General features: G+C 60.5%; 94 protein-coding genes, 7 tRNA genes and 1 pseudogene (2 of these 102 running past the window's edge). 66 read left to right on the plus strand and 36 right to left on the minus strand.

The features are described from left to right. From JJB74_RS06505 to JJB74_RS06655, 31 genes are all read left to right on the plus strand, one after another. On the plus strand, nt 1-656 hold the 3' portion of the coding sequence (locus tag JJB74_RS06505) for a MucB/RseB C-terminal domain-containing protein (RefSeq protein WP_200591013.1). The gene continues 352 nt to the left of window position 1, outside the view; 656 of the gene's 1008 nt are visible here — the last part of the coding sequence; its start codon lies beyond the left edge, outside the window; its stop codon occupies nt 654-656. Nucleotides 657-660: 4 nt separating this feature from the next. Next, complete coding sequence (locus JJB74_RS06510; RefSeq protein WP_200591014.1) at nt 661-2145, plus strand: DegQ family serine endoprotease; 1485 nt, start codon at nt 661-663, stop codon at nt 2143-2145. Between the two features lie 15 nt (nt 2146-2160). Continuing rightward, nucleotides 2161-2481, plus strand: a complete 321-nt coding sequence (locus JJB74_RS33085; RefSeq protein WP_200591015.1) for a glutaredoxin family protein — start codon at nt 2161-2163, stop codon at nt 2479-2481. A gap of 295 nt (nt 2482-2776) precedes the next feature. Next, nucleotides 2777-4570, plus strand: coding sequence for a translation elongation factor 4 (gene lepA / locus JJB74_RS06520; protein ID WP_200591016.1), 1794 nt, complete (start codon nt 2777-2779; stop codon nt 4568-4570). After that, a complete protein-coding gene (gene lepB, locus JJB74_RS06525) occupies nt 4567-5478 on the plus strand; it encodes a signal peptidase I (protein WP_200591017.1) in 912 nt (303 codons plus the stop codon). Before lepA ends, lepB begins: the two co-directional genes overlap by 4 nt. A 23-nt stretch (nt 5479-5501) precedes the next feature. Next, nucleotides 5502-5888: a DUF4845 domain-containing protein gene (locus JJB74_RS06530; RefSeq protein ID WP_200591018.1), complete on the plus strand. Its 387-nt coding sequence runs from the start codon at nt 5502-5504 to the stop codon at nt 5886-5888. A gap of 19 nt (nt 5889-5907) precedes the next feature. Continuing rightward, the gene (gene rnc, locus JJB74_RS06535; RefSeq protein ID WP_200591019.1) at nt 5908-6822 is read left to right on the plus strand and encodes a ribonuclease III; all 915 of its coding nucleotides are present in this window, start codon (nt 5908-5910) and stop codon (nt 6820-6822) included. Then, on the plus strand, nt 6819-7721 hold the full coding sequence (gene era, locus JJB74_RS06540) for a GTPase Era (protein WP_200591020.1): 903 nt from the start codon (nt 6819-6821) through the stop codon (nt 7719-7721). The genes rnc and era overlap by 4 nt, the downstream gene beginning before the upstream one ends. A 6-nt stretch (nt 7722-7727) precedes the next feature. Beyond that, nucleotides 7728-8546, plus strand: coding sequence for a DNA repair protein RecO (gene recO / locus JJB74_RS06545; RefSeq protein WP_200591021.1), 819 nt, complete (start codon nt 7728-7730; stop codon nt 8544-8546). 26 nt (nt 8547-8572) lie between these two features. Continuing rightward, nucleotides 8573-9340, plus strand: coding sequence for a pyridoxine 5'-phosphate synthase (gene pdxJ / locus JJB74_RS06550; protein WP_200591022.1), 768 nt, complete (start codon nt 8573-8575; stop codon nt 9338-9340). After that, entirely contained in the window at nt 9337-9729 is a 393-nt protein-coding gene (acpS, locus tag JJB74_RS06555) for a holo-ACP synthase (RefSeq protein ID WP_200591023.1), read from the plus strand. Before pdxJ ends, acpS begins: the two co-directional genes overlap by 4 nt. After that, entirely contained in the window at nt 9726-10772 is a 1047-nt protein-coding gene (gene nagZ, locus JJB74_RS06560; RefSeq protein WP_234484011.1) for a beta-N-acetylhexosaminidase, read from the plus strand. The genes acpS and nagZ overlap by 4 nt, the downstream gene beginning before the upstream one ends. Before the next feature lie 28 nt (nt 10773-10800). Further along, nucleotides 10801-12657, plus strand: a complete 1857-nt coding sequence (gene uvrC, locus JJB74_RS06565) for an excinuclease ABC subunit UvrC (protein ID WP_200591024.1) — start codon at nt 10801-10803, stop codon at nt 12655-12657. A 64-nt stretch (nt 12658-12721) separates the two neighbouring features. Beyond that, a complete protein-coding gene (pgsA, locus tag JJB74_RS06570; RefSeq protein ID WP_200591025.1) occupies nt 12722-13300 on the plus strand; it encodes a CDP-diacylglycerol--glycerol-3-phosphate 3-phosphatidyltransferase in 579 nt (192 codons plus the stop codon). A 62-nt stretch (nt 13301-13362) separates the two neighbouring features. After that, a tRNA-Gly gene (locus tag JJB74_RS06575) sits at nt 13363-13438 on the plus strand. A gap of 120 nt (nt 13439-13558) precedes the next feature. Then, nucleotides 13559-13634, plus strand: a tRNA-Gly gene (locus JJB74_RS06580). Between the two features lie 67 nt (nt 13635-13701). After that, nucleotides 13702-13777: transfer RNA gene (locus JJB74_RS06585), tRNA-Gly, on the plus strand. Nucleotides 13778-13843: 66 nt separating this feature from the next. Continuing rightward, nucleotides 13844-13917 (plus strand) — tRNA-Cys (locus JJB74_RS06590). 222 nt (nt 13918-14139) lie between these two features. Next, nucleotides 14140-14216, plus strand: a tRNA-Val gene (locus JJB74_RS06595). Between the two features lie 289 nt (nt 14217-14505). Continuing rightward, a complete protein-coding gene (locus JJB74_RS06600; protein ID WP_200591026.1) occupies nt 14506-15540 on the plus strand; it encodes a hypothetical protein in 1035 nt (344 codons plus the stop codon). Nucleotides 15541-15855: 315 nt separating this feature from the next. Beyond that, on the plus strand, nt 15856-16443 hold the full coding sequence (locus JJB74_RS06605; protein WP_200591379.1) for an XrtA/PEP-CTERM system exopolysaccharide export protein: 588 nt from the start codon (nt 15856-15858) through the stop codon (nt 16441-16443). Nucleotides 16444-16745: 302 nt separating this feature from the next. Then, nucleotides 16746-18260, plus strand: a complete 1515-nt coding sequence (locus JJB74_RS06610) for an XrtA system polysaccharide chain length determinant (protein WP_200591027.1) — start codon at nt 16746-16748, stop codon at nt 18258-18260. A 58-nt stretch (nt 18261-18318) separates the two neighbouring features. After that, nucleotides 18319-19206, plus strand: a complete 888-nt coding sequence (locus JJB74_RS06615; protein WP_325170099.1) for an XrtA-associated tyrosine autokinase — start codon at nt 18319-18321, stop codon at nt 19204-19206. A gap of 1 nt (nt 19207) precedes the next feature. Next, nucleotides 19208-20749, plus strand: coding sequence for a TIGR03016 family PEP-CTERM system-associated outer membrane protein (locus JJB74_RS06620; RefSeq protein WP_200591028.1), 1542 nt, complete (start codon nt 19208-19210; stop codon nt 20747-20749). A gap of 14 nt (nt 20750-20763) precedes the next feature. Further along, nucleotides 20764-21753 carry an XrtA/PEP-CTERM system-associated ATPase gene (locus JJB74_RS06625; protein WP_200591029.1) on the plus strand — a complete coding sequence of 330 codons (990 nt, stop codon included), beginning with the start codon at nt 20764-20766 and terminating at the stop codon, nt 21751-21753. Nucleotides 21754-21878: 125 nt separating this feature from the next. Further along, on the plus strand, nt 21879-22757 hold the full coding sequence (locus tag JJB74_RS06630; RefSeq protein ID WP_234484012.1) for an XrtA system polysaccharide deacetylase: 879 nt from the start codon (nt 21879-21881) through the stop codon (nt 22755-22757). Nucleotides 22758-22760: 3 nt separating this feature from the next. Next, nucleotides 22761-23843: a FemAB family XrtA/PEP-CTERM system-associated protein gene (locus tag JJB74_RS06635; RefSeq protein ID WP_200591030.1), complete on the plus strand. Its 1083-nt coding sequence runs from the start codon at nt 22761-22763 to the stop codon at nt 23841-23843. A 26-nt stretch (nt 23844-23869) separates the two neighbouring features. After that, nucleotides 23870-25096 carry a TIGR03087 family PEP-CTERM/XrtA system glycosyltransferase gene (locus JJB74_RS06640; RefSeq protein WP_200591031.1) on the plus strand — a complete coding sequence of 409 codons (1227 nt, stop codon included), beginning with the start codon at nt 23870-23872 and terminating at the stop codon, nt 25094-25096. Next, nucleotides 25087-26622, plus strand: coding sequence for an exosortase A (gene xrtA, locus JJB74_RS06645; RefSeq protein WP_200591032.1), 1536 nt, complete (start codon nt 25087-25089; stop codon nt 26620-26622). The genes JJB74_RS06640 and xrtA overlap by 10 nt, the downstream gene beginning before the upstream one ends. Before the next feature lie 11 nt (nt 26623-26633). Beyond that, nucleotides 26634-27770: a TIGR03088 family PEP-CTERM/XrtA system glycosyltransferase gene (locus tag JJB74_RS06650; RefSeq protein ID WP_200591033.1), complete on the plus strand. Its 1137-nt coding sequence runs from the start codon at nt 26634-26636 to the stop codon at nt 27768-27770. Between the two features lie 3 nt (nt 27771-27773). Beyond that, complete coding sequence (locus tag JJB74_RS06655; RefSeq protein ID WP_200591034.1) at nt 27774-29696, plus strand: XrtA/PEP-CTERM system amidotransferase; 1923 nt, start codon at nt 27774-27776, stop codon at nt 29694-29696. A 252-nt stretch (nt 29697-29948) separates the two neighbouring features. Here the strand turns inward: JJB74_RS06655 and JJB74_RS06660 are convergent, their stop codons facing one another. Further along, entirely contained in the window at nt 29949-31499 is a 1551-nt protein-coding gene (locus JJB74_RS06660) for an ArnT family glycosyltransferase (protein WP_200591035.1), read from the minus strand. Nucleotides 31500-31976: 477 nt separating this feature from the next. Between JJB74_RS06660 and JJB74_RS06665 the strand changes: the two genes are divergently transcribed. The 3 genes from JJB74_RS06665 to JJB74_RS06675 all read left to right on the plus strand — a co-directional run bounded on the left by JJB74_RS06665 (nt 31977) and on the right by JJB74_RS06675 (nt 35211). Then, complete coding sequence (locus JJB74_RS06665; protein ID WP_200591036.1) at nt 31977-32351, plus strand: GtrA family protein; 375 nt, start codon at nt 31977-31979, stop codon at nt 32349-32351. Continuing rightward, a complete protein-coding gene (locus JJB74_RS06670) occupies nt 32348-33394 on the plus strand; it encodes a glycosyltransferase family 2 protein (protein ID WP_200591037.1) in 1047 nt (348 codons plus the stop codon). Before JJB74_RS06665 ends, JJB74_RS06670 begins: the two co-directional genes overlap by 4 nt. Nucleotides 33395-33672: 278 nt before the next feature. After that, nucleotides 33673-35211: a hypothetical protein gene (locus tag JJB74_RS06675; protein ID WP_200591038.1), complete on the plus strand. Its 1539-nt coding sequence runs from the start codon at nt 33673-33675 to the stop codon at nt 35209-35211. Between the two features lie 263 nt (nt 35212-35474). Here JJB74_RS06675 and JJB74_RS06680 read toward each other — a convergent pair whose 3' ends face one another. Beyond that, entirely contained in the window at nt 35475-36983 is a 1509-nt protein-coding gene (locus JJB74_RS06680) for a hypothetical protein (protein WP_200591039.1), read from the minus strand. 130 nt (nt 36984-37113) lie between these two features. On the opposite strand from JJB74_RS06680, the gene JJB74_RS06685 reads away from it, so the two are divergent. From JJB74_RS06685 to JJB74_RS06695, 3 genes are read left to right on the plus strand one after another with little or no spacing between them, the layout of a single operon-like run. Then, entirely contained in the window at nt 37114-37251 is a 138-nt protein-coding gene (locus tag JJB74_RS06685; protein ID WP_200591040.1) for a hypothetical protein, read from the plus strand. Nucleotides 37252-37265: 14 nt separating this feature from the next. Then, on the plus strand, nt 37266-38255 hold the full coding sequence (locus JJB74_RS06690) for a glycosyltransferase family 2 protein (RefSeq protein ID WP_325170100.1): 990 nt from the start codon (nt 37266-37268) through the stop codon (nt 38253-38255). Between the two features lie 18 nt (nt 38256-38273). Continuing rightward, complete coding sequence (locus JJB74_RS06695) at nt 38274-39875, plus strand: hypothetical protein (protein ID WP_200591042.1); 1602 nt, start codon at nt 38274-38276, stop codon at nt 39873-39875. A gap of 419 nt (nt 39876-40294) precedes the next feature. On the opposite strand, the gene JJB74_RS06700 is transcribed toward JJB74_RS06695, so the two are convergent. Genes JJB74_RS06700 through JJB74_RS06710 form a run of 3 tightly spaced genes read right to left on the minus strand, consistent with a single transcriptional unit; the run spans nt 40295 to nt 43710 of the window. Continuing rightward, nucleotides 40295-41335 (minus strand): bifunctional UDP-4-keto-pentose/UDP-xylose synthase, encoded by a 1041-nt coding sequence (locus tag JJB74_RS06700; RefSeq protein WP_200591043.1) that lies wholly within the window; start codon nt 41333-41335, stop codon nt 40295-40297. 4 nt (nt 41336-41339) lie between these two features. Continuing rightward, entirely contained in the window at nt 41340-42332 is a 993-nt protein-coding gene (locus tag JJB74_RS06705; protein ID WP_200591044.1) for an NAD-dependent epimerase/dehydratase family protein, read from the minus strand. Between the two features lie 13 nt (nt 42333-42345). Beyond that, nucleotides 42346-43710, minus strand: a complete 1365-nt coding sequence (locus tag JJB74_RS06710; protein ID WP_200591045.1) for a UDP-glucose dehydrogenase family protein — start codon at nt 43708-43710, stop codon at nt 42346-42348. A gap of 410 nt (nt 43711-44120) precedes the next feature. On the opposite strand from JJB74_RS06710, the gene JJB74_RS06715 reads away from it, so the two are divergent. From JJB74_RS06715 to JJB74_RS06730, 5 genes are read left to right on the plus strand one after another with little or no spacing between them, the layout of a single operon-like run. Then, nucleotides 44121-45299 carry a glycosyltransferase family 4 protein gene (locus tag JJB74_RS06715; protein WP_200591046.1) on the plus strand — a complete coding sequence of 393 codons (1179 nt, stop codon included), beginning with the start codon at nt 44121-44123 and terminating at the stop codon, nt 45297-45299. Beyond that, nucleotides 45296-45748 (plus strand): glycosyltransferase, encoded by a 453-nt coding sequence (locus tag JJB74_RS33090; RefSeq protein ID WP_234484013.1) that lies wholly within the window; start codon nt 45296-45298, stop codon nt 45746-45748. Before JJB74_RS06715 ends, JJB74_RS33090 begins: the two co-directional genes overlap by 4 nt. Continuing rightward, complete coding sequence (locus JJB74_RS33095) at nt 45749-46453, plus strand: glycosyltransferase (protein WP_325170101.1); 705 nt, start codon at nt 45749-45751, stop codon at nt 46451-46453. Continuing rightward, the gene (locus tag JJB74_RS06725; RefSeq protein ID WP_200591047.1) at nt 46446-47765 is read left to right on the plus strand and encodes a putative O-glycosylation ligase, exosortase A system-associated; all 1320 of its coding nucleotides are present in this window, start codon (nt 46446-46448) and stop codon (nt 47763-47765) included. Before JJB74_RS33095 ends, JJB74_RS06725 begins: the two co-directional genes overlap by 8 nt. Continuing rightward, on the plus strand, nt 47755-50058 hold the full coding sequence (locus tag JJB74_RS06730; protein WP_200591048.1) for a glycosyltransferase: 2304 nt from the start codon (nt 47755-47757) through the stop codon (nt 50056-50058). Before JJB74_RS06725 ends, JJB74_RS06730 begins: the two co-directional genes overlap by 11 nt. Nucleotides 50059-50506: 448 nt before the next feature. Here the strand turns inward: JJB74_RS06730 and JJB74_RS06735 are convergent, their stop codons facing one another. The 11 genes from JJB74_RS06735 to JJB74_RS06785 all read right to left on the minus strand — a co-directional run bounded on the left by JJB74_RS06735 (nt 50507) and on the right by JJB74_RS06785 (nt 61826). Continuing rightward, nucleotides 50507-51715 carry an acyltransferase family protein gene (locus JJB74_RS06735; RefSeq protein WP_200591049.1) on the minus strand — a complete coding sequence of 403 codons (1209 nt, stop codon included), beginning with the start codon at nt 51713-51715 and terminating at the stop codon, nt 50507-50509. A 548-nt stretch (nt 51716-52263) separates the two neighbouring features. After that, nucleotides 52264-53250, minus strand: a complete 987-nt coding sequence (locus JJB74_RS06740; protein WP_200591050.1) for a glycosyltransferase family 2 protein — start codon at nt 53248-53250, stop codon at nt 52264-52266. A 108-nt stretch (nt 53251-53358) separates the two neighbouring features. Then, on the minus strand, nt 53359-54543 hold the full coding sequence (locus JJB74_RS06745; RefSeq protein ID WP_200591051.1) for a hypothetical protein: 1185 nt from the start codon (nt 54541-54543) through the stop codon (nt 53359-53361). Nucleotides 54544-54700: 157 nt separating this feature from the next. Then, nucleotides 54701-55792, minus strand: coding sequence for an acyltransferase family protein (locus JJB74_RS06750; RefSeq protein ID WP_200591052.1), 1092 nt, complete (start codon nt 55790-55792; stop codon nt 54701-54703). Between the two features lie 332 nt (nt 55793-56124). Then, nucleotides 56125-57564 (minus strand): oligosaccharide flippase family protein, encoded by a 1440-nt coding sequence (locus tag JJB74_RS06755; RefSeq protein WP_200591053.1) that lies wholly within the window; start codon nt 57562-57564, stop codon nt 56125-56127. Between the two features lie 37 nt (nt 57565-57601). Continuing rightward, on the minus strand, nt 57602-58537 hold the full coding sequence (locus tag JJB74_RS06760) for a hypothetical protein (protein ID WP_200591054.1): 936 nt from the start codon (nt 58535-58537) through the stop codon (nt 57602-57604). A gap of 103 nt (nt 58538-58640) precedes the next feature. Next, nucleotides 58641-58835: a hypothetical protein gene (locus JJB74_RS06765; RefSeq protein WP_200591055.1), complete on the minus strand. Its 195-nt coding sequence runs from the start codon at nt 58833-58835 to the stop codon at nt 58641-58643. A 3-nt stretch (nt 58836-58838) separates the two neighbouring features. Continuing rightward, nucleotides 58839-59918, minus strand: coding sequence for a nucleotidyltransferase domain-containing protein (locus JJB74_RS06770; protein WP_200591056.1), 1080 nt, complete (start codon nt 59916-59918; stop codon nt 58839-58841). After that, a complete protein-coding gene (locus JJB74_RS06775; RefSeq protein WP_200591057.1) occupies nt 59915-60832 on the minus strand; it encodes an HprK-related kinase A in 918 nt (305 codons plus the stop codon). Before JJB74_RS06775 ends, JJB74_RS06770 begins: the two co-directional genes overlap by 4 nt. Then, nucleotides 60832-61110, minus strand: coding sequence for an HPr-rel-A system PqqD family peptide chaperone (locus JJB74_RS06780; RefSeq protein WP_200591058.1), 279 nt, complete (start codon nt 61108-61110; stop codon nt 60832-60834). The genes JJB74_RS06775 and JJB74_RS06780 overlap by 1 nt, the downstream gene beginning before the upstream one ends. A 23-nt stretch (nt 61111-61133) precedes the next feature. Further along, entirely contained in the window at nt 61134-61826 is a 693-nt protein-coding gene (locus JJB74_RS06785) for a hypothetical protein (protein WP_234484014.1), read from the minus strand. Nucleotides 61827-62146: 320 nt separating this feature from the next. On the opposite strand from JJB74_RS06785, the gene JJB74_RS06790 reads away from it, so the two are divergent. Continuing rightward, nucleotides 62147-63133: a transglycosylase SLT domain-containing protein gene (locus JJB74_RS06790; protein ID WP_200591060.1), complete on the plus strand. Its 987-nt coding sequence runs from the start codon at nt 62147-62149 to the stop codon at nt 63131-63133. Here JJB74_RS06790 and JJB74_RS06795 read toward each other — a convergent pair. Then, a complete protein-coding gene (locus tag JJB74_RS06795) occupies nt 63058-64224 on the minus strand; it encodes a VanZ family protein (protein ID WP_200591061.1) in 1167 nt (388 codons plus the stop codon). The genes JJB74_RS06790 and JJB74_RS06795 overlap by 76 nt on opposite strands. A 219-nt stretch (nt 64225-64443) precedes the next feature. Between JJB74_RS06795 and galE the strand changes: the two genes are divergently transcribed. After that, nucleotides 64444-65463 (plus strand): UDP-glucose 4-epimerase GalE, encoded by a 1020-nt coding sequence (gene galE / locus JJB74_RS06800; protein ID WP_200591062.1) that lies wholly within the window; start codon nt 64444-64446, stop codon nt 65461-65463. A 296-nt stretch (nt 65464-65759) separates the two neighbouring features. On the opposite strand, the gene JJB74_RS06805 is transcribed toward galE, so the two are convergent. After that, a tRNA-Leu gene (locus tag JJB74_RS06805) sits at nt 65760-65844 on the minus strand. Between the two features lie 154 nt (nt 65845-65998). On the opposite strand from JJB74_RS06805, the gene rnr reads away from it, so the two are divergent. From rnr to JJB74_RS06820, 3 genes are read left to right on the plus strand one after another with little or no spacing between them, the layout of a single operon-like run. Then, a complete protein-coding gene (gene rnr / locus JJB74_RS06810) occupies nt 65999-68644 on the plus strand; it encodes a ribonuclease R (protein WP_200591063.1) in 2646 nt (881 codons plus the stop codon). 1 nt (nt 68645) lies between these two features. Next, nucleotides 68646-69389: a 23S rRNA (guanosine(2251)-2'-O)-methyltransferase RlmB gene (gene rlmB / locus JJB74_RS06815; RefSeq protein WP_200591064.1), complete on the plus strand. Its 744-nt coding sequence runs from the start codon at nt 68646-68648 to the stop codon at nt 69387-69389. Between the two features lie 26 nt (nt 69390-69415). Next, complete coding sequence (locus tag JJB74_RS06820; RefSeq protein ID WP_200591065.1) at nt 69416-70072, plus strand: YceH family protein; 657 nt, start codon at nt 69416-69418, stop codon at nt 70070-70072. Nucleotides 70073-70243: 171 nt separating this feature from the next. Here the strand turns inward: JJB74_RS06820 and prsT are convergent, their stop codons facing one another. After that, nucleotides 70244-73021, minus strand: a complete 2778-nt coding sequence (gene prsT, locus JJB74_RS06825) for an XrtA/PEP-CTERM system TPR-repeat protein PrsT (RefSeq protein WP_200591066.1) — start codon at nt 73019-73021, stop codon at nt 70244-70246. 336 nt (nt 73022-73357) lie between these two features. Here prsT and JJB74_RS06830 point away from each other — a divergent pair, with 336 nt between their 5' ends. The 3 genes from JJB74_RS06830 to JJB74_RS06840 are packed head-to-tail and all read left to right on the plus strand — an operon-like array spanning nt 73358 to nt 75311. Continuing rightward, entirely contained in the window at nt 73358-73606 is a 249-nt protein-coding gene (locus JJB74_RS06830; protein WP_200591067.1) for an acyl carrier protein, read from the plus strand. Next, entirely contained in the window at nt 73606-74439 is an 834-nt protein-coding gene (locus JJB74_RS06835; protein WP_200591068.1) for a hydrolase 2, exosortase A system-associated, read from the plus strand. The genes JJB74_RS06830 and JJB74_RS06835 overlap by 1 nt, the downstream gene beginning before the upstream one ends. Beyond that, nucleotides 74436-75311 (plus strand): hydrolase 1, exosortase A system-associated, encoded by an 876-nt coding sequence (locus JJB74_RS06840; RefSeq protein WP_325170102.1) that lies wholly within the window; start codon nt 74436-74438, stop codon nt 75309-75311. Before JJB74_RS06835 ends, JJB74_RS06840 begins: the two co-directional genes overlap by 4 nt. 180 nt (nt 75312-75491) lie before the next feature. Here JJB74_RS06840 and JJB74_RS06845 read toward each other — a convergent pair whose 3' ends face one another. Continuing rightward, nucleotides 75492-76640 (minus strand): GNAT family N-acetyltransferase, encoded by a 1149-nt coding sequence (locus JJB74_RS06845; protein WP_200591069.1) that lies wholly within the window; start codon nt 76638-76640, stop codon nt 75492-75494. Nucleotides 76641-77142: 502 nt separating this feature from the next. Here JJB74_RS06845 and JJB74_RS06850 point away from each other — a divergent pair. The 7 genes from JJB74_RS06850 (at nt 77143) to JJB74_RS06880 (ending at nt 86918) form a co-directional block, all read left to right on the plus strand. After that, nucleotides 77143-78537 carry a TIGR03013 family XrtA/PEP-CTERM system glycosyltransferase gene (locus JJB74_RS06850; RefSeq protein ID WP_200591070.1) on the plus strand — a complete coding sequence of 465 codons (1395 nt, stop codon included), beginning with the start codon at nt 77143-77145 and terminating at the stop codon, nt 78535-78537. A gap of 19 nt (nt 78538-78556) precedes the next feature. Continuing rightward, nucleotides 78557-80650, plus strand: coding sequence for an XrtA/PEP-CTERM system histidine kinase PrsK (gene prsK, locus JJB74_RS06855; RefSeq protein WP_200591071.1), 2094 nt, complete (start codon nt 78557-78559; stop codon nt 80648-80650). Continuing rightward, nucleotides 80641-81999: a PEP-CTERM-box response regulator transcription factor gene (prsR, locus tag JJB74_RS06860; RefSeq protein ID WP_407672293.1), complete on the plus strand. Its 1359-nt coding sequence runs from the start codon at nt 80641-80643 to the stop codon at nt 81997-81999. The genes prsK and prsR overlap by 10 nt, the downstream gene beginning before the upstream one ends. A gap of 12 nt (nt 82000-82011) precedes the next feature. Next, nucleotides 82012-83613, plus strand: a complete 1602-nt coding sequence (locus tag JJB74_RS06865; RefSeq protein ID WP_200591073.1) for an acyl-CoA ligase (AMP-forming), exosortase A system-associated — start codon at nt 82012-82014, stop codon at nt 83611-83613. Beyond that, nucleotides 83610-84857: a pyridoxal-dependent decarboxylase, exosortase A system-associated gene (locus JJB74_RS06870; RefSeq protein ID WP_200591074.1), complete on the plus strand. Its 1248-nt coding sequence runs from the start codon at nt 83610-83612 to the stop codon at nt 84855-84857. The genes JJB74_RS06865 and JJB74_RS06870 overlap by 4 nt, the downstream gene beginning before the upstream one ends. 63 nt (nt 84858-84920) lie before the next feature. After that, nucleotides 84921-86351 (plus strand): mannose-1-phosphate guanylyltransferase/mannose-6-phosphate isomerase, encoded by a 1431-nt coding sequence (locus JJB74_RS06875; RefSeq protein ID WP_200591075.1) that lies wholly within the window; start codon nt 84921-84923, stop codon nt 86349-86351. Nucleotides 86352-86693: 342 nt separating this feature from the next. Then, on the plus strand, nt 86694-86918 hold the full coding sequence (locus JJB74_RS06880; RefSeq protein WP_200591076.1) for a hypothetical protein: 225 nt from the start codon (nt 86694-86696) through the stop codon (nt 86916-86918). 70 nt (nt 86919-86988) lie between these two features. Here the strand turns inward: JJB74_RS06880 and JJB74_RS06885 are convergent, their stop codons facing one another. Both JJB74_RS06885 and JJB74_RS06890 read right to left on the minus strand, forming a co-directional pair. After that, the gene (locus JJB74_RS06885; RefSeq protein WP_234484015.1) at nt 86989-87765 is read right to left on the minus strand and encodes a S1 family peptidase; all 777 of its coding nucleotides are present in this window, start codon (nt 87763-87765) and stop codon (nt 86989-86991) included. Nucleotides 87766-87852: 87 nt separating this feature from the next. Next, nucleotides 87853-88671, minus strand: a complete 819-nt coding sequence (locus JJB74_RS06890) for a YdcF family protein (RefSeq protein WP_200591077.1) — start codon at nt 88669-88671, stop codon at nt 87853-87855. A 131-nt stretch (nt 88672-88802) separates the two neighbouring features. On the opposite strand from JJB74_RS06890, the gene JJB74_RS06895 reads away from it, so the two are divergent. The 5 genes from JJB74_RS06895 (at nt 88803) to JJB74_RS06915 (ending at nt 94710) form a co-directional block, all read left to right on the plus strand. Further along, nucleotides 88803-88895, plus strand: a tRNA-Leu gene (locus tag JJB74_RS06895). 797 nt (nt 88896-89692) lie between these two features. Next, nucleotides 89693-90880, plus strand: a complete 1188-nt coding sequence (locus JJB74_RS06900; protein ID WP_200591078.1) for an acyltransferase family protein — start codon at nt 89693-89695, stop codon at nt 90878-90880. Nucleotides 90881-91328: 448 nt separating this feature from the next. Beyond that, complete coding sequence (locus JJB74_RS06905) at nt 91329-91994, plus strand: phosphatase PAP2 family protein (protein WP_200591079.1); 666 nt, start codon at nt 91329-91331, stop codon at nt 91992-91994. A 742-nt stretch (nt 91995-92736) separates the two neighbouring features. After that, nucleotides 92737-93882: an acyltransferase family protein gene (locus tag JJB74_RS06910; protein WP_200591080.1), complete on the plus strand. Its 1146-nt coding sequence runs from the start codon at nt 92737-92739 to the stop codon at nt 93880-93882. 228 nt (nt 93883-94110) lie between these two features. Then, nucleotides 94111-94710 (plus strand): RBBP9/YdeN family alpha/beta hydrolase, encoded by a 600-nt coding sequence (locus tag JJB74_RS06915; protein ID WP_200591081.1) that lies wholly within the window; start codon nt 94111-94113, stop codon nt 94708-94710. 84 nt (nt 94711-94794) lie between these two features. Here JJB74_RS06915 and JJB74_RS06920 read toward each other — a convergent pair whose 3' ends face one another. After that, nucleotides 94795-95709, minus strand: a complete 915-nt coding sequence (locus JJB74_RS06920) for a LysR substrate-binding domain-containing protein (protein ID WP_200591082.1) — start codon at nt 95707-95709, stop codon at nt 94795-94797. A 277-nt stretch (nt 95710-95986) separates the two neighbouring features. Here JJB74_RS06920 and JJB74_RS33100 point away from each other — a divergent pair, with 277 nt between their 5' ends. The 3 genes and pseudogenes from JJB74_RS33100 to JJB74_RS06935 all read left to right on the plus strand — a co-directional run bounded on the left by JJB74_RS33100 (nt 95987) and on the right by JJB74_RS06935 (nt 97467). Further along, nucleotides 95987-96130, plus strand: a complete 144-nt coding sequence (locus JJB74_RS33100) for a hypothetical protein (protein ID WP_234484016.1) — start codon at nt 95987-95989, stop codon at nt 96128-96130. A gap of 59 nt (nt 96131-96189) precedes the next feature. After that, nucleotides 96190-96411: pseudogene (locus tag JJB74_RS33885) on the plus strand (ATP-binding cassette domain-containing protein); the annotation flags it as partial. 189 nt (nt 96412-96600) lie between these two features. Further along, nucleotides 96601-97467: an EAL domain-containing protein gene (locus JJB74_RS06935; protein ID WP_200591084.1), complete on the plus strand. Its 867-nt coding sequence runs from the start codon at nt 96601-96603 to the stop codon at nt 97465-97467. A 326-nt stretch (nt 97468-97793) separates the two neighbouring features. Here the strand turns inward: JJB74_RS06935 and JJB74_RS06940 are convergent, their stop codons facing one another. The 11 genes from JJB74_RS06940 to JJB74_RS06990 all read right to left on the minus strand — a co-directional run bounded on the left by JJB74_RS06940 (nt 97794) and on the right by JJB74_RS06990 (nt 111317). Beyond that, nucleotides 97794-98240 carry an SRPBCC family protein gene (locus JJB74_RS06940; protein ID WP_200591085.1) on the minus strand — a complete coding sequence of 149 codons (447 nt, stop codon included), beginning with the start codon at nt 98238-98240 and terminating at the stop codon, nt 97794-97796. 63 nt (nt 98241-98303) lie between these two features. Then, nucleotides 98304-99026, minus strand: a complete 723-nt coding sequence (locus JJB74_RS06945) for a GntR family transcriptional regulator (RefSeq protein ID WP_200591086.1) — start codon at nt 99024-99026, stop codon at nt 98304-98306. A gap of 92 nt (nt 99027-99118) precedes the next feature. Continuing rightward, nucleotides 99119-100054 carry a 2-dehydro-3-deoxygluconokinase gene (kdgK, locus tag JJB74_RS06950; RefSeq protein ID WP_200591087.1) on the minus strand — a complete coding sequence of 312 codons (936 nt, stop codon included), beginning with the start codon at nt 100052-100054 and terminating at the stop codon, nt 99119-99121. Between the two features lie 149 nt (nt 100055-100203). Further along, nucleotides 100204-102345 (minus strand): glycoside hydrolase family 28 protein, encoded by a 2142-nt coding sequence (locus JJB74_RS06955; protein ID WP_200591088.1) that lies wholly within the window; start codon nt 102343-102345, stop codon nt 100204-100206. A 216-nt stretch (nt 102346-102561) separates the two neighbouring features. Beyond that, nucleotides 102562-103824, minus strand: coding sequence for a porin (locus JJB74_RS06960; RefSeq protein WP_200591089.1), 1263 nt, complete (start codon nt 103822-103824; stop codon nt 102562-102564). 134 nt (nt 103825-103958) lie between these two features. After that, complete coding sequence (locus JJB74_RS06965; protein WP_200591090.1) at nt 103959-105257, minus strand: MFS transporter; 1299 nt, start codon at nt 105255-105257, stop codon at nt 103959-103961. 118 nt (nt 105258-105375) lie between these two features. Next, the gene (locus JJB74_RS06970; protein WP_200591091.1) at nt 105376-106806 is read right to left on the minus strand and encodes a tagaturonate reductase; all 1431 of its coding nucleotides are present in this window, start codon (nt 106804-106806) and stop codon (nt 105376-105378) included. 29 nt (nt 106807-106835) lie between these two features. Beyond that, nucleotides 106836-108434, minus strand: coding sequence for a UxaA family hydrolase (locus JJB74_RS06975; RefSeq protein WP_200591092.1), 1599 nt, complete (start codon nt 108432-108434; stop codon nt 106836-106838). A gap of 13 nt (nt 108435-108447) precedes the next feature. Then, nucleotides 108448-109842: a glucuronate isomerase gene (gene uxaC / locus JJB74_RS06980; RefSeq protein ID WP_200591093.1), complete on the minus strand. Its 1395-nt coding sequence runs from the start codon at nt 109840-109842 to the stop codon at nt 108448-108450. Between the two features lie 189 nt (nt 109843-110031). Further along, nucleotides 110032-110343, minus strand: coding sequence for a hypothetical protein (locus tag JJB74_RS06985; RefSeq protein WP_200591094.1), 312 nt, complete (start codon nt 110341-110343; stop codon nt 110032-110034). A 170-nt stretch (nt 110344-110513) separates the two neighbouring features. Next, nucleotides 110514-111317 (minus strand): DUF4118 domain-containing protein, encoded by an 804-nt coding sequence (locus JJB74_RS06990; RefSeq protein WP_200591095.1) that lies wholly within the window; start codon nt 111315-111317, stop codon nt 110514-110516. Between JJB74_RS06990 and JJB74_RS06995 the strand changes: the two genes are divergently transcribed. Continuing rightward, the gene (locus tag JJB74_RS06995; protein WP_200591096.1) at nt 111316-112188 is read left to right on the plus strand and encodes an alpha/beta hydrolase; all 873 of its coding nucleotides are present in this window, start codon (nt 111316-111318) and stop codon (nt 112186-112188) included. The two genes, JJB74_RS06990 and JJB74_RS06995, sit on opposite strands and share 2 nt — an antisense overlap. A gap of 117 nt (nt 112189-112305) precedes the next feature. Here JJB74_RS06995 and pepA read toward each other — a convergent pair whose 3' ends face one another. Continuing rightward, nucleotides 112306-113136: a flocculation-associated PEP-CTERM protein PepA gene (gene pepA, locus JJB74_RS07000; RefSeq protein ID WP_200591097.1), complete on the minus strand. Its 831-nt coding sequence runs from the start codon at nt 113134-113136 to the stop codon at nt 112306-112308. Nucleotides 113137-113778: 642 nt separating this feature from the next. Continuing rightward, nucleotides 113779-115343: the 3' portion of an ankyrin repeat domain-containing protein gene (locus JJB74_RS07005; RefSeq protein ID WP_200591098.1), read on the minus strand. It continues 1000 nt past the right edge of the window; 1565 of the gene's 2565 nt are visible here — the last part of the coding sequence; its start codon lies off the right edge, out of view; the stop codon is at nt 113779-113781.

Raw genomic sequence — 115343 nt, forward strand, 5'->3', positions numbered from 1 at the left:
ATGTCTTTCCGGCCATTCTCGGCACCGGTGCGGATCGGCTCGTGGATCATTACACCATTCGCGATGGCAGCCCCGCGCGGATCGCGGGCTTTGAGGCGCAATCGATCCTGCTCGAACCCGAAGACGACTTGCGCTACGGTTACCGGCTCTGGGCAGAAAAGAACTCGGGCCTGTTACTGCGTGCCCAAACTGTGGACGAAAACGGCGCTGTCGTTGAGCAGATCTCGTTTACGCAGTTATCGATAGGCAATGTCGACAGAAAGCAGGTCAAGCCGGGTTTCGGCAGCACGCGCGATTGGCGTATCGAGAAAGCCGTCATGAGCCCAGCCGATTTATCGGGGTGGTCCGTGGCGCGCATGCCGCCGGGATTTCGCCGGATAAGAGAGGTCCGCCGAGCCGTTTCCGACACGGCCCCAGCGAACAGTGTTTCGGCGCAACGAGAAATTTCGCAGATTGTGTACTCTGATGGCCTTGCGGCTATTTCCATCTTTATCGAGCCAGGCTCGCAAAGCCGTACTGAAGGATGGATCAAGCAAGGCGCGATGAACATCATCGGCAAGCGTTACGGCAACTTTTGGCTTACCATTGTTGGCGAAGTGCCATCAAGTGCAATCCGCCGGGTTGCAGACTCCATTGAATACAAATCGAGCAAATAAGCACATGAAAACTGGGTATTACGCGAAAAGTTTGCTTTCCGTTTGTCTCTTGGGCGCCGCTGGCGCCTTTTTCACTCCTTTCAGCGCCGCGCAGGCGCAACCGACGCAGACCGCAATGGCGGGTTTGCCGGATTTTGCCGACCTTGTGGATCGTGTCGGTCCGGCGGTCGTGAACATTCGCACCACCGAAAGGGCGCGCGCCAATGCCGGTGGACCGAATGGCATGAACGATCCGGAAATGGAAGAGTTTTTTCGGCGCTTCTTTGGCGTGCCGATGCCCCGGCAACAGCCGCAGCCTGATGCGCCGCGCGGCCGTAGGCAGGCCCCGCAGCAGCAGGAGGAAGAAGTCCCGCGCGGGGTGGGATCAGGCTTCATTATTTCGAATGATGGCTACATCATGACCAATGCTCACGTGGTCGAAGGCGCCGATGAAGTCTACGTAACGCTTACCGACAAGCGTGAATTCAAGGCCAAGATCATTGGCTCGGACAAGCGCTCGGACGTGGCGCTGGTCAGAATTGAAGGCGCCAATCTGCCAAAGATCAATATTGGCGACTCCAACAAGATCCGCGCTGGCGAATGGGTGATCGCGATCGGATCCCCATTCGGTTTGGAAAACACCGTCACTGCCGGCATCGTCTCGGCGAAGGCCCGCGATACTGGCGACTACCTGCCACTGATCCAGACTGACGTCGCCGTCAATCCCGGCAATTCCGGCGGGCCGCTGATCAACATGCGCGGTGAAGTCATAGGTATCAATTCCCAGATCTACAGCCGTTCCGGCGGTTACATGGGCATTTCCTTCGCTGTGCCGATCGACGAAGCGATGCGGGTTTCCGACCAGCTGCGCACCACCGGCCACGTCACCCGCGGTCGCATCGGCGTGCAGATCGGTGAAGTCACCAAGGATGTTGCCGATTCGCTTGGTCTTGCCAAGGCACAGGGAGCGCTGGTGCAGCGTGTGGAACAAGGTGGTCCGGCGGACAAGGGCGGCGTGGAACCTGGCGACATCATCCTGAAGTTCAATGGCACGCCCATCGAACGTTCGAACGACTTGCCCCGCATGGTTGGCAATACCAAGCCGGGCACGAAGGCGAATATCACGGTCTGGCGCAAGGGTGCGAGCCGCGACCTCGCGCTGTCGATTGCCGCCATGGAGTCCGACAAGGTTGCCAAGCAGCAGAACCCCACGCCGAAGCCGCAGCAGGCCGTCAATGCGCTTGGCTTGGCCGTAGGCGATCTGTCCGATGTGCAGAAGCGGGAATTGCGTGTGGATGGCGGCGTGGTAGTCGAGACTGCTGAAGGTGCCGCCGCGCGTGCCGGCCTGCGTCCCGGTGATGTGATTCTGCGCATCAACAATGCGGATATCAAGGACAGCAAGGTATTCAATGCCGTAGTCGCCAAGCTTGAGACGAAAAAAACCGTGCTTGCCTTGGTGCGCCGTGGCGATACCTCGCAATTCGTCACGATCAAGCCGAACGGTCAGTAGGGCTGCGCAAGTCCGATGCACTCTGGCGCCGGCCGTGATCACGCGGTCGGCGCAACTTCCCAAACCTTCTTCAACAACCGCGTGACGCGCTTTCTGCTTTATTCCCGTTCCTGGTGCCATTTGTGCGAAGACATGCTGGCGGCCCTGATGCCCTATGCAAAGGAAGCGCAAGTCGACATCGAGGTCGTGGATATCGATGCCGATGAAACGCTGGTTGCGCAGTATGACGAACTGGTCCCGGTGCTATTCGGTGTGCGGGACGGCGAACCGCCACGCCAGCTTTGCCATTACTTTCTCAATCCTGGCGCGGTAAGCGCTTTCCTCGCGCCTGGCTGAAGCAGGGCGCGGGAAGTTTGCGCATCGGCGCCTGTGGAAATCCGGTAAAATGCGGCGGCTGCAGACCAGCGTAACAAGAACCTTGTTCAAGCAGGAGCCCGCCCGAGCCACCGTTTTTGATAGTCGAGGTCGGCGTCGCCAGTCTGAAAACGGCTTGCCGTGTGTCCTCCTCGCGCCTTGCCCGCGCAGATCATGAGCACCAGTCCAGGGTCGCCCGTGCCGGGATTGGCCCCGAGGCGCTCGCCTGGGGAACATCCCGGTCCGAAGCGCCTTTTTTGTCATTGCCCCCGATTCAATGAATAACATTCGTAACTTCTCGATCATCGCCCATATCGATCACGGTAAATCGACGCTGGCCGATCGCATCATTCAGCTGTGCGGCGGATTGTCCGACCGCGAAATGGAGGCGCAAGTTCTCGACTCCATGGACCTGGAGCGCGAACGCGGCATCACGATCAAGGCGCAAACCGCTGCACTGAGCTACAAGGCACGTGACGGCGAGGTCTACAACCTGAACCTGATCGATACGCCGGGCCATGTCGACTTCAGTTACGAAGTGAGCCGTTCGCTTTCCGCCTGTGAGGGCGCGTTGCTGGTCGTGGATGCCTCCCAGGGTGTTGAAGCGCAAACCGTAGCCAACTGCTACACCGCGCTCGATCTTGGCGTCGAAGTCCTGCCAGTCTTGAACAAGATCGATCTGCCTTCGGCCGACCCGGACAATGCAAAGGGAGAAATCGAAGAAGTCATCGGCATCGATGCGGGCGATGCAGTGCTGTGCTCGGCGAAAAGCGGTTTGGGCGTGGAGGATGTGCTGGAGGCGCTGATCGCCAAGGTGCCGCCGCCGCAGGGCGATCCGGATGGCCCGCTGCAGGCATTGATCGTCGATTCCTGGTTCGATAATTACGTTGGCGTCGTGATGCTGGTCCGGGTGATGAATGGCACCCTGCGGCCCAAGGACAAGATCCTGCTGATGGCGACCGGCGCGCAGCATCCTGTGGAAAGCGTCGGCGTGTTCACGCCGAAATCCGTTGCCCGCGAAAGTCTTTCCGCCGGACAGGTAGGCTTTATCATCGCCGGCATCAAGGAACTGAAGGCGGCCAAGGTCGGCGACACCGTCACCCTGGCCGGCAAGCCGGCGCCGGAACCGCTGCCGGGATTCAAGGAAGTGCAGCCCCAGGTGTTCGCTGGCCTGTTCCCGGTGGAGGCAAACCAGTACGACGCACTGCGCGACTCGCTGGAAAAGCTGAAACTCAACGATGCCGCGCTGCAATACGAGCCGGAAGTGTCGCAGGCGCTGGGATTCGGTTTTCGCTGCGGCTTCCTCGGCCTTCTGCACATGGAAATCGTGCAGGAGCGCCTGGAGCGCGAATTCGACATGGACCTGATCACGACGGCGCCGACCGTGGTGTATGAAGTCCAGCTGCGTGATGGCACCGTCATCATGGTCGACAACCCGTCGAAGATGCCGGAGCCTTCGAAAATCGAGGAAATCCGCGAGCCCATCGTCACCGTCAATCTGTACATGCCGCAGGAATACGTCGGTTCGGTCATCACGCTTTGCACCCAGAAGCGCGGCGTGCAAACCAATATGACCTACCACGGCAAACAGGTACAGCTGACGTATGAAATGCCGATGGCCGAGATCGTTCTGGACTTCTTTGACCGCCTGAAATCCACCTCGCGCGGCTATGCGTCGATGGACTATGAATTCAAGGAATACCGTGCGGCCGACGTGGTGAAAGTCGACATGCTGATCAATAGCGAGAAAGTCGATGCGCTGGCGATCATCGTGCACCGCTCAAATAGCCAGTACCGCGGCAGGGCGGTCGCGGCAAAAATGCGCGAAATCATCCCGCGTCAGATGTTCGATGTGGCGATTCAGGCGGCGATCGGCTCGAACATCATTTCCCGGGAGAACGTGAAGGCGCTGCGCAAGAATGTGCTGGCAAAATGTTATGGCGGTGACATCAGCCGCAAACGCAAACTGCTCGAAAAGCAGAAGGCGGGCAAGAAGCGGATGAAGCAGGTTGGCTCGGTGGAGATACCGCAGGAAGCGTTTCTGGCGATCTTACAAGTGGAAGAAAAATGAATCTGCAAGCACTACTGGGGAATTTCGCGCTCATTCTTTTCATACTCACGGTGGCAACCGGCGTCATCTGGTGCCTGGATGTGTTCTATTTATCCAAGCAGCGCCGCGCTCGCGCCGATGCGGTCCTGGCCGAATTCGATGCGCGCAATGCCCGTCTTGTCGCCGAAGGCGTGCCGCAGGATGTGAATGGACGCAGCGCGCTTGCCGCCAAGCTGATGCGTCAGCCTACCTGGGTTGAATATTCGGGCAGCTTTTTCCCTGTCATTGCGCTGGTGTTCGTGCTGCGTTCATTTCTGTTCGAGCCGTTCAAGATTCCATCCAGTTCCATGGTGCCGACGCTGCAGATTGGCGACCTGATCCTGGTGAACAAATTCACCTATGGCATCCGTTTGCCGATCGTGAACAAGAAGATCATCGAAGTGAACAACCCGCAGCGCGGCGATGTCATGGTGTTCAAGTATCCGCGCGACACCTCACTGGACTATATCAAGCGCGTGGTTGGTGTACCTGGCGACAAAATCGTCTATCGCAACAAGCGTCTGACGATCAACGGCAAGGAACTGAGCTACCAGCAACTTCCCGACTATCTTGATGAAGAACGCCTGACGTATTCAAAGCAATATCAGGAAATAATCAACGGCGTGACGCACCGTATCCTCAACGACGAACGCGCACCGGCCTACGTGCCCAACCCCGATGATTTCCCGCAACGCAACCTCTGCAGCTACAATTCCGAGGGCTTTGCCTGCACGGTGCCGCCCGGACACTACTTCATGATGGGCGACAACCGCGACAATAGTCTCGACAGTCGGTACTGGGGATTTGTCCCGGACGAATACATCGTCGGCAAGGCATTCTTTGTGTGGATGAATCTCGGCAACCTGAAGCGCATCGGCAGCTTTCAGTGATGCCAGGCTCAGGGAGCGATTTCATGAATTTGCGGTCAAAGCAAAAGCAATTCGGATTGAGCCTGACCGGTTTGATCTTTGTCCTGGCGGTGGTTGGACTCATCGCGGTACTGGCAATACGGGTGGTGCCGACCGTCACCGAGTACATGGCGGTCAAGAAGGCGATCGTCGCTGCACGTAACGCTGGATCGACACCGCAGGAAATTCGTGCGGCTTTCGACAAGCAGGCCGAGGTTGGCTATATTCAATCGGTGAGTGGCAAGGATCTGGAAATCACACGGAATGGCGACGTCACCAATGTGAGCTTTTCCTATCAAAAGGTGATTCCGCTGATGGGGCCGGCAAGCCTGGTGCTCGATTACGACGGCTCGACCGACAACACCAAACCGAGCAAGGCCAAAGCGCAGTAAGCGCCGGACAACGCAAATTATGGATTTGACATTACTGCAAAACCGACTGGGCTATACCTTCCGCGATGTCGCGCTGCTGCAGCAGGCGCTTACCCATCGCAGCCATAGCGGTTTGCATAATGAGCGCCTGGAATTTCTCGGCGATTCAATCCTGAATTGCGTCGTGGCTTCGATTCTGTTCGATCGTTATAGCCGCATCGACGAGGGCGATCTGTCGCGCTTGCGGGCGAACCTGGTCAAGCAACAATCGCTGTATGAAATTGCGCAGCGCCTCGAGCTGTCGCATTTTCTGCGGCTGGGCGAAGGTGAATTGAAGTCCGGCGGATTTCGTCGCCCTTCCATCCTGGCCGACACGCTCGAGGCACTGTTTGGCGCTATTTTCCTGGACGGCAGTTTCGAAGCGGCGCGCAAGGTCATCCGCTCGCTCTACATCCCGGTGCTGGACAACGTCGATCCGAAAACACTCGGCAAGGATGCGAAAACTCTGCTGCAGGAATTCCTGCAGGGCAAGAAAATAGCATTGCCGCAGTACAACGTCGTGGCAACGCACGGCGCGGCGCATAACCAGGAATTCGAGGTGGAATGCCTAGTGCCGAAACTCGATATCCAGGTATTCGGCACCGGCGGCAGCCGGCGAGCAGGCGAGCAGGCTGCCGCAAAGCTTGCGCTGGAAGCGGTGCAGAAAGTCTTGCAGAAGACGCCAACGCCGCCGCGCAAGAGCAAGCCGCGCAATTCTCAGCTGAAGTTGGCCGGCATTGCCACGATACAGGCTGACTTGCCGATCGACGAGCCGCCACAAGTCCCGCCTGCTTCCGCCCAAGTCCGTCACGAGCCGGAGAGTCCACCGGCGGCGCCGGCACAGGCTTCTTTCGATATCGAGCCGAAGGCCGACAACCTTCCGCACAAAGTCGCACCCCACAGCAAAAGCGCATGACAGCAGACCAATCCGAGCCCGGCTTTCGCTGCGGCTATATCGCCATCGTCGGTCGTCCGAACGTCGGCAAATCGACCCTGATGAACGTGATGATCGGCGCCAAGGTCAGCATCACCTCGCGCAAGGCGCAGACGACCCGGCACCGCATCACCGGCATACAGACATCCGAGCATGCGCAGTTCATCTATGTCGATACGCCCGGATTCCAGACCCGGCACAACAATCCGCTGAACCGGAACCTGAACCGCACCGTCACCGATACCCTGACTGCTTCCGACGTGATCCTGTTCGTCGTCGAAGCCGGCACCTTCGGCCCGGCCGACCAGCAGGTGCTGGACCTGATCCCGAAGGAAGTGCCCTGCATCCTGGTCCTCAACAAGGCTGACCGCGCAAAGGACAAGAAGACGCTGATGCCCTTTGCGCAGGAAGTGGCCGCTCGCTATCCGTTTGCCGCCATCGTGCCTGTGTCGGCCAAGCAACGGTTTCAGATGCAGGAGTTGCAGGACGAGATCGAAAAGCGGCTGCCCGAAAATGCGCCGATCTTCGATGCCGATGACATTACCGACCGCAGCGAAAAATTCCTCGCGGCGGAAATCGTTCGGGAGAAGGTCTTCCGTTTCGTCGGCGAAGAATTGCCGTACACCAGCACCGTGCTGATCGAGAAGTTTGAGCAGGAAGGCAATCTGCGTCGGGTATTCGCGGCGATCCTGGTCGAGCGCGACAGCCACAAGGCGATGCTGATCGGCCAGAAGGGCGCACGGTTGAAGGAAATCTCCACGCAGGCCCGGCTGGACATGGAAAAGCTGTTTGGCGGGCCGGTGTATCTCGAGATCTGGGTCAAGGTGAAATCCGGTTGGGCCGACAACGAAGCCAGGCTGCGCGCCTACGGCTACGAGTGAGGCGCGATGGTGGATAGTCCCGGCGAGCTGAGGGGAGCAGCGCTGCCGCAGCAGGCGGCGGAAGGCATGCCGGCCAAGACCGAGCAGGCCGCGATCCGCCGCGCACGCGCGCTCGAACACCGGGTTTCGGAACAGCCGGCTTTCGTGCTGCACAGTTATCCGTACAAGGAAACCAGCCTCATCGTCGATGTATTCAGCCGCGACCACGGCCGTATCGCGCTGGTGGCCAAGGGCGCGAAGCGGCCGCATTCGAAGCTGCGCGGCGTGTTGCAAACCTTCCAGCCGCTGTCAGTGACCTGGAGCGGCAAATCCGAAGTGCGCACACTGATCGCCGCCGAATGGATAGGCGGGCTGATGCCGCTGGAAAGATCGGCGCTGCTGTGCGGCTTTTATCTGAACGAGCTGGTAATGAAGATGCTGGCGCGCGACGATCCGCATCCGGCGCTGTTCGAACGTTACGTCGGAGCCTTGAACGAGCTCGGCCATGACGAGCCGGCGCCTATCGTGCTGCGGCGCTTCGAACTGGCGCTGCTGCGCGAAACCGGCGTGGCGGGCGACATTTCTCTCGACGCCGGCACCCGGCAGCAGGTCGATCCGGAAGTCTGGTATGTGGTCGACCCCGAGCGCGGCCCTCGACCCGCGCAGGTCTCGGACACCGCATTGAAGGTGACCGGCAAAACGCTGATCGACATGCAGGCCGGCGACTACACCGATCCGGCTACCCAGACCCAGAGCAAGTTCCTGATGCGCTTCCTGCTGGCGCATCATCTCGGCGGCGCGCCGCTGAATACCCGGCAGATACTGCTGGACCTGATGCAGTTATAGCCCTTGTCCACCGAAGAACGGATGCCATGAGTTTCCTGCAAGCCAATCCCCAGGTCATCGAACTTGGCGTCAATATCGATCACGTCGCTACGCTGCGCAATGCGCGCGGTACGACTTATCCCGACCCGGTCCAGGCAGCGCTGTTGGCCGAGGAGGCCGGCGCCGATGCAATCACGCTGCACCTGCGCGAGGATCGTCGCCACATCCGCGATGCGGACGTGGAAGCGATACGTCCGCGTCTGACTACCCGGATGAACCTGGAATCGGCGGTCACGCCGGAAATGCTGGACTTCGCCTGTCGTATCCGGCCGCAGGATGTGTGCCTGGTGCCGGAACGGCGCGAGGAAGTGACCACTGAGGGCGGGCTGGATGTGCGCCGCTATTTCCCGGCGGTGCAGGCCGCGGTGCGCCAGCTGCGCGACGCCGGCATACAGGTCAGCCTGTTCATCGATCCGGATGACGAACAGATCGCCGCGGCGGCCGAAGCCGGCGCGCCGGTCATCGAATTGCACACCGGTCGCTATGCGGATGCCGAAGATGCGGCCCGGCAGGCGGCTGAACTCGAGCGCATTCGCGCCGGCGTGATTGCGGGCGTGCGCCATGGCCTGAAGGTGAACGCCGGCCACGGATTGCACTACACCAATGTGCAGGCGATCGCCGCGATTCCGGAGATTGCCGAATTGAATATTGGCCATGCGATCGTCGCGCAAGCCGTGTTCTCCGGCTGGCAAAAGGCGATCCGCGACATGAAAGGCATCATGATCGCGGCCCGCCTGGGCAAGGCGCGGCCATGATCGTCGGCATCGGCACCGACATCATCCGCATCGCGCGTATCGAAGCCGCCTTGCGCCGTCACGGCGACCGCTTTGCGGAAAAGGTGCTCGGCGAAGAGGAATTGAAGAAATTCCATGCGCGGCGCGCCAAGGTGGAAGCGCGTGGCGTGCGCTTTCTTGCGACCCGCTTCGCCGCCAAGGAAGCCTTTTCCAAGGCAATCGGCCTGGGCATGCGCATGCCGATGACCTGGCGCGCGGTGCAGACGCTGAACGCGCCGAGCGGCAAGCCGGTGATCGTCACCAGCGGCGCGCTGAAAGCGCACATGGAGTCCGGTGGCTGGACCGCTCAGGTATCGATTACCGATGAAGACGAATACGCAGTCGCCTTCGTCATCGTGGAGAAAACATGAAAGAGAGTAGCCAGGCAGGCCGCGCCGACATCGGGCCGGTCATGCTCGACGTGGTTGGCACAACGCTGACGAGCGAAGATATCCGCCGCATCGTGCATCCGCTGACCGGTGGCGTGATCCTGTTCGCGCGCAATTTCGAAAGCCGCCATCAATTGATCGCGCTGACCGGCGCCATTCGCGCCTTGCGTCCCGACGTGCTGATCGCGGTGGACCATGAAGGCGGCAGAGTGCAGCGTTTTCGCAGCGACGGCTTCACCCGCCTGCCGGCGATGCGCCGCCTCGGCGACTTGTGGGATACCGACGAAGCGCAGGCACTGAATGCCGCCACTGCGGTCGGCTACGTGCTGGCCGCCGAGCTGCGCGCCTGCGGCATCGATCTGTCGTTCACGCCGGTGCTGGATCTGGACTATGGCGAATCCGGCGTCATCGGCGACCGCGCGTTCCACCGCGGTCCGCGCGCAGTGGCGATGCTGGCGCGCAGCCTCAACCATGGCCTGGCGCTGGCCGGCATGGCCAATTGCGGCAAGCATTTCCCCGGGCATGGCTTCGTGCGCGCCGATTCACATGTGGCAATTCCGGTCGATGAGCGCAATCTCGACGACATCCTGGAGCAGGATGCGGCGCCGTACGGCTGGCTCGGCATGAGCCTGGCTGCGGTAATGCCGGCGCATGTGATTTATCCGCAAGTCGATGCGCGCCCGGCCGGGTTTTCGCCGGTGTGGCTGGGCATGCTGCGCGAGCGCTTCGGTTTCGGCGGCGTGATCTTTAGCGACGACCTGAGCATGGAAGGCGCCAGTGTGGCCGGCAGCGTGACCGATGGCGCCCGCGCCGCGCTGGAGGCCGGTTGCGACATGGTCCTGATCTGCAATTCGCCGGACAAGGCCGACCGCCTGCTCGCGGAACTCGGCGATGCGGCGCATGATGCCGCATCCGTTGCCCGCCTAGCCGCGCTCAAGCCCGGCGGCGCTGCGCCATCCTGGGAAATCCTGCAGCAACAGCCGCGTTATCGCGAAGCCAAGCGCCTGATCGAAGCCTTGTCCTGAATCCATTCGTATTGCCTGACGCTGGAACATGTCTGAAACCACCGCTCCCGATCCGCGCGCAGTCGTGCTGGAAACCGTAGCCAAGCTGCCGCATCTGCCGGGGGTGTACCGCTATTTCGATGCCGACAACGTGCTGCTGTATGTCGGCAAGGCGCGCGACCTGAAGAAGCGCGTATCCAGCTACTTTCAGAAGACCATCGCCAGTCCGCGCATTGCGATGATGGTTGAGCGCATCGCCCGGCTGGAAACCACGGTGACTCGCAGTGAAGCCGAGGCGCTGCTGCTGGAAAACAACCTGATCAAGACACTGCAGCCGCGCTACAACATCCTGTTCCGCGACGACAAGTCTTATCCCTATCTCAAGCTGTCCGGTGACGCTTTCCCGCGCATGGCCTATTACCGCGGCGCGGTGGACAAGAAGAACCAGTATTTCGGTCCGTTTCCCAGCGCGTGGGCGGTGAAGGAATCGATGCAGATCCTGCAGAAGATTTTCCTGCTGCGCACCTGTGAGGATTCGGTATTCGCCAACCGTACCCGGCCATGCCTGCTTCACCAGATCCATCGCTGCAGCGCGCCCTGCGTGAAGGCCATCAGTGAAGAGGATTACGCGGCAGACGTGGAAAACGCCGCCAACTTCCTGCGCGGAAAGCAAAAGGAGTTGATGGCCGCGCTCGAAGCGAAAATGCATGCCTTCGCCTCTGATCTGAAGTTCGAACAGGCTGCGGCGGTGCGCAATCAGATCAGCGCGCTGTCACGGGTACTGCATCAGCAGACGATGGAAACCGGCAACGATGCGGACATCGACATCATTGCTGTGGTAGTGCAGGGCGGACGCGCCTGCGTGAACCTGGCAATGGTGCGCGGCGGGCGGCACCTTGGCGACCGCGCTTATTTTCCGTTGCATGTCGACGGCGCGATGGCGGCTTCCGAAGGGCCGGTCGATGTCGAGGTGCTCAAGGCTTTCCTGGCGCAGCATTATCTGGACAAGTTCATCCCGTCCACGCTGGTGCTGAACCTGGAGCTGGATGAGCCGGAACTGATGATGGCGCTGATGGAGCAATGCGGCCACCGGATCAACCTGGTGTTCCAGCCGCAGGGACAGCGTCGGCAGTGGCTGGAAATGGCGCAGAAAGGTGCGGAAATATCGCTGGCACGGCTGCTGTCCGAACAGGGTTCGCAACAGGCCAGGACGCGCGCGCTGGTCGATGCGCTTGCCCTAGAAACCGAAGACATCGAAACCCTGCGCATCGAGTGCTTTGATATCAGCCATACGCAGGGCGAGGCGACCCAGGCATCCTGTGTGGTATTCCACCATCACACGATGCAGAACAGCGAATACCGGCGCTACAACATCAATGACATCACGCCGGGAGACGATTATGCGGCGATGCGCCAGGTGCTGACGCGGCGCTATGAGAAGGTAGCCAACGGCGACGGCGTGATGCCGGACGTGGTGCTGGTCGATGGCGGCAAGGGCCAGGTCGAGATGGCGCGTCAGGTGTTTGTCGAACTTGGCCTGGACATCGGACTAATCGTCGGCGTGGCGAAAGGCGAGGGCAGGAGGGTCGGCCTGGAAACGCTGATCTTTGCCGACGGCCGGGCGCCCCAGGAACTTGGCAAGGAATCGGCCGCGCTGATGCTGGTCGCGCAGATCCGCGATGAAGCGCATCGTTTCGCCATCACCGGCATGCGCGCCAAGCGTGCCAAGGCGCGGCAGAGTTCTCAGCTCGAGGAAATCGAGGGCGTGGGCGCGAAGCGGCGCCAGAAACTGCTCGCGCGCTTCGGTGGCCTGCGCGGCGTGGTGGCTGCCAGCGTCGAGGAACTGGCATCGGTCGAAGGCATTTCGCGTCAACTCGCGGAAGACATTTATCGGCAACTCCATTAAATTACGCGCTGCATCGACCAGGGGCGTCAACCCGGCGCGCACTATCCTCATCAACCATTCCCTTATGCCGTTCAATATCCCGATTCTGCTGACCTGGCTGCGCATGGCGCTCATTCCTCTGGTGGTCGGAGTGTTCTATCTTCCGGACGCCTGGATGTCGCTGTATGCCAAGGGCGTGGCATCGACGGCGATTTTTATCGTCGCGGCGATTACGGACTGGTTCGACGGCTTTCTCGCGCGCCGCTGGAATGAAACCTCGGCCTTCGGCGCCTTCCTCGATCCGGTCGCCGACAAGCTGATGGTCGCCGGCGCATTGCTGCTGCTGGTGCACCTGGGCCGGGCGGACTCGATCCTTGCCTTCATCATCATCGGTCGGGAGATTGCGATCTCGGCCTTGCGCGAATGGATGGCGCAGATCGGCGCTTCCAAGTCGGTCGCGGTCAGCTCGATCGGCAAGATCAAGACCACGGCGCAGATGTGCGCGATACCAATGCTGCTGTTTTACGGACGCCTATTCGGCGTCATCGACACCGGATTCTGGGGGCAATGGCTGCTGCTGATTGCGGCTGTGCTGACCGTCTGGTCAATGCTGTATTACCTGCGCCGCGCATGGCCGCTGATCAAAGCAACCGAACAGAAGTAAAACCGGGATGTGCCCTTGACACAACATTTCAAACCTCTATAATTCGGGCTCACTTCGGTGACGCGGGAGTAGCTCAGTTGGTAGAGCGCAACCTTGCCAAGGTTGAGGTCGAGAGTTCGAGACTCTTCTCCCGCTCCAGGTTTCATGAAAGAAGCCACATCATTGGCTTCTTTTTTTGTGACAGGAGCGACGTGCGGCAGGCGTCGAATGCATCGTAAGTGAACATGTCCAGTGCCCTGGTTGCGCTGGAAACTCCAAGCGGGAGTAGCTCAGTTGGTAGAGCGCAACCTTGCCAAGGTTGAGGTCGAGAGTTCGAGACTCTTCTCCCGCTCCAGATTTCAAACGGAAGCAAACTCTTTCGTCAGGTGACCAGATTCAAAGGTCGCCTTTGCAGCAAACATGCGGGAGTAGCTCAGTTGGTAGAGCGCAACCTTGCCAAGGTTGAGGTCGAGAGTTCGAGACTCTTCTCCCGCTCCATGTTTCAGTAAAGTGCCCCGGTGTCGCATAACAACCGGATGCATTGCAGTACGTCGTGATGATCATGGCGGGGTAGCAAAGTGGTTATGCAGCGGCCTGCAAAGCCGTCTACGCCGGTTCAATTCCGACCCCCGCCTCCAAATCCAGATGAAAAAGGCTTGATGCAACAGCATCAAGCCTTTTTGTTTTTCCACTTCGGAATTTATATTACTGACCAAAGGAAAGAGGACTTTCTTTCTCTGAATTAAGATAAGGCGTTTCATTGATCGTCATCAACATTGCCGCCTTGTTATTTTCCTTTCAAATTTTCTATAATCGCCGCACAGCAGATGCGATAAATAAACATCGTTACGTATTCCTGCAGGCACGTAGCTCAGCTGGTTAGAGCACTACCTTCACATGGTAGGGGTCAGTGGTTCGAATCCATTCGTGCCTACCACTCTTCGCTAAATAAAAAGCCGGCCGTTATTGCGGTCGGCTTTTTTATTTGAATTGCGTGATTTTCCGCAATTTTGCGCCTGAACAAGAACTGGAAAATTTTTTGCCGTAATGAATTTGTTGTCTAACAGTCTATTGTCCAGCCTCAAGCCTGTTAAGAATTTTGTATCCATACTGAATCGCGCGCCCGGCATCGTTATCGCAATAATTCGGAGACATTAATCGGAAGAAATTGCGATTGGGGAGATGGGACATAAAACACTGCATACAGGATAGATAACGGAACGATCATGAAAGCCAAAATTATTGCAATTTCCTGCATTTCCTTTGCTCTGACAGCCTGCGGGGGCGGCGGAGGCGGCGGTGGAACCAGCACTGCACCTACGGGTCCTTCGACGCTGCAGCTGACGGCAAAGATCAATGGCCAGCCGGTCAATTTCACCATCAAGGCTGGCGAGAGCAAGGTGCTGGGCGTGCTGACGGGCCAGGAAGTCGAGCTGGATGCGTCCGAGCCGGCGATCCTTCTCACCAAGACCTATGGCACGGCGCAAGCGAACGAGACTGCCAATTCGCCGACGCAATTCAAGGCGACGATCAGCTCGACCAATGCCACGATCGGCAAGCTGGCGTTCAACACCAGCAAATCCCCGGCACTGGCCACGATTACCCTGGCGATTCAGGGCAGCAGCAACAGCTTCAATGCGGTCACGCCGGTGGTTGGCGATACCTTCACCTATTCGGAAGTCGACAAACAACTGGGAAGCACGCAGGACTTCGCCCAGCCGCTCTCCACGCACGTGGTCACAGCAATCAGCGCTAATGGCTGGACCGAGGCTTACAAGGATCCGAACGGTGCGACTTACCAAACCGTGCAATTGAACAGCAATGGCAACCGTACGTCTTATACCGACCAGAATGCGAATCCGCTCACCAGCTGCACAACAGCAACATTCACTCCTGAAGAAAAACTCCTGGCCTTCCCACTGACGCCGACCTCTGCCTACAACGGCAACTGGAAAACCGTTTGCGGCAACAACAGCCAGGACGAAAGCTTCACCGCTACCGTGAAAGGCATGGTCCAGATCGCTACCCCGGGCGGATTGTTCAACGCACTGCAGATCGACACCCGAACGGTCGTCACCAACAGCACGCAGACCCTGCTTCCCGGCGGCACGTATCAACAGGACGTGACCGAATATTTCGACCCGGTCCTCGGCCGCAACGTAAGGTATACCGGCGTACGCACCTATCCGGCTGGCAACCCGACGTCCGGCACCTGGCTGACCAACGTCCAGATCGACCTGGTAAGCGCAGTCAAGAACTGATGAGTTGAATCCGCGTGCCCACCATGCACGCGGGTCTTTATGCGTGGACCGAAATCTGCAGCGGCAGACGCAATCCTGGAATAGCGAGTTCTGAATTTGATTGTGCGCAGACAAGCCATTCGAATCCAAAAATTACCCTATGCCAATTTTTGGGTTTGTGGCATCCTAAGCGCCCATAGCAGTATGTCAACACAAGCTGTTGTATCGCTATCAGAATTCCTGCCTCGTGCCGCTGCGGCGTATTCCACCAATTGCAAGGAGATTCACTTGAAGTCCAAGAAAAACCAATTTTTCCGGCGCGCCACCGCTGCTGCCATGATGGGGGCGATGTTGATGCTGGCGGGCTGTGCAAGCACCGATTATCCGTCACTGGCCAGCGTACGCAGCGCGCCGCCTGATCACGGTTACCTGATCGGCCCGGGCGACACGGTCAATATCGCCGTGTGGCGCAATCCGGAAGTGTCGACCTCGGTGCCGGTGCGACCGGACGGCAAGATCACGACTCCCTTGGTGCAGGACATGGATGCGAGCGGCAAAACCCCGTCTCAACTCGCACGTGACCTGGAAAAGTCGCTGGAAAAGTACATTCAGCAGCCTATCGTGACGGTAATCGTCACTGGTTTCGTCGGACCGTACAGCGAACAAATTCGTGTGATCGGCCAGGCAGCCAAGCCGCAAGCACTGCCGTATCGCGAGAACATGTCCTTGCTGGATGTGCTGATCGCCGTTGGTGGCGTTACCGAATTCGCATCCGGCAACAAGGCGATCGTGATCCGCAATGTCGATGGCAAACAGCAGAGCTTCTCGGTTCGTCTCAACGATCTGATTCGCCGGGGTGATCTGTCTGCGAACGCGGCGATGCGCCCGGGTGATGTACTGGTAATTCCGGAAAGCTTCTTCTGATTCCTGGAGGGAGCAGAGAGGACTGGTGATGTCGCGGCGATTATCGCATTCGCCAGTCCAAAAATTTCCTGCTGGTCATTTCACTAATAATAGTGATACATTAGCTTTATTTCCATACGGAAATTATCAGTACACACAGATTTGAGCCGATCGACATTGTCTGAAAATTGGTGCGCCAAAAAAGACGATAAACGAACTTTGTTAAATTTTCAGCACATTATCTTACGTATAATGTCGCGTTTTATGTTGCAGTGCGCCATACGCCCTCGGTAGATTGGCGCGGGAAAGACGGAGAGTGTCGAATGGAAGAAACAATCAATCAGCTACTCTTCCTGGTAAAGGGGGTATGGAAATATCGCTGGCACGCAGTGATCGTGGCCTGGGTGATAGCGATTGCCGGATGGGTGCGCGTTTATACCCTGCCTGATAATTACCAGGCTTCGGCCCGGGTATTCGTCGATACCCAGTCGATCCTGAAACCGCTGCTGGCCGGGATGACAACCATTCCGAACGTCGAGCAGCAGGTATCGATCATGAGTCGTACGCTGCTGTCGCGTCCGAATATCGAAAAGGTCATGCGCATGGTCGACCTCGATATCAAGGCCAAGACGCCGAAGGAACACGAAGAACTGGTCAACGACGTGATGAGCCAGATCCGTATCGGCACCACCGGCCGCGATGACATCTACACGCTGACCTACAACGATCCGAATCCGAAGCTGGCCAAGGACGTGGTGCAATCGCTGTTGACGATCTTTGTCGAAAGCAGCGTCGGCGACAAGAAGAACGATTCCGAGAAAGCGGTCCAATTCCTCGATGATCAGATCAAGGTCTATGAAGGAAAGCTGGTAACCGCCGAAAACGCGCTGAAGGACTTCAAGATCAAGCACAGCGGCTCGCTGCCTTCCGGCGGCGACTACGGCACGCAAGTGCAGGGCGCGGCCGATGCCTTGAACCAGGCCAAGCTCGATCTGCGTGAAGCCGAGCGCTCGCGTGACGCGATCCAGCAGCAGATCAACGGCAACGGTTCCGGCAATGGCGCTGGCAGCGTCGATCCCGAGCTCGATGCGCGCATTTTGGCGCTGCACAAGAATCTCGACACGCTGCGCCTGCAATACACCGAGCAGCATCCGGACATCGTCTCGACCAAGCGCCTGATCGCCCAGCTCGAAGCGCAGCGGCGCGAAGAAGCCAAGAGCGGCAAGTCGGGCTCGACCGACCGTGGCGCCGGCTATAGCCCGATGCTGCAGCAGCTGAAGGTGGCTTTGTCGAATGCCGAGGCGCGCGTGGCGGCAATGCAGGCGCGCGTGGATGAGTACATGGCGCGTTATGACCGGGTACGGGCGCAGACTGTGAATGGTCCGGAACTCGAAACCCAGCTTGCGCAATTGAATCGCGACTACCAGGTCAACAAGGACAATTACGAAAAGCTCGTCGCACGACGTGAGGCTGCGAAGCTGTCCGGCGACCTGTCGGCCACGCCGGACATGATCAAGTTCCGCGTGATCGATCCGCCGATCGTGCCGCTGCGTCCGGCCGGACCGGATCGCCTGCGCCTGGCTTCGCTGGTATTCGCCGGCGCGCTGATCGCAGGCATCGCGGTTGCGCTGCTGCTGAGCCAATTGCGTCCGACTTATCTGAACCAGCAAAGCCTGCGCGAGTCCACCGGACTGCCGATCCTGGGCTCGGTATCGATGAACTGGACCAACCTCGAAAGAGACAAGCGCAAGCGTAGCCTGTATGCATTCGGCGCGTCGCTGGTAGTGCTGGTAACGCTGTACGCCGGCTACATGACGCGCATTCTTCTCGGAAGCTGAGCCGGAAGCTGAGCTGCGGCCGGCATGAACGAAGCATTGAATATGTGTGGGAGAAAGCGTGAGCATTATTGAGAAAGCGGCCGGAAGGCTGGACCGCAACAAGGCGGAAAAGGCGCCGGCGCTCGATGCGCGGCAGCCGGAAAGCACGTTCGACGCGGTCGAGGCCGCAGTGGCAGCCATGCCCGAACCGGTGATGGAGGCTTCCCCGCGGGTAGCCAAGCCAACGCAGCAGGTCAATATCAACCTCGAGCAATTGCACCGGCTCGGGATGGTCACGCCCGAGGGCGAGCGCACGCCGGTGTCGGAAGAGTTCCGCATCATCAAGCGTCCATTGATCAAGGCGGCGTTCAACCGTGGCCTGGATGGCAGCAAGCGCCATGCGAACCTGATCATGGTTACCAGCTCGCTGCCCGGCGAAGGCAAGACCTTCTGCGCAATCAACCTGGCGATGAGCATCGCGATGGAAATGGACCACACGGTGCTGCTGGTGGACGCCGACGTTGCGCGTCCGTCGGTGCCGCGTTACCTGGGCATCGATGCGCAGCAGGGCCTGATGGATGTGCTGACCAACGACAAGCTCGATCTGTCCGACGTCATGCTGCGCACCAATGTCGATACGCTGCGCCTGCTGCCGGCGGGAGAGTCGCATCGAAATGCGACCGAACTGCTGGCCAGCCTTGCGATGAGCAATCTGCTCGATGAAATCGCCCGGCGCTATCCGGACCGCATCGTGATTTTCGATTCGCCGCCCCTGCTGCTGACCTCCGAAGCGCGCGCGCTGGCAGGGCAGATGGGCCAGATCGTCATGGTGGTCGAGGCTGAGACCACGACGCAGCATGCGGTCAAGGATGCATTGCGCCAGCTCGGCAGCGACGATAACGTCAGCCTCATCTATAACAAAGCGCACGCCTTCGGCGGCAATAATTACGGATATGGATATAACTGAGATGTCGCAGAACGGAAAGGGGAGTTTTGTTCTGCGTCCAATCGCCTTCGCCGCATTCGCGCTGTTGGCAGCGCAATGCGCGCAGGCGGCGGATTGGAGATTCACGCCACGTCTGACCTTGCGTGAGACCTACAGCGATAACGTGACGCTGGCGCCCACCGGCCAGGAACGCAGCGATTTCGTCACCGAGGTCATACCCGGCTTCAATCTGAACGCCAAGGGCCGGCGCTCGCAGTTCGACATCGATTACACCGCCGACTGGGTCAACTATGCCCGCGGCACCGCCGGCAGCAATGTGCAGAATTCCCTGCGCGCCAACGGACGCGCCGAGCTCAAGGACGATCTGCTTTATCTCGATGCGAATGCCTCGATCGGCAACCTCTCCGCCTCGGCATTCGGACCGCAGGCGAGCAACAACATCTATGCGACGAACAACCGCGTCGAGACACGCAGCTATACGATCAGTCCGTATCTGCGCAAGCGCTTCCAGAACCTTGCCGACGTCGAGGCGCGCTATGCCCACGATGGCGTGAGCTCGGACGGGGGTGGCTTCGCCACGTACAACAACGATCGCTTCAGCCTGAGCGCCAACAGCGGCGCGGCCTTCACCAAGGTCGGCTGGAGCGGCATCTATCTGCGCAACCAGAGCACCTACAGCGGTCTGTCCAGCACCAACAGCGACTATGCGAACGCTACGCTGCGTTATGCGCTGAGCACGCAATTCGCGCTCACCGGCTCGGTCGGCTACGAGCGCTATGGTTACGACTTCACCACCGAAGAGCCGAAGGGCGCGTCCTGGTCGGTCGGCTTCGCCTGGCAGCCGTCGCCGCGCTCCAGCCTGTCAGCCAGCGCCGGGCGTCGCTTCTACGGCAATGCGTATTCGCTCAATGGCGTGCTGCGCAACCGCTATACGGTGTGGAACGCTTCTTACGATGAATCGATCACCACCGCTGGCGCGCAGCTGGCCCAGTCGGTATCGATCAGCACCACGACCTTCCTCGATCAGCTGTTTGCGGCAAGCATCCCGGATGCGGCCCAGCGCGCGCAGGCGGTGGACAACTACATCCGCGCCGCCGGCTTGCCGGCTACGCTGGCGTATCGCCTGCCGGGCCTGTCGAACACCTTCTTCCTGCAGAAGCGCACGCAGGCATCGGTGGGCATCAACATCAGCCGTTCGACCGTGGTGCTGACTGCGTACAACTCGATCAACAGCCCGCAATCGGTGGCGCAGGACAACGCGGGGCTGGTCGCCAACAACAATTTCCTGTTCGCGCCGGACACCCGCCAGACCGGCCTGTCCGCGTTGTGGACCTGGCGTCTCGCGCCGCTGACCACGCTCAACGTGAACTCGCAATACTATCGGACCAGTTCAAGCGCTATCGATCGCGTCGACCACAATGAATTGTTCACCGTCGGGCTGTCGCGGCAGTTCCTGCCCAAGTTGAGCGGCACGGTGGAATTGCGCCGTTACCAGGGCACCTATGGCGGCGTTGGAGACTTCCGTGAAAACGCGGTCTCGGCCTATCTGTCCATGCGTCTATAGCAAGGGGTGCAACAATGTATGAATCCTTCTACGGGCTGCACTCGAAACCCTTTCAGTTGCGGCCTGACCCGAATTTTTTCTTTGGCAGCAAAGGGCACAAGCGTGCCATGTCTTATCTCGAGTATGGCTTGTCGCAGGGTGAGGGCTTCATCGTCATCACCGGCGAGGTCGGCGCGGGCAAGACCACGCTGGTGCGTAATCTGTTTCGCAAGCTCGAATCGAACCGCATCGTCGCCGCGCAGATCGTCAATACGCATCTGAATTCGGATGACACGCTGCGCGCGGTGGTGGCCGCCTTCGGCCTGCCTTTCGACGATCCGACCAAGACCGGTCTTCTGACCCGCTTCGAGCAATTTCTGCGCTACAACGACAAGCAGGGCAAGCGCGTGCTGCTGGTGGTGGACGAAGCGCAGAACCTGACGCCAAAGACGGTGGAAGAGCTGCGCATGCTGTCGAATTTCCAGACCGCCGACAAGTCGCTGTTGCAGACCTTCCTGCTCGGCCAGCCGGAATTCCGGCGCACGCTGCACAGCGAAGACATGCAGCAGCTGCGCCAGCGGGTGATCGCCACCTATCACCTCGGCCCGATGGATGCGCCCGAGACGCAGCAGTACATCGAGCACCGGCTGCATACCGCCGGCTGGAAGGGCGATCCGATACTGACGGCCGACGCCTACGAGGCGATCCACGAGTTCACCGGCGGCATCCCGCGCAAGATCAATACCCTGTGCGACCGCCTGTTCCTGATGGGATATCTGGAAGAGCTGCATGAGATAGGCGCGGACGAAGTCAATGAAGTGATCAAGGATATCCAGGAGGAGTTCACCGCGCCGCCGGCAGAGCCCGCGATGCGGCCGATGTATGCCGGCCTGGCGCCGGGCGGCTTCACCGACAGCACTTCGGAAAGCCTCGAGCATCTCGACGAACGCCTGTCCAAGATCGAGCGCTCGGTGACCTCGGTGCTGGATGTGCTGAAACGCATGATCTCGACATCGAAGATCTGATTCGTAGGGTGGGTGAAACCCACGCGGTTTGTATGCACTTGCCTGAACCGTCGTCATGGAGACCAGGCGCGTGGGCTGCGCCCACCCTACGCACCGAATTCGTCCTATAGCAGCAGGAGGACCGCATGAAAATGAATGACATCGGAGCGCACGCCATCGGCCAGCCCGCCAAGGGCGCGATCCGCAATGCGATGACCATCGACGTGGAAGATTATTTCCAGGTTTCCGCGTTCGCGCCGACGATCGCGCGTGACCAATGGGAAAACATTCCGTGCCGCGTCGAACGCAATATGGAACGCATCCTGGCCATCCTGGCCGAGCGCGATGTGAAGGCCACCTTCTTCACCCTCGGCTGGATCGCCGAACGCTATCCGCAGGTGGTGCGCGACATCGTCGCCGGCGGCCATGAACTGGCCAGCCACGGCTACGCCCATCTGCGTGCCTCGGACCAGACGCCCGAGCAATTCCGCGACGACATCACGCGCAGCAAGGCAGTGCTGGAAGACATCGGCGGCTGTGCAGTGCTGGGTTACCGCGCGCCGAGCTTCTCGATCGGCCATGCCAACCTGTGGGCGCTCGATACGCTGGCCGAAGCCGGCTACCGTTACAGCTCCAGCATCTATCCGGTGGTACACGATCATTACGGCATGCCCGATGCGCCGCGCTTTCCGTTCTATCCGAACGGCGAGGGCGGTCTGCTGGAAGTGCCGATCACCACGGTACGCATCCGCGGCCGCAATCTGCCGGCCGGCGGCGGCGGCTATTTCCGCTTCTTCCCGTATGCGCTATCGCGCTGGCTCATGGCCCGTGTCAACCGCGACGACGGCAAACCCGGTATCTTCTACCTGCATCCGTGGGAGATCGATCCCGAGCAGCCGCGCCAGACCGGCATCAGCTTCAAGACCCGCTTTCGCCATTACATCAACCTGGAACGTACCGAGTCCCGCCTGAAGGCGCTCACGCGCGACTTCGCCTGGGACCGTATGGACCGCATCTTCCTGTAGCCAATGAACGCCATCATCGAATCCGTGGGAGAACGTGCGCAGCAGAAGATCGCGCCGTCTTCGATCAAGCTGCGCCTGATGGAAGAGGCCGACGCCGCGCGCTGGGATGAATTCGTCGCCCGCTGCCCGGAAGCGACATTCTTCCACCGCGCCGGCTGGAAGCGCGTGATCGAAGCCGCCTTCGGCCACCGTACTTATTTCTACATGGCCGAAGTCGACGGCCGCATCGAAGGCGTGCTGCCGCTGGCCGAGATCAAGAGTCGCCTGTTCGGTCATTCGCTCGGCTCGCTGCCGTTCTGCGTCTATGGCGGACCAGCCGCGAACAGCCGTGAAGTTGCCGATGCACTCGATGCCGAAGCGGTGCGCCTGGCGCAACAGCTCGGCGTGGGCCATCTCGAATACCACAACCGCGCGCCGCGGCATGCGGACTGGGCCGGCAAGGATCTGTACGTCACTTTCCGCAAGGAGATGGACCCGGATCCGGAAGTGAACCTGAACGCGATTCCGCGCAAGCAGCGCGCGATGGTCAGGAAGGGCATCAAGGCCGGTCTGGAAAGCGTGGTGGAGCAGGATGTCGATCGCTTCTTCACCGCCTATTCGACCAGCGTGCATCGCCTCGGCACGCCGGTGTTCTCGAAGAAGTATTTCCGCCTGCTGAAGGAAACCTTCGGCAAGGATTGCGATGTGCTGACCATCACCAAGGATGGCAAGCTGATCGCCTCGGTGCTGAACTTCTATTTCCGCGACGAAGTGCTGCCTTACTACGGCGGCGGCATGCCCGAGGCGCGCGAAGTCGCGGGCAATGACTTCATGTACTGGGAGCTGATGCGGCGGCGCTGCGTCGAGGGTTATCGCATCTTCGACTTCGGCCGCAGCAAGAAGGGCACCGGCTCGCACGACTTCAAGAAGAACTGGGGCTTCGAGCCGACGCCGCTGTTCTATGAGTACAAGCTGGTGCGCGCCACCGAAGTGCCGGACACCAATCCGCTCAATCCGAAGTACCAGCTGATGATCCGCACCTGGCAAAAGATGCCGATCGGACTGGCCAACTTCATCGGCCCGCATATCGTCAAGAATCTGGGCTGAGCGCAGAGAATCGAGAACACATAGCCGTGGAACATCTTCTTTACCTGGCGCACCGGATTCCGTATCCGCCCAACAAGGGCGACAAGATCCGCTCGTACCATTTGCTGCGCCATCTCTCCAGCCGCTACCAGGTGCACCTGGGCACCTTCATCGACGACCCCGATGACTGGCGGCATGTGGACACGGTGAAGGGCTTGTGCGGCGAGACTTACTTCGGTCGGCTCGATCCGCGCATGGCGCGCCTGCGCAGCCTGACCGCCCTGGCCGGCGGCCGTCCGCTGTCGCTGGATTACTACCGCGACGCCGGCCTGCAGAAATGGGTGGACCGGCTGTGCGCCAAGCTGCCGGTATCCAGGGTGCTGGTGTTTTCCTCGGCGATGGCGCAGTTCGTGCGGCCCGAGCAGTATGCGCGGCGCGTGATCGACTTCGTCGACATCGACTCGGACAAGTGGACGCAGTATGCGCAGCAGAAGTCCTGGCCGATGAACCGGGTCTATGCGCGCGAAGGCCGGCTGCTGCTGCGTTACGAGCGGCGCGTGGCGCGCGACTTCGATGCCTCGCTGTTCGTGTCGCCGCAGGAAGCCGCGATGTTCGCCGGCATGGCGCCGGAAAGCGCGGCGCGCGTGGCCTCGTTTTCCAACGGCGTGGACAGCGCCTATTTCTCGCCGCATCACGATTTCGACAATCCCTATGGCGATGGCGCCCCGGTGATGGTATTTACCGGCGCGATGGATTACTGGCCCAATGTCGACGCGGTGCAATGGTTTGCGAAGGACATCCTGCCCGGCATACAGGCGCGCCATGCGGGAGCGCGCTTCTACATCGTCGGCTCGCGGCCGGCGCGCGAAGTGCAGGAACTGGCCGCGCTGCCCGGCGTGCACGTCACCGGCACCGTGCCCGACGTGCGCCCGTACATCGCCCATGCGCATCTTGCAGTCGCGCCCTTGCGCATTGCGCGCGGCATCCAGAACAAGGTGCTCGAAGCGATGGCGATGGCGAAACGGGTGCTGGTGTCGCCCCAGGCGCTGGAAGGCATCGCCGCCACGCCGGGACATGAACTGCTGCTGGCATCCGACGAGGCTTCCTTTGTCGAGGAAGCCTGCGCCGCGCTAACTGACGGCAATGCCGAGATGGAGCGCGCCGCGCGCGCCCGCGTCGAGGCTTCCTACAACTGGGATGTGAACATGGCGCGGGTGCATGCGCTGCTGGAAATTCCTCCTGAACCCATCAAGAGCGCGAGCCCATGCTACTGACCGAGACCCGCGCGGCGCCGCGCGACCTGCTCAAGACCCTGGCCATCGCGCTGGCGGTGCTGGCGCCGTTCTTCCTGTACTTCGGCACGGTGCGCACCATCGTCGCCACCTGGGACAGCTCGGAAACCTTCGCGCATGGCTATGCGATCCTGCCAATCTCGCTGTGGCTGATCTGGAAGCGGCGCGCAGTGCTGGCGCGACTGTCGCCGGAACCGTTCTGGCCGGCGCTGCTGCTCCTGGCCGCGTGCGGCTTCGGTTGGCTGCTGGCCGAGCTGGCCGATGTGCAGGTGGTGCGCCAGTATGCATTCGTCGCGATGCTGCCCTTGACCGTGCTTGCCGTGTGCGGCCGGCGCGTGGCCTGGTCGATTGCCTTTCCGCTGCTGTTCCTCCTGTTCGCGGTGCCTTTCGGCGAAGTCTTCATCGAGCCGCTGATCAATTTCACCGCCGACTTCACCGTCTGGGCGCTGCAGCTGACCGGCATTCCGGTGCTGCGCGAAGGCAGCAGCTTTTCCATCCCGAGCGGCAACTGGTCCGTGGTCGAAGCCTGCAGCGGCGTACGCTACCTGATCGCCTCGGTGACGCTGGGCTGCCTGTATGCCTATCTGAGCTACCGCTCGCGCGCGCGCCAACTGCTGTTCGTGGTCGTCTCGGTGCTGGTGCCCATTGTCGCCAACGGCATGCGCGCCTACATGATCGTGATGATCGGGCATCTGTCGAGCATGCGCCTGGCCACCGGCGTGGATCACATCATCTACGGCTGGCTGTTCTTCGGCCTCGTGATGTTCATCATGTTCTGGATCGGCAACCGCTGGCGCGAGGATGTCAGCGCCGAGGCCGAAGCGGAGAAGATGGCCGCAACGACACCGATCGCAGCCGGCGCGGCCTCAGGCCAGGTGGCGCTCGCCGCCATTGCTACGATCGCCTGCATGGCCGTCTGGCCGCTGTATGCGAAACACACCGAGACGGCCAATGCGGGCGCGCGGCCGGTGAGCCTGGCGTCCTTCCATTCCACATGGACGAGCGCGCCGCGCATGACGGCATGGCAGCCGCATCTGAATGCGGGCGCGGCCGCCATCACGGACACGCTGCAGCAGAATGGCAAGACCGTCGGCCTGGAAGTGCATTACTACCGCGCCCAGCCGCAGGGCACCGGCCTGATCAGCTCGGTCAACCGCCTGACCGAAGACCTCGAAGATTCCTGGCGACGCATCGGCGCGGAAAACCGCGTCGAAACGGTGAACGGCCGGTCGCTGGCCGTGAAGGAAACCCGGCTGCGCGGCGCCGACGGCACGCTGGTCGTGTGGCAGTGGTACTGGATCGATGGCCGTTTCACTACCAACGATTATCTCGGCAAGGTGCTGCAGGCCCGCGAGCGCCTGTTCATGCGCGGCGATGATGGCGCAAGCATCCTGACGTATGCGCGCTTCCGCGAGCAGCCCGAAGAAGCGCGCGCGGCGATGCGCGCCTTCCTCGCGTCCAACCTGCCGTCGCTGGAAGCGACGCTGGCGACGAACCGCAAGGACTGAGGGCGCGAGCGATGGCAGCGAAGAACGACACGCCGCTGGTAGTGCACCTGATCTACCGCTTCGATTTCGGCGGCCTGGAAACCCTGGTCGCCGAATGCATCAACCGGATGCCCAAGGATCAGTATCGGCATGCGATCGTCTGCCTGACCGGCTATACCGACTTCGCCAGCAAGATCAGCCGGCCCGATGTGCAACTGATCGCGCTGAACAAGCCGCCCGGACTCGCGCCCGGCATCCACTGGAAGCTGTACAGGCTGCTGCGCCAATTGCGTCCCGCGGTGCTGCACAGCTATAACCTGGCCGCGATCGAATATGCATTCACCGCGGCGGCGGCCGGCGTGCCGGTGCGGGTGCATGCCGAGCATGGCCGCGATGCCGCCGACCCGCAAGGACTGAATCGCAAGCACAACATGCTGCGCCGCTGGCTGGTGCCCTTCATCGACCGCTACATCCCGGTCTCCGCCGATCTGCAGCGCTGGCTTGGCCAGGTAGTCGGCGTGCCGACGGCCAAGACGCTGATGATTGCCAATGGCGTCGATACCGAGCGGTTCCGACCCCGCATTGAGCCGCGCGACGGCGACGAGTTCGTCATCGGCACCGTCGGCCGCATACAGGATGTGAAGAATCACAAGGGCCTGGTGGAAGCCTTTGTGCTATTGCGCGAGATGCTGCCGCAGCGCGCACTGCGCCTGGTCATCGTCGGCAACGGCCCGCTGTTCGAGCCGCTGAAGCAGCAGGTTGCCGATGCGAATCTGCAGGATGCGGTATGGCTTGCCGGCTCGCGCACCGACATCCCGGAACTGATGCGCGACTTTGATGTGTTTGCCTTGCCGTCGATTGCCGAAGGCACGCCGGTGACCATCCTCGAAGCGATGGCGACCGGGCTGCCGGTCGTGGCGTCGAAGGTGGGCGGCATACCCGAGGTGGTCGATGAGGGCGCGACCGGCCTGCTAGTGCCGCCCTCGGATGCGCGCTCGCTGGCCGAGGCATTGGCCGTGTATGCGCGCGATCCGGCGCTGGCCGCGCGCCACGGCGCCGCGGGACGCCAGCGCGTAGAACGCAGCAACAGCATCGCGGCCATGGTGTCGGGCTATGCCCGCCTGTACGATGCGCTGCGCGCCACCAAGAAATCCATGAACAAGGCTTAGATCATGTGCGGAATCGTCGGCATCTTTGATATGCGCGCCATGCGCGACATCGACCAGCAACTGCTGCATCGTATGAACGAATCGCAGCATCACCGCGGCCCGACCGAAGGCGGCCTGCACCGCGAGCGTGGCGTGGGCTTCGGCCATCGAAGGCTGTCCATCATCGACCTGTCCTCGGGCCAGCAGCCGCTGTTCAACGAGGACGGCAGCGTGGTCGTGGTCTTCAATGGCGAGATCTACAACTTCATGCCGCTGATGGAAGAGCTGACCGCGCTCGGCCACACCTTCCGCACCCGTTGCGACACCGAAGTCATCGTCCATGCCTGGGAGCAGTGGGGCGAAGCCTGCGTCGACCGCTTGCGCGGCATGTTCGCGTTCTCGATCTGGGACCGCAATCGCCAGACCATGTTCCTGGCGCGCGATCGCCTCGGCATCAAGCCGATGTATTGCGCGCTGCTGGCTGATGGCATGTTCCTGTTCGGCTCCGAGCTGAAGGCGCTGATGGCGGTGCCGGGCCTGTCGCGCGACATCGACACGCATGCGGTCGAAGAGTATTTCGCCTATGGCTATGTGCCCGAGCCGCGCACCATCTTCAAGAGCGCATTCAAGCTTGCGCCCGGCCACACGCTGCTGCTGAAGGCCGGCGCTTCCAGTTTGCCGGCGCAGCGCCGCTACTGGGACGTGCCGTTCAAGCCGCATGCGCCGATGACGGCCGAAGATGCCGAGCGCGAAATGATCGACCGGCTGCGCGAAGCGGTGGCAAGCCACATGGTGGCCGATGTGCCGCTGGGTGCCTTTCTGTCCGGCGGTGTCGATTCCAGCGCAGTCGTGGCGATGATGGCCGGCGTCTCGAGCGAACCGGTCAACACCTGCGCGATCGGCTTCAACGACCGTGCCTATGACGAGACCGAGTATGCGAACGAAGTCGCGCAGCGCTATGGCACGCGGCATTTCCGCGAAGTCGTGGAATCCGATGACTATGGCCTGATCGATACCCTGGCGCGGCTGTATGACGAACCCTATGCCGACAGCTCGGCGCTGCCGACGTATCGCGTCTGCGAACTCGCGCGCAAGCATGTGACCGTAGCGCTGTCCGGTGACGGCGGCGACGAGAACTTCGCCGGCTATCGCCGCTATCGTTACGCGATGGCGGAACAGCGGGTGCGTTCGATGCTGCCGGCCTCGCTGCGCAAGCCGGTGTTCGGCTTTCTCGGCACGGTGTATCCGAAGGCGGACTGGGCGCCGCGGGTGTTCCGCGCCAAGACCACGTTCGAAGCGCTGGCGCGCGATCTGGTTGAAGGCTATTACCACGGCGTGGCCAAGATGCCGGACCGCGTACGTGCCCGACTGTTTTCCGACAGCTTCAAGCGCGGCCTGAATGGCTACAGCGCCATCGAAGTGATGCGCGAGCATGCGAAGGCGAGCCCGACCGATGATCCGCTGTCGATGCTGCAGTACCTGGACATGAAGACCTGGCTGCCCGGCGACATACTCACCAAGGTCGACCGCGCCAGCATGGCGCATGCGCTGGAAGTGCGAGTGCCGCTGTTGGACCATGAATTCGTCGAATGGGCATCCGGCGTGCCGGCTTCGCTGAAGCTGCACGGCAGCGAAGGCAAGTACCTGCTGAAGAAGTCGCTGGAGCCGCATCTGTCCCAGGACGTGCTGTACCGGCCGAAGATGGGCTTTTCCATTCCGCTCGCCGCCTGGTTCCGCGGTCCGCTGCGCGACCGGGTGCGCGCCGCGCTGCTGTCGCCGTTGCTGGCTGATACCGGCATCTTCAACATGGCGTTCCTGCGCGAGATGGTGGAAAACCACCAGTCCGGCCGCAGCGATTACAGCGTGCCGATCTGGTCGCTCTTGATGTTCGAAGCTTTCCTGCGCAATTGCATCGGCGAGGCTGAGCCGAGCGCGATGGCGGCCTGAGGCAAGCAGGCGATCCTGTAGGGGTACCTTGTAGGTTGGGCTGACAAGCCCAACAGCAGCTCGAGTGCCCGCGGACTCCACCGTAGGTTGGGCTGCCAAGCCCAACATCACACGCCCGCGGGCCGCGAACATGTTGGGCTTGGCAGCCCAACCTACGAGCTAATATCGGGCGCCTGCGCACCACGAGCAGCTTGGGTTTCCTTCATCAGACCAACCTGCGTATTGCGGCCCGCTTACTTCGGGCGTCTCCCATCAACCGGGACCAGCACGCGTATAAATATCCACCCGCTTTTCATTCTTGCCGGTCTCGCCCTGCAACTCGATGCTGCGCGCCAGGCGCCATGCGCTGCCATCGTGCAGCAGCTGCTGCAATTGCTGCATCGAAGGCTGGTCGGACAGGTATCCCTGCTGCAATACGATGGTTGCGATGTTTTCCTTCTGCAGCATTTTCTCGAGCGCGGCACGATCGTAGTGCTGATCCTTTACGCCAAAGGCCCGCGAAATCGTGATGTCGACCAGCGTCTTGTCAGCGCGCCGAATGCCGATGTCGCGCCGCGTGCCGAAGGTGCGCATGTCAAAGATGAAGTTGCCGTCGCGGTGCGCCGAGACCATGACATTCGCATGAGGCGGCGTCAGTGCCTGGGCTGCCAGCGCAGCATCCTGATAACCGGAGACCACCGGCACCTGCGTCACCACCAGCGCCTGCCAGGCCAGCCAGACTGCCAGCAGCGGCAAGGCCAGGCGCGCAAGCCATGGCAGCAGCGCCGCAATCCCGATGGCGGCAAACAGGAACAGGAAGGGCAGGCTGGGAAGATTGAAGCGCGGCTCCTTGTTGGATACCAGGCTGAACAGGATCCATGAAGACAGGCAGAAGCTGAACACCATGGCGCCAACCAGCGGCATGCGGCGCCGCGCCGTCAACGCAAGCGCAGCGACAAGCCCGGCAATGACGAATGCGAGCGCGGGCCAGCCCATCTGGTCCGGGAGCTGTTGCGCATACCAGGTCCAGTTTTCCAGGCTCATCAGCTTCGGCATGCCGGGCATATTGGTGACCTGGGACTGATTGACGCGGCTGAAGTAGGCCACCATCGCTACCGAGGGCAGGGCCAGCACGATCAGCGGCAGCAGCGCCAGTAGCCGCATCCTGATGGGCGCCGTTGGCTTGTTGCGATACGCGAAGACGAAATACAGCATGGGCGCCACCGCGTAGATGGCTTGTGCGCGCGTGAGGATCGCCAGGCCCAGGCAGATGGTCGTAGCGAAGAGCCAGGAACGCTTGGCACTGTCGATATAGCGCAGCAGGCACCAGGCAGTGGCCAGCAGCAGTGCAATGGCGGGGACGTCGATTTGCACCTGCCGTCCCCACAGCGCCATCTCCGGCAGGCACAGCATCGCTACCGCGGCGGCGACAGCGCTGAAGGCATCCATGGCGCGCCGTGCAAGCAGATACGCGAAGATCCCGGCCAGCATCGCGTACAGTTCCACTACCACTTGCGAGACGGCATGATGCGCGCCGAATACCGCGAGGAAGGGTACCGAGCTCAGATAGAAGAAGGGCGGGTAAAAGCCGATATTGATCGCCGGGTACTGGTGGTAGTACTCGGAAGCGAAACGAATCGGTCTGAGCAATCCGCCTTCGACGAAAAAGTCGCGCAGGAATACGCCATTCATCGCATGCCGCGACGAGTCGAACCACCAGAAGTCGCCATTGGTCGGGGTGGTAATGAACAGGGCAACGGCCAATGCCGCCATCACGGCAATGGCGATGAGATTCCACAGGCGGTCTTTTGAATGATCTTTCATTGCGATGGGGATTCCTCGAAGGATGGCGGCGCTAAACCGCCGTGTGCAGGTACGGATTCAATGCCGGGCGCATTGTCGGACGCACGGTCGGCCGCACTGCGCGTTGCCTGGTTGGCAACGGAACAGAAGATAGCAGTGTAGAAAATAGTGCATGCTGCGTCAGCGCAAGCACGCTTGAGATGCGATGTCCCACATTCCCTCGGAGCACGACTCCACTCGCGCTGTTCTGAGCAACATCATTGTCAAGTTCTTTTCCGCTGAATCGTGATCATGTGATTCGCTTCAACGGTTGAGGAAAAAGCCCGTGCTAGCATGCGTTCGTCGTTGTCTGATTAGTAACATTGCTTCCACTTAAGAAGGAATGCAGCTGTCCTTGGCGTTGCGCCACCTGGCGCGCAAAGCGATGCACTGTGTCGAGGCCGCAAGCAGGTTCGCGTCATAACGGGGCAACGACTTACCGTGTTTTACAGGACCCTGATGACTTCCCAATTTCTGAAATTCGTCACGGTAGGCGGCATAGCGACCGCCACCCAGTACGTCATTCTTTATGCCCTGGTGTCCGGCGCGGCCTGGGATCCCGCCCATGCCTCGATGCTGGGCGCAGCCATAGGCGCGGTGCTCAATTACTGGCTGAACTACACCTTCAGCTTCCAGAGCGGGCGGCGACACCGGGAATCGTTTCCGCTGTTCGTGCTGATGGCAAGTTGCGGCACGGTATTGAACGGCTTGATCGTCAAGGGCCTCACGCTGGCCGGGGTGTATTACATGTTGGCGCAGGTCGTTGCGACGATCGTAGTGCTTGGTTTCAACTTTTATGTCAGTCGCAAATGGATATTCGTTCAAACGAAATGAGCACGATCAAGGCAACCGTGGCTTCAAAGCATTCGCTGTCGCCGCGCGAGCCGGGTGCATTGCCCAGCATCTCCGTCGTTGCTCCGGCCTACAACGAAGAGGAAGTGCTGGAAACCTTTTACGAGCGCGTCACGAATGTGCTCACTGCCATCGGCGCGCCGTATGAGATCGTGCTGGTCAACGATGGCAGCCGCGACAATACGCTGGCGATGATGCATGCGATGCGCGCGCGGGATGACCGTATCACCGTGGTCGATCTGTCGCGCAACTTCGGCAAGGAAATCGCGCTGACCGCTGGCCTTGATCATGCGCGCGGCGATGTCGTGGTGGTGCTCGATTCGGACCTGCAGGATCCGCCCGAGCTGATCGTCGAAATGCTCGAGGGCTGGCGCGAAGGCTATGACGTCGTCTATGGCGTGCGCAGCCAGCGCGATGGCGAAACCTGGTTCAAGAAGGCGACGGCAAAAGCGTTCTATCGCATCATCGGCAAGATCAGCCGGGTGCAGATCCCACAGGACACCGGCGACTTCCGCCTGATGACGCGGCGCGCGGTGCGCGAGCTGTCGAAGCTGCGCGAAGAGCACCGTTTCATGAAGGGACTGTTCGCGTGGATCGGCTTTCCATCCAAGCCGCTGTTCTATCGGCGTGATCCGCGCGTGGCCGGCACGACGAAATGGAATTACCTCAAGCTGCTGAACCTGGCGATTGAAGGCATCACCTCCTTCACGATCACGCCGCTGAAGGTGGCCACGTTGCTCGGATCGTCGGTGGCATTGCTTGCCTTTCTTTATGCCTGCTATGTGATCTCCAAGACCATCATCCATGGCGACCCGGTGCGCGGCTATCCTTCGCTGATGGTGACGGTGCTGTTCCTCGGCGGGGTGCAATTGATTGCCATCGGCGTGCTCGGTGAATACATCGGCCGCATCTTCAATGAAGTCAAGCGCCGTCCGCTGTATCTGGTCAATCGCATGCTGCCATCCAGCCTCGAAGATGCGGCGGATGAAACAAGTTCCAGCGCCCGGACCGAACAGGTTCACTAGGCAATACCAAGCCCCAGTGTGCAATGCATGCGATGCGCCAACGCCGCGCAGGCCGCGTCGTTTTCTTGCCGATCACGACGCTGCAAAGCCTCAACATTAGTGATTTAAATCGACTGATGGCCTGATAGTCGCCCGTTCTCGCGCAGCGGTATATCAAAATGTCATCGCCATTTGCCTGCCCGCATCGCCGGATGCGGGTCTGGCAATCACTGCAATGAATCTTGCTATCAAATCGGACCGCCATTATGCAGCCTAGCTTGTTGGGAAACGAAGATGCCGTGCTTGAAGCCGCACCGGCCACGACGAAACGGGGGGCGCTGACTTACGTCGGCGCATTCATCGTTCTATTCGGAATCATCATGATTCCGTTTTTCCTGTGTTCTCCATTGCCGCTGGTGGATTACCCGAACCATGTGGCGCGGATGTACATCATCGCCAACCTGTCGCATTCGGCGGACCTGGCGAAATACTATGCGCTGAACTGGGGCTTCGTGCCGAACCTGGCGATGGATCTGATCGTGCCCGCACTGATCGGCCCGCTTTCGGCTGAAACCGCGTCCTGGCTCTTTACGTTAGTCACGCTGCTGCTGATCGCCACCGGCACGATGGCGCTGCATCGCGCGCTGTTTCGCCGCTGGACCTATACGCCGTTCCTGTGCTTTCTCCTGCTGTACAACCGCTCCTTCATCTGGGGCTTTCTGAATTACCTGTTCACGGTAGGCCTGGCCCTGTGGGTATTCGCCGCCCATGTGCATTTCCGCAAGCGCGGATCCGTCATCAATCGCGTCGGTCTGTTCACGATCGCCTCGATCGTGCTGATGACCTCGCATCTGCATGCGTTTGCCTGCTATGCGATCCTGGTCGGCTGCTATGAGATCTCGATCGCCTGGCGCGTGCGGCGCAAGACCGGCGCCATCCCCTGGATGGACCTGGTAATACCGGCGCTGCAGTTCGTCGCGCCGCTGCTAATTTTCGTCCTTCTCAGCAGCACCGCAAACCGCGCCGGAGAGATGGCTTACTTCGGCATCCTCGGCAAGATCAACGGCTTGGTCGACATCTTCAACAACTACAACGCGGTGCTCGACGTGGCGACCTTCGCGGTGCTCGGCGGCCTGTTCGCGCTGGGCCTGTACACCCGGCGCATCGTCGTGCACCAGGACATGCGCTTCGGCATCGTGGCGCTGTTCCTGATCTACTGGGCGATGCCGGACCAGATCTTCTCTTCGTTCTTCGCCGATCGGCGCCTCATGGTGCTGGTGGGCCTGGTGCTGGTGGCATCGATGGACCTGCGGCTCGAAGGCCTGCGCTGGCAGCGCCCGCTGCTCGCTGCGATTTGCCTGCTGTTCGTGGGGCGCATGGGCGTCATCATGCTGAACTGGCATCGCACCGAGCCGGTGTTTCGCGATGTGCTCTCGGTGATGGACGACATCAAGCCGGGCACCCGCGTGCTGGCCATGGTTGGCGGCGGCATCACGCCGACGATACAGAATCCACCGCTGGACCACATCTCGAACCTAGCCGTGGTGAAGAAGAACGTCTACATCAATAGTCTGTTCGCCGAGCCGGGCCAGCAGCCGCTGCGCGTGGTGACGGGCAATTCCGCGAGCTACTCGATTTCGCCGTCGCAGACGCTGCGCCAGAAGCCCGAGCAGAAGCTGGCCAACCCGTTCCCGAATATTCTGTGGGAGCGATTCGACTACGTGCTGCTGATCAATCCGGTGTCGATCACGAAGGACATCCCGTCCTATCTGCATCCTGTTCGTCATGCCGGCGTGGCGACGCTGTATGCGGTAGGAGATGAGGCCAAGGTGGATTGAGGCCTTGGTAGAAGGAAGGATGCAGGATGGCGAGGGCAGTGTCCCTCGCCATTTTTTTTGCGCGTCGGCACCGGGGCATGGTCAGGCGGGATCCGAAGCAATCATCGATGCCTATCGCTTGGGGCGTGTAGGGTGGGCGCCAGCCCACGCGGCGATTGACCGTCCGCGTGGGCTGGCGCCCACCCTACGAACGTATGCACGACCGGGCCGCTGCTTGCTTGCGCACATGCGGCCGCTGCGTCTGCAATGCCACTACTCTCGGGTCAATGCGTTACCGTGTAAAGCCGCACATTGTCCTTCTCGAACGCCAGATGCATCGCGGCCGGGCGCTCCTTCACGAAGAACTGCGGATTGATCATCAGCACGTAGTCGAAGCGTTCCAGCGGCAACTCCTTGAATGGATTCGCGGTGCCCATCTGGCTCGCTTTCATGCGGAAGGTCTGCGAAGGCGATACCGAATACTTCGCATGAAAGCCCGTCACCACGCGCAGCGGTTGCTGGCCCGGTTCAGCGAACAGACTGTTGATGTACACATCCTTCTTCACCACCGCCATGTTCGCAACATGCTCCAGCGGCGGATTCTGCAGGCTTGGATAATCGGTGCAGCCATAGAGCACTGCAACGCGGCTGCCGGGCTGCAGCCTGTCTATGGCTTCCATCACTGGCGCATACACCGCGCGCGCATGCATCCAGTTCACCCCGATCACGGCCATCCTTGCCACAAACAGCAGGGCAATGGCGGCGCAAACGAGGGCAAGCGCGCGCCTCGAGCGTACCTGGATGCGCATGGCCGCCACGGCGACCAGCGCGATCATGACCAGCAGCCGGCGGTCGGCGCCATACGAGGAAAAGAATTGATGCGGTATCGCGAGATACAGCACGAACAGTATCGCCAGCGGCAGGATCATCAGGCGATGCAGCTGCAGTCGTTTCGTCGCCAGCGCCCATGCCGCCAGGCCGACGAGCAGCACGAAGCTGAAGGCGTCCAGCGGCAGGTTGTAATTGTTGAACAGGTCAAGCAGGCCAACGGCCTTGTCTATCGGATTGCCGAACTGGTTCTCGCCTGAGCGGCCCATCGTCGCACTGAAGCGGAAGAACAGAACGATGGGCAGTACGAACTGCGCGGCGGCCACCAGCAGCGAGCGCCAATCCAACGGCCTCTTCTCGCGCCATTGCCGCCATGTGATCGACAACTCATAACCGCCAACGAGAATCGCATAGCTGGCGAAGGCATGCAGGTGCGCCACCAGCAGGATGGTGGACAAGAGCGAGAACAACAGGATGCGCAGGGCGGGCGACCGGTCGCGCATGCGCACATGGAAAGCCATCAGCCACAGCGCCAGGCCGACCGCGAACAGGTAATTCAAAAAGCCCCACAGCAGATGGCGGTTGTACAGCAGCAGAAAAGCGGCGAACGGAGCGAGAGACGAGCTGCCGTACAGCGCACGATGCAGTGCGATGGCGCCGCTGGCCATCAGCAGCAGCGCCACCGCGGTGAAGAGCAGAGTGGCAGACTCGGCGGACAGCGGAGGAATCAGGCGCGGCACGATCAGATCCATCGCCAGGTTCGGCACGAAGCTCCAGTCCAGCGAATAGTATTGGGCCAGCTGCGCCGAATGCGGCAGCTTGGCGATGAGGTACATCCGCGCCAGATGATTCGGGTAATCCGACAGCGGCAAGGGTGAGCAGAGCAAGAACGGAATCAGTACCAGCACGGACAAAGCGAGAAAGGCGAGCACATGGCTCGCCGGCATCTTGTTTCGGACAATCAATGGATGCTCCGTTCCGAGAGTTTGATTCGCCTCAAGTCGATTTCCCCAGCGCCTTGCGCGAATCGTAGAGTGAAATTGCAAAAATGTAATCTAATTCATTCTATCCAAACGCCAGGGCAGCAGCTCTGCAATGGCATCCATCGTTGTGCTCGAGCAAGGCAGTGTGTACGAGCGCCGCCACGCCGGGCACGGCACCGATGACGATAAGGGGAGTCGCTTCGAAGCCGCCGCCGTCGACGGAAACCGCGCCGATCCGCGTGAGGCATGAGTTTGAGGACAGCAGTGCAAACCCTATTCGAATCGACCCATCCATCAGCGCTCGACACGGCTGGGCAAGGGAAGAAACTTGCCATCGTGGTGCCCTGCTACAACGAGCAGGAAGTGCTGCCGACCACGATACGGCGCCTGATCGAAGTGCGTGACAAGCTCGCGCTCGAAGGCCTGATCCGCGCCGATAGCAGCATCACGTTCGTCGATGACGGCTCGCGTGATCAGACCTGGAGGCTGATCGAGGATGGCGCGCGCGCGCATGCGGGCGTGCACGGCATCAAGCTCTCGAGAAATCGCGGCCACCAGAACGCACTGATCGCGGGACTGCTGCATGTCGATGGCGACATGGTCATCAGCGTCGATGCCGATTTGCAGGATGACCTCGGCGCAATCCGCCAGATGGTGCTCAAGTATCACGACGGCTGCGACATCGTCTATGGCGTGCGCAGTCATCGGGCCAGCGACACCTTCTTCAAGCGCTTCACCGCCGAGTCGTTCTACCGCCTGCTTGATCTGCTGGGCGTGGATGTCGTGTTCAATCATGCGGATTACCGCCTGATGAGCCGGGCCGCGATCGAAGCGTTGAAGGCTTACCGCGAAGTGAACCTGTATTTGCGCGGCATCATTCCGCAACTCGGCTTTCGCACCGATGTCGTGACCTATGAAAGAGCCGAACGCTTTGCCGGCGAGTCGAAGTATCCGCTGACGAAGATGCTGGCGCTGGCATGGAATGGGCTGACGTCGTTTTCGCCAAGTCCGCTGCGCTGGATTACGGGAATCGGCATTGTGGTATCGCTGTTTTCCTTCGGCATCGGCGGCTGGGCCCTGACCGCCACGCTGGTGTTTCACACCGCCATTCCCGGCTGGGCATCGACGGTGATACCAATGTACTTCCTCGGTGGCATACAGCTGCTGAGCCTGGGCATCATCGGCGAGTACGTGTCCAAGATTTATCTCGAAACCAAGGCGCGTCCGCGCTTCATCATTGAAAAGACTGTCTGACATGGGAATGCCAACAACATGAGCGTGGACTTGGGGCAATCGCGCCCGCGGCTGCTGTTCACGCTTTTCGTCGCCTGGGGCGCGCTGATCTTCTGGATTGCACCGCATCCGCCCATGGTGGATTTGCCGCAACATGCGGGACAGATTGCGTTGCTGCACGACTTCGTGCTGCGCAGCTCGCCATGGTCGGACAACTTCCTGATCAATCTGAGCACGCCTTATCTGCTCGGCTATGGCCTGGCGCTGCCGCTGTCCTTCATCATGCCGATCGCAGCAAGCATGAAGCTGCTGCTGTCGATCGCCTATCTCGGCTTCGTGTTCATCGGCGTGAAGATGCGCCAACGTGTCGGCGCGGACGAGCGCATCGACTGGCTTTTCATTCCCGGCTTCTTTGGTTTCAGCTACAACTGGGGTCTCTACACCTTCCTGCTGGCCGCGCCGATTTGCCTGCTATTCATCTATCTCGCAGACCGCTACGCGGAAAAGCCCGGCCTGCGCCGCGGTGTATGGACCGTGCTCTGTGGCCTGGCGCTGCTGGTATCGCATGGACTGGCGTTCGTGCTTGGCTGGGCGGCGGGCTTTGGGTTGCTGGCGTTGCGCAGCCTGCGGGCGCGTCGCATCCCCGTCGCGCAGGTGCTGCCTTTCGCGCTGCTTGCCCTGGGAGCGGTGGGTTATTTCATCCTCGGCCGGCACATGGATGCGGCCGTCATCAGCAGCAACGGCGTAGCGGACTATTGGGGGCCCGATCCGCTGGCGCGCCTGCTCAACGGACTGATGTTCAATTTCGCCTTCGACCATGTAAGCGGTTCGCCGAATCGCTACATGGTGCTGGGCGCGCTGATGTTCCTCGCGCCCTTGCTGATGGGGCTGCGTCCGCGCTGGCGCAATCTGGCGAGCTGGGTGCCTTTTGCCTGCGTGGCCGGCATCTTCTTTCTCGGTCCCAGCACGGCGAGCAATACCTCGCTGCTGTATGAGCGTTTTTCCCTGTACCTGCTGCCGCTGTTTGCCTGGCTGTGCGCGGCGCCAAAGGCGTCGGATGCGGCCTTATCCGCGTTCGGTGCGGCGCGCGCACGCGTGGGGCAGGGCGTGTTGATACTCTGCTGCGTGGCGACGCTCGGCATGGTGTCCCTGAATGCCTGGCGCTTCCGCGCAGAGACCCACGACTTCGATGCCGCAGTGCGCCAGCTCGATGCGAAGGCACGCACGCTCGGCCTGGTGTTCGACACTTCCAGCACTACGCTGCGCAACAACATCGTCTATGTGCATTACCCGCTGTGGTACCAGGCGGAAAAGCATGGCCTGACCGATTTCAATTTCGCCTGGTTCACGCCGCAGATCGTGCGGTACAAGCCGAGTCGCCAGCCGCCGGTGCACATCGGCTTCGAATGGTCGCCGGACCAGTTCAATTGGAAACAGCACCAGGGCGAGCATTACCGCTATTTCTTCGTGCGCGGCCCGCATGCGAGTGTGGAGAAACTGTTTGCGGGCGCGCCCTGCATGCCGCAGCAGGTCATCAGCGCCGGGGCCTGGGTGGTGTACGAGAATCCCTGCGTGCGCGAAGGCGCAGCGGCCGGCGGCGCGCCGCAGGTGGCATCGTTCGAGGGAAAGGCGGGGCAGTAGGCGCCGTGCTCCGGATGTGTGGCAGGAAAGCCGAGGCGGGCGCAGCCCGATGACACCGAGATAGCGCGTAGGTTGGGCTGACAGCCCAACAAGAACACCCGCAGGCCGCGAGCATGTTGGAATTCGCGTAGGTTGGGCTGCCAAGCCCAACGAAAGCTCGATCCCATACGAACTCCCGTTGGGCTTCCTTCCGAACTCCCGTTGGGCTTCCTTCGTCAGCCCAACCTACGAACCCGCAACTGCGACCTTGAAAGGCTTGACTGACAAGCCCAACGGAACCTCGTATGTCCGCGGATGTTCTTGTTGGGCCTGTCAGCCCAACCTACGCAAATGCGTGCCGCAAATGACAAGGGGCGGGAATTTCGCATTCCCGCCCCCGGCTTCATAGGCTATCGCATGTTGCAGCCCGATGACATTGATCAGTCGTTCAGGCTTGCCGCCTCGGTGATCTTGTCCTTGTACGCGTCCAGGATCTGGCGCAGCGCATCCTTCATCAGGTATTGCGGCTTCCAGCCGAGATCGTTCATCGTGTTCTCGATCTTCGGCACGCGGTTCTGCACGTCCTGGTAACCCTTGCCGTAATAGCCGGCCGACGTGGTTTCCACCAGCTGCACCCGCTTGGCGGAGTCGCGGTATTCCGGATACTCGGCAGCCAGTTCCAGCATCATCGTGGCCAGCTCGCGGATCGAGTAATTGTTGACCGGGTTGCCGATGTTGAAGATCTTGCCCGTAGCGGCGCCATCCTTGTTGTCGATGATGCGCACCAGCGCGTCGACGCCGTCATCGACGTAGGTGAACGCGCGCTTCTGCGCGCCGCCATCGACGAGCTGGATGTTTTCGCCGCGCACGATATGGCCCAGGAACTGGGTCACCACGCGCGAGGAGCCTTCCTTCGGCGTGAAGATCGAATCCAGGCCGGAGCCGATCCAGTTGAACGGGCGGAACAGCGTGAAGTTCAGGCCTTCCATGCCGTAGCCGTAGATCACGCGGTCCATCAATTGCTTCGAGCAGGCATAGATCCAGCGCTGCTTGTGGATCGGGCCGTAGACCAGGTTGGAATTCTCGGGGTCGAACTCGCCGTCGGCGCACATGCCGTACACCTCGGAGGTCGACGGGAACACCAGGTGCTTCTTGTACTTCACCGCGGCGCGCACGATGGGCAGGTTGGCTTCGAAGTCGAGTTCGAAGACGCGCAGCGGCTCCTTCACATAGGTCGACGGCGTGGCGATGGCCACCAGCGGCAGGATCACGTCGCACTTGCGCACGTGGTATTCGACCCATTCCTTGTTGATGGTGATGTCGCCTTCGAAGAAGTGCATGCGCGGATGAGACAGCAGATCGGCCAGACGGTCGTTCTGCATGTCCATGCCATAGACTTCCCAGTTGGTGGTTTCAAGGATGCGCTTGGACAGGTGATGGCCGATGAAGCCGTTCACCCCGAGGATCAGGACTTTTTTCATGTGACTAGCGAAGGGGAGGGTTATGCGACCGCGAATTATACCAATCACGGAACGCCGCCAATCCTTTCGCCAGTGGCGTGGACGGCGCAAAGCCGACCCAGTCGCGCAAACGGTCGGTGTCGGCGTAGGTTGCCGGCACGTCGCCGGGTTGCATCGGCTGCCAGTCGATGCTGGCCTTGCGGTCCAGCACGTCTTCCAGCGTCGCAATGAAATCCTTCACCTTGATGGGCTGGTGGTTGCCGATATTGAAGACCGCATGCGGTGGCTTGCCTTCCTGCGCCGCCTGCGGCTTGAACAGCAGCCGTACCACGCCTTCGACGATGTCGTCGATGTAGGTGAAGTCGCGTTCCAGCTCGCCGCCGGCGAATACCGGGATAGCCTCGCCGGCGAGAATTTTCTTCGTGAAGCTGAAGTAGGCCATGTCCGGCCGGCCCCAGGGACCATAGACGGTGAAGAAGCGCAGCCCCGTCATCGGCAGGCCGTACAGATGGCTGTACGAATACGCCATCAGCTCATTCGACTTTTTCGTTGCCGCATACAGCGACACCGGCTCGTCGGTGCGGTCCGACTCGGCGAAGGGCACCTTGACGTTGGCGCCATACACGCTGCTGCTGCTCGCATACAGCAGGTGCTCGGTGCGATGCCTGCGGCAGGCTTCGAGGATATTGCCGAAGCCGACCAGGTTGGACTGGATATATGCCGCCGGATTCTGCAGCGAATAACGCACGCCGGCCTGCGCCGCGAGATGCACCACCAGCTTCGGCTGAAACTCCTCGAACAGCGCGGCGACCTGGCCGGCGTCGGCGATATCCATCGTCACGCAGCGGATGCCGCGCGGCTCGAGCAGCGCGGCGACGCGGTCATGCTTCAGCTGTACCGGATAGTAGTCGTTGAAGTTGTCGCAGCCGATGACGGCATGGCCCATGTCGGCCAGGCGGGCCGCGACGAAACTGCCGACGAAACCGGCGGCGCCGGTGACCAGAATGGGCTTGTTCATGCCGGTACCCCGCTTATTCGCGATTGTGGCCGGGACGACCGATGCCGTGATAGGTCAGGCCCGCTTCCATCACCAGCGCCGGATCGTACAGATTGCGTCCGTCGAAAATGGCGCGGCCGCGCAGCGCGCCGGCAAGGCGCTCGAAGTCCGGAGAACGGAATTCCTTCCATTCGGTGACCAGGGCCAGGGCGTCCGCGTCTTCTACCGCATCCCAGGCCGAGTCGCACAGCGTGACATCGCGCGCAAAGGCTTCTTCGCCGAGGCTGCCGATCAGCTGGCGCCGCGCTTCGTTGCTGGCCACCGGATCATAGGCGCGCACCTTGCAGCCGGCGGCGAGCAGTTGCGATATCAGCACCAGGCTCGGCGCTTCGCGCATGTCATCGGTATTGGGCTTGAAGGACAGGCCCCACAGCGCGACGGTCTTGCCGCGCAGCGCAGCGTCGCCGCCGAAGTGGCGTGAAATCTTGCCGAACAGGATGTTCTTCTGCGCTTCGTTGACGTTCTCGATCGCTTCCAGCAGCTTCAGGCTCTGCTTATGGTCGCGCGAGGTCTTCAGCAGCGCCTTCACATCCTTGGGGAAGCACGAGCCGCCGTAGCCCATACCGGCATACAGGAAATGCGGTCCGATGCGCGGATCCGAGCCTATGCCCATGCGCACCGACTCGATGTCCGCGCCCAGCACCTCGGCCAGATTGGCCAGCTCGTTCATGAAGCTGATGCGGGTGGCGAGCATCGCATTGGCGGCGTACTTGGTCAGCTCGGCGCTGCGCACATCCATTTCGATGAGCTTTTCGTGGTTGCGGCCGAAGGGCGCGTACAGCTGGCGCATCATCTTGGTCGCATGCGCGTCATCGCTGCCGACGACGATGCGGTCCGGCCGCATGAAGTCTTCGATGGCCGCGCCTTCCTTCAGGAATTCCGGATTGCTGACTACAGCGAACGGCACGTTCTTGCCGCGCTTTTTCAGTTCGGCGGCGATGGTGTCGCGCACCGAATCGGCGGTGCCGACCGGAACGGTCGACTTGTCGACCACGACCAGCTGCTTTTCCATGCGCTCGCCGATGCTGCGCGCGGCAGCCAGGATGTGGCGCAGGTCCGCGCTGCCGTCTTCGTCCGGCGGCGTGCCGACCGCGAGGAAGATGATGTCGGCATGCGCCACCGCGCGGTTGTAATCGGTGGTGAACAGCAGGCGGCCGGCAGCGGCGTTGCGCGCCACCAGCGTATCGAGACCGGGTTCATGAATCGGGATTTCGCCGGCATTGAGCATGTCGATCTTGCGGGAGTCGACGTCCAGGCAGAGCACGGTATTGCCCACGTCGGCAAAGCAGGCGCCGGAAACCAGTCCTACATATCCGGTGCCGATCATCGTAATTTTCATAGGGCGCTTGAGAAGACTAAGGGAATTCGGAAAGCGGTCGCTGGGACCGGGGACCATCAAAACCCGCGAGTATAACGGCCGATGTCGGTGAAAACGATGCGGCTGTCAGACGAAACGGGCGATAATCGCTCAAAAATACGGTTTTACCATGTCGTGCTTCCGCGCATCAACAAAATAATTTCCGTATATAAATATTGATAATATTGAATTATGATGCAGCGGAGCGAGATTCCTTATTGATTCGGCGCAAGAAAATCGGCAGCGGGCGGCAAATCACGGCATGTTGCGATTGCGCATGACATAACAATTCGACATGTTGCAACATGTCGCCGCTGAGCTGGACAAGCTGCCATGAACATCGCCCGGCACGCTGGCAGCCAGGCTACGGCAGAGACAAAGACAACGAGTGCATGAAATTACTAACCTTCAGTACGCTGTTTCCCAACGCGCAGCGACCCAACCACGGCATTTTCGTCGAGACGCGGCTGCGCTATCTGCTGGCGAGCAGGCAGGTGCAATCGCGCGTGGTGGCGCCGGTCCCCTGGTTTCCGTTCAAGCATGAGCGCTTTGGTGTTTATGGCACGCTTGCCAGCGTGCCGCAGTCCGAAGTGCGCCACGGCATCGATGTGACGCATCCGCGCTATCCGGTCATACCGAAGGTCGGCATGAGCGCCGCGCCGCTGTTGCTGGCAAAGGCGATGAAGCCCGTGATCGGGCGCGTGATCGATGAAGGCTACGATTTCGATGCCATCGATGCGCATTACTTCTACCCCGACGGCGTGGCCGCGGTCATGCTGGGCCGCTATTTCAACAAGCCCGTCGTCATTACCGCGCGCGGCACGGACATCAACCTGGTGCCGCAATACGCGCTGCCGCGGCGCATGATCCGCTGGGCCGCCGAGCATGCGGCCGGCATGATCACCGTGTGCAATGCGCTGAAGGACGAAATGGTTGGTCTGGGCATTGCGCCGGACCGCATCACGCCGCTGCGCAACGGCGTGGACCTGCAGCTGTTCCAGCCCGGAGACAGGCAGGCGCTGCGCGCCGAGCGCGGCATGGAAGGCTTCACGCTGATGTCGGTCGGACATCTCGAGCCGCGCAAGGGACATGAACTGGTGATCGCCGCGATGCGGCAGCTGCCCGATGCGCGCCTGTTCATCGCCGGCAGCGGCCCGGACCGCAAGAAGCTGGAAGACCTGGCGCAGGAATTGAAGGTGGCCGACCGGGTGCGCTTTCTCGGCCCGCTGCCGCAATCCGAACTGCGCAACTGGTACGGCGGCGCGGATGCGCTGGTACTGGCTTCGAGCCGCGAAGGCTGGGCCAATGTGCTGCTGGAGTCGATGGCCTGCGGCACGCCGGTGGTGGCAAGCAATGTCTGGGGCACGCCGGAAGTGGTTGCTGCTCCGGAGGCCGGCGTGCTGATGGCCGAGCGCACCCCGCGCGGCGTGGCCGACGCGGTGCGTCAGTTGCAGGCGGCTTATCCATCGCATGAAGCCACGCGCCGCTATGCCGAACGTTTCAGCTGGGACGACACGACCCAGGGACAGCTCACGCTCTTTCGCAACATCCTGGGACAAGGTCGGGCATGAAGATTCTGTATCACCATCGCACCCGGTCCAAGGACGGCCAGTATGTGCACATTGAAGAAATGATCCATGCGCTGCGCGACCTGGGGCACGAGGTCATCATCGTCGCGCCGCCGGGCAGCGAGAGCGAGGACTTTGGCTCCGACGCCGGCATGGTGGCCTGGCTCAAGCGTCATATACCGAAGTTCATCTATGAATTGATGGAGCTGGCTTACAGCTTCGTGGCGTACCGTCAGCTTGCAGCAGCGGTGAAGAAGCATCAGCCGGACTGCCTGTACGAACGCTACAACCTGTTCCTGCCGGCCGGCATCTGGATCAAGCGCCGCTTCGGCCTGCCGATGCTGCTGGAAGTCAATGCGCCCATCTTCGAGGAACGCGCCCGCTACGACGGCTTGGCGCTCAAGGGCCTGGCGCGCTGGTCGCAGGCCTATGCATGGCGCAATGCCGATTGAGTGCTGCCGGTGACGGGCGTGCTTGCGGACATCGTCGCCGACTACGGCGTGCCGCGCGATCGCATCGTCGTCATTCCGAATGGCATCAACTGGGAACAGTTCGAGCGCGCTCCCGAGCATGCGCAGGCCAAGGCGGCGCTGGGATTGCAGGACAGGCTGGTGCTTGGCTTCACCGGCTTCGTGCGCGACTGGCATGGTCTGGACAAGGTCATCGACATGATCGCCCAGGACCCGCCGGAGTCATCGCGCCATCTGCTGGTCGTTGGCGATGGCCCGGCCCGCGCCGCGCTTGAAGCGCAGGCCGATGCGCTGAACATCCGTCATCGCGTCAGCTTCACCGGCGTGATCGGCAGGGCGGATGTGGCGAAATACGTGGCCGCGTTTGACATCGCATTGCAGCCGGCGGTGGTGTCCTATGCATCGCCATTGAAACTGTTCGAGTATCTTGCCCTGGGTAAAGCCATCATTGGCCCGGCGCAACCGAACCTGATGGAAATCCTCAGCGATGGCGAGAATGCGGTATTGTTCGACCCAGTTGCCGCAGACGGCATGGCCAAGGCCATCGGCAGACTGAGCGCCGACGCGGCGCTGCGCAAGCACATGGGCGAAAGCGCCCGCAACACCATCACCGAGAAAAAGCTGACCTGGCGCGAGAACGCGATCCGGGTCGTTCAATTGTTCAAGAGGATACCCAGGCATGCGTGACGTAGTCATCTTCGGCATCATCTTTGGCCTGGTGCCAATGATGCTCAAGCGACCGGCGATCGGGGCGCTGGTGTTCATGTGGATCAGCATCATGAATCCGCATCGATTGGCTTATGGGCCGGCGCATGATTTTCCGTTTGCGGCGATGGTGGCGGGGATTACGCTGATTTCGGTGTTCAAGTCGAAGGAGCCGAGGAAATTCCCGGCTTCGGCCGTCACGGTGCTGCTGTTGGTGTTTGCCGCTTGGATGACGTTTACCTCTTTCTTCGCTCTCAGCCCAACGATTGTGTGGATGGAGTGGAATCGGGTAATCAAGACGCTGTTCATGGTGGTGATCACGATGCTCGTGGTGAACACTGAAAAGGATCTGAAGCTCATGGTCTGGATCCTGGGGCTTTCACTCGGCTTCTTTGGTTTGAAGGGCGGTCTGTTCACGCTGGCTTCGGGCGGCAGCTATCGAGTGCTTGGACCCGATGGCAGCTACATCGCCGAGAACAATTCGCTGGCACTGGCCTTCGTCATGACCATACCGATCATCTGGTTTCTGCGTACGCAGGTGCATAAGCATTGGATGCGCCTGGGACTTACCGCGCTGGCCATCCTCACCGCGATTTCCGCCGCCGGCTCCTATTCCCGCGGCGCGCTGCTAGCAGGCGTGGCCATGATGATGTTCCTATGGCTGAAAAGCCGGAACAAGGTTGGCACCGGCGTCGTGCTGGCCTTGATGGTGCCAGTGGTGATGCTGGCCATGCCGGAGCAATGGTTCACGCGCATGTCGACCATCGACAGCTATCAGACCGACGGCTCGGCCCTGGGACGTTTCAACGCCTGGTACTTCGCGATGGCGGTCGCCAAGAGCCATGTGCTTGGCGGCGGCTTCCTGGTCTTCAATCCGTGGATGTTCCGCCTCTATGCACCGAACCCGCTGGACTTCCACGTGGCGCACAGCATTTACTTCCAGGTGCTGGGCGAGCATGGCTATATCGGCCTCGCGATCTTCGTGTCACTCATCATCTCTTCGTGGCTGATGGCATCGAGCATCATTCGTTCGGTGCGCAAGGTGTCGGAGCTCAAGTGGGCCAGTGATCTCGCGGCGATGTGCCAGGTGAGCATGATTGGCTATCTGGTTGGCGGGGCTTTTCTTTCGCTAGCTTATTACGATTACTTTTACTATGTGATCGCCGCGCTCGTCATCACGCGCAAGGTCGTCGCCCCACAACTCGCCGCGTTGAAGCTGGGGCAGGGTGCACAGCAACGTGAGGTCGAGCCGGGAGTGCCGGCGTTCGCCAAGGGAGGGATGCATGCGTCTTGATGAGCGTGCCGACTCAATTACGAGTCCGCTACTGCGGGGCGCGTCGCATCAGGGCGCACCGCGCGGACTGGGTGCCGACTTCGCGAATGGCCTTTTTTCGCTGTTTTCGTCGCACGGTCCCAGCGCGCGGCTGACCATCTTGCTGTTTCACAAGATTCCGCGTATCGCCGATCCACTCACGCCGGACGAGCCGATCTTGGCCCAGTTCGAACGCACGCTGGATTTCCTGTCGGGGAATGCCAATGTGCTGCCGCTGTCCGAAGCCGTTGGCGCGCTTGGAAAAGGCACGTTGCCGCGCCGGTCCATCGCCATCACCTTCGATGATGGTTATGACGATTGGCTGCATACCGTCGGTCCGGCGCTGCGCAAGAGGAATCTGCCTGCGACCTTCTTCATCACGACCGGACAGCTGGAAGGCCCCGCACTCTGGCATGAACGCATCATTGCTGCCGTACGCGCACTCCCTGACACCGGCTCGCGCCTTCCGTATGGATTCGGAAACTATAGTGATCTGAGATCGCAGCAACGACGCATCAAACTGATCGCCGAGCTGCAGGAACGCCTGAAGTACGCTCCGCTTTCCGAGCGCATGGCAGCCATAGAGATGCTCGAGGCGCAGGCGATATCCCTCCCGGTATGGCCTGTCGGTTTTGGGCGCGACGCAGTGCGCGAATTGCACAACCAGGGCTTCGAGATAGGCGGGCATACCATCAGCCACCCGATTCTTAACGAATGCAGCGACGATGAAGCGCTGCAAGAGATCGGCGGATGCAAGGAAGAGCTCGAGAGCATCATTGGTGGCAAGGTCCATTCCTTCGCCTATCCGAACGGGCGGCCAGTGAAGGATTACGAGGGTCGCCATGTGGCGATGGTGAAGGCATGCGGATACCGTGCGGCCGTGGCAACCAGCGGCGGCGCCGCCAAAAGCAGCTCGGATATTTTCCAGCTTCCGCGCTTCACTCCTTGGGGCGAGAGCGAAGAAAGAATGGCGCTGCAACTGGCGCGTAATCTCGTTGCGGCAGAAAAGCATGTGCGCTCGGTTCCGGTCATTTCAGAGTTGCAGACACAAACTCCGGTTCGTTGCCTGATGATCGCCAGCACATTCGCTCCGCTGCATGGCGGATCGGCTGTTGTCTACGACAACCTGTGTCGGCATATGCCTGAGGGGAGTATTCGGGTTCTCACCGCACGCAAGAGCTATCTCACCAATCGGGAAATCGAGGGATGGCAAGAGCATGATCGCGCAGCGCCATATCCTGTCGAACGGATTCCGCTGCTGCGGCCTCTGATGCAACCCCCGCCGGCCAATATCCTCGTTTCGTTGTGGCGCTTCGCGGTGCGTGACATCCCGCTCTATGCAAGCACGCTGATTGCGGCAGCGAGCATCGTTCGCAAGCACCGCATCAATGTGATCTGCGTTGGCGAGCTCGTTACCGGCAGCTGGCTGGGGATTGCGCTGAAACGCCTTTTTGGCTGCAAGCTGGTGATCTATATACATGGAGAGGAAATTACGACCGCTACTGGTGGACGGCTTTCCGGAAATAAGCGACGCGAGTACCTGCATCATGCGGACAAGGTGGTTGCGGTTAGTTCCTTCACTTGTGATGCGTTAACCCAGGGGATGGCATTGCATTCGGAGAAGATTGAACTGATCCAGAACGGCGTCGATATCGACAGGTTCACCCCGGGCGAGAAAGACCCGGAGCTTATTCGCAGGTATGGATTGGAAGGTAAGAAAGTCGTGCTTACCCTTGGCCGCCTCGTGCCGCGCAAGGGGGCGGATATGGCAATACGGGCAATGGCACCGCTGCTGAAGATGCGCAACGACGTTCATTACCTGATCGTGGGCGATGGCGAATTACGGGATGAACTTAAGCGAATCATTGGCGAAGAGCAGGTCACCGACAAGGTCACGCTTGTAGGAAAAGTTTCGGAAGAAGACCTGGTGAAGTACTTCCGCCTTTGCGACATCTTCCTCATGCCGAATCGGACCATGCCGGATGGGGATACCGAAGGGTTTGGTTTGGTGTTTCGCGAAGCGAATGCGTGTGGTAAGCCTGTAATCGGCGGGCATGCTGGTGGCGTAGTAGAGGCTGTATTGGATGGCGAATCCGGCCTTCTCGTTGATGGCAACAACACTCAGGAAATTGGTCAAGCTGTGCAGCGATTGCTCGGCGATGAAGCTTTCGCTGCACAAATCGGCAAAGCCGGAATGGCGTTGGCGATCAGCAGTAGTACGAAAAGTGTAGCCGCTAGATTTTTGGCAACGTGCGGAAGATTGTTGCGGGATTAAATCGGTGTGAACGAAAATTTTTGTATTTATCGCATTGCTACCACCAAAAAAGTCTTTTAAGCGCACTCAAAAAATCTGTCGAATAACGCGATAGCAAATCAGTGAGCGAGCGAGCACAGCAGAGGAAAACTAATAGGCGTAACGGCTGTCTGTAGTTGTGCGATGTGAAAGCCTGCTACTAAGTGCAGCGTCGGCTGAATGTCCAAAACGACTTGCTCATAGCCAAGATCGCCGCTTGTTTTACTTTCAGCGATACTCGCCCATCAAAAGCTGTTGGACTAAGCCCAAAGCCAGAATGCGAAAAGCAAGCTAAGACATTAAACCACGCTGCACTCGACGTAACCCTTAACCAAGCTGTTGAGCACATCGCTGCTCGGATACGCGAAGCTGGTTCCTGCTATGTAGGTACACATGACCTCAGTTCGAAAAGTGCGCTATGTTCGTTAATCTATCCTTGCGTGGCTGGGGCGACAGACGCTGGTCGCCGCAGTAATCGCAAGATTCGGGCATGCAACGGCAGTGAAGCGCCCATCGCAGGCAACTCGATGAAGCGAAATGTGATGTAACAGATAGTGATTAACGGGAAGATCAGGGCGCACACAACAGCCCAGAACATTAAGCCATTAATCGCTTGGCTGACCCCAGTGCGGACATAGCCGTCAAAGGTCACAAAGAGAATAATCCCGTGCAGCAAATAAACGCTATATCCCATGTCGCCGACAAGTCTAATTCCGCGATGTAGAAGCACACCAAAAAGCGAATTGCCGCACGCTATGATGATGAAGACGACACTCAGAAGCAAAACTGATTTCCAACCGTAATCAGTGGGCGGCATGAAAAATACAAGCCCCAAGCAAAGTAGCGCGACGCACCCCGCGAACCTACCTGAACAGAAGGCGCGTAGCCCCGAGTAGCGCGCACAATAGGCAGCCACAATCCCGCCTAAGAAAATAGACAATTGCAGCAGACTTGGATAGTGCATTTGCTCCACAATGAAGGTACATGCGCAAATGCTGAGCAGGAAAGGCAGTACCTGACGCTTTGTCCCGACGAAAAATCCAATTAAAGGAAGGGCTGCATAAAAAATTAATTCATAAGGCAACGACCAGATAACGTGGGCGACAATAATTGCAGTAGAACGATGCCCGTTTATGTCAGGCAGTCCTAATATCCCGAAGGGAATCCACTTTATCAAACTTCTCAAAATATTTGCCGGTGCATCGTGAAGCAAAAAATCGGTCTTGTACATCACGATGCAACACACTGTTAGGAGCATCAAGAAATAAATTGGTCCAAGGCGCATGAAGCGCGAGATGTAGAAGCGCCCCCAGTCGATCGGCTCTTCTGTAGCCCTCAATAGTTTTGAGAAAAACAGGAATGCTGTAATCATGAAAAACAGCGAGACACTTATCTGCCCAAGATTTCCATAGAAGTATGACGGCGGCAATTGCCATTTACTGGTTTTAATGTAGAAAAACCAAATGCAAGCGTGATGTAGAAATACTGAAATTACCAGAAATCCACGAAGTCCATCGAGAGTAGAGATGCGTGCCGCTTGGATATGAGCAGGAAACAACCGTGCTAGAAGAGCGGCATAAAAAAACGCTACCACTATCGCTACAATAGCAAAGATCGGTGAAGCTGGATCGCTCAGCATATTGCTCCTAAATAAAAAATTTTTTCGAACATAACATATATATAAATCAACATTTTCTTAAATTCAAATTACTAGGATCGTTCGCCGCGTTAGTGGAAGCAACACCATATCGGTTCGGATTCATTACTTTCACCTTTGTTGGAGCGTCGCAGCTATCAACAGACAATTTCGAATGGCTCCCTTGGTAGATCCCTAATGCGTGCGTGCTACTGCCTACGATTGGTGCCTGGGTCGTTGCCCTCACGATTTCTTGCCGGGCCTGCTCCTATGTCGCTTAACGCCAGTGCTGCATTAACCTGTTCTTCAGCATCCGCAATAAAGCCTTGATCGGAGTGGTATCGTAACGATTCCTACGCCAGTTTTCCGGGGTGCGCATGTCAAATTTCATTAACAGTGTCTGATGCTTATGAACTATTTTGCTGGAGCGAGCAAGATACTGGATCACCCGTAATACGGGGCGGCGAAGTGAGGCCGCTCGAAAGGTCGCCCGCTCGATTGGTTAAATCAGCCAGAACGTCATATGGAGTTTTATTAGCACCATTTGATAATTATAATTTCAGTTGATCAGCTACTTCATTCGAGGCTCTTCCAAATCGGCAAAGCAAAAAGTCCCTCACGCCGAAGCGAACTGCTTTAGCATTCAGGTCAGATGAGATTAGCCATCGCAGAAAACCGAGACGGGTAATCTCTTGATTGCTCACACTACGCGCTATGTTGGAGGTGGTCCAATAAAGAGACTTCAGTCCTCTCAGTAATGTGGCTGATCCGCCTTGCTTTTTTCCAATTAAAAGCAATGTATTACGTGTGGCATAGTAAGTCTTCATCGGTGTGCGACGCCCACCGAACGCTCTGGATTCCTTATGGAAAATTTTTACTCCAGACTCACAGACTGATTGAAAGCCGAATTGTTTGCTTCTGGTATGGAAATCCGTTTCTTCTAGCTGCAGGAAAAACCTTTCATCTAAAAGACCGACAGATTCGAATATGGTGCGATGTATGCCAAGGCAGGCGCCGTATGCGTAATCCATTACAAAACGACTAACTCCGCCGTCAACAGCACCAAACGCGTATGTACCCCCATCAACTCCAGGATGGAGTTGAGGTACCATTGGTTCATCCCAATAATAAATGCTAGGGTGTACTAAACACGGTGCTAGGGAGGTCAAAGCCGCGAACCAATTCTTCGCCATTAATTCTGGGAATACGATGTCATTATTGAGTAGACAAATCCAATCGTAGCCGCGGCTTAAGCCAATGCGAATTCCAACATTATTTCCTCCTGCCCATCCTAAATTCTCATCAAGTGCAACGAGTTCTATTTTGGGAAAATTAAGTCTTAGCTGTTCTGTCGTCCCTTTAGCGGATGCGTTGTCTACCACAAGAATGTCCATTTCTTCTGGCCTATTATGTTCTAGGCTCCTCAAGCATTCTGCAGTGTCGTCGTATCCATTAAAGCTTAATACGATGCATAAAACCCGTTGATGATTTTTACTAGGTATTCCGTCACCTATACTTTTATTGGGCCTGGTCTTCATTCTCACTCCCTTTGGAGAATCTAAAGATTATAGTTATTGAACTTGTGAGTTATTGGATCTTGATGCGCTTGACCTCCGGCATATAGCTAGAAGGAAAAACGCCATCTGTTATACCTGCTGCGTGGGTTTTATTTCTAGGTTGCTACTCTTTAATGAATTGCTAGTGATCGTCCGATATCTTTGAGCTAATTCATTCAAATTATATCTTTTTTCATATTCGAAAATCGAAAGTTGGAGATTTTGGTACTCCTCAGGAGTAAGCTTGTATAGGGTTTCAGCAATTTGGGAAGGGCAGTCAGCCGTGATGGAGAAAGCTGCGACTTCTGGGAACATTTTTATTACTCTGGATGACGCGATGATTGGAATCTTCCTATTGATTGCGTCATGTAGAGCGCCGCTAGATGCATTGTCATAGTACGTACCCGTAGGCCAGAAAAATAAAAAATGCATCCTATCAAGAAGGTTTAGGAACTCGCTTCGCTCAATCTGTTGGTTGGCAGGCTTTGTTTCAAATCGAGAAAAGTTTTCTGTCTTGCTACTAGGATGTTCTGCTCCAATTGCATGAAACCTAAATCTATTTCGATTATCAGTGAGGCTAATTATTTTGGAAAGCTCAAGAAGCTGGCTTATCCCCTTGTCAACCGATGCGCCACCTGCCAACCCGATATTTATTGGGTTGCTTAGATACTTTCTAGACTGAAGTATTTCCCGCTGAACCCGTGGATGTGGAAAGTAATGAAAGGAATCGAGAAATTCTGGTAGATCCTGGCATGTCTTCGATTGAATATGCTCCTCGAGCACCATTATTTGAGCGCCTGCTGCGCTTGCTTTTTTTAAGGACGAGTATAAGTCTGCAAATTTGCGGAACGGGTTTTTAGAGCGCCATCCTAGGAGTTCGTTATAGTCACCATGCATGAATATTTGGAGCTTCTGAGACTTGCGGCGAGGAAGCGCTCTAAGCGCAGATATGCACGGACCCGATGCGGATGCAAATACAATCATGTCTGCATTCATAAGATCAAAGAATGCGCTTTGAATAAGATAAAATGCCCTTTTTATAATATTTGTCGGTAAAGTGTCGCGGTCTTTATATACTTTCCAAGTAATGACGCGTATCCGGTCGAGTAAATCATTTTGTAATTCGGCTAAAATCATCTCGCCTTGTTGGCGCTCTCCAAGAAAAATTATTTCCGCGGAGGGGAATGCTTGAGCAATGGTCTGTACTATCCCGCAGTTGAAGGGAAAATGGATGGTATTTGCCAATGTTGGCTCTATGATCAAAATTTTTTTCATTTTTCTTTCTTATTTGTATTTTCTCGAATAGATGGCAGCTGCTATTGTTTGAGCAGCGAGTCTTACTAAATTCTTGTGCGAGTTGTCGAAGCTAAAAGTTAATCTGTTTCAAGGTCATGATGTGCTCGTTGCTGTAACGGGTTCATGGTTTCGACGATCAGTTCGAATTTTTAAGCGCGAATTTCGGAATTAAATCAACTAGCATCAAACCAGCTGCTTCCAAATGTCGGAAGATGATCGCTGCTATGAAGCTGGCTAATGTTGAAATGCTAACGATATATATCATGTGCTCTGACCTCAACGTACCGAGTTTTGCTGTCTCAACTATGAGATACGAGGTTAGTGAAATAATAATACTGAAGTGCACCAGATATAGCGGGAAAGATAGGGTTCCTAAAAATCTGGAAAATTTGGAAGAGAAAAACGCTGTAGCGGCGCGTGATGTGTATGCGCAGAAGACGAGCGCTATTGCTACTGGCATTCTCAGGTCAAGATAATAAAAGCTTGTTTCAAGACCAACGGCGAGTATAAACACGCAACTTAATAAAATGAGGATTGACGAAATTTTCCATATGAAGCATGACTGAAAGCGCTGAAGTATTCCCTCTTCGCGGTATTGGGATAACAATAGCCCAGCAAAAAATAACGAGTAGTAGGATTTGGCTGCTATAAGGAAAAATATGAGTCCGTATATGACGAATTTTGGGTGCGTTAATCGTTCTGATACGTATAAGTACAAAATGATCAGCATAGAGCCCAGCAACTCTATTGTCATTGTCCATAGGAATGGATTGTAGGAGTTCTTTAGATTTCCGCCATCGTAAACGGTGTAGATTGAATATCTTAATACAGAAGGTAACGTTGGGCTGAACGCAATGAAAGCCCCAAGCCAGTCTTCTCGATGGATAATTTTTGCGGCTTCGATGTTAAATGTTAATCCTACCTTCATAAGAAGATAAGTGCACATGCATGAAAGTAGGATTGGTACTGTCAGTCGGAAATATCTCTTTATTAGAAGCGTGTCTAATGTGTTTATATTTTTTTTTCTCATGTACGCTAACGAAAGCGCGTCTCCCGAAAGCACAAAAAAAACTGAAACGGCAAGGCCGCCGTTAATCAAGACATGAGCAGATGCGCCGCGAATTGTCGGAGCCAAAACGCCAAAAAGCTCATCAATCAGATGAAATAAAACGACTACAAGTGCTGCCCATCCTCGTATGCCGTCGATCTCGCTAACACGCTTTCCCATGCGTTTTCCCTTCGTTTTTAAGGCTCCATGTTACATTAAGGAACTATTCTGAAGGAAAATTTTTGAGTCTAGAGTGAATTTTTGCGTATAACAACGCGGAAGAGATGTTTGTGGTGGAAGAGGGAGCGGTGGTTTTGCTTAGCGCTGGGAGTATCTTAAGCGGGAATAGTATTTTGTGATTTGCAAGGTAGGAGCATAACCCGTTCTTGCAAATGTATTCTTTCGATGAAAGGCCACGGCGGCAGAATAATTTCCACCAACAGCGTCGTGCTTGCAAACGCTGTTCAAGTTGCTAGTAATCGCTTCTTATGCAGAAAATTGCTTCCACAGGTTCAAGCAAATCGTGCACGCAGCCCACTAAGTAGATGGTGGATTTCTTCTACTAAAGGATGGCGAGTTATTCTCAAAGCCGCGTACCAGGTAAGTGCAAGTGGTAGAGCCATTATAGAAAGGGCTGCAATTGCTGGCATCGGAGGTAGGATAGTTTTCAACATCCATGCCGACGCTGCACAAGCGGTAGCGACCAATGCACTTGGCAGTATGGCCACCAGCATGCTGATGAAATCGTGCCCCAAATATTTTTTATGTTGCATCACCATTACAGGTAGCGCGGCTGCAGTTGCTGCACATATGGCCCATGCAAATTTCTGCATACTTCCGTCGAACAAAACAAATCCAAAAGCGACTCGGGAAATAAGTACAACGATCATCGAGATCGCGGAAAGGTATGGTTTTCCTATTGCAGTAAGCGCCGTCGGGGTGTAGTTAAAGATCATAGAGATGGCCGCAGCAATCGCTAAGGCGGGTACTGCGGGAACCGCATCAAGCCATTTCGCGCCATATAGGGCCGTGATGATCTCTTGAGCTAGCACGAACGTTAAAGCCAAGGCAGGCCAGCCTACGCCAGTTAGCAATGCTGTTGCACGGTTCAACAGCGGCCCGACCGCTTCCCCGCGGTGATATGCCTGAGAGATATAGGAGATTGATCCATAGTTAACCGTGGTTCCGGCGACGTAAGTAAATATCGAAACCGTCGAACTCGCCCGGCTAAATAGCCCCACCAGTCTGGCATTTCCCAATTTTCCAAGCAGAATATCCGGCAGCGCGTTATTGACAGCGACCGCGCAATTGGACATTAGGGTGCCCATCCCGAAATGCACAACCTTGCCCCAGTTCCTGAATGAAGGCGACCAAGGCAAATGCTTCGGACGCAGTGGCGCATATGCGATGGCACATGCCAGGATGTTGGCCAGATTCGCCCACGCCATGCTCATCGTGCCGAACCCAAGTCCAGCCAAGCCAAGACATGTGACCGCGTAGGCGCCGGTGCCGGCCACCGTCACGATGGCTTGCTTGCCCGCCGCATACTCCCGTGTCAGCAGTGCATGGGTCACAGAGCCGAACGGAATAAAGATGAAGCCGATCGCCAGCACCTTCATCACTGGCGCCATCTGCGGTTCATTGAACCAAGAGGCTATCCATCCGCTGGCAATATAAAGAAGCAGCGCAATCAACCATGACGACGTGAACAGAACGCCATTGGCGGCACGCAGTTTTTCCGGAGTCAGTTCAGGCTCGTGCTGCACATACGTCGCCACGCCGAAATCGCGAAAGATATGCGCGATGTTGACGAACACGATGGTCATCGAGAACACGCCGATCTCACTCGGGCTCAACAGGCGGGCGAGCAGCAGGCTGACGATGAATTGGACAATCGTCGCTCCCGATGAAGAAAAGAAATTGATTACCAGGGAGCGGCGCAGGCTTGTCATGTGCTTGTTGCTGTTCTTGGAGGAATGTCGCTACGAATCAGGCCGGATGGGAAGTCAAACCGGAGATGCGGCGAATCGCTTCTCGCGACGTTCTCTCGTATTTGCTGTTAACGAAGCGCATCGAGCCGATGAAATGCAGAAATGCCGTTTCATCGCTCATCACATCCGGCGTTCCGTATTTCGGGAAAGGCAGTACGCAGGTGTTCTGCGCATTGGCTACGAGGTAATTCGATGTAACCTGTTCCGTTCCCCATGAAGCCCAACGTTGCCTTCCAATGTTTTCAGCCATCAGGCGGCTGAATTCAAGCAAGTCCTGTTGCATCGTTCCGCTGGAGGGAAACCCGGTGAAGCCAGCGCAGCCGCGCACATACATCCTGTGTACAGGCAGGCCAATGTGTGCCATGCGCGCTTCGGAGAGGCCTTGTATGTGGCGCTGACCCTCAATGTCCGGGCCGGCGCGATCGCTGGTTTGCGCGATGGTCATCAATGCTTGCTTTGGCTCTTCGCCCAGAACGAATCCGGCATTTGAACGAATCGCATTGATCACTTCCGCAATCATTCGAACCGTTACCGTATCGGCATCCAGTTGGACGACATAGTCCTGTGGGGAGTAGGAACAAATGGCAAGCAGTCTTTCCCAGCAACCGCCGCGCGGCACATCTGGATGGGTAAATTCGTCTGCCTTGCGGAATTCGATATGCGGTACGTGCTGACGGATCAGGGCGCGGTCCTGTTCATCGATCGATGGATCGCAAACCATGACGATTCGGCCAGGATTGGCAAACTGCGTAAAGGATTTCAGGGCGACCAGATAAGAAAGCACATCCCTTTTATGCACCATCGACAACAGGATGAAGGGCATATCGCCCGTCTGAAGCGCAGGTGTTTTCAATACCTGACGGATCGACTGCTGATGACGCCACTTGAAGAAATCTCTTCTCAAGCGTTGGTTAATCGAAGATAGGAAAGACATCGAAGCCTCATGGATTGTGCTGGACTTGCTTCAACCGATATCGCGCCGGGTTCTTGCGAAATTTCACCGGTTTTTGCATACGTAAAGCGGTGAAGTAGTGATATCAGGAAACAAGGCCGGCCGAGTATAGCATGCTGTTTTTGTCAATTTGTTGACAGTGCGCTAATGCATTGTTCTTGGTGATCAGGTAGGTAAAGCGGGCACTATGTAGTGACGTTTCCAGCAATAAAGCAGGCATGGACATCTTGTTCACGGATATGGAAAACGAGAGCTGAAAAGTCTTTTCAGGAATGTTCATTTGTTATTTTTCTTCACTTCTTTCCGCCACCACCTTATGCCCCAAATGCCGCACCAATAACCCCACCGGCATCCTCAACCAATGTGCCCGCACAAACAGTAACCTTCTTGCCACGCCGGTCAACCCATCCGCGCAGCTCGCATGCGGCGACTGCAGCGCCCGACCATACAACCCATCCATCAGCATGCGTACCGGCCATGCAGGCGCACCTCGCGCCGCATCCCGCATAACCTCTTCCGGCACCGGCGTATCCAGCATCCTGCGCGCATACCGCAACGCGTAATACAGCGGCCGCGCCAGATCCAGCTCGCGCGACCGCGCCGGCAGTGTCTTCCAGAACGCAGGATCGTCGCCGAACGCCCGCAGCAGCGCATCCAGGTCCGCCAAATCGCGCAGCCCATGATGCAGTTCTTCCTCATGAAACAGATGACAGGCGCTATGCAGAACCATGTCCACCGGCGCCAGGGTCTTCAACTCCGGGCGCGCCGCGATCGGCCGCGCCGCGGCGATCAGCTTGGCAGAATCCGGCTTGCTGCGCGCCGTGAACGGCAGGATCGCATGGTGGACATCAACCACCGTCATGCGCTTGCCATGCTGCATCGGCGGCAGTTCATGCATCCATTGCCGGTAGTAGCGCTGGTCATAAGCGTCATGATGCGTGCTGCCCCAGCCGTGCAGCATCAGCGCGGCTTCCGCGGCGTTGATCTGCGCCTTTGGCACCAGCACGTCGATATCGGAGAACAGCCTGCCATGCGCGCAAGGCAGGTCGGCGGCGACGTAGGCGGCGCCTTTCAGCAGAATCGTCGGCAGGCCAGCGCCGGCGAGCGCGGCGCGCACCTGCTCGATTTCCCATAGCGCCGCCTGGCGATGGCGCGCCGCGACCAGGCGCGCGCCGCGCAGGTGCAGCAACGCTTGGGGCGGCAGATGCGCATCCAGGTCATGCGCTTCCATCAGCCAGGCAAGCCGCGCCAGCAGGTTCGCCGCGCGCGCCTGGCGCAGCAGCAGATCCCACTGCGCCAGCGACAGGGTGGCGGCGCGGCGCGGTTCGCGCAGTACCTGGAGGATCAGGGCATCGACTTTCACAATGGCTGCTCGTCGGGACGCAGATCGGCAAAGGCGGCAATCGCTTCGTTCATGTCGCTGTAGCGGAATTCGTAGCAGCGCGAGGCGCCGACAAGGTTCGCCAGCGCTTCGAAGCCGGCTGCACCCAGCGCCGAATAATTGAAGGCATTGTCGGCCAGACGCAGCGCGGCGCCACCGCGCGGCAGCGGTGTCAGGCTGGTCGCGGCGCCGGACTCGTATTTCGGGAAGATCACCCAACCGGGGCGCGCCGGTTCCAGCGAGCGCGCCACGCTGTCCGTCGGCGGCTTCATGTGCGCGACCGTGCCCTTGAGCGTGTCGCGCACTGCGGGTGTGAAGACGGCCTGCGGCGCTTTGCTGCGCATGATGTCTATCGATGCATTCTTCAGGCTGACCGGGCGCGGCAGCGGCAGCAGGGCGCCGTCGCTACGACGCACCAGCGCCAACTCGTCGGACAGCAGCCGCCAACCGTTCTGGATCAGCGCGGCGCACAGGGTGCTCTTGCCCGAGCCTGGCGGCGCCGGCATCACGGCGGCGTGGCCGTGTCGCTCGATGACGGCGGCGTGGATGATCAGCACGTCCTGGATCTGGCTGGAAACGCACCAGTTCAAGCCCCATTCGAACATCGGAAACGCCTGGTCCGCCGGCAGCGGCTTGAACGGCGAAGCGCCGTCCACCCGGAAGTCCACCTGCGGCCGCAACCAGCGGCGCAGATTGCGCGGCGGCGCTATCTCGACATGGAAATCCGCGAAGTCTTCCCCGGCCAATGGATAGTCCGCGTACAGCAGCTCGATGCCGGCGGCGACGTTTTCCAGCGGGCTGTGCACGCAGGCGGTCAGCATGCCGGTGCGAAAGCGCAGGCCGGAATGCCGCAGCCGGCTGCGCAGCTCTTCGGAAGACAGGGTGGAGATGTTCATTAGCGCGGCATCTGTTCAACCAGGGACAGGCCTTGCAAGGTCATCAGCAGTTCGTGCAAATGGGTGCGCAGGTCAGCGTCATCAGGCAGCTGCCAGTCGGCGGCGCATTGGGCGGCGAGACCCTCTTCGTCAACGGATTGCGCCCGCAGACGCGTCAGGACGTCGGCAGCGATGGCTGAGAGCAGATGGGTATCGCCCGAAAGATCATTGTAGACAATGGCTTCGTCTTCCCAGGAGCGCAAACGCAGGCTTTGCGCGGGATGGATCTGCCATTTCATCGTGTCGGTGTCATTGCTGCCAATCAGGCGGCAATCGGGGTCATCGTTGCCTGCAGGTATTGAATGATGTCGGCGTCGTACCAATAAATGCCGGCGCTGACTTCATAGCGGTTGCCCTGGGACCATTCGCGGTAGATCTGCAGCACCTGCTGTGTCGTCGGAAAGGCATTGCGGCCGGAAACGGCATTCAGGTACGCGGCGATCAGGTATTTTACGACCGGCGGCGTGCTGTCGCCGTTGAGCACTTCACGCATCGTGGCGTTGGATTCGGTACCGACTGCATCAGCCTTTGCGGACTGTCCAGGGGGATTACCGTTCGCATTGCCATTGCCATTGCCATTACTTTTCGACGGGCTCCACGGCGTGGTGGTAGCCAGCGGCGCATCGAAGAAGCTGAACTTGGTGGTTTTGATCCAGGCGGCCGTGCTGGTCTCACCGAAGATCGAAACGAAAGTGGTGCTTTCCTCGATTGGCCACCTCTGCATTGCCGACCATCCTGCCGGGTCGCTGCCAGTGCAGATCGCCGGATCGCCATGCGCGCTGGCATTGTTGGACAGAAAGCCGGACGGCGATTTGCAGGTGTTTTGCGCCAGCACGGAGCGGCTGGCCAGGGTCATCACGACACCGGAGGCGCCAATGCCAAGGCGGGTGAAGCGGCGGCGCGAGGCATTGACTTCTCCGCGCATGGCGGCCTCGTTCGTCGGTTCGTGATCCATCGGTTGATTTTCGTGATTATCCATCGTCATTGCTGTGCTCCTGCGTTTTGCCATCGGGGGAAGAGCGGCTTCCCGCGGCTATCCTAGCAGATTCGCCCTAGCGCCACCCCGGCGAGATGATGTTGATCTGATAATAATTTGATGCGACGCAATCGAGAGTTGCAATTCTTATACAATTCTTCCCGAAATTGCGGATGATCTGTGCTCCCCGCTTTACTGCCGACAATCGTACCCTTATTCCAACATATTTCCAAGAAGTAATATTTATTGGTATTCAAGCTTGCCCTCTAGCGGCAGATGCACCAATCAATCGAATTCTGATGAAAGGACGCACCATGCTGTTTGACCGCATGACCCGGATTGCAATTCCCCTGGCTCTGTTTGCCGCCTGCAGCGCGGCTGGCGCAGCGGCTTCCGGACCTGGCAGCGGTGCAAAGGGCGATGCCGAAACCCTGGTAAGCCAGGCAATCCGCTACGAGAATGCCGAAGGCGTGCCTCGCGATTATGCCAAGGCAATGGACCTTTACTGCGCCGCAGCACGCGCAGGCAATGCGGATGCGCAATACCGACTCGGGTGGATGTATGCGAATGGCCGCGGCATGCCGCGCGACGATGCGCAGGCGGCGCATCTGTTCCACCTGGCCGCGAAGCAGGGGCATATACAGGCCGAAACCATGCTGAAGCTTTCGGGTAGCGCCAAGACGGTTGCGCCCGCGTGCCTGACGCCGCCGAAACCGCCGCAGCCGGCGCAAACCGCATCCATCGACCCGGCAATCGCCATCGTGTATCCGAAACGCATACACAAGGTGGTCGACAAGGTGTCGCCGCAATACGAGGTCGATCCCCAACTGGTGCTGGCCTTCATCGCGGTGGAATCCGGCTTCAATCCGCGCGCGGTGTCGCCAAAGAATGCGCAGGGGCTGATGCAACTGATACCGGAAACTGCGCGTCGCTTCCGCGTCAAGGATGCTTTCAACGAGGAAGACAACATCAAGGGCGGCGTGCGCTATCTGCAGTGGCTGCTGTCCTTCTTCCGCGGCAATGTGTCCCTGGTCGCAGCCGCCTACAACGCCGGCGAAAAAACGGTGGAGAAATACAAGGGCATTCCGCCGTATCCCGAAACCCGCGATTACGTGCGTCGCATCACGGCGCTCTATCGCAAGACCAGCCATCCTTATCAGGCCAATCTGACCGAAGCATCGCCGCTGGTGGCTCGGATGCAGCCAGTGCTTCAGGATTCTTCGCGCACCATCCAGGGTATGGTCCAGCCGACCACGCAGAGCAGCACCTGGGTAATGTCGCCATAACGGCCCGGCACCCATTGCTGTTGCCACTCGAGCAGGAACACGCCGCCGCATACCAGCACGCTGCCGATCACGAGCGCTTCGATGTGCCGGTATCGCGGCAGCGCCATGCGTGCCAGGCAGCCGATGGCCATGAAAGGCCACAGCAGTTCCAGGATGTTTTCCAGGCCGGTGAAGCTGCGCATCTGCCCGACGAAGGGAATCCAGTTGAAGCCTGCGGTGAAGGCGCCGCCGTCCGGGCTCATCTCAGCAACCGTGAAGCCGGCTGCGGCAAGCACGATGCCCAGCGCAGCAAGCCAGCTTCGCGGCGCGCGCTGCAAGACGCATGCGGCTACGAAACCTGACACCGAGCCAAGCAGCGCTTCCAGCGACAATACCCGCGAAATCACCAGTACCTTGCTGGCAAGGACAAAGCACAGCGCGAGCAGAAAAAGCCGCAGCGCCGGCGCCTGCGGCCGCGCCAGCATCAGCGTGAGCATGGCAAGCGCGGCGGTATTCAGCGCATAGACCACCACCTTGGCCGATTGCATGGTCTGCGGCGCGAGCAGCGTGTGATACAGGCCCGAGAGCGCATGGCGCGCATGGCCCACGTCCAGCGATGGCACCAGCGGACTGGTTTGCGACAGGATCCAGATGCCTATCGTCACCAGTCCCGCATTGACCAGCGCCCCGTGCAGAAACAGCCGATCACGCAAGCGCAGCAGCATTGAGCCCGACAGGGTATGGCGCAGCGCAAATCCGGCCAGCATGCCGCCGAAGGCCGTGCCGGCCGCGTTCATCGCCACGTCGACCATGGACGACACCCGCGCAGGATTGAATTGCTGCAGACTCTCGATGCCGAAGGACAGCGCTGTCCCCATCACCGTGCATAGCAGCAGCGCGCTGATGTGGCGCAGGAAGCCGGCAAGCCAAAGCGTGAGCATCAGGCCGAAGGGCGCGTACACGAGCACGTTCTGCAGCATGTCGGCCTTGTCCAGATGCGACGGCCATTCGTGCACGAAGCCAAACAGCGGCGCCATCGGCCAGCGCCAGCGAAAGGGGTACAGGCTGCCGTAAAGGATCAGCAGGGTATAGGCGAATGTCGCGAGCAGCATCCTGGAGGCATGAGGACGGGGCCTTGCGACGGTGCTGGTGGCAGTGCTGGCGGGTGGCATCGAATGGGGCGCGATTGACTTGCGGAATTCGCGTTCTCGTATTGAGCGAAAGCGATAGTTGCCGGATTGTACGCGAGTACAATGGCCGCGGCCTGAACATCGCGCCGCGGCCTCTTCCGATGCGGCCTGCATCCTTCCAATCACATCGACAGATTTCCTATGCCCAAGACCATACTCGTTACTGGCGCGTCCGGCTTCATCGGTTCGCATACCTGCGTTGAACTGCTGCAAAGCGGCTTCGACATCGTGGCGCTCGACAATCTGTGCAACAGCTCGCGCGAGGCGCTTGAGCGGGTGCGGAAAATCACCGGACGCGACTTTCCTTTCGTTGAAGCGGATATCCGCGATCGCGCCGCGCTGGATGCGATTCTTGCTCAGCATCGCATCGATGCGGTGATCCATTTCGCCGGCCTGAAGGCGGTCGGTGAATCGGTGGAAAAGCCGCTCGAGTATTTCGAGAACAACGTTTCCGGCAGCGTTACCCTGCTGCAGGCATTGCGCGCGGTGAATGTGAAGACCTTCGTGTTCAGCTCGTCGGCGACGGTCTATGGCGACCCTGAGGTGCTGCCGCTGGTGGAATCGGCGCGGCTGTCGGTGACCAATCCCTACGGCCGCACCAAGCTGATGGTCGAGCAGATTCTGAACGACCTCGAGCGTTCGGATGCGTCGTGGCGCATCGGCATCCTGCGCTATTTCAATCCGGTTGGCGCGCATGAAAGCGGTTTGATCGGCGAAGACCCGCGCGGCATTCCGAATAATCTGATGCCCTTCATCGCGCAGGTCGCGGTGGGGCGGCGCGAGAAGCTATCGGTGTTCGGCAATGATTACCCGACCCCGGATGGCACCGGCGTGCGCGACTATATCCATGTGGTCGATCTGGCGCGTGGGCATGTGGCGGCATTGAATCGGCTGTTTGCGCAGGAGGGTGGGTTTACCGTCAATCTTGGAACCGGGCATGGGTATAGCGTGCTTGAGGCGGTGAAGGCATTTGAGAAGGCCAGTGGACGGCCGGTGCCTTATCAGATCGTGCCGAGAAGGCCGGGGGATATTGCGAGCTGCTATGCGTCGCCGGTGCTGGCGGAGGAATTGCTCGGGTGGCGGGCGGAGAAGGGGATGGAGGAAATGTGCCGGGATCACTGGAGGTGGCAGAGTGGGAATCCGGAGGGGTTTGGGGGGTGATTGAGTTTCGTTGTTTGCGACGTTTGTCGGGAAAGGTTGAGGATGCGCTTTGCGCATCCTTGGGTCTAAAATGAAGCTTTCAGTCGAGTCCGACTGAAAGCTTGAGATAAGAACACGGAGGGACTCGGTCACGTTCCGCGACCCCGGCCTCGCTTGCAAGCGAGGCCTTTCGAGTCCCTCACGTGAGGCGCGCAGGCGCCTCACTCGTGGGCACAGCTTGAAGAATTCGCTGCGCGAGTTCTTGAATGGAAAAAGCGAAAGGCCCGGTTGAATTCTCAACCGGGCCTTTCTATGTTTGGTGCCCACGGAGGGACTCGAACCCCCACACCTTGCGGCACATGGACCTGAACCATGCGCGTCTACCAATTCCGCCACGTGGGCCTTGCTTGCGACGGAGGGCATTATACGGGCTCAATTCCGCTTGTCAATTGTTGATCCGGTCCTTCTGCGCGATGGGGCAAATTAGGAAATCGACGGAGGGTCCGTTACACTAGCCGCCTGCCTTGTCAACCCTTAACTTCAATACCACACGCTTTTGAGCCAATTTCCATACCCCATACCCAGCAGGGAAGACATCCTCGGCCTGCTGCGCACTTCCGGCGAGTCGAAGGATGCGGCCGCGATCGCGGCGGCGCTGCGCGTCGGGCCGGATGAGACCGAAGGACTGACGCGACGCCTGAATGCGATGGAGCGCGATGGCCAGATCCGCATGGAACGAAACGGTCAGTACAAGCTGACCCATGTGCAGGACTTCATTGAGGGACGCGTCTCCGGCCATCGCGAAGGCTATGGCTTTCTGATCCCGGATGAAGGCGGCGACGACCTGTTCCTGTCCGAGCGCGAAATGAAGAAGGTGCTGCATGGCGATCGGGTGCGCGCCCGCGTCACCGGCACCGATCGCCGCGGCAGGCCCGAAGGCAGCATCGTTGAGGTCGTCGAGCGCGCCAATACCCGCGTCATCGGCCGCCTGCTCAATGAAAACGGCATGTGGCTGGTGGTGCCGGAAGACAAGCGCATCGGCCAGGACATCCTGCTGTCAGGCTCGCCCGGCCAGGCCAAGAGCGGGCAGGTGGTCAGCGTCGAGCTGGTCGAACAGCCTTCGCGTTATACCCAGCCGGTCGGGCGCGTGGTCGAGGTGCTCGGCGACATCGACGATCCGGGCATGGAAATCGAAATCGCAGTGCGCAAGTACGGCGTGCCGCATGAGTTCTCCGACGATGCGCAACGCCAGGCAGGCAAGCTGCCGTCGCAGGTGCGCATCGCCGACATGAAGGATAGGGTCGACTTGCGCGACATCGCGCTCGTCACCATCGATGGCGAGGATGCGCGCGACTTTGACGATGCGGTCTATTGCGAGCCGGTCAAGATCGGTCGCACCAAGGCCTTCCGCCTTCTGGTGGCGATCGCCGACGTCAGCCACTACGTCAAGCCTGGCGACGCACTCGACGCCGATGCGCTCGAGCGCAGCACCTCGGTGTACTTCCCGCGCCGCGTGATACCTATGCTGCCCGAGAAGCTGTCCAACGGCCTGTGCTCGCTGAATCCGGACGTGGATCGCCTGACGCTGGTGTGCGACATGGTCATTACTGCCAGCGGCGAGGTCAAGGCTTATCAGTTCTATCCGGCGGTAATGCACTCGGCCGCGCGTCTGACCTACAACGAGGTCGCAGCGATCCTGTCCAATACCCGCGGCACCGAAGCCGCGCGGCGCCAGGAGCTGGTGCCGCATCTGCAGGACTTGAATGAAGTGTTCCGCGCGCTGCTCAAGGCGCGCCAGGCGCGCGGCGCCATCGACTTCGAAACCACCGAGACCTACATGGTGGTCAATGCCGCCGGCAAGATCGAGCAGATCCTGCCGCGCACGCGCAACGACGCGCATCGGCTCATCGAGGAATGCATGCTGGCCGCCAACGTCTGCGCGGCCGACCTGCTCGAGCGCCACAAGCAGCACACGCTGTACCGCGTGCATGCGACGCCGGCCAAGACCAAGCTGGACCAGTTGCGCACCTTCCTCGGCCAGATGGGCCTGACGCTGGGCGGCGGCGACGATCCGTCCGCATCGGACTATGCCGAGCTCATGCCGAAGATCAAGGAGCGGCCGGATGCGGTGCTGCTGCAGACCATGCTGCTGCGCTCGATGCAGCAGGCGGTCTACAGCCCGGAAAACATCGGCCACTTCGGTTTGTCGTATGAGGCCTATGCGCATTTCACCAGCCCGATCCGGCGCTATCCGGACCTGCTCACGCATCGCGCGATCAAGGCGGTGCTGGCCGGCAAGCGCTATGAGCCGCGCGGCATCGATACCTCCTCGCTGAACACCACGCTGTCGCCGGCGGCGCGGCGCCAGGCGGCCGAGGACAAGGCCAACGGCAAGAAGCGCTCCGAAGGCGAGCTCGCGGTGTGGGAATCGCTCGGCATTCATTGCTCGGCCAATGAGCGCCGCGCCGATGAAGCCTCGCGCGATGTCGAAGCCTGGCTCAAGTGCTATTTCATCCGCGATCGTCTCGGCGAGGAGTTCACTGGCACCATCTCGGGCGTGGCGCCGTTCGGCATCTTCGTGCAGCTCGACAATCTGTTCATCGAAGGCATGGTCCACGTGACCGAGCTTGGCGCCGATTATTTCCAGTACGACGAAACCCGCCATGAACTGCGCGGCGAGCGTACCGGCAAGCGGTATCAGCTGACCGATCGGGTCACGGTGCAAGTCAGCCGCGTCGACCTGGATGCGCGCAAGATCGATCTGCGCCTGCTGGATCAGCCGGACTTCCGCACGCAATTGAAGAATGAAGCGCGCCGCGCAGAAGGCGAGCAGAAGGACAAGTCTGGCAGGCGACGCCGCAATGGCGGGGCCAATGCCGCGGCCACTGCCGCTGTCGCCGGCCCGGCCGATGCGGTCAATACCGGCAATGCGGCCAATGGAGTCGAAGGCAAGGAAGGACAGCGCGGCATGCCATGGGGCGCGGGCACCGGCTCGGGTAGCGGATCGAGCATCATGCCGGCCAATGGCATGGGCAAGCGCAGCGGCAAGCGCAATGGCAGCGGCAAGGCGGCGCAGGCCGAAAGCAAGCCGGCAGGATCAAAGAAGGCTACGAAGCCCGCGAAGGCGGCACGCAATACGCGCGCGGCAAATGCCGGCGGTGGCAAGAGCAACAAGAGCAGCAAGGGAAAGCGTCAGCAATAAGATGAAGAGCAAGTTACTTTTCGGCTTTCATGCCGTCACCGCGCGCCTGCGCCATGAGGCTTCGAGCATCGAGGAAATCTATGTCGATGCGGGCCGCCACGATCAACGCATGCGCGATTTGCTTCGCGCCGCGCAGGAAGCGAAGGTGCGCATCATCCAGGCCGACGACGACCGGCTCTCGGCCATGGTCGGCACGCGCCGGCACCAGGGCGTGGTGGCCACAGCCAGTCCGCTGTCGCTGGCGCGCAATCTCGATGAGCTGCTCGATGTCATCGAAGGCCCGCCGCTGCTGCTGATCCTCGATGGCGTGACCGATCCGCACAACCTCGGCGCCTGCCTGCGTGTCGCCGATGGCGCCGGCGCGCATGCGGTGATTGCGCCGAAGGACCGCGCGGTCGGCCTGAATGCCACCGCGGCCAAGGTCGCCAGCGGCGCGGCCGATACCGTGCCTTACATCACGGTCACCAATCTCGCGCGCACGATGCGTGATCTGAAGGAACGCGACGTGTGGCTGACCGGCACCGCCGACGAGGCCGAGAAGAGCCTGTATGAAGCGGACTTCACCGGCGGCACTGCGCTGGTGATGGGCTCGGAAGGCGAGGGCATGCGCCGGCTCACGCGCGATACCTGCGATCTGCTGGTCGCCATTCCGATGGCGGGCTCGGTGGAAAGCCTGAATGTATCGGTGGCTTCGGGCGTCTGCCTGTTTGAAGCGCGGCGGCAGCGCATCGCCAAGGGCGCTTGAACAGTGCCATCGATGAAAGGCGCGCAATGAGTGACGACCTGCCGCTGAGCGCGGCCGAGATCCGGGTGCTGGGGGTGCTGGCCGAGAAGGAGGCGCTCACGCCGGACAATTACCCGCTGTCGTTGAATTCCCTTACCGCAGGCTGCAACCAGCTTTCCAGCCGCGAGCCGGTGATGCAGCTGTCCGAAGACGAAGTCATGGACACGCTCGGCGCGTTGATGGCGAAGAAGCTCGCAGCCGAGGTCAGCCAGGCCGGCGCGCGGGTCAAGAAGTATGAACACCGGATGCGGCCGCGCTGGTCGCTTGAACAGGACAAGCTGGCCGCGCTGGTAGTGCTGATGCTGCGCGGACCGCAGACCGCCGGCGAGGTACGCACCCGCGTCGGGCGCATCCATGAGTATGCGAGCGTGGCCGAGCTGGAAAACGCGCTGCAGTTCCTGATCGACAAATATCCGCCGCTGGTGGCAAGGCTGGCCCGCGCTCCCGGCGCGAGGGAAGTCCGTTATGCGCATCTGCTGGCGGGTGAGATCGATGAGGCGGCCTTGCTGGCGCAGGGCGAGAGCGCCACGGGATCGTCGAAGGGCGATCGCGTCGCGCGGCTGGAAGAGGAAGTCGCCGCATTGCGCGCCGAGATGGAAAGGATGTCGCAGGAGTTTGCCGAGATACGCAAGCTGCTGGAGTAGCTCTGCGTAGGTTGGGCTGGCAAGCCCAACATTGAACGCCGCGGAGCGTGAACCTGTTGGGCTTCCTTCGTCAGCCCAACCTACGGGGATTGCGCAAAGGCCGCGCAAAACCGAAAAGAGAAAGGCGCCGCTACACGCGGCGCCTTTTTCATTGCAAGCCAGCGCTGGTCCTTACATCGTCTTCAGCAGCGCCTTGGCTTCTTCCATTTTCTCGAAGTTGCCGCCATTGGCCACCAGCTGCTCGAGCTCCTTCTTCGCGTTCGCCTTGTCGCCATTCTTCGCCAGCGCCACCGCCAGGTTGTAGCGGATGTTCGGCGAATTCGGCGCTGCGGCAGCAGCCTTCTGCAGATAGCCGAGGCCGCGCGCGGTGTCGCCGCTGGCGACCAGGATCGAGCCGGCGGTATCCAGCACGGCAGGATTATCCGGCGCCAGCTTCAGCGCCTTCTCCGCATATTCCAGCGCGCGCGAATCATGCTGCTGCTGGTAGGCCAGGGCCAGGTTGTTGAGCGCGGCGACATTGTTCGGCTCCTGTTTCAGCACCTCCTGGAAGCCGTCGATGGCGCCCTTGTAATCGCGCTTCGCCATCTTCGCAGTCGCGTATTGCAGCCGCACGCCGTTGTCCTGCGGATGATCCTTCAGCCATGCGGCAATGCTCGCGTCAGCATCCTTGCCGCGGCCGGACGCGTCCAGCGCCTCGGCCTGCTTGACCACCATCAGGGCGTTCTTGCTCAGGTCCAGCGCGCGGCCGTAAGGCTGCACTGCCTGCGCCGGCTTCTTCTGCATCATCTGGACATCGCCTTCGAGCGCATAGCCCACCGGCGATTGCGGCTGCTGCTTCTGGATCTGGCGCGCGATGTCGAGCGCGCCGGCACCATTGCCCTTGCGTACATCAATGGCAGCCATGGCCAGCTGCGCATCCAGGTAATCCGGCTTCAGCGTCAGCGCGCGCTTGAGCGAATCGACCGAGCCGGCTTCATCACGCATGGCCATCTGCACCGTGGCGATCCGGTATTGCGCCAGCGCCGAGTTCGGCTGCACCGCGGCCAGCTTGCGATAGGTTTCGAGCGCGCCGGCCTTGTCATTGTTGGCGAGCTGCGCCTGGGCCATGAAGTCCAGCACTTCCGGGCTGGTCGGATGCGCGATCACCTGCGCCTGGGCCAGCTTGGCTGCCTTGTCCTTGTCGCCGGTGCGCAGATACTGCATGCCGAGCTGCAGCTGCGGCGGGATATCGTTCGGACGCAGATTCGCGGCCTTCTCCAGCCACGAGGTCGCTTCTTCCTTGTGACCCTGGGACATCGCCAGGTTGGCCAGCACGCCCATGACCTGGATGTTCTGCTTGTCCTGCTCGAGGAAAGTTTCCAGGCGCGACTTGGCGGCGTCGGGCTTCTTCTCCTGCGCATCGATCTGCGCCAGGTTGGCCACAGGCGGGAAGAAGCGCGGATCGATCTTGGTCGCGGCGTCGAAGGACTGGCGCGCGCCGGCCAGGTCGCCCTTGGCCAGCAGCACGTTGCCTTTCAACGTCTTGATCGATGCGTCGTTCGGCTTTTCCTTTTCCAGCTTGTTCACCGACTCGAGCGCCTTGTCGTACTGGCGCATGCGCATCTGCGTCATCACCAGCACCACGCCGGGCTGGGTATTGTTGGCGTCCATCTTGCTGGCCGCTTCGAGCTCGGCCATGCCGCTGCTGTTTTCACCCTGCGCCAGCTTGCTCATGCCCAGCGCGGTGCGGATCATCGGCGAACCCGGCGACAGCTCGCTGGCTTTGGCCAGCACCTGCTCGGCCTTGTCGAATTCGCGCGAGCGCATGTAGGACTCGCCGGCCAGGGACAGCAGTTGCGGATCCTGCTTCGCATTTTCCAGCGCCGGATTCAGCACCGACAGCGCGCGCTTCGGATCGCCGTTCTTCAGCATCACGGCGGCCAGCAGCTTGGTCGCGTAGTCGTTGCCGGGATTGGCTTCGAGATAGCGCTTGACCAGCAGCTCAGCCTGTTCGTTGTTGCCCAGGCCGTACTGGATGGCGCCGGTCAACAGCAGGCTGGGCATGTGGTCCGGCGCAATCTTCGTCACCTGCTGGATCTCGTCCAATGCAGGAGCGAACTTGCCCTGACTGAAGTCGAGCAGCGCGGCGGTGTAGTTGACCAGCGGTGCGTTCGGCGCGACCTTCTTCGCGGCGTCGACCTGGATGCGCGCATCGTCATAGCGGCGCATCGCGATGTCGAGGTTGGCCTTGCCGGTGAGGGACTGAATATTGTCCGGTTTGACCTTGATGGCGGCGTCGTAAGTGGCGAGGGCTTCTTCATTCTTGCCCTGCGCGCGCAGCAGATCGGCTTTCGCATGCAGCGCTTCGAGGCTGTTCGGATTCTTGGCCACGGCCTGGTCGACCAGCTTGCCCGCGCCATCGAGATCCTTGGCGCCGAAGGCGATCTTGGCCAGGCCGACCAGCGCCAGCGGCGTATCCGGTTGCAGCTTGAGCGCGGCATTGAAGGAAGACTTCGCCTGATCGCTCTTGCCCAGCGCCAGGTAGATGTTGCCGCGCACGATCTCGGCATTGGCATCGTTCAGATCGCCGGCGGCGGCAAGCGCATCGAGCGCCTTTTGCGGCTCGTTTTGCGCCAGCAGCGAACGGGCCAGTTGCGGCGCGGTCTTGGCTGCCGGCACGCCCAGCTCGCCGGCGCGGCGGATTTCCTTTTCCGCCGAGAGCGGATCGCCGGTTTCGTTGTAGATCACGCCGAGCAGGTAACGGGCGTTGCCATCGTTCGGATTCTGTTGCAGCGCATTTTTCAGCTGAATGATCGCTGCCTTCTCATCGCCTTTCTGACGATATTTCGCGGCTTCGGCCACCAGCGCGTCGGGTGACTGGCGGCTGCAGGAAGCGAGGCCGCCGGAAAGCAGCATGATTCCCGATATCGCGGCCGCCATCGCGGCGAGCTTCCTCTTGTTGCTAGGCATGTCTGTTCCTCTGTTTGGATGTCGGCAGGTTGTTATGGGTAGGTGTCTTTGACAGGATTCCTGAAGCTTGGCGGCGCGGTGAAACGCCTGCGTCTTCTATTTTTCCTGGGAGAATGAATTACAAAATGCTAATGAATGACTGGCATGAGATTACACCAAGGCTGCGCCCGATGGGAACAATTACACCGTTGGTTGCAATTGTTTTGAGGAAACGCAGATGCCGCCCAGCCTGAATGTCAAACAGCATGCTGTATCATCGCGCGTTGCAACACTGACCATTTTGCGTTCCGCCGTGCGGGCGCATTTCGTGCGTATCCATCCGAATTCATAGAGACAATGGCATCCATCGCAGAAGTACGAAACATCGTGACCGACATCCTGGGCTTGGGCGAACGCGGCGCCGCGCTGCAGCCGGAGAGCCCGCTGCTGGGAGCGATTCCCGAACTGGATTCCATGGCCGTTATCGGATTGATCACTGCGCTGGAAGAGCATTTCGGCATCGCCGTCAATGACGATGAAATCAGCGCCGAAGTCTTCGAAACCCTCGGCAGCCTCGCCGCTTTCGTCGACAGCAAGCTGGCCTGATGTCGGGCGCGCCCAGTCATCCTCCGGCGCATCCCTTCTTCCTGGACGCGCAGCCGGGCCGGCGCTTTTGCCTGTACCACCGTCCGCATGGCATGGCGCGGGGTGCCGTGCTGCTGGCGCCGGCTTTTGCCGAGGAAATGAACCGGGCGCGACGCATGTGCGCGCTGCAGGCACGCCTGCTCGCCGAGCACGGCTACGGCGTGCTGCTGATCGATACCTACGGCTGCGGCGACAGCGACGGCGAATTCGGCGATGCGCGCTGGGAAATCTGGAAAAGCGATATGCGGATCGCGCTGGGTTGGATGCGTAGCGAATGCCCGGGCCCGGTCTGGCTATGGGGATTGCGGCTCGGCGCGCTGCTGGCGCTGGAGGCGACGCGCGATGCCGGTGAACTCGCCGGCCTGCTGTGGTGGCAGCCGGTGACCGATGGATCTTCCTATCTGACGCAATTTCTGCGCTTGCGCCTGGCCGCGGACATGCTGGCCGGCGGCACTAGCGAGGGCGGCACCGATCGCCTGCGCCGTGAGCTGGAGGCCGGGAATGCGCTGGAGATTGCCGGATACCAACTGGCGCCGGAACTGGCGCTGGCCATCGATGCCCTGCGTCTGACGCAGGCGCCTTCCTGCCCGGTGCACTGGCTCGAAGTGCTGTCGCAGGCGGGGCGCGATTTGCCGCCGGGGCGTGCACGCCTGGTGCAGCATTGCGCACAGGCCGGCTGGGACTTGCGCAAGCATGTCGTCGAAGGGCCGTCGTTCTGGGCCACACAGGAAATCGAGGAGGCGCCGGCGCTGTTGCGGGCGACGCTGGCCGCGCTGCAATCGGAGGCGTCGTGACCGACCGCGCCATTGCTTTCGCCTGCGAGGATTGCTGGTTGTATGGCGTGCTGTCGGTGCCGGAGCAGCCGGCGCGGCGCGGCGTGCTTCTGGTGGTCGGCGGGCCGCAGTATCGGGTTGGCAGCCATCGGCAGTTCGCCTTGCTGGCGCGGCGTCTGGCCGATGCCGGTGTCGCGGTGATGCGCTTCGACTATCGCGGCATGGGCGACAGCGAAGGCGAACGGCGCGATTTCAGCACCGTCGACGCCGATCTGCGCGCCGCAGTCGATGCCTTCACCGCACAAGTTCCCGAGGTGAGGGAAGTGGTGTTGTGGGGACTGTGCGATGCCGCGTCGGCCGCGCTGTTCTACGCGCATCAGGATCGCCGGGTGACCGGCCTGGCGCTGGCCAATCCCTGGGCACGCACCGAGGAGGGGGCGGCGCGCGCGACGCTGAAGCACTATTACCTGTCGCGCCTGGTGCAGCCGGGTCTGTGGCGCAAGATTGCGAGCGGACGCTTTGATTACGGTGGCGCGCTGCGTTCCTTTGTCGACCTCTGTTCCGCGGCAGGCGGCAAGTCGCGGCAGGGAGCGGCTGCCGAGTCGCAGGCCCATTCGCCAGCCGGACCGAAAGCCGCGTCCACGCCAGCCTTGCCCGAGCGCATGCTGCAGGGATTTACCCGTTTTCCCGGCGAGACGCTATTCATCATCAGCGGCGCCGACCTCACCGCCCGCGAATTCGAGGACATGGCGGCGGCGCCCGCATGGCGTCGCGCGATGCGCGATGGGCGCGTCACCCGTCGTGTGCTGGCCGGCGCGGACCATACTTTCTCCCGGGCTGCATGGCGCGAGCAGGTGGCGCAATGGACGCTGGAGTGGCTGCGCAGCTGGTAGGGGGAATTGGCGATGCTCCGGGCGAGCTTTCCACCGCCGCGCAGATTGCATATCGGGACGATGCGTAGGGTGGGTGTAGCCCACGCGTTTCATCGAACATGTGGATAGGTCATATCTGCGCGTCTGGTGGATCAGAGAGGCGCGTGGGCTGGCGCCCACCCCACGACGCGAAAAAACTTTTCAACCGCCTCGCAAGCGGCGCAGCCAGCGCTTGAATTTCCCGCCTCCGATATTGAGCGCCGCCAGTGCCATGCCGCGCGCTGAGCGCAGATTGTAGGCAACCAGTCCCCAACGCTCGCGCGAGTGCGACATCCAGTCGCGCTTGTAGGCATCGTCGCCGGTCAGATAATCCACTTCCCGCACCCGATCCAAATCGATCGCATGCTCCATCATGCGCGCGGTGAGCAATGAGCCGATCGACAGGGCGGCGTAGCGTTCGTCATAGGCCAGCTTGTAGATCGATGCCACGCCATCGCACACGATCCACAACTGCGCCGCCGCCGGTTCGCCGTCGACATGGGCAAGTCCGAGGCGCAGCCAGCCCTCGCGCGCGCAAAGGCGGATCAGCGCGGGCATGAATGCCGGCGTCGGTTCCGGCGATTTCCAGCTGTTGCGATAAATCGCTTCATACGCGGCGATGCCGGCTTCCAGGTCGAGGTCGTCAGCACCGGTGACGATGCGAAAACTGGCGCGGCCTGAACGCGCCAGGCTCTTTTCCTTGCGCTTCAAGGTATTGCGCAGCGACGAAGGCAGGCTGGCTGCATATTCCGCGTAGCTGCGACCGTCGACCTGCAGATACCAGTTGATGAAGCAGAAATAGCGCTGCACAGCCATCCCGGCCACGCGCAGCGCTTCTTCCAGGGCGGCGAACGATGGCGAATCGACATCCATCGGGCGCAGGTCGATCTGGTCCCAGCCTTCGGCAACGATGCGCTGCAACATGCGCGGCAGCAGAAGCGAAACCTGTGCATCGGCGCTCAGCAGCGGCGCATAAAACGAGCTGTACCAGTTCGTCAGTGCGGAAAGTGTGCGCACACCAAAGCGGCCGGAGAACCCCAGCAGTGGCAGCAACAGTCGCGGCTCGTCCTCCGCAGTGCCCAGGGTGTACAGGCGCATGTCGTCGCCAGCCAGACCGCCATGCGCAGCAAGATTGGCCAGCCAGGGCAGGCTCACGAAGAAGCCTTCACGCAGCGCAGCCTCCCGAAACAAGGACTGGACCGCTGGTGGCAAGCTCGCCAAGTCCTGGTAGACCGCGAATTCTTGCGCAGCGGCGTCAGCCGGCGTAATGAAGCGACGTTCGCCGCCGCTCAAGCTGGGAGAGGCGCTCATGCTTGGAAATTGCTATTGCAGAAAATCAATGGTTGGTCCTTTCAGTTTCATAATCGACCATATCACCGATATCATGTGCACTGATTTCGAAAATATTGCAATTTTACTATTCAAGTTGAGCTGCAGAAATCCAAGTGGCCAGCCTCTTGAGCTAAGTCGAACCCGGGGCGCGGACCGGTGGAATTCGGGAACTTGCAGGAATGTCATATCGCCGCGACAGGAGAGGTGCAATGACAGAAAAGAAACGTTTCTTGGTAACACTGCACGTTTCATTGATGCGACAATCGCACATGTCATTGTATTTACGACAAGAACACTCCGCACTGCAGCATTATCATTCATGAACAAGCGATCCATTTTTTTGAGATGCCGCATCAATAAATTTCTTTACAGTAATATTGTTACTAGATAATATTTTCCTGAGGGAAATTTTCAATGGATCAGTATCCGGCATGCGGGGATGTTTCCTCGGCGAGACCGGATTGAGTCGGAGTAAGAAGACGTGTTAAAGATTTCCAATCATTACGTATCGAAGATCGCTTCGGCGCTATTGCTGCTCGAAATCGGCATCCTGATCGCATCCGCTTATCTCGCTGCGGCGATCCGCTTGCCGGGTGCCGGTTTTCTGCGCGCCGAAGACCAGCAGTTTTTCCCTTCGGCGATCGCCTTTGCGCTGTCGATGGTATTTGCGATGACGGCGCTGGGCATGTATCAGCACGATTTCCGCGAAGGCTTCCGCAATACGTTGCTGCGCCTGATGCCGTCCTTCCTGCTGGGTTTCGCGATCACGGCACTGGTGTTCTACATGATGCCGAGCTTCTACTTCGGCCGCGGCGTGCTGCTGATGATGATTGCCATTGCCGCCTGCGGCATCCTGGCGGTGCGGGTACTGCTGTTCAAATCCTCCGAGTCGCGCCTGCTGGAGTCGCGCATCCTGTTTCTCGGTTCGGGCACGCTTGCCAAGGAATGCGCGGATCTTGCCGCCAACAACAACGGCTATCACAAATATGACGTCGTCGGCTTCGTGCCGATGCCGGATGAAACGCCCGCGGTGGCATCGGGCGCCGTGCTGCCGGTAGGCAAGTCGCTGGTGTCGATTGCGCGCGAGCGCGGCGCGCAGGAGATCGTGGTCGCTGTGCAGAATCGCCGCGGTGGCGCTTTTCCGATTCGCGAACTGCTCGACTGCAAGCTCAACGGCATCAAGGTCATCGATTCCGCCACCTTCTTCGAGCGCGAAGCCTGCCAGATCCGCGTCGATTCGCTGCAGCCGAGCTGGTTCGTCTTCGGCACGGGTTTCGACCAGGGTTTCCTGCGCAGCCTGGTCAAGCGCGCCTTCGACCTGTTCGCCAGCATGCTGATCTTCATCGGCACGCTGCCGGTGACCGCGATCACCGCGCTGTTGATTTATCTCGAAGACGGTGCGCCGATTTTTTACCGCCAGGAACGGGTGGGGGAAGATGGCTACACGTTCATGGTTCTGAAATTCCGCAGCATGCGCAAGGACGCGGAAAAAGATGGCGCGCCGAAATGGGCGTCCACCGGCGACCCGCGCACCACGCGCGTGGGCCGGGTGATCCGCAAGCTGCGCATCGACGAGATTCCACAGATCCTGAACGTATTGAAGGGCGAGATGAGCTTTGTCGGCCCGCGCCCGGAACGTCCGTTCTTCGTCGAGCAGCTATGCGAACAGGTGCCTTACTACAACATGCGCCACAGCATCAAGCCGGGCATCACCGGCCTGGCGCAGGTGCGCTATCAGTACGGCGCCTCGGTCGAAGACGCGGTGCAGAAGCTGCAGTACGACCTGTACTACGTGAAGAACAACAGCCTGTTCCTGGATCTGCTGATCCTGCTGGACACGCTGCAGGTGGTCTTGCTTTCCAAGGGCAGCCGGTGAGCGCGGCTGGCGCTCTGCCATGGTGATCAATGTCGTCGCCACCAGTTATGGCATTGCCGCCGCCGCCTTCCTGCTGCTGACGGCGCTCCTTTTTACGAGCTGGCGCGGCCGGCTGCATGGCAAGGCGCTGGCGATCGCCAGTGGTCTCACCGCCGCCTGGGCCGCGGTAGTGGCGCAGCAGGCGGCCAACGGCATACAACTGTCGCTCTTGTCCGATGTGCTGGAAGTGCTGCGCATTGCCGCCTGGACTGCCTTCCTGATGACGGTGCTGTCGCCATTTCGCCGCGATGACGGCGCTCCGGTGCTGCGCGTCTGGATGCGTCCGCCGCTGGTTACCGCGCTGTACCTGGTTTGCCTGAGCGGCGGCTTGTATGCGCGCTGGGTGCTGCGCGATGCCACCGATACCAGCTACTTCCTGTTCAACTATGTCGGCCGGGTCTGCTTCGCCGTCATCGGCATGCTGCTGGTCGAGCAGTTGTACCGCAGCACGCCGCCCGAGGAACGCTGGGCGGTGAAGTTCGCCTGCTTTGGCATCGGCGGCCTGTTCGTCTACGAGTTCTACCTGTACAGCGACGCCATGCTGTTCCATGCCCTGAACGCGGAAATCTGGGCCGCGCGCGGCCTGGTCAATGCGCTTGCGGTGCCGCTGATCGCGGTGTCGGCGGCGCGCAATCCGCGCTGGTCGATGGAAATCTCGGTGTCGCGCCGGGTGGTGTTCCACTCGGTCACGGTGTTTGGCTCGGCGCTGTACCTGTTGCTCATGGCGGCCGCCGGCTACTGGCTGCGCTTCTTCGGCGGCAGCTGGGGCTCGGTGATGCAGGTGGTGTTCCTGTCCGGCGCGCTGCTGCTGCTGGCCGGCATCCTGTTCTCGGGCACGATGCGCTCGAAGCTGCGGGTGATGATCAGCAAGAACTTCTACAGCTACAACTACGATTACCGCGAGGAATGGCTGCGCTTCACCCGCACGCTGTCGGAGCAGGGCCCGGGCTTGGGCGAGCGCGCGGTGCAGGCGATCGCCAACCTGGTGGAAAGCCCGACCGGCGCGCTGTGGCTGCGCGAGGGATCGAACTACATCGTCGCCGCGCGCTGGCATCAGCCGGACGCGGCCGGCGTCGAGCCGGCCGGCAGCGCGTTCTGCCGCTTTCTCGAGGAGCGCGAATGGGTGGTGGACCTGGACGAGCTGCGCGCGAACCCGCAAAAGTACGATGGTCTCGAAGTGCCGGCGTGGCTGAGCGGCCTGTCCCGCGCCTGGCTGGTGGTGCCGCTGATCATGCATGGCAGTTTGCTTGGCTTCATGGTAGTGTCCCAGCCGCGCAGCCGGATCCGGCTGAACTGGGAGGTCACGGATCTGCTGAAGATCGCCGGCAACCAGGCGGCCAGCTATCTGGCGCAGCAGCAGGCGGACAAAGCGCTGATGGTGGCGCGGCAGTTCGAATCGGTGAACCGCATGTCCACCTTCATCGTGCATGACCTGAAGAACCTGATTTTCCAGTTGTCGCTGCTGGTGACGAATGCCGACAAGCATCGCAACAACCCGGAATTCCAGAAGGACATGCTGGAAACCCTGGACCACTCGGTGCGCAAGATGAAGCTGTTGCTGCACAAGCTCAACAGCGGCGATTCGCTCGAAGGCGTTGCGCCGCTGATGCTGGACAAGCTGCTCGAGCAGGCCGTGGCCCTGAAACGCGGCTTCGAGCCGCAACCGACGCTGGAGCTCGTCGACAGGAATCTGTCGCTGATGGCAAACTGGGGCCGCCTAGAACGGGTGCTCGGCCACCTGATCCAGAATGCGATCGACGCCACCGGCCGCGAAGGCCGGGTCACGATCCGGCTCAATCGCCGCGGCGACAATGCCGTCATCGAAGTCATCGATACCGGCGCCGGCATGAGCGCGGAATTCATCCGCGACCGCCTGTTCAAGCCCTTCGAGACGACCAAGTCGGCCGGCATGGGCATCGGCGTGTTTGAAAGCAGGGAGTATGTGCAGGAACTGGGCGGCAGCATGGAGGTACAGAGCCGCCCGGGCGAAGGAAGCACCTTCACCATCACGTTGCCGCTCGCCGGGGAAAGGGCGGCGCGACTTCAGGACGAACATCAAGAGGAATCGGCGTGAGCCAGTCAAAAAGCCATTTGCTCATCATTGAAGACGATCCGGGCCTGCAGAAGCAGTTGAAATGGAGCCTGGATGAATACGACGTCCTGACCGCGGGCGACCGCGAAGCAGCGCTGGCAATGGTGCGCCGGCATGAGCCGCCGGTCATCACCATGGACCTGGGCCTGCCGCCCGATCCGGACGGCGCTTCCGAAGGCTTCGCCACGCTGCAGGCGATCCTGTCGCTGACGCCCGATGCGAAGGTCATCGTTTTGACCGGCAACCAGGACCGCGCCAATGCCGTCAAGGCCATCGGCCTGGGCGCCTACGATTTCCATCACAAGCCTTTCGATCCCGAGATGCTCGGGCTGGTCATCAAGCGCGCGTTCTATCTGCATGCCTTGCAGAAGGAGAACCGCAAGATGATGCAGACCGGCGCCGATTCGCCGCTGGCCGGCGTGATCAGCCGCGATCCGGGCATGCAGAAGCTGTGCCGCAGCATCGAGAAAGTGGCGCCGACCTCGGCCAGCGTGATGCTGCTCGGCGAATCCGGCACCGGCAAGGAAGTGCTGGCGCGCGCGCTGCACCAGATGTCGCCGCGCGCGGAAAAGCGCTTCGTCGCCATCAACTGCGCCGCCATTCCCGAGAACCTGCTGGAGAGCGAACTCTTCGGCTACGAGAAGGGCGCCTTCACCGGCGCGGCCAAGACCACGCTGGGCAAGATCGAAACCGCCAACGGCGGCACCTTCTTCCTCGATGAAGTCGGCGACCTGCCGATGGCGCTGCAGGCCAAGCTGCTGCGCTTTTTGCAGGAGCGGGTGATCGAGCGCGTCGGCGGCCGTGAAGAAATTGCGGTGGATGTGCGCATCGTCTGCGCCACGCACCAGAACCTGAAGGAGCTGGCCACGGCCGGCCGCTTCCGCGAAGACCTGTATTACCGGCTGTCCGAGATCGTCATCAACATTCCGCCGCTGCGCAACCGCATCGGCGACGCGGCGCTGTTGGCTCACCATTTCAAGAACAAGTTCTGTGCCCAGGAAAACCGCAGCTCGCTGCATTTCTCCGAGGATGCCATCAAGCTGATCGAGTCCTACCCGTGGCCTGGCAATGTGCGCGAGATGGAGAACTGCATCAAGCGCGCCATCATCATGGCCGACGGTCCGCAAATCGTCGGTGAGGACCTCGGCATCGGCGATTCGCCGGCCACCGACGAATTCATGAACCTGCGCCAGGTCCGCGACGAAGCCGAGTACAAGGCCATCGTCAAGGCGCTGGCGCGGGTCGACGGCAACATCGTGCGCGCCGCGGAACTGCTCGGCGTGTCGCGTCCGACGCTGTATGACCTGATGAGCCGGCATGGCATCAAGTAGGCGGATGGTTGCATGAGTTTGCGCATCAGCGATTTCATCCAGGTCTCGGCGCTGCGTTCTCCGCAGTCCGAGGCACTGGTGCATGGCGAGCGCAGGCTGTCGTATGCAGAGCTGGCGCGCGAAACCGATGCCTGGGCTGATGCATTGCTCGCATTGGGCGTCGAAGCCGGCGAGCGCGTGGCGGTGTATCTCGACAAGCGCATCGAAACCGTGGCTGCGATCTTCGGCGCCTGCGCGGCCGGCGCGGCGTTCGTGCCCGTCAACCCGCTGCTGAAGGCTGACGGCGTTGGCTACATCCTCGCCGACTGCAATGTGCGCGTGCTGGTGACCTCGAGCGAGCGTCTCGCGCTGCTGGCGCCGGCCCTGCGGAGTTGTCCCGATCTGCGCTGCGTGATCGTGGTTGGCGATACCGGCGCATTCGACTTGCCGGGACTGCGCATCATCGATGCCGCCCGGCTGCCGCAAACCTGCCCGCCGCAAGGCGTGCATCGCCGCATCGACAGCGATGTCGCGGCAATCCTGTACACCTCAGGCAGCACCGGCCGGCCGAAGGGCGTGGTGCTGTCGCACCGCAATCTCGTGGCCGGCGCGCAGAGCGTGGCGTCCTATCTGCACAATCGCGCGGATGATCGCATCCTGTCGGTGCTGCCGCTGTCCTTCGACTATGGCCTGTCGCAATTGACTACCGCCTTCCTGTCTGGCGCGACCGCAGTGCTGATGAATTACCTGATGCCGCGCGACATCGTGCGCATGGTCGCGCGCGAACGCATCACCGGGCTGGCCGCGGTGCCGCCGCTATGGATACAGCTGTCGCAGCTGACCTGGCCGGATGCCGCCACGCTGCGCTACCTGACCAATTCCGGCGGCGCGATGCCGCGCGCGGTAGTCACGCGCCTTGCCGAGCTGCTGCCGCAGGCCGAGATATACCTGATGTACGGCCTGACCGAAGCCTTCCGCTCTACCTATCTGCCGCCTTCGGAAGTGCGGCGCCGGCCGGATTCGATCGGCCGAGCGATACCGAATGCCGACGTGCTGGTGGTGCGTGGGGACGGCACGCCGTGCGCGCCCGATGAGCCCGGCGAACTGGTGCATCGCGGCGCGCTGGTCGCGCTCGGCTACTGGAACGACCCGGTCAAGACCGCCGAACGCTTCCGTCCCGCGCCGGCGCGCGATGGCGCGCTGCCGCTGCCGGAAATTGCGGTATGGTCCGGCGACACGGTGCGCATGGATGCCGAAGGCTATCTGTACTACATCGGTCGCAGCGACGACATGATCAAGGTCTCGGGCTACCGCGTCAGCCCGACCGAGATCGAGGAAGTCATTCATGACGCCGGCGGCGTGCTCGAAGTCGCGGCGGTTGGCCTGCCGCATCCGGTGCTCGGGCAGAGCATCGCGGTAGCCGCGGTGCCCATGGTGCCGAACGAAGGACAAGGCAAGCCGGCAGGCCAGGCCGAGATCATCGACGCCTGCCGCCGTGCCTTGCCGGCCTACATGGTGCCTTCGCATGTCGAGCTGCGCGAAGAAGCTCTGCCGCGCAATCCGAATGGCAAGATAGACCGCAAGCTGCTGCAGCAGGAGCTGGCACAGCGTTATACGAACGTGACTGCACCATGAATTCCAATCGTCCCGTGCATACGCCGCAACGGCATTTCCAGGCCGTCGATGGCTGCCTGATGGTCGGCGGCATGCCGCTGACCCGGCTGGCCGAACGCGTCGGCAGCACACCTTTCTTCGCTTATGACCGCAGCGTGATCAAGAAGCGCGTGGCCGAACTGCGCGCCGCGCTGCCGGCCGCCATCGAACTGCATTTCTCGGTCAAGGCCAATCCGATGCCAGCGGTGGTGCAGCTGATGTCGGGCCTGGTCGACGGCTTCGATGTCGCTTCGGCCAGCGAATTGCGCGTGGCGCTCGATACGACGATGCCAGCCGGCGAGATCAGCTTTGCCGGCCCGGGCAAGCTTGATGCCGAGCTGGCGCAGGCCATTGCCGCCGGCGTGGTGCTGTCGCTGGAGTCGCCGAATGAAGCGCGGCGCGCCGCGGCGATCGGCGATCGTCTGGGGCTTACGCCGCGGGTGCTGTTGCGGGTGAATCCGGACTTCGAGATGAAGTCCTCCGGCATGAAGATGGGCGGCGGCGCCAAGCAGTTCGGCGTCGATGCCGAGGCCGCGCCGCAGCTGCTGCGCGAGATCGGCGCAATGGGGCTGGACTTCCACGGCCTGCAGATTTTCAGCGGCTCGCAAAGTCTGTCGGCCGAGACCATCGTCGATGCGCAGCGCAACACCTTCGAACTGGCGCAGCGGCTGGCCGAGCATGCGCCGGCGCCGATTGCGCTTTTGAACATCGGCGGCGGCTTCGGCATACCGTATTTCCCCGGCGAGGCGCCGCTGGACCTGGCGCCGGTGTCCGAGCAGCTCGCCGCGATGCTGCCGCGGATATCGGATGCGCTGCCCGGCACGCGCGTGGCCATCGAACTCGGTCGCTACCTGGTCGGCGAAGCCGGCATCTATGTCACCCGCATCACCGACCGCAAGGTCTCGCGCGGCCAGGTGTTCCTGGTCACCGATGGCGGCATGAACCATCATCTCGCCGCCTCGGGCAATCTGGGGCAGGTGATACGCAAGAATTATCCGGTGGCCATCGGCAACCGCATGGCGGTCGATGGAGAAGGCGCGGCGCTGGAGACGGTCAGCGTGGTCGGGCCGCTGTGCACGCCGCTCGATACACTGGCCGACCGCATGCCTTTGCCGCATGCCGATGTCGGCGACCTGGTGGTGGTATTCCAGTCCGGCGCCTACGGGCCGAGCGCAAGCCCGGCGAATTTTCTGAGCCGCCAACCGGCGGCTGAGGTACTGGTCTGAACAGTTGAGTGTTTACGTTGCATCACGGCGCTGCGCCGGGGAGCTTATAAGAGAGGAAAAAGCATGGCCAACATTTATCCCATCATTCTGTCCGGCGGCTACGGCACCCGGCTCTGGCCGCTGTCCCGCGCGGCCCTGCCCAAGCAATTGCTGCCGCTGGTCACCGAGAAGACCATGCTGCAGGAAACCGCGCTGCGCGTGGCCGAGTGGCCGGAGATGCAGCCGCCGGTCCTGGTCTGCGGCGATGAGCACCGATTCCTGGTGGCGGAGCAGCTGCGCCAGATCGGCATCAAGCCAACCGCGATCCTGCTCGAGCCCGAAGGCCGCAACACCGCGCCGGCCGTTGCCGTCGCAGCGAATTTCCTGATGGCGCGCGATCCCGAGGCGCTGATGCTGGTGCTGCCGGCCGACCACATGATCGAGGATGTGGCCGCCTTCCATGCCGCTGTCGGCAAGGCTGCCGAAGTCGCGCTCAAGAGCGGCGCGCTGGTGACCTTCGGCATCGAACCGACCGCCGCCGAGACTGGCTATGGCTACATCCGCCGCGGTGCCGCTCTACAGGGTTTCGACGGCTGCTATGCGGTCGAGCGCTTCGTCGAGAAGCCGGACGCCGCCACCGCGCAATCCTTCATCGAAGATGGCGGCTACAGCTGGAACAGCGGCATGTTCCTGTTCGAAGCGGGCCGCTACCTCGAAGAACTCAAGCGCCTGGCGCCGGCGATCGCGGAGCATGCGGCCAGCGCGATCGAGGGACGCCACGGCGACCTCGATTTCTGCCGCCTGGAGGAAGCCGCCTTCGCAAGCTGCCCGTCCGACTCGATCGACTACGCGGTCATGGAACGCACCGATCGCGCCGTCGTCGTGCCGGCCGCGCTCGGCTGGAGCGATGTCGGTTCCTGGTCCGCGTTGTGGGAAGTGCAGAAGGGCGACGAGAACGGCAATGTGCTGCGCGGCGACGTCTATGTCGATGGCGCGCGCGATTCGCTGGTGCGCGCGGAAAGCCGCATGGTGGCGCTCATCGGCGTGGACAACCTGGTGGTCATCGAGACCGACGACGCCGTACTGGTGGCGCACAAGGACCAGGTGCAGCAGGTGAAGAAGGTGGTGGAGCATCTGAAGCAGAAAGGGCGCAGCGAGCACCTGAACCATACCCGCGTCTACCGGCCCTGGGGCTATTACGAAGGCATCGACGCGGGCAGCCGCTTCCAGGTCAAGCGCATCATGGTCAAGCCGGGTGAAAAGCTGTCGCTGCAGATGCATCATCACCGCGCCGAACATTGGGTCGTGGTCCGTGGCACCGCGCGCATCACCTGCGGCGAGACGGTGAAGCTGCTCTCGGAAAACGAGTCCACCTACATCCCGATTGGCGTGACGCATCGCCTGGAAAATCCGGGCAAGATGCCGCTCGATATCATCGAAGTACAGTCCGGCAGCTACCTCGGCGAAGATGACATCGTGCGTTTCGAGGATGTCTATCAGCGTGTCCCGCAGTAGTCATCCGGGATGTATCTTGTCGGCAATTTTTACAGACGGTATCCGTTAACGAAAGATTAACTTTGCGCGGTAACATCGATTTAAACCCGCGCTGTATATAGGGAAAAACCCTGAGGCGGTGGCAAGGCGTTGCCGCCGCCTCTCAAATCTTTCCATGTGGCTTGTCGATGATTTTTACATCTGCGTGAAACTTTGCGCCTAAGTCTCTGAATCGCTACGCAAATTTGTCAGGCACGGCCCTTGCTAACTGAAGAGCGCGGGTGCGGACGCGGCTGGGAAACCCGGCCGCGGTTGGCAAACCGGTCAGCGCTTTTGCGCAGGCCTTGCGAGAGAGACTCCAGAATGAATATCGACAACCATACGGCGGTGCAGGACAAGCTGATTCCTCCACCGCGCTTCGTGCGACGTGACTTCCTCAGCGCGCACATCGTCGAGACCGGCATCATGCTGCAAAAGGAATATGGCACCGAGCATGCGGCTGCCTTCCTGAAGGACAACTTCATCCACCTTGACGTCGCCATGCGGGTGCTGTTGCGCCCGGCCGAACGCAGACGCCCTTCGGCATAGAGCGGCTTCATCCTGGCCGGGTCGAGACGCTGTTGCAGCGTTGAGCCGGCCAAGACGAATCCGCTTCGGCCTATTTGTTCGCCATCAGCTTGCGGATGTAATTGCTCGGGATTGCGTAAGTGATTCCGCTGGGATTGCTGATGGCGTTTTCCTTCATGCCCTTCACATACACCATGTTGATGATGCCGACCACGCCGCCGGTGCTCGGATCGTACAGCGGGCTGCCGCTGCTGCCCGGATAAGCGGTGGCGTCGAGCTGAAACACCGCGAACGGCGAGCGCTGCATCTGCGCAATCATCTTCGCATCGAGCTGCTTCGCGCTCGTTGCCGGCACCGAGATCGGCGTCTTTGCCGACAGCAGCGCCCGGTGCGTCACATGCCGCAAGCCCAGCAGTAAACCCAACGGAAAGCCGGTGAATGCCAGGGTCTGGCCTTCTTCCACCGCATCCGAATCCTGCAGCGGCATGGTTGGCAGCGGCTGACCGCCGATGCGCAGATGCGCCAGGTCATGTTCCCGGTCGATCGCCTCGACGGTAGCCTGGCGGAAGCGCGGCGCCGCCGGATCGCCGGTAAAGATACCCAGCGTTTCCTTGCGCGCTTCATCCAGCGCCGGTGGCAATACATGCGCATTCGTGATCACCGACAAGCCGTCGCCGACGACAAAGCCGGTACCACGGAAATCCACTGATGGACTCCGGGTTTGCTCGAAGGTACCGACCGCGACAACGGCTGGCTTGACGCGCTTGACCACATCGACCAGATCATCGGCGTGAGCGCTCATCGGCAGCGGAAGCGAGACCAGCAGCAGGGCGCTTAGCAGGCAGGCGCGCCGGGACAGGGAAAGCATCGTATCGAATCCTTGTTTTTGATGTTGTAAAGAAACGGTTAGCCCGCGCAGCATAGCCGGCGGGCAGGCGGACGGGGTTGCAGAGAATCAAAGCGCACCGGGTTCCGCGCCCGATGCGCGCAGTCGATACCAGGCGATACCGAGCAATTCCCACAGCGCATACCAGGAACGGCGCATGCCCTCGGCGCTTGGCAGCCAGGCGTCCACATGCTGCGGCTGGTTGCTGAAGAACATGGTTGGCGCGCTGACTACGTCCAGCCCGGCGCGCTCGAAGGCAGCGCGGGCGCGTGGCATGTGCATCGCATCGGTGACGAGCAGAATGCGGCGGATGCCGTCCGCGCGCAGCAGCGCCGCGCTGAGGGAGGCGTTCTCACCGGTATCGCGCGAGCGCGTTTCCACCCATTTGACCGGCACGCCGAAGTCTTCACGCAGCGCAACGGCCATTGCATCCGCCTTCGAATAGGCGCGGTCAGCGGCATCCGGATCGACGCCGCTGGCGCCGTTGCCGCCGGTCACCAGAATAGGAAGTTTGGTGTAGCGCTGCAGGTGCGCCGCATAGCGCAGCCGGGCCAGCGCGACGTAGTCGGGAATATCGCGGCCGCCGTACTCGGGCGCATTCTGCAAGCGACCAGCGGCGAGCACGACGATGGCTTGTGCGCCGGTATGGTCCAGCGACTGCAGCGGCGTGGTGAGGCGTTCCAGCGGCGCGACGAAAAAGCGTGCGCCGGCGGCGGTGGACAGAAAAGCCAGCGCCGCCAGCGCAGCGCCGGCGATGATGCGCCCGGCCAGCGGCCAGCGCCGCCATATCACCAGGCCGACGACGATCAGCAGGAACAGGCTCGAAGGCGGGAGAATCAGATCGCGCGGAATCGTATTGATCAGCGCAAGTAGCGGATTGAGGCTCATGGAAGGCATTCGAAAAGGCGGGCGGGCAGAGTAGACCGCAGCCGGCGCAGCGGCGTCAAGAGCAGGGGAAACGATGGCGGAGAATTAACAAGTCACGCTGCCGCCCCGTGCTAGAATCTCGGCCTTGCCGCGCCCGAGTGGTGAAATTGGTAGACACAGCGGACTTAAAATCCGCCGCTTACCCGAGAGGGGGCGTACCGGTTCGATTCCGGTCTCGGGCACCAGATTTTGCGTTGGGTAGGTTTCGGCTTTTAAGGACCACCCTGCGGTTTCGTATAGGTGGTGGCCTTGCAGCTTGATCAATTGGGCTTGGTACCACGCAAACCTGACTCGTACCGTATAGCCTCGTTTAAGGCCGTAGAAGGCACTTACCAACGCAATTCCCTAAGTCGAACATTCCGGCTTAAGAAAAGTACCTGCACTTCAAATATAAAAGCCTCGCCGGAACTACTTGGCGTTTCGCCTAACCCGCACAAGTGACTTGATCAGCGATGTTGGATAAACGCTTAACGTGGCGCGAACACAGTATGTTTGCAGCGTTTACGCATCTATTAGCGTTCAGTCATGGGGGTCAATTCGGGCGAAGGTCCAGATTTCCAAGAGCTGACTGAGATTGCGAAAGCTAAAGAACCCTGCGCTTTTAAGAAATGCCCGTGGGATTATTGAGAAAAGCATGCAAGTAACAGCATAATTGCGTAGCAAGTTCGTCTTCAGAAATGCGCTTTCAAATGGAAACTTGGCGAGATACCTAAAATATCGATTTTGTAGTGCCGCAAGATACAGGCATTTCGACCACGAGTTTTGCGTCCATGGAAGGGCTATCAACGGATGGCGCTTGCCACGATATGTCTGCGCCGCAAAGTTGACGAGCGCTTGTCGTTACGGGCACGTCTTGTTGTCTCTCTCGGGTATCGCATGAACTAATCGGTTTTTTTAGAAAGGTAGTATTGTCATGTTACTATCACTTTGCCCTGGTAACCGGAGCGGCTGAACAGGACAAAGACATCGTGGGGGAGAAAAAATGAGTAGCCTCAGCTACCTGCAAAACCAGTTCGAGCTGCACCGCGGCGATACGAGCAGCAACATGCGTTCAATGGAAGGCCTGCGTGGTTTTGCTGTAATTCTCGTCTTTGTCGTCCATTACGTAACTTTGGTCACGCCGTGGCTGAGAGGCAATACAGCCCTTGCCAGTGTTGCTCATGCCTTGCACACGGTGGGCAATTCCGGGGTCGATCTGTTCTTCGTGCTCAGCGGATACTTAATCTATGGCTCGTTAATTTCGCGCGAACAGAAATTTGTGCCGTTCATTAAGCGTCGCATACGTCGTATCTACCCGGTCTTCACGTTTTTGCTTATCACGTATATTGTCCTATCGTTGCTTTTTCCTACAGAAAGCAAGCTGCCGGGCGGACTTTTTGACGCGTTCGTGTATTTGGCGGCGAACTTTCTTTTGCTGCCGGGATTACTCCCTATCACACCGATTATTACCGTTGCATGGTCTCTCAGTTATGAGATGTTTTATTACATCTCGCTACCCGCATTAATAAGCATCTTCAAACTCCGCGGCATGCCATGCGGATGGCGTATCGGTTTTTTTGTCACGCTAACAGTAGTATTCGCGCTTGCTTGCGCTCAATATGGCGGACCGACTAGATTACTCATGTTTGTTTCAGGCATTCTGCTCTATGACGTCATTGAGCACCGGCTTTTTTCTTCCGTTGGCAGCGCGTTGGCCTTTTCAAGCCTAATGCTCGGTTTATTATGCACACTGGTCCCTATCCCTGGTCCGTTTGGTGCAACATTAAAAGCAGCCATCCTTTTCGCCACATTTTTTGTCGTTTGTCATACCTGTTTTGCCCGTTCCTCCAGTGTATTTGCCCGTGCTTTCAGTGTTGCTGGGCTGCGCTGGCTTGGCAATATGAGTTATTCCTACTATTTGGTGCATGGTCTGGCACTAAAAGCCGCATTTTTGATTCTGATGACATTTTTCCCTCCCCGTGAGCAGGGCATCGTATTTTTTGCGGGCCTAATGATAGCCATGTTCCTCTGGACCCTTGTTGCGTCAGCCCTTATGTTCATTGCTATTGAGCGTCCGCTTTCCCTTGATTCCGCAAGACGGCCGAAGGTTGTGAATCCGAGGCTAACAAAGGCTCTGGTAGATATTGAAGTCGTTGATGGAATTCAAACAAAAGACAGCGCGCCGGCTTGAATCTGAATAGGGATCGCGTGTCACGCTACGCTCTTTATCAAAGTACGCCCAGGCGAGTTGCAGGCTCATGCTGCCCTATTATGATCCCTGCGGAAGGACGAACCGGGCGTTTAATGCATCTTCACTGTTTTTCCATTGAGCGCAATTTTCGTCGGTCCATGGCGCAGCAGCCATGTATCCCTCGTCACGGCGACTGATCAATTAGTGCCGGGAAATGCGGAACATGAGGCGTCCCGCGTTGATGCGGCCTGCGTAAGCTCCTGGCGAATATGAAGCCTCGGCGAAATTCACATTCTTTGCTTATCAACCTGTGGGCCTTTTCGAACATCTCGGTAATTTCTAAATTCCAACCGCACGCTTTCCCCACCTTAATCTCTTCCAAGTCTGGTCAACCCATCCCGTTCTTACCCGTGGTATGCATCACCAATAGACACCAGCCAAACGCACCATGCCCACCTGGACCCTCTTCACCAAACTTGCCGACACCTACGTACTTCTCCCCGCCGCGCTGCTATGCATGCTATGCCTCGCATCGGCACGCGCCTGGCGCCTCACCGCAGTCTGGGCGGTGCTGCTCGGCTGCGGACTGGCATTGGTTGCAGCAACCAAGCTTGCCTTTGTCGGTTGGGGAATCGGCAGCAGGGACTGGAATTTCACGGGAATCAGCGGACATGCGATGCGTGCTGCAGCCATTGCGCCGGTGCTGTTCTATCTGCTTGCGCAAAACAGCGGCCTTGTCGTGCGCATGCTGGCGATTTTCGGCGGCATTACTTTCGGCATCCTGATCGGCATTTCCCGCCTCGCCGTGCATGTGCACTCCGTTTCGGAGGTAGTGACCGGCTGCCTGCTGGGAATCGTCATCAGCCTACCTTTCCTCGCACTGTTGGAGCGTTCACCACGCCCGGCATTTCCCCGCCATCTGCTACTGGCTGCAGCCTTGCCCCTGCTGGCAATGACCGGCACGCCGGGTGCCCCGACCGAAAAATGGCTGGAGCGGGTTGCGCTGAGCCTGTCCGGGCACAGCGCTCCCTATACACGCAACGATTTGGGCTATCCGCCACTGGTGGATGGCGATGAGCAGATCTCAGGCCGATCCGCGCATTTCTGGCATTGAGGGCATCTTCGATCGTTGCGCCGGGCAATATCGTCAGTACATTGTCAGACAAGGCACCGATAATCCTGTTTGCCTACCCTCCATAGGCAAATGCAACAATGTCTTTCACCCCGTGCGTCGCCAGACCTGCGGGGTTTTTTCTTTTCTGCATCATTGTTCTGCCTGATTTGCAATAGTTGTAACTGAAGCTTTCAGGCGCGCCCGCTCAACCGCTCCGCCGATATATTGGTTCCGCGGTGCGCCAGCTCAGGCGCTGAAACAGGCTGGATAACTGGACGGACGCCACTGTTCACCGGCATTACAAGACTGCGTTAGCAGCAGTCGCCGCATTCCCCCGGTTGCTGTTGAACCGGGATTTTTTTTAGCCCTGGTAAATCGTGTCGCGCTTCTGCAGCGGAGTTCCCTTCGGAAATCATTTCTACGCGCGAGTTATACGTGCATCAACTCCCTTGCTCGACGCCATCGCGGCATTGGCAGCCCGGTGTTACCTTCGGCATAACAATTCGTACGATGACGTCGGCTGTCTGACCTCGGGCAGCCACAGGCGGGCGGCGCGCCGGATCTCAATGGAACCATAGCCAGCCGCGCCAGCGGCGCCGGTATCCATGCGCCACAGCGCCATACCGGGTCGCCAGGCTGATACCGCGATCGCATACGGTCCCGTCGGGTCACATTGTTCGCCTGAAGCGTTTGATGCGCTTCTGTCTCTCGTTCCTATTCGCCTTCGGGCCTGATCTGCCTCATGACTTCGAACGTAAAGCCAGTCCCAGGGATGGATGCCGCCATCCAGCCTTCCAAGCCAGCACGTCGCTATTTCGAACTGCTCGACGGCATACGCGGCGTTGCCGCATTGATGGTGATTCTTTACCACGTCCATGACTATTTCCACCCGATCACTGCACAGGAAAGCTATCTCGCTGTCGACCTGTTCTTCGTGCTGAGCGGCGTGGTCATCGCGAACTCCTATGCGCGCCGGCTTGAAAGTGGCATGAGCTTTCTCGAGTTCGCGTGGGTGCGCTATGTGCGCCTGTATCCGTTCTATCTGCTGGGCTTGGCGCTCGGATTGGTGGCCCTGACGCTCGGGCATCCACCTGACGTCAGCCCCATCTACGCCGTCGTCTTCGGCCTGCTGCTGTTGCCCAATATCGCGGCTTCGCCGATGTTATTCGCCTTCCCGCTGAATCCGGCATCCTGGTCGCTGTTCTTCGAACTGCTTGCGAACTTCGCCTATGCGCTGACTGTCCGCCGACTCAGCAAGCGCGCCCTGATATCGATCATGACGCTCTCTGCGCTGGGCATGGCATTCGCCCTCGTTTTTGGCTACAAGCACACGCTGGATCTCGGATGGCGCATTCACAACTTTGCCGGCGGCGCGGTGCGCGTCGGCTATTCCTTTTTTGCCGGCGTGCTGCTGCACCGCATTGACGCCGAGCGGCAGCGCCCACCGATTGCGGGCGCGCTCGGCACTGCGCTTTCCGCGCTGCTGCTCCTCACCGCGGCGCTGTTGCTCAAGCTCGGACCTGCTGACAACTTCAAGCCGTATTTCGATTTCTTTATCGTGGTGGCGGTATTTCCTGCGCTGACTTACCTGGCAATGCACTGCCAGCCTTCGCCGGCGCTCGCGCGCGTGTGCAGCTTTCTGGGCGCCATTTCCTATGGCATCTATGTGCTGCATTCTCCACTGAAGGAATTGCTCGATCGCGTCTTTGACCTGGCCGGTCACGGCGCTTTTCTGAACCGGCATGCGCCATGGACCGGAATGGTTTTCGTGGCGGCCCTGGTGCCACTGGTCTGGTACATCGACCGCGTAGCCGACGCGCCGGTGCGCCGCGCGCTGCTTGCCGCGCGCAAGCGGCAAAGTCCCTCAGCGGATGCGGCGGGCACCTGAACTGTGTTTATTCGACGACGGCATAAGCAAACAGGGAATGATTGGTTGAGGCGAGCGCCGTGAGCGATTACGCTAAGCGCCGTTGTGAACTCTCTTTCGCGCAGCATGCTTGCTTTCTCACTCATCACGCTTCCAACCCTTACGTTTCCAGCAGCACTATGCCAGCCAACTGCTTGCCTGCGCGCGAGACTCCAAGGTCACGCCGGTGGCCCGTCGCAGGAGTAAGCGATGTTTGGAACGGAGCACAAACGCTTTCGTATATTGATGGTGCCGGGCCTGCATGACAGCGGGCTGCAGCACTGGCAGACGCGGTGGCAGCAATATGAGCCGCGCTTTGAACGGGTGGAGCAGGAGCACTGGGATGTTCCCGATCTGCTGTCCTGGTCCGCGCGCATCGGCAGCACGCTGCGTCGTTCGGCGCGCGGCAGCGTGATCGTCGCGCACAGCTTCGGCTGCCTCGCCGCGCTGCATTGCGCTGCGACCAGCGCGCGCAATCTGCACGGTTTGTTTCTTGTCGCGCCGGCGGATCCGGAACGTTTCGGCCTCGGCGCGGCGCTGCGCTCGCTGCGCCTGGAGCGGCCGGCGACGCTGGTGGCCAGCCGCAATGATCCCTGGATGGATGCCGACGCCGCTGCCTGGTGGGCGCGGCAATGGGGCGCCGATTTTATTGATGCCGGCGCGCTTGGACATATCAATGCCGATTCCGGTATCGGCGACTGGCCGCAGGGAGCGGCGCTGTTCGAGGTGCTTCTGGCACGCATACCGACGCCGCGTTGCGCCTGCAATTCACAGCCTGATGCAGATGGAGAAACACGGCCCGCTGCCTGAAGCGGTTTCCGGGACGCGGGCAGGGCGAGCGTGTAATCGTCCTCAGGAAGCCATCCCGCGCATACCGTCATCGGTTGCGTGGCGCTACGCCGCCTTTCTCACCCCGTCCTCAGCAGCCGGCATCAGCATCTCGATGAAGCGATGCACGAAGGCCGGCAGGAAATTCCCATTGCGGGTAGCGACCCTCACAGTGCAGGAGCCGAACAATCCTTCCTCGGTATCGACCACGCGCAAGCCCTCGCGCTCCATGTCTTCCAGCGCCATCTCGGCCACGATGCCCACGCCGAGGCCGCGGCGCACATAGGTCTTGATCACGTCCGCATCCATGGCGGTCAGGCGCAGGTCCGGCTGGATATCAGCGGCAGCGAAGGCGGCATCGACGCAGGCCCGGCCGGTGAATTGCTGGTTGTAGGTGATGATCGGGTATTGCGCGATATCGGTAAGCCGGGCCGGCGCAAGCTTGAGCAGCGGATGGCCTTCCGGCGCCACCACGCGATGCGACCAGATAAAGCAGGGATGCGAGGCAAGTCCTTCGGCTACACCCAGCGCTTCGCTGGCGATGCCGATGTCAGCCGCGCCCTCGGTGAGCATCGCCGCCACCTGCAGCGGCGTGCCCTGGTGCAGCTCGAGTTTCACTTTCGGAAATTCACTGGAAAAGCGCTCGATCACGCGTGGCAGGGTATAGCGCGCCTGCGTATGCGTGGCCGCGATGACGATGCGCCCAGCGTCTACACCTGCATATTCGCCGGCGTACCGGCGTAGGTTTTCGGTCTCGGCCAGGATGCGCTTGATGATCTCGATCGCCCCGGCGCCGGCGCGGGTCACGCCAACGAGGCGTTTGCCCGAGCGTACGAACAATTCGATGCCTAGCTCATCCTCGAGGTCCTTGATCTGCCGGCTCACCCCGGACTGCGAGGTGTACAGCACGCCGGCCACCTCGGTGAGATTCAGGTTGTTGCGCACTGCTTCGCGCACATAGCGCAGCTGCTGAAAATTCATCGGGATTCCTTCTTCTTATCGATTTGGCCGGCCTGGGGTGCTATTCCCGCAGACGGCATTTGCATATTCCTGCGGAATATTAACTTTGGCTTTTTTATATTCAAAAGAATTAAAACGCAGTTCCTTATGCGAAAAGGCGCGCTTTAATTTTGGAAAAGTTTTTAATGAAACGCGGCTTTATTCTTAATTTGCATAAAGTAAGCAAAAACAATCGGTTCTCAATTATGTGGCGGCACTCTACGCTTCAAGCCTCTGACAGGATCCACCTGGCGATTTCATGAGCATCCTGCTGCTTGCTGGAAGTCGTCCTGCCCCTTCACGTTCGCTGCGCTTGCTACGGGAAGCCGGCGACCGCCTCGCGCCGGCTCAAGCGCCTGTTTCTGCGCTGACATCCGGCGCATTAATGAAGGAGTTTTCATGACTACCGCGATCAAGGCCGGGCCGGTGCTGGAGCTGCAGCGATTGGGCAGGGCATACGATGCGCATGCCGCGCTGCGCCAGTTCGGCCTTGCCGATGGAGCGCTCGAATGGCCGGCGCGCTTGTCGGGCGAACAGCGGCAGCGTGTCGCGCTGGCCCGTGCCCTGATTCACGACCCGCAACTGCTGCTGCTTGATGCGCCGCCGGGCGCGTTCGATGCGCCGACCCGCATCGGCATGCAAACCTTGATCGAGAGCCCGTGGCGCGAGCGCGGCTTCGCGGCTTTCACCGCGCTAAAAGCGCAGATCCTGGACCGTGGGCGGCAACGTGCGCATCGATGCATTGCGGATTCCGCGCCTGTGTGCAGCCGTGCATAGGTCGGGCTTTTTTCGTCAGCCCACCCTGCACATGGTCGCCCGCAACGCCCATGCCAGAACCAATGGATTGTCTGTTTCATGAGAAAGGAAGTGTCCGTGACTTACCCGCTACTGAACGAGTACATCGAGCGCTTGCCGCGCGTGGCCTCGCCCGAGCGCCGTATCTGGATCGACGCAGGCGGCGCCGCGCTCGGCCGCTATTTTCAATGCACGCTGACCAGCGTGTTCCAGCCTTTGCGTGCGCTGGCCACGGGCCGCGTGCATGGCTATGAAGCCTTTATACGCAGCGTGTCCGGCGACGTGCCTGCGCTGTCGGTCTGGAAGCTGCTCGAAGGCGCGGCCAGCGATGCCGAGTCGATTGAACTGGACTGCCTGTGCCGCATGCTGCATGCGATCAATTTCTGGCGTCAGCCCGCAGCCGGCGATGCCGACCTGTACCTGAGCGTGCATGAGCGCTTGCTCGCCGCGGTGGCGGGGGACCATGGCGTGGTGTTTCGACGGGTGCTGGCCGGGCTGGGGCTGCCGATCGGACGCATCGTGCTGCAGCTGCCGGGCGCTGGAGCTGCGCCGCGATTCCTGCTTGAGCGCGTTGCGGCGAACTACCGCCGCAATGGTTTCCGCATCGCCCTGAACGCCGCCAGCGCCGCCGAAGGCCTGCGCCTGGTCGAGCAGTACGAGGTCGATGTGCTCAAGCTTAATGCGCGCGAGATCATCGATGCCGACGCCATCGAAGCCTTGGCCGAGGCGTGCGAAGCGCGCAGCGTCACGCTGGTGTTCAAGCGCGTGGAAGCGGGTACGGTGGCTGCGGCGCTGCAGGCTTTGCCGCGAACGCTGCGCGCCGGCTTGGTGCAGGGCAGGGTATGGGGAGAGCCGGTCCGATGGCTGGGCGGGGAGCCTCTGGCAGCGCACTGCATGCCAGTCAATGATGACGCACACGCCTGCATGCATCCCGCGGATGCCTGAGGAAAAACGCAACTATCAAGCTTCTCGGTCATTGACCCGCATGGCATTCAGTCGGCATCCCGGAGGACAAAGCGCAGGACTGCGATGGAAACACTTCAATGGGTGCCGCTTGCATGATGCCGGCGCGACGCACGCGGCAGGGATGCGCATCGCTCCGCTCATGCGGTTTGAACCGGCGAGAATGGAGTTCATCGCGCCAGCCATGCATGGTGCCGCAGGGAGCCGAAAGTGTTTGCCTCTTCGCAGCCGTCTCCGGCATCAGCACGATCAGGTAGCAGCGCAGCGAGCCATGGTATTTATCGATGCGCTCGCGCTGCGAGACAGCTTCAACCAGGAATGTCTGGCTCAACCAGCCTGGCCAACTGCTCCAGCGATTCCTGCCAGCCGAGGTGGCACATTTCAACCGGAATCACTTCCGGTATGCCTTCCTGGACGATATGGATCTCGGTGCCGCACGAGACCGCATCCAGCCGGATCGTGACCGTTATTTCGCCCGGCAGATTCGGGTCTTCGAATTTGTCCGTGTAGCGTATGAGCCGGTCCGGCACGAGTTCAAGATATTCGCCGCCAAAGGCATGCGCGCCGCCGCTGCCGAAGTTGCTGAAGGACATGCGGAAGCGGCCGCCGACGCGTGCTTCCATTTCATGCACCTTGCAGGTGAAGCCGTAGGGTGGCAGCCATTTGGCCATCGCATCGGGCTCGAGAAAGGCACGATAGACGCGGTTGGCGGGAGCACGCAGCACGCGGTGCAGCTTGACGGTACCTGTAGACATCGGCAGATCTCCTTGGCGGTTGACGACAATCGGCTCCGGACTATGGCTGATGGCTCGCGGTTCTCAGCGTGCCGCACGCCCCTCGGCCGGCGCGGTGAAAAACTCGGGACGCAGCTTGCGCGTGACTTCCAGCACCGGCAGCACATGGTCGAGATGGCTCTGCATCGCGCGCGCCGCCTGGGCCGGATCGCGCGAGGCCACCGCATCGACTACGGATCGATGCTCGCGCATGACTTCATCCATGCGTCCTTCCAGCGGCAGCGTGAGCTGGCGGAAGCGGTCAATCTGGGTCTTGGCATGCGACACCATCGGCCATACGCCGGGATAGCCGGAGAGTTCGGCCAGCGTTGCGTGAAAGGCTTCATCGGTACGGTGGAAGCCGCGTATGTCCTTGTTGCGTATGCATTCGGCCTGTTCATCAAGTATGGCGGTGAGCCGCGCCAATCCTTGCTGGTCGGCGCGCTCGGCGGCTTTCTGCACGATCGCGGCTTCAAGCGCCGAGCGCACCAGCATCGCTTCATCGAGCGCTTCGAGCGGGATGCGCGCCACGAAGGTGCCCACGCGCGGCACGACCTCGATCAAGCCTTCCTCGGCCAGACGCTGCACCGCCTCGTGCACCGGCGTGCGGCTGATGCCGAACTCGGCCGCGATCTCCTTTTCCACGATGCGTGTGCCGGGCAGCAATTCCATGTTGACGATGCGTTCGCGCAGGTTGCTGTAGGCGCGGCGCGAAGCGCTGAGGCCCGCGTCGCTGTCCGACGAAAGAGGAGGGGAAACCAGGGTCATTGTTGTGTTCTGTGCTCGTTTCTCGGGGAGCGCCCAGTGTAGCGAAACGACAAGGAAACGTCGCGCGAAACTTCAGGGCGCTGGACATTGCGTCAAGGCATGGCTGAGCGCGGAATGATGGCGCCCGGATGGCGGATCACCGCGGCGGCAAGCCGGTGGCCCGCGCGTACCGCCTCAAGCTGCGGCATGCCGGCCAGCCGCGCTGCGAGATAGGCGGCGCCAAAGGAATCGCCAGCGGCGGTGGTATCGACCACGTCGGCTACCGGTTCGGCAGCGAGTTCCGTCATCAGGCCGCCGCTCTCGGCGATGCAGGCATCGGCGCCGCGCTTGATGACGATCTCGGACACGCCGAGTGCGCGCGCACGCGCCAGCGCCGCGGCCGGATCGGCATCGCCGTACAGCATCGCTTCATCATCCAGGGTCAGCAGCGCCGTATGCGCCACTGCCATCGCCTTGCGATAGGCATCGGCGGCAACGGTGGCATCCGGCCACAGGCGCGGCCGGTAATTGTTGTCGAAGACGATGCGGCTGCCATGCATGCGGCAGCGCGCGAGCAGGTCGAACAGGCGCTCGCGGTCTTCCGGCGGCAGGATCGCCAGGCTGATGCCGGACAGGTAGATCACATCGGCAGCAAAGAGGCGCGCAAGCACCGCCTCGGTCTGCGGACCGCGCAGCCAGAAGCGCGCGGCCGAGTCATTGCGCCAGTAATGAAAGCGTCGCTCGCCACGCGCGTCGGTCTCGATCAGATACATGCCCGGCAGCTTGTCGTCGAAGCGCTGCACGCAGTCGGTGCCGATGCCCTCGGCTTGCCAGGCAGCGCACATCTCTTCAGACAGCGTGTCCTTGCCCAGGCCAGTGACATAGGAAATCGCAAAGCGCGCGGGATCGAGCAGGCGGGCGAGATAGACCGCCGCATTCAGCGTGTCGCCGCCGAAGCGGTATGTCATGCCGCTGCCATTGCGCTGCAGTTCGACCATGCATTCGCCGATGACGAAGATGGTGTGTTGAGCGGTGTCCTCTGTTTGCATGGTGTGTATCGTCGATAAGGCTTTGCGGGGTAGGCGCTGCGCACCGTCATTAGTCATGCCGATGCGCACTGCTTACCATGCAATCGCGCAGAAAGGGGCGGGCCGCGCAGGCGGCCCGCCATGGTACTGCTATTTAGATCTATGCCGGATCATTGCGCTGCCGACCAGCTCGAGCCGAAGTAATTCGACTGGCCAATCGCCGGGAAGTCAACGAAGGCCTGGCTGCAATCGACGACGCTGGCCGGATCGACAGCCTGGGTCGACACGCCGTTCACCGTCACATTATTGGCGGTGTTGGCAAAGAGCGGCAGGTTCACGCCTTTCAGCGTCAGCACGGCATCGGACGACACCAGGCTGATGCCGCCCGGATTGTCGGCCACCACGTTGGTCAGCGCCATCGTCAGCGGATTGCCCGGCTCGCCGAAGCCGCCGGTATTGGCCGCGAAGCCCTGCAGCTTCACGCCCGACGAACCCAGGATGCGCACGTTGTTCATCGTGATGTCATGGAAGTTCGGATACAGCGGGCCCGAAGCCGGAAGGGCCTTGGTGCTGTAGTAAGGCGTGAACAGCAGCGCATTGGTGGCGTTCTTGATGCAGATGTTGTTGTAGTGAACGTTGCTCACTTCGCCGCCGCGCGCATAGTCGGACTTGATGCGCAAGCCTTCTTCCGAATCGGTGAACGCATTGTCATACACCTCCACATTGGTCACGCCGGCATTGGTCTCGGAACCGACCGAGATGCCATGGCCCCAATAGATATGGTTGTGGGCGATGACGATGCCGTACTTGCGATCCGCACGCACGTCGCGCTTGCCATCGATGGCGAAGAGGCCCGAACCCGCCGGGGTCGGATTGCTGCTGCCCTTCAAGGCGATATCGTCGTCGCCGGTGCTGACATAGTTGTACGCGAACACGAAGTTCTTCAGATAACCGTCGAAGGACATCGTGCCGGCGGACGTGGTCGCGCTGCCGGTGGCAAGCTTCGCGCCCGTGATCGCCTTGCTGGCCGCGCCCGGATCGAAGGCGTCGGTGTTCTTGACGTTGTCTTCGGTGAAGACCGCGCCGGTGTACAGCGGATTGCCGTTGCCGGCCGGGTTGGCAAAGGCCGCCAGCGATGGCGTCTGCACCTTCACGCCCCAGACCGTGAAGCCGTCCACGCCGCTGGGCACGACGTGGAAGTTCGGGCTGTTGTTCAGCGTGACGCGATACAGCGTCAGGTTCTTCGCATAGTTGAACACCATCAGGCGGAAGTTCGATTGCGAGCCCGAGCCGGTAGTGCCGTTCTGCACCATGTTGCCGAGATAGGCCAGGTCCCACCAGGTCATGTTGCGCGCCGAGGACTTGGAGTCCACCACGGTGCCGCCGTCGTCGCACGACGTGCCGTCGGTGGCCTGCGTGCCCTTGGCATAGGCGGCGTAGGTGTTCGAGCAGGTCATGTCGACTTTCATCAGCGGATACAGCTTGTTGGTGGTGACGATCTCGGCATAGCCGCGGCCATCGATGCGGCCATCGCCGACCACGGCCGAGTTCACCAGGTTGCTGCCATTGATCAGCGCGGTGCAGTTCGACGAGCTGCCGGCCTTGGTGGCGCTGACGGCAGTGTTGCCGCAGTACGGGCCGGCCGCGTTCGGCGAATAGGCCATCACGTCGCGCGATGCGTACAGGGTCACGCCCTTGTCGATCCACAGCGTCACGCCCGAGGGCAGGGTCAGCGGACCGGAGATGAAGGCATTGCCGGGGCCGCTGCTGCTGGCCACGAGGCGCACCGCGTACTTGCTGGCGCGGTACTGCGGCTTGGCCAGCTCTTCGCCGGAAACGCCGGCGATGTTCACATTGGGCACGGCCGCGGCTTTCTGCGCCGCGGTTGCGGCGGCATCGGCAGCGGCAATCGCCGGGCCGACTTCCTGTTCCACGCCGGCGCCGCAGGCGTCGAGCGCGGCCTGGATGCGCGCCTGGTCCGGATTGGCGGTTGCAGTGGTTACCGCCACGCCGACACCTGACTTCGATGGATCGGCTTCCGGCGGCAGCGAGCCGTCCGGGCGCGACACCAGGTTGTTGCCGGCTTCCAGCGTCGCGCAGACCTGGGTATCTGCCGGCAGGGTCGGCTCCGGCGGCAGGTTCGGATCAAAGCTGTTGACGCCGACCTTGAAGGTGCTGCTGCTGCCGTAGCTCACCGCGTTCGGACCTTCGCCGCTGCCACCGCCGCAGGCGGCCAGCAGCGCGGACGAGGCCGCCAGGGTCAGGGCCAGGCCAAGCTTGCCCTTGGCCGCGTCGATATGGGTTTTCTTCATTGCTGTCTCTCTGTCGTTGGACGCCGCATCGGGCGGCGTTTCTTGTTGATGGTGCGTTGTGCTTCTCGCCTTCATTGCACGCAACCGCAGAGCGTGCTGAGACGACTGCGGACCGTAGGTTGGGCTGGCAAGCCCAACTTCGAACGTCCGCGAGCCGCGAACATGTTGGGCTTGCCAGCCCAACCTACGCATTGCCGCGCATTGCGATTTGCGGGCTCAGAAGCGCGCGATCAGGCCAATGCCGAAGGCGCGCGGGCTGTTGCCCGGCGCCAGGAAGGCGTTCGACGTGTTGTTGTTGTTGCTGTACAGCGGGGCCTGGCCGAGATTCACGTTCTGCTGCGACTGATTGTTGATGCGGGTGTAGTAGATGTACGGCATCAGGTTGTCGTTGAGCTTGTAGGTCGCGCCGACCGAGATCTGGTTGGCGCCGAAGTCGCCGGATTTGCCGAACGGCGTGCTGTCCAGGCTGCCGAGCTTGCCCCAGGAGGCCATCACCATGGTATTGGGCGCGACTTCTTGCGCCACCGAGACCATGAACGCGCGCTGCTTCATGCTGCCGTTCTGCTGCGTGGCATAGAAGTTGGAGGCGGTCGGCACCGCGGTCTGGCTGAAGCCGTAATCCATCCATTCGACGCCGGCGCCGACGGTGGTTTTCGGTGTGACCTGGTAGGTTGCCAGCAGCTTGGTGTACGAAGTCGATGCACCCTGGATCGCGGCATTGCGGAAGCCGAAGCCCTGGGTCAGCGCATCGATGTCCACGCCGGTGTTGGCCTGGTGGTCGTAGCCGACGCCGACCGAAAAGCCGCCGATGCGGTACTTGCCCGCCACCGAGTAGCGGCCGCGGTCGCTGTTGTTGCTTTGCTGCTCGTCGAAGCCATAAGAGGCTGCGACCTGGAAGCCGGCCCATTCCGGCGACAGGTAGTGCACCGAGTTCTTGTAGCGCGCCTCGCCGCGGGAAAAGATGCTGTCCTGGTTGCCGGCCATCTGCGCCGAGGTGTTGTTCCACACATCCAGGCCGTAGGCGGTGAGGCCGAGGTTGCCGCCGAGCGAATTGCCGGTGCCGACCAGGCTGCGATAGGCATTGTCGTTGTTGCCGACGACGACGCGGCCGAAGCGGGTGTTTTCGATGCCGACATAGGTATTGCGCGAGGTCAGCGTGGTCGAGTCGCCGCGCGAATTGATGCCGCCCTGGTCGAAGTTGTTCAGGCTGGCTTCGATTTGCAGCAAGCCCCTGGTTTGCGCATCCACGCCTATCGATGCGGAAAAGCCGACGCGCGAATTGCCGTCGGTGACGCGGCCGCGCGGGCTGACCGGCGTGGCGCCGCCGGTGGCGCGCACCGATTCGATCTCGCCGTTCAGGAAGCCGTAGAAGCTGGTCTCGATATCCGCCTTGGCCGCCATCGCGTAATGCGAGGCGACGGACAGGCCGACAAGCGCCAGGATTCGTGGCGTGAAGTTGGTTTTTTTGGTGTGCGTCATCGCTTGCTCCTCTGTGGCGCCTTCTGGCGCCGTTCTATAGATGAAAGACAAAAGGGGATTGCTGGCGGCCGCGTCGTTGCGATCGGCCGCTTGTTGCGTGAAACAGGAAAGGGGTATGGCGGTTGGCGATGTCCCTAGGAATGCTGGGCCGTAGCGCGGGCCTCGACGCCGGTAACAGCATTGGCGACGCGATCCCGCGCCAGCGTCCACACCACCACGGCGGCAACCAGGTCGAACACCGCGAGCAGCAGAAACAGCGGGCTGTAGCCGATGTGCGTGACCAGCACGCCGAAGACCAGCGTGAACAGCGTCGCGCCCAGGTAACCGGACATGCCGGCCAGGCCGGTGGCGGTAGCGACCTCGTTCTTGCCGAACACGTCAGAGGTAATCGAGTACAGCGCGCCGGACAGCGTCTGGTGCGCGAAGCCACCGATGCACAGCAGGAAGATCGCGGTGTACGGGCTGCCTGCCAGGCCGATGCAGCCCGGGCCGATCATGCACAGCGCGCCGGTGGCCATGACCAGCTTGCGCGATGTGAACAGCGAGACCCGGAAGTGCTTGTGGAACCACGGGCTCAGATAGCCGCCCAGCACGCAACCGATGTCGGCGGCGAGGAAGGGCAGCCAGGCGAACATCGCGATTTCCTTGATGTTCATATGGCGCTCGTTGGCCATGTAAAGCGGAATCCACGCATTGAAGGTCTGCCATGCCGGCTCGGACAGAAAGCGCGGAATCGCGATCGCCCAGAACTTGCGGGTACGGACGATCTCGTGCCACGGCGTGCGCACGGCGTTGTCGTCGGCATGCTGCTGTTCCTGGCCGGCGAGGATGTAGTCGCGCTCGGCATCCGACAGCGCGCGCTGCTTGTTCGGATGCTGGTAGAACAGAAACCATGCGCCGGTCCAGATCACGCCGAGCACGCCGACCACGACGAAGCTCAGGTGCCAACTGCCGCGCAGCAGTGTCCATACCACCAGCGGCGGCGCCAGCAGCGCGCCGATTGAGGAGCCGATGTTGAACCAGCCGATGGCGATCGAACGCTCCCTGGCCGGAAACCATTCGCTGGTGGCCTTGACGCCAGCCGGGATGCCGGCCGCTTCGGTCAGGCCCAGCAGGCCCCGGAAGAAGGCCAGGCTCTGCCAGCTGCCGGCCAGCGCGGCGCCGGCGCAGGCCAGCGACCAGGCCAGCGCGAAGATGCCGAAGCCCAGCTTGGTGCCGATGACATCGAGGATGTAGCCGGCCGCCGGCTGCATCAGCGCATAGCAGACCTGCCAGGCCACCACGATGTAGGAATACTCCTGGGTCGTGATGTTGAGCTCCTTCATCATCGTGGGAGCCGCGACCGACAGGGTGTTGCGGGCGAGGTAGTTGACGATCAGCCCGGCCGTGACCATGCCGACCATCCACCAGCGCAGACCTTTAAGCTTTTTCATGCTGTCTCCTTTGCGTTTCATTCTTGTGGACGAGGCTGCATTGCTGCGCACCGCGCCGACGCTTGCCGTCGGCGGCATTTGCCTTCCTCGTCTTTTGCGCCTTTGCTGGCGCTTGGTCTCAAATCCTTGCCAGCGCTTCGCGCATGCCGTGCTGCGTGATCACTTCGAGCGCGCGCGTGGTTGCATCGGTCAGGCCCGGCGCGGCATTGAGGTCGCGTCCCCACAGCGCGACGTTGGCCAGCCAGCCGCGCACCATCGCTTGCAGCGACAACTCGCCCGCGTCATGCGCGGCCCAGGCATCGCGGAACCAGCGCAGGCTGGCTTCGTCGTCGGCCAGGCGGATGCGATCGCCGCGGTACAGCGCCATCGTCGCGGCCAGCGCCAGCGTGAGCCGTTCTGGCGGCGCGCCATGCATGTCGATGTGGCGCAGCAGCTGCGGCATCACGCGCACCGCGAACTTGGGCCAGCTGTTGAGGGCGATCGCGTCCAGGCGGTGCCTGATGTAGGGATTGCGAAAGCGGCGCAGCACGTCCTCGGCGAAGGCTTGCAGCTCGGCGCGGTCCATGCCCAGCGCTGGGATGATTTCGTCATCGAGCGCCGCGCGCAGAAAGCCGCCGACCTGTTCATCGGCTACCGCTTCGCCAACCGCTTCCAGCCCTGCCATCAGCGCTACCGGCACCAGCGTGGTATGGCCGCCGTTGAGGATGCCGACCTTGCGCCGCTTGTACGGCGCGATGTCATCCACCAGGCGGATGTTCAGGTTCGCGCCGGCGAGCTTGAGTTCATCCGCCAGCCATGCCGGTCCCTTGATGACGAACAGGTAAAAGTATTCAGCCGCGACCAGGAAGCGGTCCTCAGCGCCGAGTTCGGCGGCGATGCGTTCTTCTTCGCCGGCCGGATAGCCGGTGACGATGCGGTCGACCAGCGTCGAGCAGAAGGTGCAGGCTGCGGCTATCCACGTGATGAACGCGTCCTCAAGCTGCCACAGCCGCGCGAAATGCAGCACCGCCGCGCGCAGCGCTTCTCCGTTGTCATCGATCAGCTCGCAGGGCAGCAGCACCACACCCTTGTCCTTCGCGCCATTGAAATGGCGGAAGCGCTCGTGCAGCAGGCGCGCGAGCTTGGCTGGGAAGGTGGAGGGCGGCGCATCTTCATAGCGGTCGTTGTCATTGACCGTGATGCCGGCTTCGGTGGTGTTGGAAGTGATGAAGCGCAGCGACGGATTCTTTGCCTGCTCCAGATAATCGCCGTACATCGAGGCGATATCGATCTCGCGCTGCACGCAGCGTATGGTGCGGTATTGCTTCACTTCCTCGCCGCGCTCATCGATGCCGCGGATCAGCGTGGTGTACAGGCCATCCTGCACATCGAGCAGCGCATCGCCGCGGCCGCCGCGCGGGCGCACGATCACCACGCCGGCGTCCAGGCCGGAACGCTCGTTGAGCAGATCGATCTGCCAGTCGAAGAAGCCGCGCATGAAATTGCCCTGGCCGAACTGCAGGATGCGGATCGGAAGCGAAAAGGGCGCGGTGCGGCGTAATGCTTGCATGAATCTGGTTTCCGTTATCGATGGGCCGCTCAGAGCGAGATGTCGCGCTTCCAGAAGATGAAGTCGTATTGCTGCAGCCGGTCGGCCTTGGCCTGGTACGTGCCGCTGGCGGTGTCGATCACCATGTCGAGCAGGCCATCCGCCACGTCCGGCAGCGGCCGGCCTTCGATGACCGGGCCGCAGTCGTAATCGATGACGTCATTCATCTTCGTGGCGACGCGGCTGTTGCTGGCAATCTTCAGCACCGGCACGATCGGATTGCCGGTCGGCGTGCCCAGGCCAGTGGAGAACAGCACTACGTTGGCGCCCGAGGCGACGATGCCGGTGACGGATTCGACGTCGCCGCCCGGCGTGCACAACAGCGACAGGCCGTGCTTCCCGGTTTGCTCGCCGTAGTCCAGCACCGAGACGATAGGCGAGCTGCCGCCCTTCTTGGCCGCGCCGGCGGACTTCATCGCATCGGTAATCAGGCCGTCGCGGATATTGCCGGGGCTGGGGTTGTCGGCGAAGTGGGTGCCGACCGCTTCGGCGCGGGCTTCGAAGTCGCGCATCAGGCCAATGAAGCGGCGCTTGTCGTCATCGTTTTCGCAGCGTTCCAGAAGGCTCGATTCGACGCCGCACAGTTCGGGAAACTCGGCCAGGATCGACGAGCCGCCCAGGGCCACCACCATGTCCGACACCAGGCCCATGGCCGGGTTGGCCGAGATGCCGGAAAAGCCGTCCGAGCCGCCGCATTTCACGCCGATCTTCAGGTGCGACAGCGGCACCGGCTGGCGCGCCACCTTGTTCGCTTCCTTCAGCTGCGCCAGGGTGTCGGCGACGACGGCCTTCATCATCGCGTCCTCGCTGCCCCATTGCTGCTGTTCGTAGATCAGCATCGGCTTGGCGAAGTCCGGGTTCACCTTCGCCAGCTCTTCCTTGAACATCGCGATCTGCGCATTCTGGCAGCCGAGGCTGAACACGGTCACGCCGGCCACGTTTGGATGATCGGCATAGGAGGCGAGGATGCGGCACAGCGAGCGCGCATCGGCGCGGGTGCCGCCGCAGCCGCCGGCATGCGTGATGATGCGCACGCCATCGACGTTGGGGAACGGCCGCAGCACCGGCTTCGGCGCTTCCATGTCCTGGCCCAGCAGCGACAGCGTGTAGGAAGCGAGGTCGTTGGCCGCATAGCCCAGCGGCGCTTCGAGCGCCTTGCGCAGGTGTTCGACATTGCGGTTCTCGCAGAACACCAGCGGGAACACCAGCCAGTGGTTCGCGGTGCCGACGCGGCCATCGGCGCGCACCACGCCCATGAAGTGGCCATCCTTCAGGCGTGATACATCGGGCGGCGTCCATTGATACGGCGCGCTGTCTTCGAGCTCGACGTCGGCGGCGTAGTGCTGCAGGTTTTCGGTGGTGATGGCTTCGCCGCGGCGGATAGTCGCCATGGCCTTGCCGACCGCCACGCCATACATGCGCAGCACCTCGCCTTCGGCCGCCGCATGGCGCGCGATCTTGTGCTTGGCCTTGACCGGCGCGGGAATCAGGATGGATTCCGCTTCCCAGTTCACCACCTCGCCGGCGGTGAGGTCGACGAGGGCGACGAGCATGTCGTCGTCCGGATGGATGCAGATGACTTTTTGCATGTCTGCTCGGGAATCAGAGGCCAAAGTAGCGCTTGGCGTTTTCGTAGCAGACGCCGCGCACGATGCCCGACAGCGCTTCCATGTCGGCCGGGTATTCGCCGGCTTCGACCCACTGGCCGAGCTGGCGGCACAGCAGGCGACGGAAATAGTCGTGGCGCGGATAGGAGGCAAAGCTGCGCGAGTCGGTGACCATGCCGACGAAGATGCCGAGCACGCCGTGATTGGCAAAGCCGACCAGCTGCTGCAGATTGCCTTCCTTGTGATCGTTGAACCACCAAGCCGGGCCGAACTGCACCTTGCCCGGCACCGAACCGTCCTGGAAGTTGCCCATCATCGTGGACAGCACTTCATTCATGTTCGGGTTCAGGCAGAACAGCATGGTCTTGGGCAGCTCGTCGTTTGCGTTCAGCGCATCGAGCAGCGCGCCCAGACCCGCGGAAGTGCTCATGTCCGAGATCGAGTCGTAGCCGGTGTCCGGGCCGAGCTGGCCGAGCATGCGACTGTTGTTGTTGCGCATGGCGCCGATGTGCAGGCACATGGTCCAGCCGAATTTCGCATAGACGCGACCGACCGATTCCAGCAGGCCGCGCAGATACAGCGCGTTCTCGGTTTCGGACAGCATTTCGCCGCCGACGCGCTTGGCGAACAGCGCTTCGAGCTGAACCGCATCGGCGGGCACGGTCGGCAGCGGGATGTCAACCGCATGGTCCGAGATGCGCGCGCCGCGGGCATGGAAGTATTCGACGCGCTTGGCCAGGGCTTCCATCAGAGAGGCGAAGGAGTTGATCTCGATCTGCGCGGCGGCGCCGAGGCGTTTCAGGTAATCGACGAAGCCGGGCTGGTTGATGCGCATCGCCTTGTCGGGGCGATAGGCCGGCAGCACGCGCGTCTTCAGGCCGGACTTGGCGATGTCGCCATGCTGCAGCAGATCGTCGGCCGGATCGTCGGTGGTGCAGGCGATTTCGACTTTGGCCTGGCCCAGCAGCGTCCAGGTATCCATCGTCGCCAGCTTCGCATTGGCCTGCTCCCAGATCGCGTCGGCATTGGCTTCGTTGATGACGAGGTCGATCCCGAAAATGCGGCGCAGTTCGAAATGGCTCCAGTGATGCACCGGGTTGCCGACTGCCAGCGGCAGCACGCGGCAGAAGGCGCGGAATTTCTCGATGTCCGAGGCCGAGCCGGTGATGTATTGCTCATCGACGCCGGCGGCGCGCATCACGCGCCATTTGTAGTGGTCGCCGCCCAGCCAGAGCTCGGCGAGGTTGCGGAAGGTCTTGCGAGCGGCGATTTCGGACTGCTGCAGATGCGAGTGGTAATCGATGATCGGCAGGTCGGCGGCAACATCGTGATACAGGCGGCGGGCGGTCTCGGTGTCGAGAAGAAAATTCTGGTCCATGAACGGGGTCATGATGGATGCATCTCCTTGCTGATGGCAGACCCGGATCGGGCGCTGCAGGCCGTCATTGCGCGGGCAAATCCGCAACGGCATTTCTGATATATCAGAATCGTAATCCTAATATATTAGTAACGCAAGGACATTTTCGTTGCGCTTTTGATGCGAGCGAAGCGCTTCGGGAAGGTGGCTAAGGAGTGCTGATCAGTGCAGGCGCATCAGCGCCAGACCGGCGAAAACCAGCAGCACGCCGACGGCATTGATCGGGGAAATGCGGTCGCCGAAGATCAGCATGCCCATCACCAGCGACAGGATCGAGGTCAGGGCCGACGTCAGGAACCATTGCAGAAGGAAGTTCGGCGCCTTCGCATAGGCGGTCGCGAACAGGAACTGATGGATGAGCACCAGTGGAATCGTGCCGAGGAAAGGCCATCCCCGCGAGCGCATCAGAAAGACCGCTGCGGCCTGCACGATGCCGCCAACGGCGGCGTAGAGAAGATAGAGCGGGGAAATCAAGGAGATTCGCGTGGATACGGCCGGGGTTGGAAAAAGGCCTTGCGTGGGGACGTGAGCCGGAAAGCGGCGGCGATTCTAGCATGCGGTTATCAGCGGAATTTGCCGCCACGGCGTGACGGCGACGGCCTATGCACACCTGATGCGTCGCAAGGCGAAACGCCCGCACGATCTCAAGCCATGTGCGCCTCGTCATGTGTGCGCACCAGGCGAACTACGGCGGCGCGCATGCCGTCCAGCGGCATGCCTTCCACCGAGACGCTGACTTCACGCGCTTGCGCCTCGGTGCCGGCCAGCCGCAGCCGCAGCTCGCGCGCGGCGCCGCCGCTTTCAGCGGCTTTCAGGGCGTCGAGCAGGCGCAGCATGTCATCAGGAGCAAAGCAGGTGAGCGCATCCGCGCCCACGCTGGCCTCGCCGCCGCGGAGACTGCCGAGCAGCGCCTGCGGAAAGAGGCCGGTGCCGGGGAGGTCCAGCAGCAGCACTTCATCAAAGCGGGCAAAGAGATGCTGCAGCGTCAGCGCCGACGCGGCGCGTCGCTTGGCCAGGTACAGCCTGTCGTTTTCGCGATGCAGCGAAATCTTGTGGCGCGACCGGGATACCTTGAGCAGCAGCTGGTTTTCATACAGCGCGCGCCGCAGATATTCGATCAGGGCGATGGCGAACAGCGTTCCCACGATGTAATTGACGACAAAGATCACATCCGATTTCGACACGCCGTCCATGACGCCGAATGGCGCGACGAAGAAGTGCGTGGCCAGCAGCAGCCCGAGCAGCGCGCTCAGAAGCGCCGGCCCCAGGCCAAGCAGGTATTCGCTCGCCAGGCTGGCGATGACGAAGAGCTGATACGGCGCATACGGCGCGATATAGGGCTGCAGCAGATGGCGCAGGCTGAATGCCGTCATGGTGAGGCCCAGCGCGGCAAGGTAAGCTATCGGTCGCGGTACCGACGACCAGTTTTTCGCGTTTTTGATATTCATGAATCCATCGGATAGCAATGTTCTTCATCTGCATGCGGGCGAGCATGCGGTTCTTCTGCTGCATGGCATGGGCGCGAGCATCCTCGAGCTGCAGCGCCTGGCCGAGCATCTGCACGGCGCCGGCCTGTCGGCCTTTGCCGCCAACCTGCCGGGCATGTGCCATGGCGCGCCGCCGGCTCCGTGGGAAGCCTGGCTTGAGGCATCAATTACGCAGCTGCATCGTTTGAAGCAGGACTATGCCACGGTATCGCTGGCCGGGGTATCGATGGGCGCGACGCTGGCACTGGCGCTGGCGCAAGAAGAGGATGTGGATTGCGTGGTGCTGCTCGCCGCGGCACTGGCCTATGACGGGTGGGCCATGCCCTGGTACCGTTTCCTGTTACGGCTCGCGCCGATTCTGCCTTTCAGCAGCCGTTACAGTTACCGCGAGTCTGAGCCCTATGGGGTGAAGAACCCCGAAGTGCGGGCCATGATCAAGCGCGCGTTGCGCAGCGACCGTGTCTCCGAAGCGGGCGGGGAAGCGATTCATCTGCGCCAGATGACCGAAGGCCTGCGCCTCATTTCCCATGTCAGAAGCAGGATCGGCGAGGTCGATGCGCCGACGCTGATCATGCATGCGATCGAGGATGAGGCGGTGGCGGTGCGCAATGCAGAGTGGGTGTATCAACACATCGGCTCGGCCAGCAAGGAGTTGATCTACCTGGGCGACTGCTTTCACATGATCACCCTGGACAACGAGCGCGAAACCGTGATGCACGAAACCGAGCGCTTCATCAAGGGCGCGCTCAATGCCAGCCTGCCGCAGCCTGCCTTTGATTTGCCGCCGCTGCTGTCGCGGGAATTGCGGCGTCTGTTGAAGTCTGGCGGCTAGGAAGAATGAGCCGCGTATGTCGCGTATGTCGCGTATGTCGCGTATGTCGGGTATGTCGCGTATATCGCGTATATCGCGCATGCCGCGCGTACCGATCGGCGCGCGGCATGCGGGGAATCAGCCGCGTTTGCGGCGTGCCAATCCCAGTCCCATCAGGCCCAATCCAACCAGCGCGATGCTTGCCGGCTCGGGAATGGCCGCCGTGCCGAAGATCACGTCAAGCGAACCGTTGATGGTTTGCGTTCCGGTCGGCGAAAAATTGTTCAACTGGCCCGACTGGAAGGAGACATTGAAGAACGGCGATGGCGAGGTGAAGTAGGCGCTGCCGGCCGCGGTCACGCTCCAGGTCGAGGTGGCGCCGAAGCTGCCGCAATTGATGCCGGTGCCGGCGCTGCCGGTACAGGTCGACAGCGTCGGATCCAGTGTGCCCTGGCCCGAGGTCGGCGTTCCGGTGGCAATCAGCAGATCGTCACCGTTGCCCCCGACGGTCCATGGCGCACTGCCGCTGGCCGGTGCGGTGAACGTGGTGTTCGAGCCCGGATCGAGGAATACCGATAGCGAGCCAGTGCCCTGGGTGAAGTTGAAGGTCGTGCGTCCGCCGCTGCTGCTGAAGGTGCCCGAAGCCTGGTACAGCGCGTACAGGCCGTACTGGTTCGCCGTGCTGCCTCCCAGCTGCGATGGCACCGGCGTGGTGCCGTCATTGGCGACAAACTGGCCGGCGTTCCACAGCAGCGACGCGTTGAAGCTGTTGCCGGAGAACGTAATGACTTCAACGTAATTGCCGGTCACCTTGTCGGCGGTAATGGTGCCGGCCAGGGCACCCGGCACCGAGCCTTCGTTGATGCGAAAGTCCGGGAACGAGGTTTGCGCCATTGCCGCCGATCCCGTCAGGAAAAAAGCGGCCGGGATAATGCATTTCAAAATTTTCTTGCTAGTCATTTTTTTCATTTACAACTCCGGATTAAGAAATGCTTGATTGAAATCGGAATTAATCAAACGAAATGCTTGTTGCCTCGGTTCTTCGCTTTTCTGTTTGTTGCGCTCCCGATTCATTACTCAGCAATCCATGTGCCAGAAAATGAAAAAACAAGAAAATCAATACCTTACAATTAATAATCGCTTTTCTTTTTGGTAATTCGTAAATCATACCGACAGTGATTTTTGTTAATTAATTATGGATAATAGTGTCGTTTATATGTTTTCTTCATTGCCGGAAATAGCCGTGCCTGTTTATTTCGATCAACGCCGGCGAAAATGGGAAATGTCCGATATGAAAATTCGGTATTCAATCGAATACCTATCCTGCTCATGATCCGATTGCAAAGTGCCAGCCAGCACGGCGCTCATCTCATTCGGCCAATTGGATGCCGCATCGCCTGGACGCTCGATCACGCGCACAGCGCGAAGAAAGTTCGGTCGGGCCGCTTGATGCCAAGGCGCGCAGGTTGGAAGTCCCTGGAGAGGGGCGATCTTCTGGTCTGTGGATGGTGGCAGGTCAGACTTGCCGAGGACAGCGCCACCCGTCTCGGCATGTGTGCACCGCGTGCGCCAGACATGAAGGCGCTGCGCCTCATGCCCGGCAGGACCTTCTCACTTCTTCGCGCCGGCCTGTTTCAGCATGTCGCTTACCCGGGCGTGCCCGTTTGCCGTCGCGGCTGACAGCGCGGTAACGCCTTTTTTCGTTTTGGCATGCAGGTCGGGTTGGTGCGTCAACAGTTCTTTCACCACGTCAGCGTGACCATGTTGCGCGGCGAGCATCAGGGCGGTGTAACCCTGGCGGTTTGCGGTGTTGACCTGCACACCATGGCGCAGCAGGGCGCCAACCAGGGGAGCATTGCCTTTTTCCGCAGCATGCATCAGGGCGGTGTTGCGTTCGCTGTCGACGGCGTTGACGTCCGCACCCCAGATCAGCAGCCTGTGCGCACTCTCCTTGTCACCGTTCTTCGCCGCCATGATCAAGGCGGTGTTGCCATGTTTATCCACACCATCGATCTTTGCGCCGTGCAGAATGAATAGATCCACCATGTCGGGCCCGAATTGCGTCGCCAGCATCAGCGGTGTTGCGCCGGTGGGACTGGGGGCGTTGACATCGGCCTTGAGGAGCACTAGTTCCCGCACCGCATCCGCCTCCTTGGAATTTGCCAGGCAATAAGTCAGCGCCGTATAGCCGTCCGGGGTCTTGGCATGCAGATTGGCCCCCAACTTCGCCAGTGCCAGCGCTGCTTCGAAGTGACGGTGCTTCAGCGCAATGAGCAACGCGGTCGAACCATCGATATGCACGGCATCCAGGTCCGCGCCATGTTGCGCAAGCGCTTGCACCGTGTCGGTGTGACCGTGCATGGCAGCCAATATCAGCGGCGTGGCGGCGTACTTATCGGCGACGTCCACTTTCATGTTCGTTCCGTTCAGCAGCGCCACCACCGTATCGGTATGGCCGAGCATTGCGGCCAGCGCCAGCGCGGTATGGCCATCAGGAGTGACGGTCCGCTCGGCGTTGTAGACGGCCATCGTGCCTTTGCTTATCAGCGCCTCCACCACTTCAGCGCAATTGAATTTCGCGGCGAACAACAGCGCGGTCCAGCCCACCGCGTTGACGGCATAGGCATCCGCGTCCAGCCGCTGCAGCAGCTTGACCGTGGCAGCTTGCCCGTTCATCGCGGCAATCATCAATGCCGTCACGCCATCGGCCCGGGCGGCATTGACGTTTGCGCCCAGCTCGTCCAGCAGGCGCACCATGTCGGCATGGCCTTTCGCCGCCGCGTGGATCAATGCGGTCGCACCATCGAAGCCGGCTGCGTTCACGTCGGCGCCGAGTTTAAAAAGCATGCGCGCGGCCTGGATGTCGCCGTTTTCCGCGGCAAGCATCAACGGCGTGTGGCCGTTGCCCATGTCGGCGTTCGGTCGCGCGCCGGCCTCGATCAGCAACTCCGCCATCTCCTCGTAGCCATGCGATGCCGCTGCGTACAGCGCGCGCTGCAATTCATTCTGCTCAGGAGACGCATGATTCAAAAGCGCCCGTATTGTCCCTTCGTGGTTGGATACTGCCGCCATCTGCAGCGCGCTCGGACCGTCGTGGACGACCGCGCGCGTGTCCGCGCCATGGTCAAGCAGGACCTGCACGGTGCGTGCATGGCCATTCCTTGCGGCAAGCATCA

Source organism: Noviherbaspirillum pedocola (genome assembly GCF_016632335.1).
In the GTDB taxonomy this organism is placed as follows: domain Bacteria; phylum Pseudomonadota; class Gammaproteobacteria; order Burkholderiales; family Burkholderiaceae_D; genus Noviherbaspirillum_A; species Noviherbaspirillum_A pedocola.

What these genes read in the sequence shown, in the direction of transcription:
- JJB74_RS06510 (WP_200591014.1), top strand. Translation starts at nt 661, where the DNA reads ATGAAAACTGGGTATTACGCGAAAAGTTTGCTTTCCGTTTGTCTCTTG.
- JJB74_RS33085 (WP_200591015.1), top strand. Translation starts at nt 2,161, where the DNA reads ATGCACTCTGGCGCCGGCCGTGATCACGCGGTCGGCGCAACTTCCCAA.
- lepA (WP_200591016.1), top strand. Translation starts at nt 2,777, where the DNA reads ATGAATAACATTCGTAACTTCTCGATCATCGCCCATATCGATCACGGT.
- lepB (WP_200591017.1), top strand. Translation starts at nt 4,567, where the DNA reads ATGAATCTGCAAGCACTACTGGGGAATTTCGCGCTCATTCTTTTCATA.
- JJB74_RS06530 (WP_200591018.1), top strand. Translation starts at nt 5,502, where the DNA reads ATGAATTTGCGGTCAAAGCAAAAGCAATTCGGATTGAGCCTGACCGGT.
- rnc (WP_200591019.1), top strand. Translation starts at nt 5,908, where the DNA reads ATGGATTTGACATTACTGCAAAACCGACTGGGCTATACCTTCCGCGAT.
- era (WP_200591020.1), top strand. Translation starts at nt 6,819, where the DNA reads ATGACAGCAGACCAATCCGAGCCCGGCTTTCGCTGCGGCTATATCGCC.
- recO (WP_200591021.1), top strand. Translation starts at nt 7,728, where the DNA reads ATGGTGGATAGTCCCGGCGAGCTGAGGGGAGCAGCGCTGCCGCAGCAG.
- pdxJ (WP_200591022.1), top strand. Translation starts at nt 8,573, where the DNA reads ATGAGTTTCCTGCAAGCCAATCCCCAGGTCATCGAACTTGGCGTCAAT.
- acpS (WP_200591023.1), top strand. Translation starts at nt 9,337, where the DNA reads ATGATCGTCGGCATCGGCACCGACATCATCCGCATCGCGCGTATCGAA.
- nagZ (WP_234484011.1), top strand. Translation starts at nt 9,726, where the DNA reads ATGAAAGAGAGTAGCCAGGCAGGCCGCGCCGACATCGGGCCGGTCATG.
- uvrC (WP_200591024.1), top strand. Translation starts at nt 10,801, where the DNA reads ATGTCTGAAACCACCGCTCCCGATCCGCGCGCAGTCGTGCTGGAAACC.
- pgsA (WP_200591025.1), top strand. Translation starts at nt 12,722, where the DNA reads ATGCCGTTCAATATCCCGATTCTGCTGACCTGGCTGCGCATGGCGCTC.
- JJB74_RS06600 (WP_200591026.1), top strand. Translation starts at nt 14,506, where the DNA reads ATGAAAGCCAAAATTATTGCAATTTCCTGCATTTCCTTTGCTCTGACA.
- JJB74_RS06605 (WP_200591379.1), top strand. Translation starts at nt 15,856, where the DNA reads ATGATGGGGGCGATGTTGATGCTGGCGGGCTGTGCAAGCACCGATTAT.
- JJB74_RS06610 (WP_200591027.1), top strand. Translation starts at nt 16,746, where the DNA reads ATGGAAGAAACAATCAATCAGCTACTCTTCCTGGTAAAGGGGGTATGG.
- JJB74_RS06620 (WP_200591028.1), top strand. Translation starts at nt 19,208, where the DNA reads ATGTCGCAGAACGGAAAGGGGAGTTTTGTTCTGCGTCCAATCGCCTTC.
- JJB74_RS06625 (WP_200591029.1), top strand. Translation starts at nt 20,764, where the DNA reads ATGTATGAATCCTTCTACGGGCTGCACTCGAAACCCTTTCAGTTGCGG.
- JJB74_RS06630 (WP_234484012.1), top strand. Translation starts at nt 21,879, where the DNA reads ATGAAAATGAATGACATCGGAGCGCACGCCATCGGCCAGCCCGCCAAG.
- JJB74_RS06635 (WP_200591030.1), top strand. Translation starts at nt 22,761, where the DNA reads ATGAACGCCATCATCGAATCCGTGGGAGAACGTGCGCAGCAGAAGATC.
- xrtA (WP_200591032.1), top strand. Translation starts at nt 25,087, where the DNA reads ATGCTACTGACCGAGACCCGCGCGGCGCCGCGCGACCTGCTCAAGACC.
- JJB74_RS06650 (WP_200591033.1), top strand. Translation starts at nt 26,634, where the DNA reads ATGGCAGCGAAGAACGACACGCCGCTGGTAGTGCACCTGATCTACCGC.
- JJB74_RS06655 (WP_200591034.1), top strand. Translation starts at nt 27,774, where the DNA reads ATGTGCGGAATCGTCGGCATCTTTGATATGCGCGCCATGCGCGACATC.
- JJB74_RS06660 (WP_200591035.1), bottom strand. Translation starts at nt 31,499, where the DNA reads ATGAAAGATCATTCAAAAGACCGCCTGTGGAATCTCATCGCCATTGCC.
- JJB74_RS06665 (WP_200591036.1), top strand. Translation starts at nt 31,977, where the DNA reads ATGACTTCCCAATTTCTGAAATTCGTCACGGTAGGCGGCATAGCGACC.
- JJB74_RS06670 (WP_200591037.1), top strand. Translation starts at nt 32,348, where the DNA reads ATGAGCACGATCAAGGCAACCGTGGCTTCAAAGCATTCGCTGTCGCCG.
- JJB74_RS06685 (WP_200591040.1), top strand. Translation starts at nt 37,114, where the DNA reads ATGGCATCCATCGTTGTGCTCGAGCAAGGCAGTGTGTACGAGCGCCGC.
- JJB74_RS06695 (WP_200591042.1), top strand. Translation starts at nt 38,274, where the DNA reads ATGAGCGTGGACTTGGGGCAATCGCGCCCGCGGCTGCTGTTCACGCTT.
- JJB74_RS06700 (WP_200591043.1), bottom strand. Translation starts at nt 41,335, where the DNA reads ATGAAAAAAGTCCTGATCCTCGGGGTGAACGGCTTCATCGGCCATCAC.
- JJB74_RS06705 (WP_200591044.1), bottom strand. Translation starts at nt 42,332, where the DNA reads ATGAACAAGCCCATTCTGGTCACCGGCGCCGCCGGTTTCGTCGGCAGT.
- JJB74_RS06710 (WP_200591045.1), bottom strand. Translation starts at nt 43,710, where the DNA reads ATGAAAATTACGATGATCGGCACCGGATATGTAGGACTGGTTTCCGGC.
- JJB74_RS06715 (WP_200591046.1), top strand. Translation starts at nt 44,121, where the DNA reads ATGAAATTACTAACCTTCAGTACGCTGTTTCCCAACGCGCAGCGACCC.
- JJB74_RS33090 (WP_234484013.1), top strand. Translation starts at nt 45,296, where the DNA reads ATGAAGATTCTGTATCACCATCGCACCCGGTCCAAGGACGGCCAGTAT.
- JJB74_RS06725 (WP_200591047.1), top strand. Translation starts at nt 46,446, where the DNA reads ATGCGTGACGTAGTCATCTTCGGCATCATCTTTGGCCTGGTGCCAATG.
- JJB74_RS06730 (WP_200591048.1), top strand. Translation starts at nt 47,755, where the DNA reads ATGCGTCTTGATGAGCGTGCCGACTCAATTACGAGTCCGCTACTGCGG.
- JJB74_RS06735 (WP_200591049.1), bottom strand. Translation starts at nt 51,715, where the DNA reads ATGCTGAGCGATCCAGCTTCACCGATCTTTGCTATTGTAGCGATAGTG.
- JJB74_RS06740 (WP_200591050.1), bottom strand. Translation starts at nt 53,250, where the DNA reads ATGAAGACCAGGCCCAATAAAAGTATAGGTGACGGAATACCTAGTAAA.
- JJB74_RS06745 (WP_200591051.1), bottom strand. Translation starts at nt 54,543, where the DNA reads ATGAAAAAAATTTTGATCATAGAGCCAACATTGGCAAATACCATCCAT.
- JJB74_RS06750 (WP_200591052.1), bottom strand. Translation starts at nt 55,792, where the DNA reads ATGGGAAAGCGTGTTAGCGAGATCGACGGCATACGAGGATGGGCAGCA.
- JJB74_RS06755 (WP_200591053.1), bottom strand. Translation starts at nt 57,564, where the DNA reads ATGACAAGCCTGCGCCGCTCCCTGGTAATCAATTTCTTTTCTTCATCG.
- JJB74_RS06760 (WP_200591054.1), bottom strand. Translation starts at nt 58,537, where the DNA reads ATGTCTTTCCTATCTTCGATTAACCAACGCTTGAGAAGAGATTTCTTC.
- JJB74_RS06765 (WP_200591055.1), bottom strand. Translation starts at nt 58,835, where the DNA reads ATGAACATTCCTGAAAAGACTTTTCAGCTCTCGTTTTCCATATCCGTG.
- JJB74_RS06775 (WP_200591057.1), bottom strand. Translation starts at nt 60,832, where the DNA reads ATGAACATCTCCACCCTGTCTTCCGAAGAGCTGCGCAGCCGGCTGCGG.
- JJB74_RS06780 (WP_200591058.1), bottom strand. Translation starts at nt 61,110, where the DNA reads ATGAAATGGCAGATCCATCCCGCGCAAAGCCTGCGTTTGCGCTCCTGG.
- JJB74_RS06785 (WP_234484014.1), bottom strand. Translation starts at nt 61,826, where the DNA reads ATGGATCACGAACCGACGAACGAGGCCGCCATGCGCGGAGAAGTCAAT.
- JJB74_RS06790 (WP_200591060.1), top strand. Translation starts at nt 62,147, where the DNA reads ATGAAAGGACGCACCATGCTGTTTGACCGCATGACCCGGATTGCAATT.
- JJB74_RS06795 (WP_200591061.1), bottom strand. Translation starts at nt 64,224, where the DNA reads ATGCTGCTCGCGACATTCGCCTATACCCTGCTGATCCTTTACGGCAGC.
- galE (WP_200591062.1), top strand. Translation starts at nt 64,444, where the DNA reads ATGCCCAAGACCATACTCGTTACTGGCGCGTCCGGCTTCATCGGTTCG.
- rlmB (WP_200591064.1), top strand. Translation starts at nt 68,646, where the DNA reads ATGAAGAGCAAGTTACTTTTCGGCTTTCATGCCGTCACCGCGCGCCTG.
- JJB74_RS06820 (WP_200591065.1), top strand. Translation starts at nt 69,416, where the DNA reads ATGAGTGACGACCTGCCGCTGAGCGCGGCCGAGATCCGGGTGCTGGGG.
- prsT (WP_200591066.1), bottom strand. Translation starts at nt 73,021, where the DNA reads ATGCCTAGCAACAAGAGGAAGCTCGCCGCGATGGCGGCCGCGATATCG.
- JJB74_RS06830 (WP_200591067.1), top strand. Translation starts at nt 73,358, where the DNA reads ATGGCATCCATCGCAGAAGTACGAAACATCGTGACCGACATCCTGGGC.
- JJB74_RS06835 (WP_200591068.1), top strand. Translation starts at nt 73,606, where the DNA reads ATGTCGGGCGCGCCCAGTCATCCTCCGGCGCATCCCTTCTTCCTGGAC.
- JJB74_RS06845 (WP_200591069.1), bottom strand. Translation starts at nt 76,640, where the DNA reads ATGAGCGCCTCTCCCAGCTTGAGCGGCGGCGAACGTCGCTTCATTACG.
- prsK (WP_200591071.1), top strand. Translation starts at nt 78,557, where the DNA reads ATGGTGATCAATGTCGTCGCCACCAGTTATGGCATTGCCGCCGCCGCC.
- JJB74_RS06865 (WP_200591073.1), top strand. Translation starts at nt 82,012, where the DNA reads ATGAGTTTGCGCATCAGCGATTTCATCCAGGTCTCGGCGCTGCGTTCT.
- JJB74_RS06870 (WP_200591074.1), top strand. Translation starts at nt 83,610, where the DNA reads ATGAATTCCAATCGTCCCGTGCATACGCCGCAACGGCATTTCCAGGCC.
- JJB74_RS06875 (WP_200591075.1), top strand. Translation starts at nt 84,921, where the DNA reads ATGGCCAACATTTATCCCATCATTCTGTCCGGCGGCTACGGCACCCGG.
- JJB74_RS06880 (WP_200591076.1), top strand. Translation starts at nt 86,694, where the DNA reads ATGAATATCGACAACCATACGGCGGTGCAGGACAAGCTGATTCCTCCA.
- JJB74_RS06885 (WP_234484015.1), bottom strand. Translation starts at nt 87,765, where the DNA reads ATGCTTTCCCTGTCCCGGCGCGCCTGCCTGCTAAGCGCCCTGCTGCTG.
- JJB74_RS06890 (WP_200591077.1), bottom strand. Translation starts at nt 88,671, where the DNA reads ATGAGCCTCAATCCGCTACTTGCGCTGATCAATACGATTCCGCGCGAT.
- JJB74_RS06900 (WP_200591078.1), top strand. Translation starts at nt 89,693, where the DNA reads ATGAGTAGCCTCAGCTACCTGCAAAACCAGTTCGAGCTGCACCGCGGC.
- JJB74_RS06905 (WP_200591079.1), top strand. Translation starts at nt 91,329, where the DNA reads ATGCCCACCTGGACCCTCTTCACCAAACTTGCCGACACCTACGTACTT.
- JJB74_RS06910 (WP_200591080.1), top strand. Translation starts at nt 92,737, where the DNA reads ATGACTTCGAACGTAAAGCCAGTCCCAGGGATGGATGCCGCCATCCAG.
- JJB74_RS06915 (WP_200591081.1), top strand. Translation starts at nt 94,111, where the DNA reads ATGTTTGGAACGGAGCACAAACGCTTTCGTATATTGATGGTGCCGGGC.
- JJB74_RS06920 (WP_200591082.1), bottom strand. Translation starts at nt 95,709, where the DNA reads ATGAATTTTCAGCAGCTGCGCTATGTGCGCGAAGCAGTGCGCAACAAC.
- JJB74_RS33100 (WP_234484016.1), top strand. Translation starts at nt 95,987, where the DNA reads ATGAGCATCCTGCTGCTTGCTGGAAGTCGTCCTGCCCCTTCACGTTCG.
- JJB74_RS06940 (WP_200591085.1), bottom strand. Translation starts at nt 98,240, where the DNA reads ATGTCTACAGGTACCGTCAAGCTGCACCGCGTGCTGCGTGCTCCCGCC.
- JJB74_RS06945 (WP_200591086.1), bottom strand. Translation starts at nt 99,026, where the DNA reads ATGACCCTGGTTTCCCCTCCTCTTTCGTCGGACAGCGACGCGGGCCTC.
- kdgK (WP_200591087.1), bottom strand. Translation starts at nt 100,054, where the DNA reads ATGCAAACAGAGGACACCGCTCAACACACCATCTTCGTCATCGGCGAA.
- JJB74_RS06955 (WP_200591088.1), bottom strand. Translation starts at nt 102,345, where the DNA reads ATGAAGAAAACCCATATCGACGCGGCCAAGGGCAAGCTTGGCCTGGCC.
- JJB74_RS06960 (WP_200591089.1), bottom strand. Translation starts at nt 103,824, where the DNA reads ATGACGCACACCAAAAAAACCAACTTCACGCCACGAATCCTGGCGCTT.
- JJB74_RS06965 (WP_200591090.1), bottom strand. Translation starts at nt 105,257, where the DNA reads ATGAAAAAGCTTAAAGGTCTGCGCTGGTGGATGGTCGGCATGGTCACG.
- JJB74_RS06970 (WP_200591091.1), bottom strand. Translation starts at nt 106,806, where the DNA reads ATGCAAGCATTACGCCGCACCGCGCCCTTTTCGCTTCCGATCCGCATC.
- JJB74_RS06975 (WP_200591092.1), bottom strand. Translation starts at nt 108,434, where the DNA reads ATGCAAAAAGTCATCTGCATCCATCCGGACGACGACATGCTCGTCGCC.
- uxaC (WP_200591093.1), bottom strand. Translation starts at nt 109,842, where the DNA reads ATGACCCCGTTCATGGACCAGAATTTTCTTCTCGACACCGAGACCGCC.
- JJB74_RS06995 (WP_200591096.1), top strand. Translation starts at nt 111,316, where the DNA reads ATGAATCCATCGGATAGCAATGTTCTTCATCTGCATGCGGGCGAGCAT.
- JJB74_RS06990 (WP_200591095.1), bottom strand. Translation starts at nt 111,317, where the DNA reads ATGAATATCAAAAACGCGAAAAACTGGTCGTCGGTACCGCGACCGATA.
- pepA (WP_200591097.1), bottom strand. Translation starts at nt 113,136, where the DNA reads ATGAAAAAAATGACTAGCAAGAAAATTTTGAAATGCATTATCCCGGCC.